At 61.4% G+C, this 115343-nt stretch carries 91 protein-coding genes and 2 tRNA genes; 50 read left to right on the top strand and 43 right to left on the bottom strand.

Annotated elements, in window-relative coordinates; translation table 11 throughout:
• Nucleotides 1-84: 84 nt before the first annotated feature.
• From FYK55_RS20925 to FYK55_RS20890, 8 genes are all read right to left on the bottom strand, one after another.
• On the bottom strand, nt 85-4005 hold the full coding sequence (locus FYK55_RS20925; protein WP_150078465.1) for a DUF6797 domain-containing protein: 3921 nt from the start codon (nt 4003-4005) through the stop codon (nt 85-87).
• 298 nt (nt 4006-4303) lie between these two features.
• Nucleotides 4304-7414 carry a c-type cytochrome gene (locus FYK55_RS20920; RefSeq protein ID WP_235908860.1) on the bottom strand — a complete coding sequence of 1037 codons (3111 nt, stop codon included), beginning with the start codon at nt 7412-7414 and terminating at the stop codon, nt 4304-4306.
• A 208-nt stretch (nt 7415-7622) separates the two neighbouring features.
• A complete protein-coding gene (locus FYK55_RS20915; protein ID WP_150078461.1) occupies nt 7623-8282 on the bottom strand; it encodes a PIN domain-containing protein in 660 nt (219 codons plus the stop codon).
• A 140-nt stretch (nt 8283-8422) separates the two neighbouring features.
• Nucleotides 8423-9295, bottom strand: coding sequence for a hypothetical protein (locus FYK55_RS20910; protein WP_150078459.1), 873 nt, complete (start codon nt 9293-9295; stop codon nt 8423-8425).
• Nucleotides 9296-9569: 274 nt separating this feature from the next.
• The gene (locus tag FYK55_RS20905; RefSeq protein ID WP_161604658.1) at nt 9570-10487 is read right to left on the bottom strand and encodes an alpha/beta fold hydrolase; all 918 of its coding nucleotides are present in this window, start codon (nt 10485-10487) and stop codon (nt 9570-9572) included.
• A 390-nt stretch (nt 10488-10877) separates the two neighbouring features.
• Nucleotides 10878-10961: transfer RNA gene (locus FYK55_RS20900), tRNA-Leu, on the bottom strand.
• A 164-nt stretch (nt 10962-11125) separates the two neighbouring features.
• Entirely contained in the window at nt 11126-11857 is a 732-nt protein-coding gene (locus FYK55_RS20895; protein WP_150078455.1) for an SDR family NAD(P)-dependent oxidoreductase, read from the bottom strand.
• 259 nt (nt 11858-12116) lie between these two features.
• Entirely contained in the window at nt 12117-13280 is a 1164-nt protein-coding gene (locus tag FYK55_RS20890) for a site-2 protease family protein (protein WP_150078453.1), read from the bottom strand.
• A 948-nt stretch (nt 13281-14228) separates the two neighbouring features.
• Between FYK55_RS20890 and FYK55_RS20885 the strand changes: the two genes are divergently transcribed.
• Nucleotides 14229-15539 (top strand): PQQ-binding-like beta-propeller repeat protein, encoded by a 1311-nt coding sequence (locus FYK55_RS20885; RefSeq protein WP_150078451.1) that lies wholly within the window; start codon nt 14229-14231, stop codon nt 15537-15539.
• Nucleotides 15540-15582: 43 nt separating this feature from the next.
• On the opposite strand, the gene FYK55_RS20880 is transcribed toward FYK55_RS20885, so the two are convergent.
• The gene (locus FYK55_RS20880) at nt 15583-15927 is read right to left on the bottom strand and encodes an STAS domain-containing protein (protein WP_150078449.1); all 345 of its coding nucleotides are present in this window, start codon (nt 15925-15927) and stop codon (nt 15583-15585) included.
• 498 nt (nt 15928-16425) lie between these two features.
• Here FYK55_RS20880 and FYK55_RS20875 point away from each other — a divergent pair, with 498 nt between their 5' ends.
• The 4 genes from FYK55_RS20875 (at nt 16426) to FYK55_RS20860 (ending at nt 22371) form a co-directional block, all read left to right on the top strand.
• Nucleotides 16426-17340 (top strand): SHOCT domain-containing protein, encoded by a 915-nt coding sequence (locus tag FYK55_RS20875; RefSeq protein ID WP_150078447.1) that lies wholly within the window; start codon nt 16426-16428, stop codon nt 17338-17340.
• 269 nt (nt 17341-17609) lie between these two features.
• Nucleotides 17610-20495 carry a dockerin type I domain-containing protein gene (locus FYK55_RS20870; RefSeq protein ID WP_150078445.1) on the top strand — a complete coding sequence of 962 codons (2886 nt, stop codon included), beginning with the start codon at nt 17610-17612 and terminating at the stop codon, nt 20493-20495.
• Nucleotides 20496-20643: 148 nt separating this feature from the next.
• Nucleotides 20644-21195, top strand: a complete 552-nt coding sequence (locus FYK55_RS20865) for a PEP-CTERM sorting domain-containing protein (RefSeq protein WP_150078443.1) — start codon at nt 20644-20646, stop codon at nt 21193-21195.
• A 111-nt stretch (nt 21196-21306) separates the two neighbouring features.
• A complete protein-coding gene (locus FYK55_RS20860; protein ID WP_150078614.1) occupies nt 21307-22371 on the top strand; it encodes a CNNM domain-containing protein in 1065 nt (354 codons plus the stop codon).
• 115 nt (nt 22372-22486) lie between these two features.
• On the opposite strand, the gene FYK55_RS20855 is transcribed toward FYK55_RS20860, so the two are convergent.
• Nucleotides 22487-23284 carry an SDR family NAD(P)-dependent oxidoreductase gene (locus FYK55_RS20855; protein WP_150078441.1) on the bottom strand — a complete coding sequence of 266 codons (798 nt, stop codon included), beginning with the start codon at nt 23282-23284 and terminating at the stop codon, nt 22487-22489.
• Nucleotides 23285-23761: 477 nt separating this feature from the next.
• Here FYK55_RS20855 and FYK55_RS20850 point away from each other — a divergent pair, with 477 nt between their 5' ends.
• The 13 genes from FYK55_RS20850 (at nt 23762) to FYK55_RS20790 (ending at nt 34147) form a co-directional block, all read left to right on the top strand.
• Nucleotides 23762-24571, top strand: a complete 810-nt coding sequence (locus FYK55_RS20850) for a DeoR/GlpR family DNA-binding transcription regulator (RefSeq protein ID WP_150078439.1) — start codon at nt 23762-23764, stop codon at nt 24569-24571.
• Between the two features lie 146 nt (nt 24572-24717).
• A complete protein-coding gene (locus FYK55_RS20845) occupies nt 24718-25443 on the top strand; it encodes a phosphate propanoyltransferase (RefSeq protein WP_150078437.1) in 726 nt (241 codons plus the stop codon).
• 183 nt (nt 25444-25626) lie between these two features.
• Nucleotides 25627-25926, top strand: coding sequence for a BMC domain-containing protein (locus FYK55_RS20840; protein WP_150078435.1), 300 nt, complete (start codon nt 25627-25629; stop codon nt 25924-25926).
• 60 nt (nt 25927-25986) lie between these two features.
• Nucleotides 25987-26256, top strand: coding sequence for a BMC domain-containing protein (locus tag FYK55_RS20835; protein ID WP_150078434.1), 270 nt, complete (start codon nt 25987-25989; stop codon nt 26254-26256).
• A 142-nt stretch (nt 26257-26398) separates the two neighbouring features.
• Nucleotides 26399-27634, top strand: coding sequence for an acetate/propionate family kinase (locus tag FYK55_RS20830; protein WP_150078432.1), 1236 nt, complete (start codon nt 26399-26401; stop codon nt 27632-27634).
• A 40-nt stretch (nt 27635-27674) separates the two neighbouring features.
• On the top strand, nt 27675-27983 hold the full coding sequence (locus tag FYK55_RS20825) for a EutN/CcmL family microcompartment protein (RefSeq protein ID WP_150078430.1): 309 nt from the start codon (nt 27675-27677) through the stop codon (nt 27981-27983).
• A gap of 144 nt (nt 27984-28127) precedes the next feature.
• Nucleotides 28128-29555 carry an aldehyde dehydrogenase family protein gene (locus FYK55_RS20820; protein WP_150078428.1) on the top strand — a complete coding sequence of 476 codons (1428 nt, stop codon included), beginning with the start codon at nt 28128-28130 and terminating at the stop codon, nt 29553-29555.
• Nucleotides 29556-29647: 92 nt separating this feature from the next.
• Nucleotides 29648-29908, top strand: coding sequence for a EutN/CcmL family microcompartment protein (locus FYK55_RS20815; RefSeq protein ID WP_150078426.1), 261 nt, complete (start codon nt 29648-29650; stop codon nt 29906-29908).
• A 10-nt stretch (nt 29909-29918) separates the two neighbouring features.
• Nucleotides 29919-30569 (top strand): hypothetical protein, encoded by a 651-nt coding sequence (locus FYK55_RS20810; RefSeq protein WP_150078424.1) that lies wholly within the window; start codon nt 29919-29921, stop codon nt 30567-30569.
• Nucleotides 30566-30847, top strand: coding sequence for a EutN/CcmL family microcompartment protein (locus FYK55_RS20805; protein ID WP_150078422.1), 282 nt, complete (start codon nt 30566-30568; stop codon nt 30845-30847). Before FYK55_RS20810 ends, FYK55_RS20805 begins: the two co-directional genes overlap by 4 nt.
• Nucleotides 30848-30907: 60 nt before the next feature.
• Nucleotides 30908-31786, top strand: coding sequence for a class II aldolase/adducin family protein (locus FYK55_RS20800; protein WP_150078420.1), 879 nt, complete (start codon nt 30908-30910; stop codon nt 31784-31786).
• A gap of 104 nt (nt 31787-31890) precedes the next feature.
• Nucleotides 31891-32826, top strand: a complete 936-nt coding sequence (locus tag FYK55_RS20795) for a lactate/malate dehydrogenase family protein (protein ID WP_150078418.1) — start codon at nt 31891-31893, stop codon at nt 32824-32826.
• A 328-nt stretch (nt 32827-33154) separates the two neighbouring features.
• Nucleotides 33155-34147, top strand: a complete 993-nt coding sequence (locus FYK55_RS20790; protein WP_150078416.1) for an adenosine kinase — start codon at nt 33155-33157, stop codon at nt 34145-34147.
• Between the two features lie 116 nt (nt 34148-34263).
• Here FYK55_RS20790 and FYK55_RS20785 read toward each other — a convergent pair whose 3' ends face one another.
• Nucleotides 34264-35343 carry an extracellular solute-binding protein gene (locus FYK55_RS20785; protein ID WP_150078414.1) on the bottom strand — a complete coding sequence of 360 codons (1080 nt, stop codon included), beginning with the start codon at nt 35341-35343 and terminating at the stop codon, nt 34264-34266.
• On the opposite strand from FYK55_RS20785, the gene FYK55_RS20780 reads away from it, so the two are divergent.
• Nucleotides 35331-36833, top strand: a complete 1503-nt coding sequence (locus tag FYK55_RS20780) for a hypothetical protein (protein WP_150078412.1) — start codon at nt 35331-35333, stop codon at nt 36831-36833. The genes FYK55_RS20785 and FYK55_RS20780 overlap by 13 nt on opposite strands.
• A 65-nt stretch (nt 36834-36898) precedes the next feature.
• Entirely contained in the window at nt 36899-37816 is a 918-nt protein-coding gene (locus tag FYK55_RS20775; RefSeq protein ID WP_150078410.1) for a hypothetical protein, read from the top strand.
• 124 nt (nt 37817-37940) lie between these two features.
• Here FYK55_RS20775 and FYK55_RS20770 read toward each other — a convergent pair whose 3' ends face one another.
• Nucleotides 37941-39032, bottom strand: a complete 1092-nt coding sequence (locus tag FYK55_RS20770) for a M42 family metallopeptidase (RefSeq protein ID WP_150078408.1) — start codon at nt 39030-39032, stop codon at nt 37941-37943.
• 918 nt (nt 39033-39950) lie between these two features.
• Here FYK55_RS20770 and FYK55_RS20765 point away from each other — a divergent pair.
• The 3 genes from FYK55_RS20765 to FYK55_RS20755 all read left to right on the top strand — a co-directional run bounded on the left by FYK55_RS20765 (nt 39951) and on the right by FYK55_RS20755 (nt 42910).
• Complete coding sequence (locus FYK55_RS20765) at nt 39951-40523, top strand: response regulator (protein WP_150078406.1); 573 nt, start codon at nt 39951-39953, stop codon at nt 40521-40523.
• Nucleotides 40524-41008: 485 nt separating this feature from the next.
• Nucleotides 41009-41527: a cyclic pyranopterin monophosphate synthase MoaC gene (gene moaC / locus FYK55_RS20760; RefSeq protein ID WP_150078404.1), complete on the top strand. Its 519-nt coding sequence runs from the start codon at nt 41009-41011 to the stop codon at nt 41525-41527.
• Nucleotides 41528-41944: 417 nt separating this feature from the next.
• Nucleotides 41945-42910, top strand: a complete 966-nt coding sequence (locus FYK55_RS20755) for a polyprenyl synthetase family protein (RefSeq protein ID WP_235908859.1) — start codon at nt 41945-41947, stop codon at nt 42908-42910.
• Between the two features lie 134 nt (nt 42911-43044).
• Here the strand turns inward: FYK55_RS20755 and FYK55_RS20750 are convergent, their stop codons facing one another.
• A complete protein-coding gene (locus FYK55_RS20750) occupies nt 43045-43635 on the bottom strand; it encodes a glycosyltransferase family 2 protein (protein WP_161604657.1) in 591 nt (196 codons plus the stop codon).
• 269 nt (nt 43636-43904) lie between these two features.
• Here FYK55_RS20750 and hisI point away from each other — a divergent pair, with 269 nt between their 5' ends.
• Together hisI and FYK55_RS20740 are read left to right on the top strand one after the other, a co-directional pair.
• Nucleotides 43905-44342, top strand: coding sequence for a phosphoribosyl-AMP cyclohydrolase (hisI, locus tag FYK55_RS20745; protein ID WP_150078399.1), 438 nt, complete (start codon nt 43905-43907; stop codon nt 44340-44342).
• 68 nt (nt 44343-44410) lie between these two features.
• Nucleotides 44411-44875, top strand: a complete 465-nt coding sequence (locus tag FYK55_RS20740) for a RidA family protein (protein WP_150078398.1) — start codon at nt 44411-44413, stop codon at nt 44873-44875.
• Nucleotides 44876-45003: 128 nt separating this feature from the next.
• Here FYK55_RS20740 and FYK55_RS20735 read toward each other — a convergent pair whose 3' ends face one another.
• On the bottom strand, nt 45004-46182 hold the full coding sequence (locus tag FYK55_RS20735) for an outer membrane protein assembly factor BamB family protein (RefSeq protein WP_150078395.1): 1179 nt from the start codon (nt 46180-46182) through the stop codon (nt 45004-45006).
• A 418-nt stretch (nt 46183-46600) separates the two neighbouring features.
• On the opposite strand from FYK55_RS20735, the gene aroE reads away from it, so the two are divergent.
• Complete coding sequence (aroE, locus tag FYK55_RS20730; RefSeq protein ID WP_150078393.1) at nt 46601-48094, top strand: shikimate dehydrogenase; 1494 nt, start codon at nt 46601-46603, stop codon at nt 48092-48094.
• Between the two features lie 14 nt (nt 48095-48108).
• Complete coding sequence (locus FYK55_RS20725) at nt 48109-48588, top strand: GNAT family N-acetyltransferase (protein ID WP_150078392.1); 480 nt, start codon at nt 48109-48111, stop codon at nt 48586-48588.
• A gap of 118 nt (nt 48589-48706) precedes the next feature.
• Here FYK55_RS20725 and FYK55_RS20720 read toward each other — a convergent pair whose 3' ends face one another.
• Together FYK55_RS20720 and proB are read right to left on the bottom strand one after the other, a co-directional pair.
• A complete protein-coding gene (locus tag FYK55_RS20720) occupies nt 48707-49657 on the bottom strand; it encodes a DUF1559 family PulG-like putative transporter (protein ID WP_161604656.1) in 951 nt (316 codons plus the stop codon).
• Between the two features lie 42 nt (nt 49658-49699).
• On the bottom strand, nt 49700-50863 hold the full coding sequence (gene proB, locus FYK55_RS20715) for a glutamate 5-kinase (RefSeq protein ID WP_150078388.1): 1164 nt from the start codon (nt 50861-50863) through the stop codon (nt 49700-49702).
• Between the two features lie 536 nt (nt 50864-51399).
• Between proB and FYK55_RS20710 the strand changes: the two genes are divergently transcribed.
• Complete coding sequence (locus FYK55_RS20710; RefSeq protein WP_150078386.1) at nt 51400-53022, top strand: amidophosphoribosyltransferase; 1623 nt, start codon at nt 51400-51402, stop codon at nt 53020-53022.
• A 323-nt stretch (nt 53023-53345) separates the two neighbouring features.
• On the opposite strand, the gene FYK55_RS20705 is transcribed toward FYK55_RS20710, so the two are convergent.
• Nucleotides 53346-54296, bottom strand: a complete 951-nt coding sequence (locus FYK55_RS20705) for a ribose-phosphate diphosphokinase (protein WP_150078384.1) — start codon at nt 54294-54296, stop codon at nt 53346-53348.
• A complete protein-coding gene (locus FYK55_RS20700) occupies nt 54289-55101 on the bottom strand; it encodes a sugar phosphate nucleotidyltransferase (protein WP_150078382.1) in 813 nt (270 codons plus the stop codon). Before FYK55_RS20700 ends, FYK55_RS20705 begins: the two co-directional genes overlap by 8 nt.
• A 493-nt stretch (nt 55102-55594) precedes the next feature.
• Between FYK55_RS20700 and FYK55_RS20695 the strand changes: the two genes are divergently transcribed.
• A complete protein-coding gene (locus FYK55_RS20695) occupies nt 55595-56596 on the top strand; it encodes a lysophospholipid acyltransferase family protein (RefSeq protein WP_235908858.1) in 1002 nt (333 codons plus the stop codon).
• A gap of 249 nt (nt 56597-56845) precedes the next feature.
• Nucleotides 56846-59332, top strand: coding sequence for an excinuclease ABC subunit UvrA (gene uvrA / locus FYK55_RS20690; RefSeq protein ID WP_235908857.1), 2487 nt, complete (start codon nt 56846-56848; stop codon nt 59330-59332).
• Between the two features lie 185 nt (nt 59333-59517).
• Here the strand turns inward: uvrA and FYK55_RS20685 are convergent, their stop codons facing one another.
• Nucleotides 59518-59961: an acyl-CoA thioesterase gene (locus tag FYK55_RS20685; protein WP_150078608.1), complete on the bottom strand. Its 444-nt coding sequence runs from the start codon at nt 59959-59961 to the stop codon at nt 59518-59520.
• A gap of 357 nt (nt 59962-60318) precedes the next feature.
• Between FYK55_RS20685 and msrA the strand changes: the two genes are divergently transcribed.
• The 5 genes from msrA to FYK55_RS20660 all read left to right on the top strand — a co-directional run bounded on the left by msrA (nt 60319) and on the right by FYK55_RS20660 (nt 65306).
• Nucleotides 60319-61062, top strand: coding sequence for a peptide-methionine (S)-S-oxide reductase MsrA (gene msrA / locus FYK55_RS20680; RefSeq protein ID WP_235908856.1), 744 nt, complete (start codon nt 60319-60321; stop codon nt 61060-61062).
• Nucleotides 61063-61097: 35 nt separating this feature from the next.
• Nucleotides 61098-61682 carry a hypothetical protein gene (locus FYK55_RS20675; protein WP_150078378.1) on the top strand — a complete coding sequence of 195 codons (585 nt, stop codon included), beginning with the start codon at nt 61098-61100 and terminating at the stop codon, nt 61680-61682.
• A 310-nt stretch (nt 61683-61992) separates the two neighbouring features.
• Entirely contained in the window at nt 61993-62823 is an 831-nt protein-coding gene (locus FYK55_RS20670) for a sugar phosphate isomerase/epimerase family protein (protein ID WP_150078376.1), read from the top strand.
• A 32-nt stretch (nt 62824-62855) separates the two neighbouring features.
• Entirely contained in the window at nt 62856-63689 is an 834-nt protein-coding gene (locus FYK55_RS20665; protein WP_235908855.1) for a hypothetical protein, read from the top strand.
• A 183-nt stretch (nt 63690-63872) separates the two neighbouring features.
• On the top strand, nt 63873-65306 hold the full coding sequence (locus FYK55_RS20660) for a phytoene desaturase family protein (protein ID WP_150078374.1): 1434 nt from the start codon (nt 63873-63875) through the stop codon (nt 65304-65306).
• Nucleotides 65307-65507: 201 nt separating this feature from the next.
• Here the strand turns inward: FYK55_RS20660 and FYK55_RS29800 are convergent, their stop codons facing one another.
• Complete coding sequence (locus tag FYK55_RS29800; RefSeq protein WP_150078373.1) at nt 65508-67205, bottom strand: DUF1559 domain-containing protein; 1698 nt, start codon at nt 67203-67205, stop codon at nt 65508-65510.
• Nucleotides 67206-67462: 257 nt separating this feature from the next.
• Between FYK55_RS29800 and FYK55_RS20650 the strand changes: the two genes are divergently transcribed.
• From FYK55_RS20650 to FYK55_RS20610, 9 genes are read left to right on the top strand one after another with little or no spacing between them, the layout of a single operon-like run.
• Nucleotides 67463-68491: an AAA family ATPase gene (locus tag FYK55_RS20650; RefSeq protein ID WP_150078371.1), complete on the top strand. Its 1029-nt coding sequence runs from the start codon at nt 67463-67465 to the stop codon at nt 68489-68491.
• 13 nt (nt 68492-68504) lie between these two features.
• The gene (locus FYK55_RS20645) at nt 68505-69449 is read left to right on the top strand and encodes a DUF58 domain-containing protein (protein ID WP_150078369.1); all 945 of its coding nucleotides are present in this window, start codon (nt 68505-68507) and stop codon (nt 69447-69449) included.
• Nucleotides 69446-71548, top strand: a complete 2103-nt coding sequence (locus FYK55_RS20640; protein ID WP_150078368.1) for a BatA domain-containing protein — start codon at nt 69446-69448, stop codon at nt 71546-71548. The genes FYK55_RS20645 and FYK55_RS20640 overlap by 4 nt, the downstream gene beginning before the upstream one ends.
• Complete coding sequence (locus tag FYK55_RS20635) at nt 71545-73866, top strand: hypothetical protein (RefSeq protein ID WP_150078366.1); 2322 nt, start codon at nt 71545-71547, stop codon at nt 73864-73866. The genes FYK55_RS20640 and FYK55_RS20635 overlap by 4 nt, the downstream gene beginning before the upstream one ends.
• Entirely contained in the window at nt 73863-77168 is a 3306-nt protein-coding gene (locus tag FYK55_RS20630) for a hypothetical protein (RefSeq protein WP_150078364.1), read from the top strand. Before FYK55_RS20635 ends, FYK55_RS20630 begins: the two co-directional genes overlap by 4 nt.
• Entirely contained in the window at nt 77168-77938 is a 771-nt protein-coding gene (locus tag FYK55_RS20625; RefSeq protein ID WP_150078363.1) for a hypothetical protein, read from the top strand. Before FYK55_RS20630 ends, FYK55_RS20625 begins: the two co-directional genes overlap by 1 nt.
• Nucleotides 77935-78705 (top strand): hypothetical protein, encoded by a 771-nt coding sequence (locus FYK55_RS20620; RefSeq protein ID WP_150078361.1) that lies wholly within the window; start codon nt 77935-77937, stop codon nt 78703-78705. Before FYK55_RS20625 ends, FYK55_RS20620 begins: the two co-directional genes overlap by 4 nt.
• A gap of 28 nt (nt 78706-78733) precedes the next feature.
• Nucleotides 78734-79783, top strand: coding sequence for a squalene--hopene cyclase (locus tag FYK55_RS20615; RefSeq protein ID WP_150078359.1), 1050 nt, complete (start codon nt 78734-78736; stop codon nt 79781-79783).
• Between the two features lie 11 nt (nt 79784-79794).
• Nucleotides 79795-82764: a TlpA family protein disulfide reductase gene (locus tag FYK55_RS20610; RefSeq protein ID WP_161604655.1), complete on the top strand. Its 2970-nt coding sequence runs from the start codon at nt 79795-79797 to the stop codon at nt 82762-82764.
• A 146-nt stretch (nt 82765-82910) separates the two neighbouring features.
• Here the strand turns inward: FYK55_RS20610 and FYK55_RS20605 are convergent, their stop codons facing one another.
• The 4 genes from FYK55_RS20605 to FYK55_RS20590 all read right to left on the bottom strand — a co-directional run bounded on the left by FYK55_RS20605 (nt 82911) and on the right by FYK55_RS20590 (nt 88467).
• Nucleotides 82911-84374 (bottom strand): TonB-dependent receptor, encoded by a 1464-nt coding sequence (locus FYK55_RS20605; RefSeq protein WP_390621752.1) that lies wholly within the window; start codon nt 84372-84374, stop codon nt 82911-82913.
• Nucleotides 84375-84659: 285 nt separating this feature from the next.
• Nucleotides 84660-86027, bottom strand: a complete 1368-nt coding sequence (locus FYK55_RS20600) for a DUF11 domain-containing protein (protein WP_150078357.1) — start codon at nt 86025-86027, stop codon at nt 84660-84662.
• Between the two features lie 97 nt (nt 86028-86124).
• Entirely contained in the window at nt 86125-86907 is a 783-nt protein-coding gene (locus FYK55_RS20595) for a hypothetical protein (RefSeq protein ID WP_235908854.1), read from the bottom strand.
• A 159-nt stretch (nt 86908-87066) separates the two neighbouring features.
• Nucleotides 87067-88467, bottom strand: coding sequence for a hypothetical protein (locus FYK55_RS20590; protein WP_150078355.1), 1401 nt, complete (start codon nt 88465-88467; stop codon nt 87067-87069).
• Nucleotides 88468-88689: 222 nt separating this feature from the next.
• Between FYK55_RS20590 and FYK55_RS20585 the strand changes: the two genes are divergently transcribed.
• From FYK55_RS20585 to FYK55_RS20575, 3 genes are all read left to right on the top strand, one after another.
• Nucleotides 88690-89775, top strand: a complete 1086-nt coding sequence (locus FYK55_RS20585; RefSeq protein ID WP_150078353.1) for a hypothetical protein — start codon at nt 88690-88692, stop codon at nt 89773-89775.
• A 191-nt stretch (nt 89776-89966) separates the two neighbouring features.
• Nucleotides 89967-91316 (top strand): dihydroorotase, encoded by a 1350-nt coding sequence (locus FYK55_RS20580; RefSeq protein ID WP_150078351.1) that lies wholly within the window; start codon nt 89967-89969, stop codon nt 91314-91316.
• An 80-nt stretch (nt 91317-91396) separates the two neighbouring features.
• Complete coding sequence (locus FYK55_RS20575) at nt 91397-92062, top strand: YceH family protein (protein ID WP_150078349.1); 666 nt, start codon at nt 91397-91399, stop codon at nt 92060-92062.
• A 218-nt stretch (nt 92063-92280) separates the two neighbouring features.
• Here FYK55_RS20575 and cbiE read toward each other — a convergent pair whose 3' ends face one another.
• The 16 genes from cbiE to FYK55_RS20495 all read right to left on the bottom strand — a co-directional run bounded on the left by cbiE (nt 92281) and on the right by FYK55_RS20495 (nt 110048).
• Complete coding sequence (gene cbiE / locus FYK55_RS20570) at nt 92281-93516, bottom strand: precorrin-6y C5,15-methyltransferase (decarboxylating) subunit CbiE (protein ID WP_150078347.1); 1236 nt, start codon at nt 93514-93516, stop codon at nt 92281-92283.
• Between the two features lie 128 nt (nt 93517-93644).
• Nucleotides 93645-94301: a redoxin domain-containing protein gene (locus FYK55_RS20565; protein ID WP_150078345.1), complete on the bottom strand. Its 657-nt coding sequence runs from the start codon at nt 94299-94301 to the stop codon at nt 93645-93647.
• A 116-nt stretch (nt 94302-94417) separates the two neighbouring features.
• Nucleotides 94418-95341 (bottom strand): rhomboid family intramembrane serine protease, encoded by a 924-nt coding sequence (locus FYK55_RS20560; RefSeq protein WP_150078344.1) that lies wholly within the window; start codon nt 95339-95341, stop codon nt 94418-94420.
• Between the two features lie 624 nt (nt 95342-95965).
• Entirely contained in the window at nt 95966-97183 is a 1218-nt protein-coding gene (locus tag FYK55_RS20555; RefSeq protein ID WP_150078343.1) for a type III polyketide synthase, read from the bottom strand.
• Nucleotides 97184-97544: 361 nt separating this feature from the next.
• Nucleotides 97545-98318, bottom strand: coding sequence for a CPBP family glutamic-type intramembrane protease (locus tag FYK55_RS20550; protein WP_150078342.1), 774 nt, complete (start codon nt 98316-98318; stop codon nt 97545-97547).
• Nucleotides 98315-99829: a hypothetical protein gene (locus FYK55_RS20545; RefSeq protein ID WP_150078341.1), complete on the bottom strand. Its 1515-nt coding sequence runs from the start codon at nt 99827-99829 to the stop codon at nt 98315-98317. The genes FYK55_RS20550 and FYK55_RS20545 overlap by 4 nt, the downstream gene beginning before the upstream one ends.
• 150 nt (nt 99830-99979) lie before the next feature.
• Nucleotides 99980-100540, bottom strand: coding sequence for a hypothetical protein (locus FYK55_RS20540; RefSeq protein ID WP_150078340.1), 561 nt, complete (start codon nt 100538-100540; stop codon nt 99980-99982).
• A 111-nt stretch (nt 100541-100651) separates the two neighbouring features.
• A complete protein-coding gene (locus tag FYK55_RS29210) occupies nt 100652-101263 on the bottom strand; it encodes a GYF domain-containing protein (RefSeq protein WP_161604654.1) in 612 nt (203 codons plus the stop codon).
• 612 nt (nt 101264-101875) lie between these two features.
• Nucleotides 101876-102403 (bottom strand): TadE/TadG family type IV pilus assembly protein, encoded by a 528-nt coding sequence (locus FYK55_RS20530; protein WP_235908853.1) that lies wholly within the window; start codon nt 102401-102403, stop codon nt 101876-101878.
• Nucleotides 102404-102408: 5 nt separating this feature from the next.
• Complete coding sequence (locus tag FYK55_RS20525; RefSeq protein ID WP_235908852.1) at nt 102409-103470, bottom strand: VWA domain-containing protein; 1062 nt, start codon at nt 103468-103470, stop codon at nt 102409-102411.
• 3 nt (nt 103471-103473) lie between these two features.
• The gene (locus FYK55_RS20520) at nt 103474-103920 is read right to left on the bottom strand and encodes a TadE/TadG family type IV pilus assembly protein (RefSeq protein ID WP_150078338.1); all 447 of its coding nucleotides are present in this window, start codon (nt 103918-103920) and stop codon (nt 103474-103476) included.
• On the bottom strand, nt 103907-104374 hold the full coding sequence (locus FYK55_RS20515; RefSeq protein WP_201743765.1) for a hypothetical protein: 468 nt from the start codon (nt 104372-104374) through the stop codon (nt 103907-103909). The genes FYK55_RS20520 and FYK55_RS20515 overlap by 14 nt, the downstream gene beginning before the upstream one ends.
• A 345-nt stretch (nt 104375-104719) precedes the next feature.
• A complete protein-coding gene (locus FYK55_RS20510) occupies nt 104720-106138 on the bottom strand; it encodes a metal ABC transporter permease (protein ID WP_235908851.1) in 1419 nt (472 codons plus the stop codon).
• Nucleotides 106138-107709 carry a metal ABC transporter permease gene (locus tag FYK55_RS20505; RefSeq protein WP_235908850.1) on the bottom strand — a complete coding sequence of 524 codons (1572 nt, stop codon included), beginning with the start codon at nt 107707-107709 and terminating at the stop codon, nt 106138-106140. The genes FYK55_RS20510 and FYK55_RS20505 overlap by 1 nt, the downstream gene beginning before the upstream one ends.
• Nucleotides 107710-108077: 368 nt before the next feature.
• A complete protein-coding gene (locus tag FYK55_RS20500; protein ID WP_150078337.1) occupies nt 108078-108953 on the bottom strand; it encodes a metal ABC transporter ATP-binding protein in 876 nt (291 codons plus the stop codon).
• A gap of 24 nt (nt 108954-108977) precedes the next feature.
• On the bottom strand, nt 108978-110048 hold the full coding sequence (locus FYK55_RS20495) for a metal ABC transporter solute-binding protein, Zn/Mn family (protein ID WP_150078336.1): 1071 nt from the start codon (nt 110046-110048) through the stop codon (nt 108978-108980).
• A gap of 704 nt (nt 110049-110752) precedes the next feature.
• Between FYK55_RS20495 and FYK55_RS20490 the strand changes: the two genes are divergently transcribed.
• A complete protein-coding gene (locus FYK55_RS20490; RefSeq protein WP_150078334.1) occupies nt 110753-111103 on the top strand; it encodes an RNA recognition motif domain-containing protein in 351 nt (116 codons plus the stop codon).
• Nucleotides 111104-111612: 509 nt separating this feature from the next.
• A tRNA-Pro gene (locus tag FYK55_RS20485) sits at nt 111613-111686 on the top strand.
• Here FYK55_RS20485 and FYK55_RS20480 read toward each other — a convergent pair.
• The 3 genes from FYK55_RS20480 to FYK55_RS20470 all read right to left on the bottom strand — a co-directional run bounded on the left by FYK55_RS20480 (nt 111674) and on the right by FYK55_RS20470 (nt 114903).
• Nucleotides 111674-113167, bottom strand: a complete 1494-nt coding sequence (locus tag FYK55_RS20480; protein ID WP_235908849.1) for a recombinase family protein — start codon at nt 113165-113167, stop codon at nt 111674-111676. The genes FYK55_RS20485 and FYK55_RS20480 overlap by 13 nt on opposite strands.
• Nucleotides 113168-113255: 88 nt before the next feature.
• Nucleotides 113256-114713 carry a recombinase family protein gene (locus tag FYK55_RS20475; protein WP_161604653.1) on the bottom strand — a complete coding sequence of 486 codons (1458 nt, stop codon included), beginning with the start codon at nt 114711-114713 and terminating at the stop codon, nt 113256-113258.
• Nucleotides 114673-114903: a hypothetical protein gene (locus FYK55_RS20470; protein WP_150078331.1), complete on the bottom strand. Its 231-nt coding sequence runs from the start codon at nt 114901-114903 to the stop codon at nt 114673-114675. The genes FYK55_RS20475 and FYK55_RS20470 overlap by 41 nt, the downstream gene beginning before the upstream one ends.
• 153 nt (nt 114904-115056) lie before the next feature.
• On the opposite strand from FYK55_RS20470, the gene FYK55_RS20465 reads away from it, so the two are divergent.
• On the top strand, nt 115057-115343 hold a 287-nt coding region (locus tag FYK55_RS20465; RefSeq protein ID WP_150078330.1), incomplete at its 3' end, for a hypothetical protein.

Raw genomic sequence — 115343 nt, 5'->3', positions numbered from 1 at the left:
GACAATCCACCGCACCCAAACATAAACTTCATCGTTGCGGCCCCTCAAAGTCCCCGCGATCCTGCCGGGCGGTCCGCCTCCGCTTCATTCTGGTTGCCGCAGTTCGTGCACCGTGTTGTGGATCACCCGTTGATGCACTCGACCATCGCGGCCCTTCACGTTCGCGACGATCTCCATGCACCACGTCGGCTCAAGGTCGGGGATTTTTAGAATCAACGCGCGCCCCTGCGGATCGACTTTGACGTGTCGGACCGCCAACTCATGCTCGTTGTAATGCTCAGACCCGTAATTCGCGGTTCGTTTCAACGACCAAACTTTCACCCGGTAGTGTTCCGGATCGGTCGCAAACTCCCGATCGATCGGGTCGCTCCAATCGATCTGGATTTCGCCCGGACGTGCGTTCAAACCGATCGGCAACAACGCCTCGTCCCCGGTGTAGCGAACTCGGTACAGCCCGCCTTCCTGCATCTGCTGGTTGCTACCCCAGGCGAACATGCCACACAGGTACAACTGGCCGTCATGGGGCGAAAACCGCCCCCGCATCACGCCGGTTGGAAACGAATCGATCGGCAATTGGCACATTCCACCCTGCGGTTGCCCGTCAACAAACTCATGCGGAACGACGAACACCTTGCCGTAGCCGTACGACAGGTTCAAAAGTTTTCCGTTCAATGCCCCCCAACGATCGCTGTCCACCCACAACAACTCTGCCGGTGAACGATCAAACGCATTGGTGATCCAGCACAACGGCTGCTGCATCGCCGAATCGCTTTCGTCGGTCACATCGTGGTAGCCGTACATGTTGCCGTAGAACCCACCCTCGGTCACCCAGTTGATGCGGTTCTTCGGATTCCAGTGCCCCTCCTGGTCGGTCACGATGAAGGACCCGTCCGGATTCAGACAGACCCCGTTTGCCGCTCGAAATCCCACGGCCAGAATGTCGGTTTTGCTCCCATCGGGCGAAACCCGCAACAGGGTGCCGTGGTGAGGCACCAATGCCGTTTTGGCGTGCCGCGCACTTTTGGCGTAGTAGAAATTGCCTTCCGCGTCGCGTTGCAGGCCCATCGCAAATTCGTGGAAGTGCTCGGTCACCTGATGGTCGTCATTGAAGCATTCGTAGTCATCCGTTTCCCCGTCGCCGTTTCGGTCGTTCAAGATCACGATCTGGTCGCGGCAGCCGACGAACACGCGGCCGTCGACGATCTTCAATCCCAGCGGCTGAAACAAACCGGAAGCGATCCGCCGCCATTGCAATTCCGCCTCGCCGGAGGCGTCCAGTTGCCGGAGACCCGATACTCGCCAAACGTCGCCATCCCACGAACACACGGCCAACGAATCTCCGTCGGCAAAGAAGTCCAAACCGGTCAGTCGCGTCCGGGCCAGCCAAGGGTTCTTGGTCGGCGCTGTCAAGGTATCCACTTCGAACGCGTTGCCGGACCGGCCACGTTGCACGCGGGTCACCACCGGCTGCTTCCACAATCGAGAATCACCGGGCGGGCGTTCGAAAAGATCGACATCGGTCGGAAGCTGCGATTGCAGCGACGCAACGTCCAGGGACGCCCGTTCCTCCGCGTTCGATGTTCCACACCACAACACAAACTTCAACGGTTGTTCCCCGGCGGGCAGGCGAAGACACAGCCGGCCTTGATCCTGGTACCACTGGGATCCGGCGATCGGTGTCGACAGGCCGGCAACCACCGTGCCGACAACGTCGCTCCGCCCCGAATCGTGGATCCTCAAGTCGTGCCCGTTGCCGGACGTGTCCTCCAAGAGCGGCTCGCCACCATCCGGCTTCCGCAACGCATCACCGGACCAGTGTGCCTTCAACGCTTTCGGATCGGATTGCTCCAACCGCTTCAACTCTTTCGGATCGAGTGCGCGCTGGTAGAAACGAACGTCACTCAGTTGGCCTTCGAACGCGTTGTCGGCGGAGGGAAAATTGGGCGCGGTGTAGCCAAGCTGAATCTCAGCACCGCCGGGCGGCTGTTTTCCGGCCAGCCGTTTGGTGCCGGACGCTTTGCCGCCGATGTACAGCGTCGCGGTTTGCTGGGCCGCATTCCAAACCACAGCCACCTGCCACGGCTTCCCATTGGCGACGACGCGATTGGATTCAACGTATCCGACCCAACCGATGTCGAAACACAGCCGGCCGTCACGCAGGAACAAGGTTCTGCCGCCCGGTGCCCAATCTTTGCCGGGAACGGTGTAGCTGAAAATCGACCCATCGGATTGCGTGTTGATCTTGGCGACCACCGTGTAATCCTGATCCGACAGATTGAAACTCTCGCTGTTGTCCAAACGCCCGTAAGTGTTCCTGTCCCACGACACGCGATTCCTTTCCCGCGATCGTTCGCCGGGCGTCCCGAGCGAGACGAATTGGGGCTGCGTCGTCAGTTCCGCTTGCGAATCCGGATGCGTCGCAACGACTAGCGACAGGTCCGTCGTTCGCGGCCCCAGATTGATCGTGCGGGTGATCCATGGCAGCGAATCGGAATCGCTCTGCTGCGGGCTGATCATGCCGAAACGCTCTCGCACCTTCGTTGCCCCCACGCGATAACGCACCACGGTTTGCCCACCGGACCGCTCGAGCCCCTCATACTGGGCCCAAGTGTCGGGCAACGGGCCAAAGCGTCGACCGTCGCGACCGATGACCCGCTGATCGTCGTCCAACGAATCCGTCTGCGGATCGGCCCATCCAGGACCGTCCGGGTTGCTCAGGATTTTGGTCCCGACAATGTGCGGGTGGACTCCGTGATTGCCGTTGAAATGAATCCCGCGCCAATCGATGAACCCCTGCCCGGTCCAAGCACCGGCCAGCCGCATGGTGTCGTGGTCGAACACGGCCCAGACTCTGCCGCGAGCGATTCCGCCAAGACCTTCGTCAAGCCGCACCGCAATCCCTTTCTGGGCGATATTCTCCATGCCCGTTCCGATCTCGTAGGTATTGATCAGGAAGGGGCCGTAGTCCATCGTCGCCCAGGGTTCCACTTTGCGCGGCGCGGGACCTCGCGTGTCGCCCTTGGGCAAGTCCGCCAGATACGCGTCGGTGACGCGCACATAGTCTTCTCCACCGGCGGGTTTCAGAAAGGTTTCCCGGATGTAGTGAATCACGTCATATTTTTGCGTGGGCACCATCCAGGGTTGTGGCAACATCAGCCCAAACCCGTGCGTCAGCGTGTTGTACATCGCCAGCGGATCACTGCCGTGTTTGAACTTCCCCTCCCCGAACCGCAGCGCGGTCGGCAGTGAACCGGGCTGCTGTCGCGTCCCGTGACAATTGACGCACAACCCCTCGTAAACGGCTTTGCCGCGGGCAAACGCTTTGCGGTCCCAGGCGGAAATGATTCCGGCATGATCCACCCGAGACTCGTATTCAGGAAGCTTCAGTGCCAACTGAGCCGCGTCGGGCTGAAGCTGTTCGGCACGCTGCGTCCCGCCGTCGCGAATCTCGATCAGGTAACGCAGCAGGTGCAGAAACTCGTCGCGATCTCGCAGCTGGCCGACCTGTCCCTCCGGCATGAGCGACACGTCCGCGGAGATCAGTTCTTCGATCTGATCACCTTCAATGCGGATTTCCGAGGCGTCGGCATCGACCGAGCGCAACACGACTTCCTGATCGGTGCGACGGACGACAATCCCGGTGTGGGTACGACCGGATGCCGTCAACAGGATGACGGCTTCGTAGCCTTTCCGGATGGTCTTTGACGGCGACAAAACCGACTCAATCAGGTCCGCATCGGAAACCGGTGAATCGTAAGCGGCGAGATTGGGTCCCAGAGACGTCGCAGGCCCCTGGCCGGTCGCGTGACACTTGCCGCACCCAAGCCGGGCACCGTGAAACAGAATGGCTCCCTGAACGGGATCGCCTTGAAGCCGCGCGTCCTCCGCCAGCCTGGTCGGCGACTCGGAGAGCAGGCGACGTTCCAATTCGGAGCGTTCCGCCGCGATCGTCGCCGCGACGGACCCGATCACCACCAGCAGCAAAACCAAGCAACGCGTCAGCATTCCGATGACCTTTCACAGATTAAGCATTCTCGAATTCAATCGTCCGGCGGTGCGGCCTCCCGGGCGCCAGGCAGGAGCCTGGCCGACATCCGGTTCCCAGGCGGGAGCCTGGGAACCAGGAAGGTCACGCCCACTCGTCTCACTCGTTCCCAGGCTCCCGCCTGGGAACGCACTGCGCCCCGAGGCTCCCGCCTCGCCACCGGACAACACCTCACTCGTTCGCAGGCTCCCGCCTGGGAACGCACTGCCTCGCGAGGCTCCCGCCTCGCTCTTCCTACAGCAGCCCAACCCACACGCCTCACCGCTTCCCATACACCCGCTCGTTATCCGCCTCACCGCCGCTCATCAGGTAGGCCAGCAGATCGCGAAGCTCCGACGCGTTGAGCCGATCGATCAACCCCTTGGGCATCTGGGAAACATCCGACGGCTTGATCTCCAACACCTCCTCCGCATCGATCTCAATCGGATCGGGCTTGGCGTCGGCGGGAAAGACGATCACTTTGCCATCGGCTTGCGAGACCAACCCCGTCAACACGCGCCCATCTTCGGTCAGAACCACGGACGACTGGTACTGGTCTGAGATCACCTTGCTGGGATCGATGATGTGTTCGACCACATAGTTCACATCGAACTTCCGTGGGATCGTTGTCAGATCGGGACCGATGTTCCCACCCAGGCCGGCAAAGCGATGGCATTTGCCGCAATCGGCCGCAAAGTACAGGCTGCGGCCCCGCTGGAAATCAGCGGCCGCCGAACGCGTCACGCCTTCCGCTCGGGCATCGGCCAGAGTCCAGGTGCGTCCCGGACCTTCGATGGGCTGAATTTCAAAGTCAGGAACCGGATCGTATTGCTCACCGGTAATGTCTTGCAGGGCAAGCCGTTCGGCGTCGCTGCAATTGCCCAAAGCTTCGTCGCGGATGTTCCGCATGAATCCCGGAAAGCTGGCTCCTCCGGATCCCTTCGCCGCCTCGTTCAGGAACTCAAAGTATTCCCGACGCTGCTCGATCGTCCAGCCGTCACGAAGATTCCGCAGCATCAAGGCGTACATGATTTCACGGCTGGGAGGATGATTCTCCAGCACACGGTTGACGGTGCCGCCGTAACGCGCGTTGCGGGTGGCCAGTTCGGACCAATCGGGAATCTCGGGCGGCTTCCGATTTCGGATCAACCGCATGGTCTTGGCGATGACGGTCGGCGCATCGAGGTAAGTCAACACGCGCACCAGTTCCGTGTTGACGTCGTCGTTGTCGTGGGGCAACAGGGGATCTAGCTGAGCGATCATCGCCTGCCGCTGCTCAGCATCGGGACGTCCCAACCGGATACAAGTCAGTGCCTCGGCGCGCAACAGCCCCAACAGTTGACCGGGCGACAATCCGGCCGGGTCCATCGACACCAACCGATCGGTCAACGCCGAACGGTAAGATGCGTCACCGGCGCGGGCCAACGCCACCGCAGCGGTGATCGCCGCCTGTGGATTCGACTCGCTCAGTGCTCGATCTGCCCACAATTCCACCGGCACTGACTCGATGGCGACGCGGGCGGCCGCGCGCAAGAATCGATCGTTGCTGGACAGGAACGGCCACGCGGTATCGACTGCGTGTTCGGCGGCTTTGCCGGTCAACTTCGCACCGTGGAACGATTCCAACCGCTTTCGTTGCTCGCGGGCACGAGCCGCTTCGGCCGGCAGCGAGGCATCCGGTGCGGCGGTGCTTTCATCTCCGGTGTACCGAACACGGTACAGCGCCGATTGGGCGCCCCGACCGCCCACGGCAAAGTACAACGCCCCATCGTCACCCACGACCGCGTCGGTCACCGGCAACGGCGATCCGGTCACAAATGGTTCGCTGCTTCCGGTGTATCCGGCGCCCTGGGGCTGCAGGTGAATCGCGTAGATCGTCCCGAAGGTCCAGTCCAGCGCGAACAGCGCATCCTGATACTTCGTCGGAAACTTCGCCCCGATACCGGCGACGACGCCGGTGGGAGAGCCCGGCCCGATTTCGACGACGGGCGGCAAACTGTCTTCGTAATACGTCGGCCATTTCCCGGTCCCACTCCGCCACCCATAGTCCGCCCCGCTGGCGACAAAGCAGATCCGCGTCGGACGATACCACGGCGCCCCTAAATCCCATTCCATGTCCGCGTCGTACGTGAACATGTCGCCAAAGCGGTTCAGCGCAATGTCGTACTCATTTCGAAAGCCGATGCAAATCAGTTCCTGCTGCAGCGTCTCGGGATTCAATCGCGTCACCCAGCCGCCTGGTGCCATCTTTCCGCGGGCGTGTCCGTTGGCGTCCCACATTCGTGGCAACAACAAGTCTTCATCCCACGATTGAACCCGTGATCCCGACAAATCACCCAGCGGAGCGTGGTTGCCGCCGGCCATGTAAATTCCTTCGCCGTCTTCGGTCTTGATCAGCGCGTGGTTGCCGTGCTCTCCGCCCCCGGTCGCGCTGGGAATTTCTTCCGCTGCGTCCAGACTGCCATCGCCGTCGGTGTCCTTGATGCGATACAGGTGGCCTCCGTTCTTGTGAAACCACAAGGAGTCGAACGCCCACAGCAAACCCTGGGCGCCGCTCAGTCGCCGCGAACGTCCCGGTTCGTCAACCGCGATCGGTTCCACGTCCACCGTGGGCCCATCGGACGACTCTCGAACGCGGACCAGAAACGCGCCCTTGTCACCCTGATCACATGCCACCAGCCGACCATCGGGCAACGTCGTCAAAGCGACCCACGATCCCTCTTGATCCCGCGGAACTTGATAGACCTGTTCCACGACGAACCCTGCCGGCGCCGAAATGTCCTCAGCCGCGATGACGTTCGCTGGCTCCTGACGTGTGGCGCCGTCCGGGATGCCCCACGGCTGCGCCCCAAGTTTTTTCAATGCAGCCAGCTTGCCCGACCAGCCCGACGCGTCAAACCCCTTCGCGTTCCAACCCTTGGGCGGACTCCCGCTGGTCATCTGCCAACTCGGGTCGGACACAATCACGGTCGCCGGACCCTCGGCAGGTTCGATCACCAGTTTGAACACCAGCGCCGCGACACCGCCCTGGTTCTTCGCTTGCACCGCGACGGAATTGCTGCCGGTCGACAGTTGCTTGACAATGTCCTGCGTGATGGGGTACGGCCAATCCCGACTCTTGCCGATCTCCTTGCCGTTGACCCACAACGTCATGCTGTTGTCGCAGGTGGTGTACAGTCGAGCCGACTTCGGATTCGACGGAAGATCAAACGTCTTCCGAAGAAAGATCTGCTGGTTGTCGCGGGCACCTTCGGCATCCCAGATCCAGTCAGGGACCGGCTCGTCACGGACCCATTTCAAGCCCTTCGGCTGAGCCTTCACGGTGGAACCGAGGGCGGCAACGAGCAGCCAGGTAAAAACGCAGCAGCGGGTGGGGAAACCAGGACGCATCACGGGGGGCTCCGTCAGGTCAGGCGGGAGAGGGAGGTGGGAATCGGAACGGAGTTTCTCCAACCGTTCCGTCTTGCCCATGGTACTCGATCGACGCCGGAGTCGCGCGGCCTGACTCAGGCGATCGGCGAGGAGCAAATGAACAGCCCTCCGCCACCCCAGCCAAGGGATGTGTGGCGTCACTCCGCACGTCAATCCAGGCCTTGAACTACGCGATGGGAGACGCGTTCTGCGGTAACGCCTTTGAGAGTTGGCCGACGCCGCTGCATGCATTCGCCGTCAAATGATAACTCGCTAATTCTCCCGCAAAGGAAACCAGGCATCGTCGCTCTAAGTCTTGCACGACCTCGTCAACTTCGTCGTCCGTAAGAGTCTTTCGGAAAAGGTGTGCAATCGAGTTTGCGAGTGTCGTCCGATTCCTCGGTAGCCCACTTGAGCGTCCCCGGAGCGACTCCGCAACAAAGTCGGAACGTTCCTTTGTCGTTCGATAGCATGCCCGACGCAACAGCGGAATCTCATTCAGCCCCTCGACTCGATTGATTGAAACTCCTCTCAGACGCATGTTTTTAACAAGCGATTCAAACGCTTTGTCGCTCGACAAGATGTAATAATTTTGCCCGGAATCCGTCGCATTCAATCGACCCAGCTCGTAGACCAAGCAGAAGTCCAAAGCATTCTTGCCACCGAAAGAAACTTCGATGAATTCGGCGCGGGCACCGAGCGGTTGCAAAGACAAAATCAGCGAAACCGGAATCTTCTTCTGAGTTTTCCCCAGGAAAACGATCACCTTGACCGGCAAGGACGGGTCCACGGGCACGTCTTCGACAGGAAGATTCTCGTAGTCGATCAGGATGTAATTGGTTTTCACTGGCTAACCCCTGGTTGCATCATTTTCAACCGAAAAGGCTAGCTCACGAATTTCAACCACGCAAAACACATGTTGAGTCGTGAATTGCGATGGCCAGGAGATGAGTGCAGCCGCATTCTTAATTGGTGACCAGTCCCCGATCATTCGACGCCGTCGGGCGTCCGTGTGTTCTTTTCGATCGCCAGAAGAACCCAGAACAGATCGACGAAGGCCATGCTGACGATGTACTGCACCGCCGCCACCAGCAGGAAAAAGGACACCAGGAACACCGCCACGACCACGGCAATGACCATGCTGTCTGATGCCGTCGCCGCGGTCTGCATCGACGAATACACGACCGGCAGCGAAAACAAAAACTGAATCACCACGAACACGATCACCAACACCTTCGCGACCTCCAACAAGGTGATCAGGTGTGGGAAATCGGAATCCGCTTTGATTTGGTCCAGCCGGGTACTGTTCCGTTTCCCTCGACGCCCGAAGCGTTTCATCCGTTTGGAGCGGGAGGGAGACGGGGCGCCGACAACCGGCGCATTGGAACCGCTGGCGACCGGTGAGGCCGACTGAGATTCTTCGGCCCACTGATTGACCAACAGCTCGGGATCGAATTCCTTCGTGGACTTGGACACCGGCGCCGGTTGTCCGGCGGGCGCCGTCGTGTCCACCTTCGGTACGGCCTGCGGTGTCTGCGGCTGTGGCGTCGGTGGAGTCACCGGTTGCGGTTCCGAGTGCTCCGCCTGTGGGGGTTCGGCCTTGGACGGTTCCGCCTTGGACTCCGGGCGTGATTGCGGTGGGGTCGGCTGGACGGACTTGACCGGTGCGGAGGACTCTGCCGCGGCGGTGGTGTCACGCTCGGCCGGTCCCGCTGGCTGAGCCTCAGCCTGCGCCGCGGATTCCGGCAGTGTAGGAATGGTCAGCGGGGTTTTGCACTTCGGACAGGCGACCCGCTTGCCGGCCAATTCCGCCGGTGCTTTCAAGGTGGTGGAGCAACCGCTGCAATACACATCAATCATGGCGCTGAATTCCCTGCGAGTTCGCGAGATCGCGTTTCCGCTCAGAACGTTCTTCCCTTTGTGCCGTTCCTCCGTGACTCCATTCGGCTGATCGCATTTAAATCCGGGACGTGATGCCAGGCGTTGATTCCGGATGCACCCGCGGAACGTACCTTCCGACTTTTTGCACCACGAGCAATCATCAACCGCTCCGTGCCTTTCAGTGTACTCCGATGCGACAAAGCCTGCGCATCGACCGGTTCCGAACCCTCGTTGATCGTGACCGCCGACTGAATCAGGTCATCGAATCCCCGAGAATGCTTGGCTCGGCGCCCGCACCGTGCGGATCAAAAAAACCGGTCAGTCGTTGGCCCAACCAACGTCGGAATTCTGGCGTGGTCGGTGGGCAGTGTTTGCAGTTGGTCAGAATCTGGACGTCCAAATCAGAAACGAATGGCTTCAAACGCTTCGCCACTCGGTCACCCGGGAAAGACAGATCCTGATCGGCCGCCAACACGAGCGTCGGCATCGACAACCGCTTGAGTTGCTCATCGGAGGCAAGCGGCGGGATTCGCGGGTCCATTCGCATGTCGTCCATCGCACACGCGATGAATCCGCACCAGTCTTCATCCCAGGTCGTCACGATGGGCTCCAACAACCGACGCAGTCCACTTTCGGTCGGCCACAATCGGTAGCGAATCATCGGCAACAACATCGTTGACAGATTTTTCAGGTGGTCGCCGTTGGCGATTCCCGCCGGCACGAGCAGCCCCAACCGCTGGACACGCTGCGGCTGACTGGAAGCCGCCAACAGAGCGACAAAACCGCCCCAACTGACGCCGAACAAGCTGACCGTTGACAATTGCAATGCGTCCAACACTTCATACAACCAATCGGAATAGGAGAGGTCATCAACCGGCAGACGGAGATCAAGACCTTGGACAGACTGGCCGGGTAGATCCGGCGCGTACACACGAAACCGGGTCAGCAGCGGTTGAAGTTCCGACAACAGGAAGGACGCACCCGTTCGCATGGCGTGCAAGCAAACTAATGGTGTTCCATCATCCGGCCCTGAAACCAACACATGACTGGGGCCCCAGCTTGTTGGCAGCGTCACACGTTCCACCGGTGATTCGATCTTCGCCTGGAAACGCTCGTACCACCCGACCAACCGCTCACGTCCCTGTTCACTTCTCCAGATAACAGACTTCATCGATTCCTCTTTGTTGCAGGCTCGAGGTGCCTGCAAGAACCTAGGTCCACGAGATTTCCAACACATTTGCCCGGGAACAACCTACCGCCGGGCCAGCCCGCTGGCATCGGGATCGTCGTCCCTTCAGAAGCAGGTGAAGATCATTGATTAGCGGGACTGCGCCACTTTGGGTGAGCCGCGTGGCGCTTGCCGCGGGTTTTCTCACCGGCGGCGAGCGTCTTGCCGCTCATTGCACGGCTGACCTGACGAGATGAGAACCGGTCGGCTAAAGCCTCCACACCAGCGGCGCGAGCGCGAGGCACCGCAGTGTGCTCCGAGGTTGGCCGACCGTTGCCCTGTAAAAGATGCCGATCGAATGGCGGCTGGGGCGTCGTCTTTGAAGCGTTCAAGTACCGAAGGAGGGACTCGAACCCTCACTCCCTTGCGGGAACTGGATTTTGAATCCAGCGCGTCTGCCAATTCCGCCACTTCGGCTTGAATGGACGCGTCAAGCTTTCACAGCGGCGTCCAGCAGGCGGAGATTATTCAGCAGATTCCGGAATCGTGCAAGCCGCGTCCGGCTGGGAAAATCTCCCCGGATCGGACGCTGCCGCATCACGGCAAGGTGTGACGCTTTTCAACGTGTGCCCCCCAGTTGACTACAACGCCACGATCGAAGACATCCCGCCGTCGACGCCGATCACCTGGCCGGTGATCCAACTGTTCTGCGGTGACAGCAGGAAGGCGGCCGCCGAGGCCATGTCCACCGGACTGCCGAGCCGCCCCAGCGGGTATTTTTTGGCCAACGTCTTGCGGCTGCCTTCATCGCTCAACAGGCCCGACGCCAACGGCGTATCGGTCAAGGCCGGTGCGACGCAGTTCACTCGAACACGCGGCGCCAACTCGGCTGCCCAAGTCTTCGCCATCGCCTGCAACGCCCCTTTCGCGGCCGCGACGTAGCTGTGCATCGCGATCCCATGGTCCACCGCGACCGTGGAGAAGAACACAGCGCTTCCCGCGCCCGACGCTTTCAACGGGCGCAACACCGCTTGAAAAGTCTGCAAGGCTCCCACGGCATTGAGTTCCAAATCCGCCCGCAATGCATCGGCCTTGACGCTGCGGACCGCTCCCAGATTGATCGTCCCTGGGCAATAAACAAATCCTGTCAAAGAATCAGGAATCTGATCGGCCGGCCATTCGTCCTGCAAGACGTCATAACGCAGATGCTGCAACGACTCGTCTCCCAACAGCCCTTCCTCGCTCAACTGCCCCTCGGTGCGGCTCAGCGCCGTGACACGGCCGCCTGCCGCGAGCAACGCTTTGACAAGTTCAAAACTGATGCCGTGGCTGCCGCCGACAATCAGCGTGTGCGGAGTGATGGATTGATTCATCGATAACCAGCGAAATGAGACAAAGAAATCGGCCGTCCTCCACCAATGACGTCGCGGCGAAACAATTGCCGACGCGGAACCTTCTGGCTAAGCACATCGAACAAACCGATGTCTCGCGAAGGACCGGCAAGTCATGGGGGCGCCCGTTCACGTCACAGTCGCTTACACGGGCGACTTGCTGAGCTTCAACGGGCAACACGCGGCAACGACGAGACGGATGCAAAGCGATTCGCCACGTCGGCCAGGGTATGCTACCCAGCTAGACAACCGTGTTCGTTGAAGAAGCATCACGGACGGGTGTGGAGTTCGGCTGTCCCGCCGATTGGCGATCCCGAACCTGGTCTCGGTGATTTGCCGCAGCCGATCGAATCATCACGAGTTCGTTGATGTTCTCCTGCGACACCAATCCGACGACCCGATCCCCCTGAAGGACCGGAACCGATCCGACACCAGTGCTTTGCATTTTGCTGACAAGATGCTCCAAGGATCCGTCGGGCGTGGCCGTCAAGCAGTCTCGGTCGATCAGGTTGGCGATCGTGGATTCATGCCCGTGCGTCTCAATCGCACCGGGCAAATCGGACCGACGAAACATCCCGACGAAATGGCCCTCCTGGCAAACCGGAAAATCCACTTGGGATCCCGAAATCAATTCGTCAACCACCGAAGCCAACGGTTCGTCCGGTGAGAACGTGCGAAACTGCGTCATCATCGCTTTGTCGACGGTCAGATTGCCGATCCACTCGCCCATCTTCGCCATCCGAACTTCGCCGCTGGCACCTAGAAACACGAACAAGGCGATGAACAGCAGCAACGGATTGGCATAGATTCCGATCACGGCAAACAGCACGGCCATCAACTTGCCCACCAACGCCGCCGTTTCGGTGGCACTGACGTAGTTCATCTTCATGGCCAGCAGCGCCCGCAGGACGCGCCCGCCGTCCATCGGAAACGCCGGCAACATGTTGAAGATCACCAGGACCAGATTGATCGTGAACAGGTTGGCCAAAATCGAGTTCCCTGTCAGAGCGTCCGCACTGGCGAAATTCGACCGCCCCAGCAGCACCATCACCACCAACAGCACCGCGGCGATGGCGACATTGACCGCGGGCCCCGCGATCGCGACCCAGAATTCCTGCACCGGATTCTTCGGCATCCGCTCCAAACGTGCGACGCCACCGATCGGAAGGAGCGTGATGTCCGTGGTGCCGATGCCGAAACGTCGCGCCGTCAAGGCGTGTCCGAGTTCATGCAACACCACGCAGCCAAACAGAGCCAGCACGGTCGCCAGCCCCACCAGAACTTGCGCCGCGTCCCCGCCGCTGCGTGACGTGCTCCAGCCGATCCACAGCAATAGCAGAAAGAACGACCAGTGAACGAAGACGTCGATGCCGAAAAGCTTCGCGATTTTGAAAGAGCCGGACATGGTTTGCTCAGTTTTTCGATGACGGAATCTGGCCCACAAAGCTTCGCGGACCAGGTTTTGCGGACCAACTTTGCACTGGCCCCTTCCCCCACCCGCACCTGTCCTGCCGCGCGATGATTGTAACGCCGTCAGCCGACACGTCCGGGTTGGCAGGGGAATCCTGTTTGTTGGCGGTGCTGCAAATACCGTACGCATCGGGTCAACGATGGTTTCGAGCGATGGCCACGCAGCCTCCATTTGACCACCAAATTCGCTTGATTCCACGCGAGATTGGCTCAAAACCCCATCAGCGACGCAAGGAAAACTGTTTTGCCCCCCAGACTTTCGCCTCGCGAAACCGCTTGCCGTGAGCTCTTCGGTGAGCCTACCACCGCTGTCGGCGCAAAGATTTCGTGAATCCGACGATTTCGGGGCCACACCCCGATTCCCGCCAGCCAAGCGATCGCTACAACTCGCCTTACATCAAGTTAACCACTCGCGTTGCCGGGAAAGGCCGCCGAGAAAGGCCATCGACCCGATTCACGAATTCGGTCGGAGGCACGTCGATGTCCGCCGAACAATGATCGGTCGGCATGACGCGAGGACTCATCAACCTGGACGGATCATCTGTGTGAAGCGCGGGCCCGCGTTCCGGTCGGGGCCCGCGTTTTTTCTTTTCGCGGCTTTCCGATTCCACGGACCTCCAGAGAATTCGCCCGTGGCCACGGTCCGTCAGCGGGTCCCGCCAGTCAGTAGGCCCCGTCCGTCAGCGGCCCCGCCAGTCAGTGGGCCCCATTCGATTCGACGCCTCCCAGAAATCAAAAGCTTCTGGCCTTGCTCGCCGACCGCTGGGCGGATGTTCCGCGCGCCTACGGCTTGATTCGCTAGGATGAGACGCCACCGGCGGCCGATCCTCGCGGCTGCCCATTGCCCAAACTTCGCCGGCCTGCACCCTTACCGAAGGCAACCATGAATCACTTTCACCGCCGAATCTTCTGCACGCTGGGTCTGCTGACACTCGCTTCCGCGTCGGCGGTCGCCGAGGACTGGCCGCAATGGCGGGGCGTCGGTCGCGATGCAACCATTCAGGATGACGATCTGCCCCGATCGCTTCCCGAAGGCCCCTTGCCGCGAAAGTGGTCCACTCCGGTCGGTCCCGGATACAGCGGCCCCACGATCGCCAACGGTCGGGTTTATTTGACCGATCGCAGCGGCCAGGGTTCGGAGGTGCAAGAACGCGTCTTGTGTTTTTCCGCCGACACCGGCGAATTGCTTTGGCAACATGCCTACCCGGTGGAGTATTCGATTGGCTACCAGGCGTCCGGTCCCCGCGCGGCGGTCACGGTCGATCGCGGTCAAGCCATCGCCGTCGGCGGCATGGGCATGATGTGCTGCTTGGACGCCGAAACCGGTGAACTGAAGTGGAGCCGCGATCTGCAGCAGGATTACGATGCGCGGATGCCAATCTGGGGAATCACCGCGGCTCCCCTGGTCTATCAAGACCTGGTGATTCAAGTCGCAGCCGGGGAGGGCGAGGCGTGCCTGGTCGCGTTGGACCGGGAGACCGGAAAGCAGCGTTGGCAAGCGCTCGACGAGCCAGCCGGTTACAGCGCACCGATCTTGATCCGCCAGGGGCAACAAGACGTGGTGGTGTGCTGGACCGGCGCCAGCGTCAGCGGGCTGGACCCCGCAACCGGCAAAGTGTTCTGGTCGATCGAAATGAAACCCCGCAATATGCCGATCGGCGTGCCGACACCAGCGGTCCGCGGTGACAAGCTTTTTGTGTCCTCGTTTTACGACGGTTCCCTGTTGATCGAATTGGACCAGACGCGGCCGGCGGCAAAGCAACTGTGGCGGCGAATCGGCATCGACGAACGCAACACGGATGCGCTGCACGCGATGATCTCCGGACCGATCATCAAAGGCGACTACATCTACGGGGCCGACAGCTACGGAGAATTTCGATGCTTGGACCTGAAAACGGGTGATCGCATCTGGGAAGATCTCTCCGTCGTTCCCAAAGCGCGTTGGGCGACCGTGCACATCATCCGAAACGGCAACGACGAGATCATGCTGAACGACCGCGGCGAACTGTTGATGACCACGTTGTCACCGGAAGGAATCGAAATTCGCTCGAGGTCACAGCTGATTCAACCGACGACGCAACAACTGAAACGGCGCGACGGGGTCGTCTGGGCTCATCCGGCCATCGCGGACGGCAAGGTTTTTGCCCGCAACGACGAAGAATTGGTGTGCGCGGAACTGACCTCGGGCGAGTGAATCGCCTGCGAGTCGGCGCTCGTCAGACGGAGATGATGGCCGACTACAGAGAAGCCGCCGCCTGATCGACATCGGGAAACAGGTGGAACAGTTTGTCGAAGTGAACGATCTTCAACACTTCGGCCACGATGCCGGTGGCACCGGCGACCGCCAGCGCGCCGCCCTTCTTTTTCAGGCGGCTGTTCGCACGCACCATGACTCCCAGGCCCACACTGGTGATCGACTCCAGATCACTGCAGTCGAGTACGATCTTGTGTTCGCCGCGGGCGATCATGCCGTGCATGCAATCGAGCAGAAAATCGGCGGTCGTCAGGTCCAGCTTTCCCAACGCCTCGATCACCAGGACGTCGGGATAGGTTTCGTGGTGGTAAGTGTGGTAGTCGATCATGGTCACACGCCGGCGGAAGCTTGCCCCTGAAATCGCTCGCTCGTCTCAGAATCACGGTGCGGGCCGCCAACCGACAGCCAGGCAGCCTGCCACAAATGCTTCCAACCCGGCGCAGCCCCGTGGCGACCGCAACAACAGACCGGGAGCCAAACCGCGAGCCAGGCCGGGAACCCATCGGAAAGCACGGTGAAGACAAAATGGAGTGTAATCCGACCGGGAGCAGAATGCTCAAAAAACGTCCTTGATCGTTTGCCGGTTCAGGGCGATAACTTGACTGGATCGAGCCCCCCACGATTCCCGCCCACTGCGGTAGGAAGCGATTCTCCGGTGGCAGACCGAACCCGACGCGACGGACGTCGGACGGCACGACCAATTCGATCCTTGCGTTGTGGCGAAGATGCCCGAGTGCGGAAGCGCAAGCCCCTTTGTTTTCCCGAACGGCCAACGGCCTCCCCTTCGGGCATTTTCCCTGGCCCACTCGACCAATCACGTTGCAACATGCCTCAACTTTCAGAATCCGGCCAACAACTGGTTCAATCACTATCCAACCGCTACGGACTGTCCACCGATGCGGTCACCCATATGTTGATTGCCGTCTACAACGGCAACGGCTCCATGGCCCAATTCAATCACCCCGAATTCATGGGTTCCGGCCAATGGATGCGCGGCGGGATGACGATGGTCAGCGACCTGTTCAACAATCATTTGAAGAACTTGGTCAACAAGCTCTGTAGTGACTTGGCCAACGAACTGGCCAACCACCAACAGACTCCGTTCTCCGGCAGCTTCCAGTCTCAAAGCCAAAGCGGTTCTGGATCTCAGTCGCAGGCAGCAGGCAATCCGGGATCCGCCAATGACCTGTTTGTCCCCGATCCGAGTACGAATTGGTGGCCGCAGGAATTGGGCGTGCCCAGCGCGACGGGCGCGCAGAACAACACGCGGTACGCTTACTTCGCCAATTCACATCGTCTGGCGGTGAACACCGGCGGCCGGCCCTGGGTGTACGACACGCTGGACCACCAGATCGGCGGTTTCGGACAGCAGCAAGGCGGTAGCCCGTCGATCACTTTCACCAGCCAGTACGGCACCGTCGATTTGTCGACCTTGCCGGTGGTAATGCGCGACGGAGTGCCGCAGTCAGCGCCCCAAGCGTCGACATCAAGCCCCACGCCGGCCGACCCGCCCAACGCAGCGGACACCGCCAACGCAACTGAAGCATCGCCGGTGTCTTCTCAGGGACCCGCCGGGGAAGCGAACCGTTCGTCGGCAGTCGCGTCACCGCCTGAAACGGCAGCCGGCAACGGCGAGGACGTGATTGCCACGCTGGAACGCCTGGGCGGACTGCGTGACAAGGGATACATCAGCGAAGAAGAATTCGCGGCCAAGAAGAGCGAATTGCTCAGCCGACTCTGACCGGCGAACCGAACCCGCAAGCGGGTTGGTGAAGAGGGTGCTCAGGGTCCAGACCCGCCGTCGGCCCGTCCGATGCCGGCTGGACCGGCACGACGGCTAAAGGACGATTCGCCTCCGCTGCAGGCCGGTTTGTCCCGGGATGCGCGCAATTTGACACCGTGGCGCGCTCCGGTTACCGTCAGGCCGCCAGCGTGCCGCAGATTCAGCGTCCCACCGGCGTATTCGGTTCATCTGCCACGGCTCTTCTTCTTCTCCCGAGACCCACTCTGATGTCGCTGCGCCGTTCGTCCTCCATTGGTCGCCTCCGTCAGCGGCGGCGTCGCGGTCCACGCTGTCGACGGATCGGATTGGAGGCCTTGGAAACCAGGCGGTTGTTGGCCGGCGATGTTTTGACGTCGTCGTCCGATGATACGGCCGACCCGCCGGGCATCGTCGTGCTGACCAGCGAAGGACGCCAAGCCTGCCCCGCCTTGCGCGCCAGCTCCGGCGGCGAAGGTGAATCGGGTTCCCTGCTCGATAGCCCCGCTGCGCTCGATGGCCCCGCTGCGGCCGCGGGAATTGATTTGTCCGCATCCATCGTCCAACCGGCCGGTCCGCTGTCCCCCGGCGCATCCTTTTCGTCCACGATTCAGTTTGCCAACCAGGGCACCGACACGGGTCCGGACAGTGAGTTGTCAGTCGATTTTGACAGCGGACTGGCAAACGTGACTTGGCAGCGCAGCTACATCCCATCGCAGCCCGCCACGGTGACAGCGGCGGAACTGGACGGCGGAAACGGATTCGTCGTCACGGGAACTCAGGTTCAAGGCTTTTCCGGCATCAGCGTCAGCGGGATCGGAGATGTCAATTCCGACGGCCTGTCTGACTTCGCGGTGGGAATGTTAGATCCCGACCTTGCTGGCGGCGGCGCCATGCCGACCGGAGAAGTGTACGTGGTGTTCGGAACCGAATCGGGATTCAATGCCCAGTTGCCTTTGTCCAGCGTGGACGGCAGCAACGGCTTTGTCGTCACGGGGCTGGACGCGGCCGCCGGGTTCGGACTGACCGTCGACGCGGTCGGCGATGTCAACGACGACAACTTGCAAGACTTCATCATCGGCTCCCCCGGCTCCAGCCCCGGCGGCCGCGATTCGGCGGGATCGGCGGTCGTGATCTTCGGGTCCTCGACCGGCTTTGCCGCCCAACTGGACGCCACCTCACTGGACGGCAGTGACGGCTTTCGCATCGACGGCTTGGCCGCCGGCGACACGTTGGGTTTCAGTGTCAGCGGCGCCGGCGACCTGAACGACGACGGGATACAGGACGTGGTGGTCGGGGCAAAGAACGCCGACGCCACCGCTCCGGTGCGTCCCGGTGCGGGCCAAGCCTACGTGATCTTTGGAAAATCGATGCCGTTCGACGCGACCTTTGACCTGTCGACGCTGGACGGCAGCAACGGATTCGTGGTGCAACCGGCGTCGGAAGGCGACGAACTGGGTGCCGTGGTGGACAACGTCGGTGACGTCAACGGCGACGACATTGACGACGTGTTGGTCACCGCACCGCAAGGCAACAGCGGCGGCGGCGAACTGGGGGCGGCATACGTGATCTATGGTCGGGACACCGCGTTTTCCTCCGCGTTCGACGTGACCGGCATCGACGGGAACAACGGAATGGAAATCATCGGGATCCGAGCTGGGCAAAGACTCGGGTTCGAAGCCAGCGGACTGGGGGACATCAATGCAGACGGGATCGACGACATCATGGTCGCGGAGGGACCTGACGCCGACGGATCCCTCGGTGGCAGCCGCGGCTACATCGTGTTTGGGCAACAGGGAACGGCCGCCAGTGTCGACCTGGCGGCGCTTGACGGCGCCAACGGATTGGCGGTGACGACATCGGCCCAGGCCAACCCGAATCCGATGCGTGTCAGCGAAGCCGGAGATGTCAACGGAGACGGAATCGCGGATGCATTGATCTCCATGGCCGCGACGACGGTCGACAACGTCAGCATTCCCGGCGGCAGCTTCGTCCTGTTCGGCCGCGACACCGGCTTTCCCGCCGCGTTGGTCCTCGCCGATCTGGACGGCAGCGACGGTTTTGTGATCGAAGGCATGAACGACGCGGAACAGTCGGGCGAGGCGGTGGGCGCCGCGGGAGACATCAACGGCGATGGCTTTGCGGACGTGTTGGTCGGCGCCCCTTTCGCATCGCCGGGAGGCATCTTGCTGGCGGGCCAGACCTACGTGGTGTTCGGACGTGGAACGGTCATCACGCAGGGGTCCGGAGCGATCAACGAGACGCTGGACCTGTACCCTGGTGACCAAGTCGTTTACGACGTCGATGCCGAGATCGCCGCGGGAGCAAGCGGGTCGACGACCGTCAATGCGACCGCGACCGTTGGCGGCGGGATGATGGACAGCGACCCGGCCAACAACACCGATAGTGCGGTCACCCAAATCGCAACCCCGCCACAAGTCCTGGCCGTCATCGCCGGCTCCACCGCCTGGGACCCGGTCTTCATCGACGCGGTGGACGGAGGCGGGGTCGGTGCCGGAAACGGATTGGGGATCCAGCTCAGCGACCAACTGGCCGTGCCACATTCCCAGATGGATCGGTTGTACGTGCAGTTCGACCAGGACATGGCCCCCGTCACGGCGAATGACTTCGAAGTCCTGGGAACCGTCCAAGGCGGCATCCCCGTGGTCAATGTTCTCTACTCCGCAGCGACGCAGACCGCCGAATTGCAACTGGGAGCCGTGATCGGGTTCGACAAAATCCGGCTGGCGGTCAGCGATGCCCTGCAGAACCAGGCGGGTCAGTCGCTTGATGGCGACGGCAACGGCAGCCCGGGCGGCGTCTTGGATTTGCGATTCAATGTCTCCCCGGGCGACATCAACGGCGACGGCCAGGTCTTCACCACCGATCTGGCGATTTGGCAATCCGCCTTCAATGCGTTGCCGCAAGACGCCAACTATGACGCGGCGGCCGATATCAACGGAGACGGGCAAATCTTCACCACCGACTTGCCAATTTGGCAGTCGAATTTCAACGAAGACCTGGCCTTGATCGCGGAGCCGCCGCAATCCTCGTTCAGTTCCGCCGCCGCTGCGGGATCCTCGCTGTCGGAGTCGGGCGTCGATCAGGCGCTGAACGACTCGAATTTCATCGGATGACCGGAAATTCCCGCATCGGACCGCATCTGACTCCGGAGGCGGAGGAAAAATTGATTGCCTCATCGCCAGATCTGACGCATAGTTCCTAGCTTCTCCGTTAGATTATGCACCCACCGAACGACTTGCCTCTTCTCTGTAATCCGATCCGATGATGTCTTTTCGCATCTTGGCTGTTCTCCTCACCGGGCTGCTTTGCGGCCAAGCGGGTGCTGGATTTGTGATCTCCGTCGACCCCGCCGATTTGGTTTTTACCGGGCCGGGACTGCACGAGGTGGACCTGACGATGTCCTACGACGGCTCGGGTGAAGACACGTTCAACGGGATCCAGATCGACATCACCGATGCAGCCAACGCGCCCGTCGTGCAAGGTGATGTCCCCACCGGTTTCACGGGCGTCGTGGTGGCGTCCAACGTCAATTCCGGTGATCGTTTTGCCCTGGGAGACCTGTTGAACTTCACCGTCCCCACGGCACCGGGCGAATTGTTGACGACGTTGACCTTCGACGTGCAAGACAACCAGGCGTTCACGATCGGCTTGGAACTGCAATCGCTGACGCGTGATTCGGTGATGGTGGATGATCCCGTGACGTTGCCGTCGTCGTTCACCGTGTCTCCGGTGACCGCTGTCCCGGAACCGTCCTGCGCCTTCTTGCTGGCCGCCGCCGTGGGCATCGGAGCGCATCGTCGACGACGCTCCTAGGCGACGACCGTCCTGAGGTCATTCGCGCCCCCTTCTATTCCGGTATCCCCTCGCACAGAATGCTGGTGAGGGGATTCTTTTTTGTACCGCACGGCCGTCGCCGGGATGCCAATGACCCTGCTGATCATTTACCTGTGCGTCGCCATCGGATTCTCGTTCTATTGCAGCGTCGCCGAAGCGGTCCTGCTGTCGATCACGCCCTCATTCACGGCGACGCTGCAGAAAACCAAGCCCGCCGATGCCGTACGGTTGAAGGTGTTGAAGGAGAACATCGATCGCCCACTGGCCGCGATCTTGAGTCTGAACACGATCGCGCACACCATCGGTGCGGCCGGCGTGGGGGCTCAGGCCGCCGTGGTTTGGGGCAGCGGGTCGGTCGCCATCGCCAGCGCGGTGATGACGTTGCTGATCCTGATCTTCAGTGAAATCATCCCCAAGACGATCGGCGCCTTGTATTGGCGTTCGCTGGCTCCGCTAGTCGGCAAGAGCGTGATGCTGCTGATCTGGATGCTGTACCCGCTGGTCTGGATCAGTGAGAAGCTGACCAAATTGCTTTCCGGTGGCAAAGTCCATCATTCGGTCACGCGGGAAGAATTGCACGCGATGGCCGAGATCGGCGCCCAACAGGGGGTGCTGGCCGAAGACGAGTCGCGGATCTTTCGGGCGCTGATGCGTTTTCCCCAGATCACGGTGGCCGACATCATGACGCCTCGGGTGGTCGTGATCGCCTTTCCGCAATCGTCGACGGTCGGTCAGACACTGGACTCGACGCCCGAGCTGCGCGTCACGCGAATCCCGATCTACGATCAACGGCTGGACGACGCGACCAATTTTGTGCTCGCCAGTGACCTGCTGCTGGCACGCTCGCGAGGCGAAAACGATCGGCCGCTGTCAGAACTTGGCCGCGAACTGGCCACGATCGCCGACGATACCTCCGCCAAAGCCGCCCTGGACGCGTTGCTGAAGAACCGCCAGCACATCGCCCTGGTGCTGGACCAATTCGGCAGCGCCGTGGGAATCGTCACCCTCGAAGACGTGATCGAGACGCTGCTGGGACTGGAGATCGTCGACGAACAGGATACCGAAGTCGACATGCAGACGTTCGCCCGCGAAAGGTGGCGTGAACGCGCCAAGCGGCACGGCATCGAGTTGCCGGAACCACCGACCGAAGAGTGAATTTGGAGCGTGTCCGAGACTCTTCGGATCGCCCCGAACAAACTGCTCACACCAGCGGCACCGCCAACCGGTGTCTCCGGCGACCAGGTTCAACGTCTTTGTTCAGCGAACTTGTTCAGCCGAGTTCTTTCGTTTCTTCCACGCGGAACATGTCACGCCACGGCAATTGGATGCCGCCATCGATGGTCAGCGTGCTGCCGGTGATGTACTCGCTTTCTTCCCGGCACAGGAACACCACGCCGCGGCCGATTTCCTCGGGGCGGCCGAGACGTTTCCAGGGCAGCTTCGCCGACTCTCGCTGCAACGTTTCTTCGGCGAAAAACTTGCGTTCTCCCGGCGTGTCGATCCAGCCGGGGTGAATGATGTTGCAGCGGATGCGGTGTTGGGCCAGTTCGCACGCGGCCGTGCGAGCCATCTGGTCATTGGCCGCCTTGGCCATGTTGTAGGCCATCGCCCCGGGCATGGCCATGTGCGCGTGGGGGCTGCTGATAACCACGATGTTGCCGCCCTTGCCCGCGTCGACAAGCTTCTGCGCTCCGGCCCGGACCAGGTAAAACGCTCCCCACATGCTGACGTCGATCGTCCGTCGGAATTCGTCCAGATCCGATTCCAGCATCAAGTGTCGATCGCTGTAGGCGGCGTTGCTGACGATGATGTCCAACCCGCCCATCTGCTCGGCCGCCGCGTCGACCATCGCCTCGACGTCCTCGCGTGAGGCGATGTCGGCCTGATAGACGTGACCGTCACCGCCGACCGACTTGCACTCGGCGACGACTTCCTCCGCTTCGCCCGGATGCGACCGGTAATTGATTGCGACGGTGGCCCCGGCGCGGGCAAGTTCGACCGCAATGCCGCGTCCAATCCCACGTGATGCTCCACTGACGATCGCTCTTTTGCCACGTAGTTCTGTCATTTCAATGAAGCCGATTCTCGGGGGAGAGGAAGGTGAGCTGAAAATCGCATTGACCTCGGTTCGACGGACGGCACCGGTCGAATCGCGAAACGGCAAGCGTATCCGGTGAACACGGCCCGGAAAACCGCCGGTCGCGCGTCCCGCAAGCCGCCGGCGCAGCTGCCCACCAGCGGCATCTCGGGCTCGCGTTCGGCAATCCCCAGGGTTTTCGTTTCCGGCAATCGCCCGCGGTGCCGGGCAGCTGGCGAAACTTCTCATCACATTGACCGAAAATCGCAACGCGGGCCGGCGCCGCCGAGGTTCAGTCCACAGGAAAGCATCCCGGCTGACGGCCTGCCCGGGACGCCAACGATCTTTGGAAGAGACGGTAAGTTTTTTGCAAATCTGCGATGAAATCGCCAGAAGATGGTTGAAATCTTTCACCGGTGACAGAAAACTATCAAACCTCCCTTCAGCTGCGTAATCTAGGCAATTTCGGTGGCTCGTTCCGGCAACCTCCCATCCCACAACGGATCCGACGCCCGTCCCGGCACGGACGGTCGCCGCAACCATTTGCGCGCGTTGATCCGCGAGTCCGGCTTTGCCTCATTGGGCGAACTCGCCGCGACGCTTTCGGTCAGCGAGTCGACCGTGCGTCGGGACCTGGAGCAGTTGGAACACAGCGGCGACGTCCGGCGGACGCACGGCGGCGTGTTTTGGACCGGCGAGAGCGCCACGATCCGAGCCTTTGAGGACCGCCAGGGAACGACCTGGTCGGTGAAAGCGGCGATCGGGGCGGCAGCCGCGGCGCTGGTCAGCGACGGCGATACGGTTCTGCTGGACGGCGGCAGCACGACCTATGAATTGGCGCGTCGGCTGGTCGGCCGGCAGTTGCAAGTGGTCACGAACAGTCTGCCGGTGGCGCACCTGCTCTCCAGCGGTGACTCCATCGATCTGGTCACGATCGGCGGCTGCGTCCGTGGACGGACCGCCGTGGCGATCGGCCCGCTGGCCGAAGCGCAGCTGCGGCAGATCAACGTCTCAACGGCGTTCCTGTCGGTCGCAGGCATCAACGAACGCGGCTACTTCAACAACAACATGATGCTGGTCGAAAGCGAAAAGGCGATGTTGGCTGCCGCCGACCGGGCGTACGTGGTGGCCGATCACACCAAGTTCGGCAAAGTCAGCCTGTCCCATCTGTGCCGATTGCAGGACGTCCACGGCGTGGTGACCGATTCCGGGTTGGATCCACGCTGGAAAAAACAAATCGAGGACGCTGGCACGGAACTAGTGTTGGCGGAGGTTTGATTCCAAGTTCCAAGTTCCAAGTTCCAAGTTCCAAGTTCCAAGTTCCAAGTTCCAAGTTCCAAGTTCCAAGTTCCAAGTTCCAAGTTCCAAGTTCACCGGAACCTGCAACTTGACACTTGCAACCCTTCCCCACTCCCCCCACACGCATGAACGCGACGCAAATTGACCGGACTCAGATCGAGTCGCTGGTTCGCCAAGCGATCCAACAGTCGCTCGGCGGCGGACCTTCCGTGGCCGCCGACGGCTCCGCCAGCCCGCCCGGCTGGGTCAACGGCAAACCGAACTTGCGGGTCAGCATTTCTGCCCGACACGTCCATTTGACCGACGAGCACGTCGAAACCCTGTTCGGCCCCGGCGCGGTGCTGGAGCCGGAGAAGCCGCTGTACCAAGACGGGTTCTACGCGGCCAAGCAGACCGTGATGGTGGTCGGTCCCCGGCGACGGATGCTGCCCAGCGTGCGGGTGTTGGGTCCGACGCGATCGGCCAGCCAGGTCGAACTCGCTTTCACCGATTCCATCTCGTTGGGCATCGACGCGCCGGTCCGCCACAGCGGCAAGATCGACGACACGCCGGGTTGCGTGTTGGTCGGCCCCGCCGGCACGGTGCAACTGGACCGGGGCGTGATTCGCGCCGCCCGACACGTGCACATGAACTTCGCCGACGCCGATTTCTACGGCGTCGCGGACGGCGACATGATGCAGTTGAAGATCACCAGCAATGATTGCAGCACGGTGTTCGAGAACCTGCTGGTTCGCGCCGACAAGGCGGCGAAGCTGGAAGTGCACATCGATACCGACGAAGGCAATGCCTGTCATTTGGACCGCGCTTCGAAAGTGGAGCTGACCAAGAGCGGCTGCAGCTGCAAAGCCTAATTCACCTCGACGGCGAATCTCCCCGCCGCACCCACCGTCCCGTTCACGGACGTGGCACGTGCGGGCGGGCGGCCGGTATCTGAGGACCCACCAAACTGAGAACTAACCAAACCAAGGGTCGAAACGTCCCCACGTCCGATCCCCACCCCTTTCTTCCGTTTCTCCTTCAAAGGCAGATTTCCCATGGCAAAGATTAACGAAGCGCTCGGCATGATCGAGACCAAAGGGTTTGTATCCCTGGTCGAGGCAGCCGACGCAATGATGAAAGCGGCCAACGTCCAGTTCCTCGGCTGGGACAAGGTCGGCAGCGGACTGGTCAGCGCGTTCGTCAGCGGCGACGTGGCGGCGGTCAAAGCCGCAACCGACGCCGGTGCCGCAGCCGCGGGTCGTGTCGGCGAGGTCGTCAGCGTCCAAGTCATCCCGCGTCCGCACGACGACCTTGGCAAAGTGCTCAAGACGACCGCCCCGGCAAAGGCCAAGTGATCGCGTCCCCGGCACCCTCCCCCACTTTTTGAAACAACGTCAAGACGAAATAGAAACACCATGAACGATGCAATTGGTTTGATCGAAACGAAAGGCCTGTTGGCACTGGTCGAAGCCACCGATGCGATGGCCAAAGCGGCGAATGTCGAAATCGTGAAACGCGTCGACATCGGCGGCGGACTGGTCACGACCGTCGTCAGCGGCGACGTGGGCAGCGTCCGCGCCGCGGTCGAAGCCGGCGCCAATGCCGCTTCGCAAGTCGGCGAGCTGTTGTCCAGCCACATCATCCCGCGACCGGCCGAAGGCGTGGTCAAGGCCTTCCTGTCGTAGCACGGTCGGGCTTCATCACGACGGCACGGGAGTTCAGCGCCGCACGCGTTCGCGCGTCGACGGTGCGCCGGTTCTGTGTGCCGCCACCGATGACGCATCGGCTGGGCCGTCTCGAACGGAATTTCCACGGAGGATTTCGCACGTGCTTGTCTTAGTTGCCAACCTCGGATCGACCAGCTTCAAGTATCGGTTGTTTGAAATGACCGATGACGGAGCCATCGATGACATCCAGAACGTCCGCTGCCTCGCCCGAGGTGCGGTCGAACGGATCGGTGACGCGCAGAGCAAATGCACGGTCGCAATCGGCGACTGGTCCGACGAGAAGTCGCTTGCCGTTCCCGATCACGGCGTCGCCGTGCAGGCCTGCCTGGACCAGCTGACCGATCCGCAGCACGGGGTGATCCGTGAGGCGACCGAAGTGGCCGCGATCGGATTCAAAGCCGTCCACGGGGGTCGCCTCTCCGGTGTGTTCGTTGTCGACGACGCGTTGCTCGACGCGATGGCCGAAATGAACGCCGCCGCGCCGGCACACAACCCGCCCTACATCGCCGCGATGAACACCTTGCGGACTCGGTTCCCTGATCTGCCGCTGGTGGCCGCGTTGGAAACGGACTTTCACCGCACGATCCCCGCAGCCCGGCGAGAATACGCGATCCCCCGATCCTGGGCCGACCAGTTCCACGTTCGCAAGTGGGGCTTTCACGGCGCCAGTCATCGCTACATCGCCTACCGCAGTGCGGAGATCCTGGGCCGCCAGGATGCCCGCGTGATCTCCTGCCATTTGGGTGGCAGCAGTTCAATCACCGCGATCCGTTCACGCGAAAGCGTGTTGACGACGATGGGGATGACCCCGCAAACCGGATTGCCGCAGAACAACCGGGTCGGGGACTTCGATCCGTTCGCCCTGCCTTTGATCCTGCAGCGAACCGGACTGTCACTGGACCAGGCCCTGCAAACGCTGGCTTCCGAAGGCGGACTGCTGGGGCTGAGTGGCGGACACAGCGGTGACGTCCGCGACCTGGAAGAAGCGTCCGACAACGGCGACGCCCAAGCCCAACTCGCGTTGGACGTGTTCGTCGAAGAGATCCGCCGTCATCTGGGCGGCGCCCTGGTGGCCCTGGGTGGCGCCGATGCGATCGTTTTCACCGGCGGCATCGGAGAAAACGGCGTGCAGATTCGCGATCGCGTCTGCGCAGGACTGGCCGACCTGGGGATCGTCGCGGATTCGGCAAGCAACGCTTCGATCAAGCAACGTGTCAACGATCTGGGCGAGGCGTCCTTCCACGCCGGCAACTCCCGGACACAGTTGTGGGTGATCCCCACCAACGAAGAAGTGATCGTCGCCCGGCAGACCGCTGCGGCGCTGAAGCATTCGTGATTTCCCCGACCCTTTCCTCCTTCCACAAGACCTGACACGAATGTTTATCGCCCGCGTCACCGGATCGGTCGTCAGCACGCAGAAGGTTGCGTCGATGACCGGCCACAAGCTGTTGGTCGTCGAACCGTACCGGTTGGAGGAAAAGAAACGCAACAAGCTGGTCACCACCGGCCGCACGTTCATCGCCGTCGACACCTTGGGCGCCGGCGAGAACGATTTTGTGTTGATCACCCAGGGCAGCAGCGCCCGCCTGACACCCGAAACGAAATCGCTTCCGATCGATGCGGTCATCATTGGCATCGTTGACCGAGTCCACATCGATAAAGCCAGTGTCTACTCGAGAGACTGACCCGTCCCCCGTGAATGACGCCCTTCGGCCTGGCCGAAGAATCCCCCTTCGGCTTGGCCGAACAATCCCAACGAACCCTCCCCACCGAACAACCACAGTCACACATCGCAACGGCAGCCGGCGGCGGCCGCGAGGTAATTCACGATGCAATACGACGAAAACCTGATTCGAAACGTTGTCGCCCAGGTCCTGGCCGAAGTCGGTCCGATGCCGTCGGGCAACTCGGCTTCGGCGTCTCAGGCGGGCGGCAGCAACGGCGTGTTCTCCGACGCCGATTCCGCGGTGGTCGCCGCCCGCGCGGCGTTCGAGCAGTTGCGTCAGCGGACTCTGGCCGACCGCAAGCGGATCATCGACATCATTCGTCGCATCTCCATCGAGCAGTGCGAAGAACTGGGCACGATGGAGATGGAAGAAACGCAAATCGGGCGACTGGAACACAAGATCGAAAAGCTGAAAACGCTGGGTGAGCAAACGCCGGGCGTCGAATTCCTGGAGACCAAGGCCTACAGCGGCGACCACGGGCTGGCGGTGATTGAACGCGCCCCCTTTGGTGTCATCGGCGCCATCACACCGGTCACGCACAGCCTGCCGACCATCACCGGCAACGCCGTCAGCATGATCGCCGGTGGAAACACCGTGGTCGTCAATCCGCACCCGTCGGGCAAGCGGGTCGCAGCCGAAGGCGTTCGCCGCTTCAATCGCGCGATCGCCGCGGAGGTGGGAATCGACAACCTGATCTGCGTGATCGCCGAACCGACACTGGAAAGCGCCGACGCTCTGTTCAAGCACCGCAACGTCGCCCTGATCTGCGTGACCGGCGGCCCGGCCGTCGCCCGGGCAGCGCTCAATAGCGGCAAACGCGCGATCGTGGCCGGCCCCGGCAACCCGCCGGTCGTCGTCGACGAAACCGCCGATCTGGACTTGGCGGCACGATCGATCATCGCCGGTGCCGCTTATGACAACAACTTGTTGTGCATCGCGGAGAAGGAAGTGTTTGTCGTCGAATCGGTTTTCGACGCGATGCTCGACGCCATGCGCCGCGCCGGGGCGGCACAACTGAACCACGATCAAATCAACGCGTTGACCGCCAAAGCGATCGTCCAGGTCGGCGACGACCATCACGACGCGGCAGCCAAAGAGTACATCGGGAAAGACGCCGCCTTCCTGGCCGAAGCCGCCGGCGTTCGTGTTCCCGCGGGAACCGAATTGGTGTTTGGCGAAACCGACGAACACCATCCGTTCGTCAGCGTCGAACAGATGATGCCCTTCCTGCCGTTCGTGCGAGCCCGCGACGTCGACCACGCCATCGCGATGGCCAAGCACTACGAGCACGGGTTCCGCCACACGGCGATCATCCACTCGCGCAACGTCCGCAACATGACCAAGATGGGCCGCGAACTGGACACCACGTTGTACGTCAAGAACGGCCCCTGCATGGCCTCGCTGGGTCTGGGCGGCGAAGGCTACCTGTCGTTCTCGATCGCCGGACCGACCGGTGAAGGCGTGACCACCCCGACGACGTTCACCCGCGAGCGACGCTGCAGCATGATCGACGAACTGCGCGTCGTGTGACCCAGCTCCAGCTCACACGCCTCCGAACGCCGTGTCACGGCATTTGGTTCGAACACTTTCCCTTCATCCTCCACCCCGCTTCCCACGCCCACATGCAGCCCGCCGTTGTCCTCGGATCGACCCGCGCCACCGTCAAGCACGAAAGCTTTGTCGGCCGCCGGCTGGTCATCATTCAACCGTTGGCGTTGGATGATTCCGCCGACGGACCGCCGTTGGCGGCTTTGGATGCCGTCGGATCGCGGCGTGGGGACCGCGTGATGATCACCAGCGACGGCAGTTACGCGCGAGAAGTCAGCGGCCATGAAAACACACCGGCCCGCTGGACCGTGATCGGAATCATTGACGACAACTGAAGCCTTCCCCATGTCCACCGTTTCCCACCACCGCGAACCCGATCCTGCGATGATCGCTCGGATTGCGCGCGAAGTGATCCGGCGGCTACGGAACGATCCGAACGCCGCAGCGGATCTCGCCGCAGGTTCTTCCGCGGTGGCCCCGGAAAACAAGCCGGCCGCGACAACCATCGTGGGAAAACGTCTGATCACGGTCGAAACCCTGCGAGCACATGCCGACACGTCCGAATTGGTCGCGGCGCCGGGCGCCGTGATCACTCCGGCCGCCCGCGACGAAGCGAAACGCCGCGGCATTGCGATCGTTTCCGCGTCCACCTCCCGGCAGGCATCGCCCCACAATGCAACGGGCGATCGAGCCAACGGGCCGGTCGGCCAACACGACTGCGAACTGGCCGGGCAGCTGCAACGACGCGGCGTCCGTTTGCCCGGCGGCGTGAAGGTGATTTGGACCGATCGCCCGGCTGCGGAGGTCTGCCGCCGTTGTCAGTCCGGGGACCGGGCCACGATGGTCGGCACCTTCACAGACGTCGATCGCTTCGCCGCCGAACTGGCGCCAACCGTGTGGGTGCTGGATCGAACCAAACTGAACCTCACCGCTGCCGTCAACGCCGCGGTCCGGATCGCCCAAGTTGCATCCACTCGTCGGGAGACCACCGCATGAAACTGGCGCGAACCGTTGGCACCGTCACCCTCTCGAAGGCACATCCTTCCTTCGCAACGGCCAAGCTGCGTTGCGTTGAAGTCGTTGACTCGATCGACCAGATCGACAAACAGCCACTGGGCGGCGACACCATGGTCGCCTGGGACCTGTGCAGCACCGGTCTGGGCGATCTGGTGGCTTTGGCCGAAGGCCCGGAAGCCGCTCAGCCGTTCCGCCCGGACGTCAAATGCATTGACGCTTCGATCGTCGCTTTGCTGGACGAGATTGATCTGGAATAGGCATCCTCCGCTATCAACCATTCACCTCCAAACCATTTTTCTCTGGACCCCCACGGCAATATGCAAAACACGCATAAGATCAAGCAGGACATGTGCGACATCGGTCGCCGCATTTACAACCGGCAGTTCGCCGCGGCCAACGACGGGAACATCACCGTCCGCGTCAGCGAAAATGAAGTCCTGTGCACGCCGACGCTGCACTGCAAAGGCTTCCTGAAGCCCGAGGACATCGCCACCGTCGACATGACCGGCAAACAAATCGCCGGACGCAAGAAGCGTTCCAGCGAGGCGCTGTTGCACCTGGAGATCTACAAACAGCGGTCGGACATCCGCAGCGTGGTTCACTGCCACCCGCCGCACGCCACCGCTTTCGCGATCGCTCGCGAACCCATCCCGCAATGCATCCTGCCGGAAGTCGAAGTGTTTTTGGGGGACGTTCCGATCACCAAGTACGAGACGCCCGGCGGCCAGGCGTTTGCCGACACGATCATCCCGTTTGTCGACAAGACGAACGTCATGATTCTGGCCAACCACGGCACCGTCAGCTATGGCGAAACGGTCGAACAGGCCTACTGGTGGACGGAGATCCTGGATTCGTATTGCCGGATGCTGATGTTGGCCAAGCAACTGGGCAACGTCGCTTTCCTGGACCAGCAAAAATCGCAGGAGTTGCTGGATCTGAAAAGCCAATGGGGCTACAGCGATCCCCGTAACACCAAGGAATTCGAGAACTGCGACATTTGTGCCAACGACATCTTCCGTGACTCCTGGAAGTCTTCGGGCGTGCAGCGGCGTGCGTTCAACGCCCCCCCGGCGATGCCCGCAAAAACGACGCCGGCCGCAGCGGCTGCCCCCGCCGCCGGATTGCCGGCGGGCGTCGACCAGGACCAGCTGGTCAAGCTGATCACCGACGAAGTGATCCGGCAGATGCAGGCCTGAGCCCGATCGCGGCTCAGGGTTTGACTTCGGAACCCCAGATCCCACTCCCCATCGCTGGGCGCACCGAGCGCGTAGCTTTCTCCCGACAACGTTTGTAATTCATCATGAAAATCTCCATCATCGGCGGCGGCGGCCTGGTCGGATCGTGTGCGGCGTACGCCCTGCAGTGCGGCGGACTCGCACGCGAAATCGCGCTCCTGGATGTCAACCAAGAGCTGGCCGTCGGCCAGGCACTGGACCTCCAACACGGCGGCCCCAGCGTCGCCGATCAAAGCATCGTCGGGGGCGGCTACGAGCACATTCCCAGCAGCGACATCATTTGTATCACTGCCGGCCTACGGCGTAAGCCGGACGAATCACGGTTGGACCTGATCAACCGCAACACCGACCTGTTCGTGCAGATCCTGCGCGACGTCAAAGCGGCTGGTCCGAAACCGTCGGCGATCGTACTGGTGGTCAGCAACCCGGTCGATATTCTGACGTACGTCGCGGCGCGGATGTTGGACCTTCCCGTCGCACAGGTCATCGGCTTGGGCACCCAACTGGACACGATCCGCTTCTGTTCGCTGATCGCCGAACAAATGAACGCTCCGCCGACACAGACCAAGGCGTTGATCCTGGGCGAGCACGGAGAGTCGATGGTACCGATCTGGAGCAGCGCGACCATCGCCGGTCTGCCGCTGGACAAGTATCCGGGCTGGTCACCGAACCTGGTCTCGCAACTGTTCACCCGCACCCGTGGCAGTGGTGCCGAGGTGATCAAACGCAAAGGTGGTGCGGGCTTCGCTGTCGGCATCGCGATTCGCGACGTGATCGATTCGATCCTGTTGGATAGCCGACGCGTGTTGCCGGTCAGCAGCGTACAAGACGGTTGCTTCGGCGTGCGAGACGTCGCCTTGTCCGTGCCGACGGTGGTCGGCCGAACCGGTGTGGTCGACCGCATGGAAATCGACCTGTGGCCAAAAGAGGTGCAGGGCATGCGTGCCAGCGGTGCGGCACTCCGCAAGACGCTCGACGTGGTACTGCAACGGATCGGTTAGACCCTCCGGCCACGGCGGTCTCCCCTTGCTCTAAAGACCAGTCGCGAAGCGCCGACAACCCCCTGCCGTCGGCGTCAGCCGACGGACACCGCCTCCGAATCCTCCCATCCGCGAAGCGGCGACAGCAACACCGCCTCAGCGAAAAGAGCGGCAATCTTTCCTCCGTGTGCTCGCCCCCCAAAACGCACACCAGAGACGCCGCGGCGCTCCTACTGTCGCCCGTTGAAAAGGCGGAGCCGGACGCGCCGCAACCTTTCAGAAACAGCGGGCAGGCATTAGGCTACTCGGCTTTCTCGATTTTGAACAAGAATTCCGGAGAGCCTTTTTGATGGCTTCGTACGACGTTTTTGGGGTAGGCAACGCATTGGTGGACATCCAGACCCAAGTGGAAGATCGGGTGCTGGAGCAGTTGGCGGTCGAAAAGGGAATCATGACCCTGGTCGACATCGAACAACAATCCCAGGTGCTGAGCCACCTGGACGGCCGGCCCGTGAATCGTTGCGCGGGTGGATCGGCCGCCAACACCATCGTCGCCCTCGCGGACTTCGGCGGAACCGCCGGATTCATCGGCAAAGTCGGTGACGACCCGATTGGCAACTTCTTTCTGAAAGACATGCGTGAATTGGGGGTGGCAATCCAAGTCAATCCGGCCACCCTCCCCACCGGGACCTGTGCCGTCCTGATCACCGAAGACGCCCAGCGGACCATGCTGACCACCCTGGCCGCGTCCACGACATTGGGACCGGACGACATCGAAGAATCGATGATTGCCGATTCGAAGTATGTGTACATCGAAGGCTACCTGTTGACCGGCGACACCTCCAAAGCAGCGGCCTACAAAGCGATGGACCTGGCCAAGAAGCATGGCGTGAAAATCGCCTTCTCGGCGTCGGACCCGTTCCTGGTCAACATGATCCGCGACGAGATCTGGGACCTGATCACCGGGCCGGTCGATTTGTTTTTCTGCAACGAAGAAGAAGCGAAGTCGTTGACCGAGGAATCGGATCCGTTGCGGTGCGCCGTCAAGATCCACGATCACTGCGAGAACGTGGCGCTGACGCTGGGCGGCAAAGGATCGATCGTGATGCACGGCGGCGAAGAATTCCCGATCGAGGGTGTGCAGGTGAAGGCGATCGACACCACCGGTGCCGGGGACATGTACGCCGGGGCACTCCTTTACGGCGTCACCAACGGAATGGATTGGCGCACCGCCGGACACTTGGCGTCGCACGCGGCCGCCCGCATCGTTTCTCAACTGGGCGCTCGGCTGGAACGCAAGTTCACCGTCGATGAAATCGCCGAGTTCAGCAAGATGAGTTGAGTCCCACGGTCCCCCACCGCCTGGCCTCCGGTCGTCGAGTGATGAAACCTCCCCGCCGCCGGCGCAAGCCGACGGGGAGGGCCGGCACACACGCTCTCCGGCCACTCGGTCGACGTTCAATCATTGAACAGTTGCATCAACTCCGCCGCCCAGTCTTCCCATCCTTCGGCGGCGGCTTCGAAGTCGACTTTCATCCATCGCACCGGCGAATCGGGTAGCACCCGGGGCTTGTACTCACTGTCCCGGCTGATCGGCAACTGGCTGCTGCTTCCCATCGCCAGACGGTCTTCGGTTTGCGCTGAAACCAGGTAGTCGGCAAGTTGTCCGGCGGCCGTTGGGTGCGGCGCGTTTTTCAACACCGCGATCGTGTTTGGGATTCGCAGCGTCCCGGGTTGGTCCGGTTCCTGATCCGGAAACACGATCGCAACCTTGCCGCCGCGATCCTTTTCGACGATCGCGTCATCGGTGTCGGTCAGCCCCCAAGCCAACTCGCCCGACGCGACCGCCAGGGCGACCTGCTTGTTGCCGGACAGGATCACCGCGTTGTCGTGAATCTGTTGCAGGAATTGCAGCGTTGATTCTCGCCCGTTGCGTGCGCGAAGCACGGCAAAATGCGTGGCCGTGGTGCCGAACAGCGGTCGTGCCATCGCACAGCGATCCTTCCACTTGGGATCCGCCAATTCCCGAACGCTGCGAGGATACTCCTCGGCCGGGACCAAGTCGGTATTGATCATCAACACCCGTGCCCGGGCGGCAAACCCGCACCACGACCCGTCGCTGGCGATCATGTCGCTGGGCCAGCCGGATTGGACCGCCCACTTCCGGGGCTGCAACAATCCCAATTTCTGCAACCGCACGGTGTGCATGATTTCGTTGTTCCAAAACACGTCGCAGACCGGCGCCGGCTGTTCGGCGATGATTTGGTTGACCAGCCCCACGGTCTTGGTCGATTCCACGTCGAATTTCGCCACCACCCCGGTTTCGTGATCGGTGCGGCGTTCGAAAGCATCCAGAATTGGCGTCGCGAACTCCTCGTCCAAGGCGGAATAGACCACGACGTCGCTTTCGGCACGTGGCACGCAACCGGCAAAGCTGGTCAGGAACAGCAGACCCGACACGGCAGACAGCAATCGCGTTGCGAACCTCTGTCGTCGTCGAATGGGGCGCCGGTTAAACTTGGCGTATGAATGGAGCATCGACCTTCCAAGATTCGTATCGCTTGATGGACCGACGCCGGCGGATGATTCCGGCCGGGTCGGATGAATCGGCGGCGCAGGTGCCGGCCGGTCAGCCCACAGCGGTTCAAACGCCTGCCGGTCAACCCTCGCCACCCTTGCGGTCCGCAAACGACCAATCCTACCGGAGAACGGTGACGTGGTCATTGCGACACCCCCAACGGGCCGGGCGGCGGGTCCTGGGCGCCGGTCTCCGGGCGGTGAGCGCCTGGGGAATTCTGGCAGTGGTGATGTTCGTTGTCCCCGCGACGGCAGAGACACCGTTTCAAACCATTCGCGGCAAACACATCACCCTAAAAGCGGATGAGGGCTCCGAAGCGTCCTTGCAAGAGTTGGTGGAAACGTTCGATGCGGCCGTGCCGCAGTGGGAGCGATTCTTTGAATTGCCCGCCGGAACGCTGGATTCCTGGTCGGTCGACGCGTTCGTGATCCGCGAGAGCGAATTGTTTCGACAATCGGGCGACCTGCCCGCGGAACTCAATTTCCCCTTCGGTTTTGCCAGCGCCGGGAACCTGTGGGTCAACCGCCAACCGAGCGACTACTACACACGCCACCTGCTGCTGCACGAAGGCGTCCACGCGTTGGCGATTGATCAGTTCGGCGGGGCAGGCCCGTCCTGGTTCGCCGAAGGCATGGCCGAAATGCTTTCGGTGCATCGCGGCGTCGGCCGGGACGTTCAGATCGGAATCGTCCCCCAGTCGCGCGACGCCGTTCCTTACTGGGGACGCTTCAAACGGATGTCGCAGCGACGCGAGGAAAACCGAGTCCCGACGCTGGAATCAGTTTTGGCGTACCCGCGAGAATTGAACAGCGACGTGGAAGCGTACGGTTGGAGCTGGGCGGCGGTGATGTTGCTGGCGGAGTATCCCGAGTATCGTCCGACACTGCTGCGGGCGGCGCGACGGGGTGACGATCCCAGCGAGGCGTTCTCAGCGATTCTGCGACGCCAGATCGGTTCGGCATGGCCGATCGTCCAGGCCCGCTGGCGATTGCTGACCGCGACACTCGACTACGGATTTGATTGGCAGGAAGAACGGGTGCCGCTGTCGATCAAGGACGGCGTCTGGAACGGGTCGCCGATCCACAAAACGATCCAAGCCGACACCGGATGGCAATCGCTGGGCGGCCGGTTCGCCCCCGGGACGCGTCTTTCGATCACTCCCGAAGGACGCTGCACCCTGGCGGAAGAGCCTCGGCCCTGGGTCAGCGAGCCGCCGGGGGTGACCATCCACTACGCGATGGATCGCCCGCTGGGCCAATTGCTGCTTTGCGTCCTGCCCAATGCGACCGAAGAGAGCGACTTTCTGGAACCACTGCGGGTCCAGCCGGTCACGTCGCGTTTGGATTTGGTGATCGATTGCCACTGTTGGCTGCTGTTTCGGATCAACGACCACTTGGGAGACCGCGGGAACAACCGGGGGGGCTACCAGGTCACCGTCACGGCCGAGTGATTGCCCACGTCGTGATCCCGTCGATCGGCTAGAATCCTCGCATTCATGTCTCGGTGAGAATCAGGATGTCGAAACCCAAGCACACGAAAGCTCAGCACACGAAAGCCAAGCACACCGTGCCCCGCCGGACGCTGCCTGCGACTTCGGTCGCGGCCCGTCGCGGGCACGACTCCGCCGGTACCACTGCCGCAGCGATTCGGCCCCGAGATCCGCAGCGGCTAAGCCAGCTGGCCGGTGAAGTCGCTCTGCGAGAATTCTCGGCACACCAGCGGGAGCAATGGCGGCGCGAAATACACGAACAGATGCTGATGACCAGCCGCTCGATTGACGGGCCGAATTTTCGCAAGATCGGCCGCGACGACGTCGCGCGGATGATCCGGATGTACGACGATCGTTACTTCGGCGGCAAGATTCTGCCGACCGCGACCGCCGAAGGTGTTTCCTTTGGCATTTCCTCCCGCATGACCAGCGTTGCGGGCAAACTGGTGACGCAGTACCCCGAAGGCAAGTACGACGGAATCCGCAGTTTCGAATTGGTGCTCTCCAGCACGCTGCTGTTTCAAACCTTTGAAGATGTCTCTCGTCCGGTGGAAGTCGCTGGCTGTTTGTGCCGGGATCGGTTGGAAGCGATGCAGCGGATCGCCGAGCACGAATTGGTGCACCTGGTCGAAATGCTGATCTGGAACGACGGCAATTGCAGCGAGGCGAGATTCCAGTCGATTGCCAAGCGTTATTTCGGGCACACCGACTACCAACACAACCTGATCACGCAGCGTGAGCGGGCGGCGGTGCGGTTCAACATTCGCGTCGGAGACCACGTCGCCTTTCACCACGACGGGCACCGGCTGCAGGGGCGGGTCAATCGGATCACCCGACGGGCCACCGTCTTGGTACCCAATTCCGCCGGCGAACGGTTCAGCGATGGCCACCGGTATGTCCGGTTCTACGTCCCGCTGGACCGATTGCAGCGAGTCGTTCCGTAGCGCGGACGCACGGCGTCGTCCCCGCCAGCAGTACTCGCCAGCAGTACTCGCCAGCACCGGCCTGCGCCGCCCACCGCCCGGCGGCGTGTCGTCTGAGCCCCCGCGCCGATTCAGCTGTGCCGATTCAGGGAGCCGAGGGGATGAAATCGTCGTCCCCGCGAAGGGCCAACGCGAATTCGGCCAGCAGCTCGGCGACATGATCGATATCGTCCAGCGAGATCGCTTCGACGGCGGAATGCATGTAGCGGTTGGGGATGGCGATCAGCCCCGTGGCCACGCCACCGCCGTGCAGCTGCAGGACGTTGGCATCGTTGGGCGTCGCGCGCCCGATCGCGGCAAGCTGGTAGGGGATGCTGTTGGCTTCGGCCAGTTCGATCAGCCGCGCTGCGACCTTGGGGTTGATGTTGGGGCCGCGGAAAATCACCGGGCCGCCGCCCAACTTGATGTCACCTTGCCGGTTCTTATCGATCGTCGGGCAATCCGACGCGTGGGTCACGTCGACAGCGATGGCGACATCGGGGTTGATGCCCCCGGCGGCGGTCTTGGCGCCGCGAAGCCCGATTTCCTCCTGAACCGTCGAAACGCTGTGCAGGTGGCAATGCAGTCCGCCATCCCCCTCGCCACCAGACGACCTGTCCGTCGCACGTCGCAGGGCTTCGATCACGGTCCACATTCCGGATTTGTTGTCCATCCCGGGTCCGGAAACGATGTGGTTCATCAATGGGCGCAACCGCAGATCCAGGGTGACCGGGTCACCGATGCGGATGGCGGCCGCGGCCTGGTCGGCCGATGCCGCGCCGATATCCAACCACAGCTCTTCCAGTTGAACGACTTCGCCGCGTTCCTTCTGCGTCAACAGGTGGATCGGCTTGCGGCTGATCACGGCGGGCACTTCACCCCCGGCGGTCCAAATCGACATGGCCTGGCCGACCAGTTGTTGGGGGTCCCAGCCGCCGATGGTCTGCGCGTAGACATACCCCAGTTCGTCGATGTAAGAGACCAGCATGCCGATCTGATCGCAGTGCCCGGCGTACAGCAGTCTGGGGCCGTCCTGGGGACCGGATTCAGCGATCAGATTGCCGTGCACGTCGACGCGTACCACGTCGGCATGTCCGGTGATGTAATCGCGAACCAATCGCTGGATCGGCTCCTCGTAGCCGGAAGGACTCGGGGTGGCGATGGCTTGTTCAAAAAAGCGACGTGCGGAATCGTGCATGAGGCAGCTTTCTCTTGGAGTTTCCAGGGGCGGGTCGAGGCGTTTCAAGACGCGGCGGGACGTGTCTCGTCTGGGGGCAGCTGAAGGTGAAAACAGGTGGTTGTCCAGACCGCCGCAGCGGCCAGATCGACTTTATGAAAAGATTTTTTTTTGCGAAATTTCTTCCCGCGAGGGCAACGAAACCCCGGCTTTGTGCGTCTAAACATGATGAAACGCGGGGTTTTCACGTTGGCCCAGTCTTGCGTAACCGGGCGGTCGATGGGGTCGCGGAGTGTCGATCCGACAATGCCGCTTGTTCCCTTGTAAACGCCCTAAAGAATTAGGGCGGTTTTGCTCGACACTATCTCTCGGATCGAGGAATTTCGACTGAGTTCACTCGCCGCCGCGGTAACAACCGACCGGGGGCTGGTGAGCTGGTGGCAGCCGAATCGCGATTCACCCAGGGGGGATTCTGGGAAAGCATCCGTTGACGGTTTCGCTCAACTTGAGCGGTCCGCCGTGACGGAGGCCGACGGCGACTATAGCCGAACGTTCCTGTGATTGCAGGTCGAGCGACAACACCCATCGTTCGATCACTACCAATCACATCGGGAACGTTGGGCGTTGGTCGCCGGACGTCTCGGCATCTACCCCAGCAAGCGAGCAACCGCTTCGTTTGCGTCCGTTTGAAACCTAGCAAGTGATCCCGTTCGGCAAGCGTCACAGGATGTGAGCCGGGTGGCCTGACCCAGCGTTTGGTTTGCGGCACACTGAATCCACCGAAACGTCAGCCAATCCGGCCATCCGTTCAGGACCGGTTGGTTGGAGCCGGCGGTGCGGTGAGTGCGGCAAGTCGAATGACCAAGGCCATGAGAACATTGGGTACCGACGCACCATTGTTCGAGGGAATAATCAACGAGGCGTTATGGAGAGCCTGATATGAAGGTCTTTACGACTGGACAGGTCGCCAAGATTTGCAAAGTCGCACCGCGAACCGTTTCCAAGTGGTTCGATTCGGGACGACTGAAGGGCTACCGTATCCCGGGATCGCAAGATCGTCGTATTCCGCGTGAATACCTGATCAAGTTCCTGAAGGAGCACGGTATGCCGTTGGGTGACCTGGAAGACGAAGCGATGGCCAAGTGCCTGATCGTCGCCCAGGACCAAGTATTGATCGAAAACTTGAAGCGTGAATTGCCGCCGGAGAAATCGTTCAAAGTCGCAGTTGCGGCCAGCGGTTTTGAAGCCGGAATTCAAGCCGAGAGCTTCACACCCGATTGCATCATTGTCGACTTTTCGATCGGTAAGATCGAAGCAGTTCAGATTTGTCAGAACTTGCGTAAGAATGCCGACTTCACCGATGTGATTCTGATCGCGTTGCTGCCCGATGACGGCCAGCCGATGAGTTTCGATCGCAGCAGCATCAACGAAACGTTCAAAAAGCCGTTCGACGCCCACTTGTTGGCTGAACGACTTCGAACGCTCGTTGGGACGAAGAAGGAATTGGTGTGATTGATGTCTGCCCGGCTTCCGCCAGGCAGCAACTGATCGCCGCCAAGACCATTAAAAAGGCGCCACACATTTCCCGCAGATGTGTGGCGTTTTTTTATGCGCCGACGGTAACCCGCCAAACCGTCAGGCAGAGCCTGAAAGTCAGCGGGTTCCAAGGCGGGAGCCTTGGAACCAGGAGAACCACCGCTCCCTCGTTCCCGGACTCCCGCCCGGGAACGCACTGTACCGCTGGCTCCGCCAGCCCCTCAGCGCAATGCTCCTCGTTCCCGGGCTCCCGCCCGGGAACGCACTGTACCGCTGGCTCCGCCAGCCACTTAGCGCAATGCTCCCTCGTTCCCGGGCTCCCGCCCGGGAACGCACTGTACCGCCGGCTCCGCCAGCCGGGGATGAACTCGTGAGCGACGCGCATTCACCGTCGGTCACCGGCCGGCTAAACTGCCGAACGCCGTTATCCCACTCGACTTCCAGCCGCCTGCATCAGCCCGATGGCATCCAACCACTTCGATGACCAAGGGAACGTCCACATGGTGGATGTCTCCGGTAAACCCGACACCCACCGGGTGGCCACCGCGGCGTCGGAGATCGTGATGAACGCCGCCGCGGCTGCAACGGTTCGGCAAGGTTCCGGACGCAAAGGCGATGTCCTGGCGGTCGCCCGGATCGCGGCGATCGGCGCCACGAAATGGACCGCCCACCTGATCCCCCTGTGCCATGCGATCCCCATCGAGTCGGTCAAGGTGGACTTCCAATGGCTGCCTTCTGACCCGCAAACCGCGGACGGGCCGGAATCGGATCCCATCGAGCACCGGCTGCAATGCCGCGTCACCTGTCGCACGACCGGCAAGACCGGAATCGAAATGGAAGCCATGACCGGAGCCAGCCTCGGCACGCTGGCAATCTACGACATGCTCAAGTCGGTTGATCGCCAAATGCGAATCGGACCGACGCGGTTGCTGGAAAAACGCGGCGGCGCCTCGGGCGACTTCCTCGCCTCACCGTCGTGACCGTCTCGATTCGGCGGGCCGAGTGCCAACACCGGCGACGGCATTCGGCGGCGCTTCGACTGCGGGGAATCCGCGACGATCGACCGCGTTTTGCAAAATTGACCGGTTGCCGGGTTGCCCCCCTCGCTGACGTGCGGTTGATTTCGCATTAGAGTTTCGGCTTCCTTGCTATCCTTTGCCGCCACGCAGCGCGATCCAATGGACTCATCCGCCACGTTTCACAATCAGTCTGTCACTCAGCCGGATGGTTCGGCTGAACGGCGTGCAAGCTCAGGCACGGAAACAGGAGCTCGGTCGTCCGAACCGACCCTGCCGCGTCGAGATGCCGCGGGGGCGACAGGCCATCAACAAGCTGCGGGCGAGTCCGGTGAGGGTCGTCGTCAGCGCGGCGGTTCCGTCTCGGTGGAAAGCAGTGCGTTGTTGACGTCGCTTTATCGCCCCATCCTGCGACCGTTGGCCGACGTCGAAACAACCCTCCGCAACGAATTGCAAAGCGGCTACGAAGCGGTGGCGTCCTTACTGCGTCACGGTGTGCAACTCGGAGGTAAACGACTGCGTCCGGCGATGCATTTGCTGATCGCGCGCGCATTCGGCCCGATCACCCCGGCCAACGTCGTGATCGCCACCGTGTTGGAGATGGTGCATACGGCAACGCTAGTGCACGATGACGTTTTGGACGACGCTTGCGAGCGGCGGCATCTGCCGACCATCAATTCGCTGTGGAACAATCACACCAGCATTTTGTTGGGTGATTATTTGTTCGCACAAAGTTTTCGGCTGGCTGCGACGTTGGACAACACCCGCACCTGCCTGTGGGTGGGCGAGGCCGCGCGACGCGTCTGCGAGGGCGAATTGCGACAAGTGCTCGGCCGCGACGATCTGGAATTGGACCAGGCGACGTACTTTGAGATGATCAACGGGAAGACCGCGGAACTTTGCCGCGTCGCCTGCTCATTGGCGGCCGCCGAAGCCGGTTGCGACGACGCAACGGTGTCGCGGTTGGCCGGCTTTGGATCGAATTTGGGGATCGCATTTCAAATCGCCGACGACTATTTGGATCTGTGGGGAGACGACTCCACCGTCGGAAAGACGCTGGGGACCGATTTGGAGCAGGGGAAACTGACGCTACCCGTGATCCGGGTACTGGAAACATCGTCGCCTGAGGACCGCCAGCGGATCGGTCAGATCCTGCAGGGCCCCGCGGATCAGCGATTCAGTCGCCTTCGGCCGTGGCTGGAACGGAGTGATGCTCGAACCTACACGGCGGAGACCGCCGAACGTTTCCGGCGGGACGCATTGGCATCGTTGGACGTGCTGCCGGATGGTGAATCGAAAACGTCGCTGGAACGGATCGCGGAATTCTCGATCAAACGCTCATTCTGAGCGACGCTTCGGTGCAATTGAGTCGACGGGGCGTCGGTCGCGCACGCGACGTGAATGACTGTCCGTCGCACGAAGGTAGGCGGCTGCACCGGCATCGATCCGCTTGAGCAAGCGTTCCCACCGTCGGGACCAGCTCAACGGACGTTCTGAACCGTCACGGTGCGTTTGGTTTCGCCTTCCAACCGCAATCGATTGCCTTTCGGCCCGGCCAAACGCTGCAGATGCGGTCGCCGAATCATCTGCAGCGAACGGTTTTGGGTGTCGTCGCTGCGCAGCCGCACCTGTTGATCGGCATTGGTACCGAACGCGCGCAAGCGTCGCAACAACGACGGAGCCAGCGGCTCCGACCGACTTTCCGCTCGCGCGGCAACGATCGAAGGGTCGTCGCTCATCCGCAACAGCCGCTGCAGATCGTCCAAGCGGACTTCGGCGTCGGACTCTTGGATGAAGATCAGGTCGCCGGTGCTGCGTTCCAGACCGGTTTGCCCGGCGGCTTCGATCCCGCGTGGGCGTGAATGCCGAACGACGCGGACCTGCGGGTAAATTGCCCGCAATTCATCCAGAACTTCAGGTGTGGCGTCGCGGCTTCCGTCGTCGACAACGACCACTTCGGCGGCTTCGCGCGTCAGTCCGGTCAGGGCTTCCAGGACACGTTCGACGCGGCCAGTGATTTCGCGTTCGCGATCGCGCACTGGCAGGATCACGGAGAGTTTCGTGGAGCTCATGGTCGCTTGGAGATTCGCGTGGGAGGGCCGGGGACATGCCGGGACGCAGCCCCGACGCCCGGAAACAGTCAACCCGCGGGAGATGGTGGGTCGGCGTGATCGTTTCATCGACGCGAGCCGACATCGGACTTCAACTCCAGCGGACGAACGGACTTTGTGCCGGTCGTTCCGTTTAACCGAAATCTGCCTATAATCTCGTCCCGCCTTCCTGCGGTGGCTGAAAACCTGCCCGCGGGAGCCCGCCGTCGCTTCCCCTGCTGTGCCACGCCGTGACCGAACCCGAACCGACCGATGATCCTTGTGATGTCGCGGATTTTTCCCGCGGGGTCGATGGTCTGTTGCCCGTGATCGCCCAGGATGCGACGTCCCAACGCGTGTTGATGATGGCTTGGATGAACCGTGAAGCGCTCCGCGAAACGCTCGAGAGCGGGCAGGCGGTGTACTACAGCCGCAGCCGCCAAGCCCTGTGGCGCAAAGGGGAAACCAGCGGTCACCGCCAGCGTGTGCGGGAGGTGCGTCTGGATTGTGATCGCGACACGATCCTGCTGTTGGTCGACCAGGTCGGGGCCGCTTGCCACGAAGGCTACCAAAGTTGCTTCTTTCGTCGCGTCGACGAGGGTCGGCTTCAAATCGTCGAGGAGCGTCTGGTGGATCCCGCCGCGGTGTACGCCCGGGCGACGCCGGAGCCACATCGCTCAAAGTCCTGACGCCAAAACGTCCGCCGGCGGCTGGCGCGACGAGTTTCCGATTCCCCTTTCCCGATGGCAGTCCCACAATGTCGAATACATCCCGTTTAAAAGAGCTCGGTCTTGAACTCCCCCCGGCGCCCGCTCCCGCAGGTGTTTACAAACCAGTCGTCGTCGTTGGCGACATGGCCTACGTCTCTGGCCATGGCCCGTTGGGCTACGACAAGAAATTGACGACCGGTCGGCTGGGAGCCGACATGGATGTCGAGGCCGGTTACGCGGCGGCCCGATTGACCGGGCTGGGCATCCTGGCGACGCTCGAGAAACAACTCGGATCGTTGGACCGAATTGAGCGAGTCGTGAAGCTGCTGGGGCTGGTCCGCTGCACCGACGACTTCGAAGCTCCTCCGGCCGTGATCAACGGTTGCAGCGAACTGTTCCGAGAGGTGTTTGGAGAAGAAAAAGGCGTCGGAGCCCGCAGCGCGCTGGGCACCAACGCCCTGCCCGGCGGAATCGCCGTGGAAATCGAAGCCATCTTCCAGCTGAACGCCTGATCCCACCGGGACCAGGCCCGCTCACCCGCCCAACCCTCGGGCCGGGAATCTGCCCAGTCCCCACACGGTGCTCTGTCCCCGATCTTGCGGCGGTGCTCTGTCCCCGATCTTGAACGGGTCCGCGGTGGTCAGGGGCCGCGAAAGCAGCGGACCACGCCGTTGTCATCGGCAACGAATAGCTCATCGTCGGTCACGGCCACGCCGGCGATGAACCCGCCGCGGATTTCGTACACCCATTTCTCCGTGCCGTCTTTCAATGACAGCCGAACCAGCCGGCCATCGGTCGCCGGGACCCACACGTCGTCGCCCGCAATCACCGGCGATGCGTCGGCGCGGCGGCGGAGCGTGTGACGCCAAATCCGCTTGCCGGTCTTCAAATCGATCGCATCGATCTGCTTGCGTTGGCTGCTGACCACCGCCAGATCGCCACGGATCGCCGCACTGCTGCGGTACTCCTGGGCTCGCTCCAAATCCTCATACCGCCAAACCTGCTGTTTGTTCTTCCAATTGAACGCAAACACGGAACCGTCCATCACGGGAACGACCGCCACGTCGCCCTGGATTGCGGGGGTGCTGCCGGTCGGTCCGGCCAGCGGCAACGTGTCCCCAACGGCTTTCCCGGTGTTCAGATCGATCACGTGCAGTTTCGCATCGCAGCCTCCCAAAAACGTCCGATCGCCCGCGACCGTCGGAGCGCAGCGGATCTGGTCGTCGGCCTGATATGTCCAGACCGGCTCTCCCGAGTCCGCCCGAAAGCAATACAGTTTGCCGTCCTGGCTGGCCACCAGCACATTCTCACCATAGATGGCTGCCGCACCGCTGATTTCGCCCTCGGTGGCCTGCTTCCAACGCTCGCTGCCATCCTCGGCGGCCAGGGCGTACACGTTGCCATCGATATCGCCGATGACCAGTTGATCGTTGGCCACGACCGGTGCCGCCAGAAAACCGGTGTCGTAGGACTTGCGCCACAGCTCTTTGCCGTCCTGCCGGGCAAGTGCGTAAACCGTTCCCATCACATCGGCCACGAACACACGTTGGCCGCTGACCACCGGCGTCGTCTCGATCGCTTCATCGGCTTCGAATTCCCAGGCGACGGCCAGGTTTTCCGGCAAGCTTGTCTCCGTGGCTCCCGACGCCGCGGCATCGCCGCGGGGAAAGTTCCAATCTTTGGCCCGGACCGGTGCGAACCCCAGAACGACCAGGGCCATCCCCAATCCCAGCCGACACCGTGTCGACCGAGCCATCGACCGGAGGTGGATCGACGGACCGTGATGGCGGGAGCGCAAAAGTGTTTTCAGAAGCAACATGATGAAGTTCATTTGAATGGAAATTCGATCGAAAGATTCCCGGGTCGGCCGCGATGCGGCGTCACGTCCGCAACGGGCGCAGCCAGCTGGGTCGACTGCATCTCGGAAGAACTGCACCTCGGAAGAAACAATTGTCCGAGCAAGGTCTGACCGGTCGATGGTCGGACCATTCATCGAAGTTTTCAGCGGGAGGGAGGGATCAGGCGGGCGGAACGGACGGCGTGGCGGGAAAGCGTGACGGATTCGTAAAAACTCTGCTCGCGGAGCCTCCAGATTCCGAAAAGACCCCCGCTCGATCAATGGGACCCGTCTATTATACGCTGTTCGCAAAGGCGGCAACCAATGCCGGCCGCCGGCGGGGTCGGAACCGACTCCGTGCCGACTTCCGACATTTCATCATATCCGACCCTCATAAAACATGATTTGTGTCAGCCTCGGTCGCAGCCGCCACACGCGGATGATTGCCGAACACAAGCACCTCGTCGAACAAGGAGCCGAACTCGTCGAGTTGCGGCTGGACTACATCGGCCGCGCGGTCAACCTGGGCCGATTGCTGAACGATCGCCCCGGCCCGGTCGTGCTGACCGTCCGCCGCCGCGAAGACGGTGGCCGCTGGACCAAGAGCGAACAGGACCGCTTGATGCTGCTGCGTTCAGCGATCGTTGCCGGTGCCGAGTACGTCGACATCGAAGCCGACGTTGCGTCCCAAATCCCCCGCTACGGCAACACCAAACGGATCATCAGCTACCACGATTTCTCCGGGACCCCGGACAACCTGGAGGAATTGCACGCGGCAATGGCCGAGGAGGACGCCGACATCGTCAAGATCGCGACGATGGCGAATTCGTTCGCCGACAACGTCCGCATGTTCGAACTGATCCGCAACGCCAAGCTGCCCACCATCGGGATTTGCATGGGGGAGATCGGCACGCTGACCAGAATCCTGGCCAACCGATTCGGAGCCCCCTTCACTTACGCCACGTTCAGCGCCGACAAGAAGATGGCCCCCGGCCAGCTGAACTGGAAAGAAATGCAAACCCTGTACGATGTCAAAAACATCAACGACCAAACGGAATTGTTTGGAGTGATCGCAGACCCGGTCGCCCACAGCTACAGCCCGTTGATCCACAACACGGCGTTCAAAGCTGAAGAGTTGAACGCCCGCTACCTGCCACTGCGCGTCCCCTACGACGATCTGCACAATTTCATGGAAGCGGCGGAAGTCATCGGGCTGCAGGGGATCAGCATCACCATCCCGCACAAGGAGCGCGCCCTGGATTACTGCTCCCAAGCCGAATCCAGCGCGACCGGCATCGGTGCGATCAATACCATGGTGTTTCACGACGGAAACCGACTGGGATACAACACCGATTATCGCGCGGCGATGGACTGCATCACCGAGGTCTTGCAGCGTCAGGACGCCGACAAGGAAACGGCCATGCAGGGCGTGACCGCGTTGATCCTGGGCGCCGGCGGCGTCTCACGTGCCATCGCTTGGGGATTGAAACAACGGCACGCCGATGTCGTCATCGCGTCGCGGACGGAGGCCCGCGCCAACCAGTTGGCGTCGGAGATCGGTTGCCGCGTGGTGCCCTGGGAAGAGCGCCACAACCAAAAGGTCCAATTGCTAATCAACGGAACGCCCGTTGGCATGCACCCCAACGTCGACGTCTCTCCCTACAACGCGTCGGCGCTCAACCAGTTCATGGTCGTGTTTGATACCGTGTACAACCCTGAAAACACGATGTTGATCAAGTACGCCAAGCAGGCCCAGTGCCGAATCATCACCGGGATCGATATGTTCGTCCGCCAGGCCGCATACCAGTTCAAACTGTTCACCGGCAAGGAGGCGCCGGTGATGCTGTTGCGAAAAACGATCAAACAAGCGACCAACCCCGTTCAGCTTCACTGATGGATCGACCGCTGATGAGTGAAGGAAACATTCCGCCTGCCGACGCATTTCCGGAAGGATTGAAACTCCGCCAGGCCTTGCCCTCCGACGCTGCGGCCATCCACGCTTTGATGCGTCCCTTCGTTGCTCAGCGAAAACTGCTCTCCCGCACCGAGGCGGAGATCATCGAATTGTCACGGCACGGATTCGTGGCAGTCGTCGGGGAACAAGAATCGGCGATGCGTTGCGTGGGTTTCTCGGCGGTGGAGGTCTACAGCACCAAGCTGGCCGAACTGATGTGCCTGGCCGTTCATCCGGATTATCAACGCTTCGGCGTGGGACGAAGACTGGTCAAGCTGTGTACCGACCGGGCCCGTGACCTGGGCGTCATGGAAGTGATGGCGATCAGTGCCTCGGAAACTTTCCTGCAAAGTTGCGGATTCGATTTTTCGCTGCCGGATCAGAAAAAGGCGCTCTTCATGCAACTGCGGCCCCGCCCCTACGAGCAGTGGTGAACCGCCAGCAAGAAGCGGCATCCGGCGATCACCCCGCGGTGAAGTGACGGGCGTCGATGCCCATGGCGTGTGGGAGGGTGAAGCAACCAGGCCACCAGGTCGGACGCTGGACCCACCGCTACCGCGCGGGCGAATCCTGCCCGTTGCCGTCGTCTGACGTTTCCGTCCCAGAAGAATCCGGTTCGACGTCCGGCGGTTCGGCCGACACGCCTTCGCTCCGCCCCGCCAGTTGCCGCAACAACTCCAAATCCGTCTGGGCGGAAAAGAAGTTGAACTCGCCCGCCGCCGTCATCAGGTAGGCGCCGCCGGCGTGATTGCTGGAGAAACCGCCGACGAACAGTGGGTCAATCTCGGCATCCGGCGGAGGCGCATTGATCCGATGCCCCGCGGTACGCAGCGAGGCCCGCGTCCCGCTGTTCCACGACAGCGCCCCAGGCGTCACCGCGGCGGCCGCCCGACTTGGCAATGACGCACGTCCGCCAAAATCTTGAGCCTTTTCGGCAACGATCAACACGTACGACAAACCGTCCGCAGCGTCGCGAGGTCCCAGGGGACGATTCAAGATCATCATCCCGTTGCCGTCCACGTCGATCGGTCGCTCCGTCGATGAACTCACACCGGCATACGTCGAGGCGTTGGCGGCCAAGGTGGTGATCGATGCCGGGCATTGGAACCCAGGCACGCCGGTCATCGTGACCGCGCGATTCTCGGGCGCGTACACGCCGTAGTCGAAATCGATCTGCTCATAGAGCGCCTGCTGCTCCAACCCGGGCAGAATCGCCGAAGCCCAGTTCTGGTGGTAACCCTGCGGCTCGCTGCGGATCGGCCCGGTGGCATTGATCGTTCCCGCGGGAAAATGCCCGTATCGCAACGAGTAACTTTCCAACGCGACAAACAGGGCTCTCAAGTTGCTTTCACAATCGATCCGACGAGACGCTTCGCGGCTGGTACCGACGCGCATCATGACCAAGGCCAGAACCACGACCAGGATCAGCAGCAGAACAATCAGTTCGATGAATGAGAAACCAGCCCGCGCGACGATGCAGGGTCTGGCCGGCTTTTGAGTCATGTCGATCCCCAGCGCACGCGCGTCCGGCAACAGCAGCGTTTGTTATGTCACAACGGTCATGTTATCGCGATGCACCACCGATTCGTATGGCCGATGCCCCAGAATCTCGGCGATCGCGTCGCTGGCGTGTCCCCGGATCTGACGCACCTCGTCGGCCGGATAGTTGCACAGCCCGCGTCCCACTTCGCGGCCGTCGGCATCCACCAGCAACACCACGTCGCCGGCATCGAAGTCCCCCTTCACGTCGATGATTCCGATGGCCAGCAGGCTTCGCCCGTCGTGCCGCAGGGCGCGGGCGGCACCGGCGTCCAGCACCAGCTTGCCGGCAATCTCCGCGGATCCACTGATCCAACGTCGACGGCCGCGGAGCCCGCGATGCGGCGGCAAAAACAACGTCCCGATGTTTTCTCCGCGGAGCACCTTGCCCAGCACCTGATCGTCGCGGCCGGGGCCGATGATCACCGGGTGCCCATAGGAATTGGCAAGTTGGGCCGCGGCCAGCTTGCTGGCCATGCCACCTTTGCTGAGCGGGTTGCGATGGTCCTGTGCCAAGGAGAACACCGAATCATCCAGCGATTCGACCAATTCGATGCGTTTGCTCGAATCCAATTCCGGCGGTCCGTCATACAGGCCGTCGATGTCCGACAGAATCACCAACAGCGCGTCGCCCAGCAGTCCCGCGACCTGGGCCGCCAGACGGTCGTTGTCGCCGAAGGTCGTCATCAATTCCGAAACCGCAACCGAATCGTTCTCGTTGACGATCGCCACGGCGCCGAACTGGTGGATCTGGCCGAGCGCGTTGCGGACGTGCAAGTAAGCATCGCGCCGTTTCAAGTCCGATCGCGTCAACAACACCTGTGCCGCGTGACGCCCACGCTTGGCCAATGCCCGTTCGTAGGCCTGTATCAAGTCCGCCTGACCAACCGCCGCGATCGCCTGCAACTGGCTCAACCCGGTCGGGCGTTCCTCCAACCCCAGCTTTCCCATACCGGCACCGACGGCGCCGCTGCTGACCATGATCGTTTGGCGACCGCTTTCGGCGATTTCACACAAACCTGCCGACAGCGTTTCGATCCGCTGACGGTCCAACTTGCCGTTGGAGTCGGTCAACACGCGCGTCCCGACTTTGACGACCACGCTCTGTGCGCCTTCGATCGCTTCGCTGCGAAAGTCGGACGGTTGTGCGGAAGAGGAAGATTCGGACACGGAGGCAATTCGGTCGCGGAATGACAATCAGGACAAAAGAAATTCAACCGACCGCGGCGGCATCACGGCGCATTGGAACCCGGCGAATTGGAACCCGTCGAATTGGAACCCGGCGTTTGAATCCAGCGTATTGAAACGCGTGGTCCTTGCCGGGAACGTCCTCGCCGGGAAATCGACGAAGCCCGACACGCTGGCACCCAGCCGCCAGAGTCAACTGACGAGCTTTCCGCTTGCCAAGTGCCGCGGTCCGGCAAAAGGCCCGGCGGCCCGAACGTGTCCAATGCCACGTAATTAAACTGGTGGGGTCGGCTAACCGAGCGGCAAAATACCGCCATTCGGCATTCGAAGCCATCGGGCTGGGCCGCCTGCGACATCGGCGTGGGGACAATTTCAGGAATTCGGGAGTCTCCCACGATCGAGCGGTTCGACAAATCTGGCTGCATTTGGACAATAGCGACAGTCGCATCACCGATCGCAGCGACGGCGGTCGGCCCCCGTTGTGTCATCCCCCAAACGATTGACGAGCAAAATTCGGTATGAGCGAGTTGCATCACGAGTGTGGCGTCGCGGCCATCTACCACTTGTCCGGCCGCGGACGCAGCCCGGTGTGCACCGATGAGGGGCCGCGGCAAATCTCACGCCTGTTGCCCCGAATGTTGCTGGACATCCAGAACCGCGGCCAACTGGCGGCCGGGATGACCACTTACAACCCGGATCGACCGCAGCTGTTGCACACGCTCAAGGATGTCGGCACGGTCACCGAGGTTTTCCGTCTGAACCATCGTGCCAAGTGCGAATCGCTGATGAAGCACCTGGCGGGCCGGGCCGCCATCGGGCACGTCCGCTACGCCACCTGCGGACAGGACGACCGCAGCTACGCGCAACCGTTTGAACGCGCGCACATCCACAAACGCAAGTGGTTCAGCTTCTGTTTCAACGGCCAGCTAGCCAACTACGGGGTGCTGAAGGAACGGCTGCTGGCCGACGGGGACCATCACCTGGCGTTGGACACCGACACCGAGATCATCCTGCATGAGATGGGGCGCGTGCTCAGCCATTCGACCGAACGAATCGAATGGATCGATGTGCTGCGACAAGTCGCGGCAAATTTTGACGGCGCCTACTCCATCGCCTTGCTGACCGCCGAAGGCGAAATGATCGTTGCCCGCGACCCGCTGGGCATCAAGCCGATGTGCTACGTGCACGAAGGTCCCCTGTTCGCCGCCGCCAGCGAAAGCGTGGCGCTGCTGAACCTCGGATTTGACAACGACCAGATCAAATCGCTGCCGCCCGGTCACGCGATCGTGATCAACCCGGAAGACGGACTGCGGATCGAGCAGTTTGCCGAAACCGCCAAACCCAAACACTGCTTCTTCGAATGGATTTACTTTGCCAACGTCGCCAGCACGCTGGATGACCGCGGCGTGTACCTGAGCCGGACGCGGCTGGGGGAAGAGCTGGCCGAGGTCGAACGCCGGCTGGGACGCGTTCCGTTGGACGACCCGGACACCATCATCGTCCCCGTCCCGGACACCAGCAAAGCCGCCGCAGACGCCATGGCCTACGAGTTGTCGATCCCTTGTCGTGAGGGCCTGATCCGGAACCGCTACGCGGGACGCACCTTCATCGAAGGCGGACGGGCACGCAAAGCCAAGGCGGCCACCAAGTACACTCCGCTGCGCGAGGTGATGAAAGACAAACGCGTGATCCTGGTCGAAGACTCGATCGTTCGCAGCACCACCATGAACGTGTTGCTCGACCGCATCCGCCAGGTCGGCGGTGCGCGCGAAATCCACGTTCGAGTGGCTTGTCCCCCGATCGTCGCTCCCTGCTTCTACGGGATCGACATGAGCACCATCGATCAGTTGATCGGTCCGAAGTACTTCGGTGTCGAAGGCGAATTGAGCGACGACGCCCAGCAACGGCTCGCGGACGATCTGGGAGCCGACTCGCTACGCTACCTTCCCGTCGAAGCGATCGCGCGGGCGATCGATTTGCCCGCGGAAAGTCTGTGCCAGGCCTGCGTGACGGGTAAGTACCCGACCAGCTGCGGCCAGCATCTGTACCAGATCGCCTTGGACAACCGCGGACGGGATACCGATTCCAGCCGCACCTACGAGCAACTGGCGGCATCTCTGGGACCGCAAAGCGTTTCCTGACGCCCATGTGCTCGGCCGACTTTTCGGACAGAGCCTCGCTGGATCATCCAGCCAGAATTTGTGACCAGCGACGACGTGTTCCACCACTTCACCCTCCCGCTTGCGGGAGGGTCGGAGGCGAGGCACGAGACTCCGGGGAGGGCAGAACCGGAAGCAAATGGCAACGACGCATGGCCCCTGCAATCACCCTCACCGCGTCGTCGCGGGGCTCCTCCGCGACCCTCCCGCAAGCGGGAGGGTGATGCACAGCTGCGCGACCTCCTTGCGGCAGGGGAAAGCGAAGAACGCAGGACATCGATCGATGGATCGATTGACCAACGTCCCTATCGCTCGCGAAACAGTTCGCTGATCGACTGATCGTGGTGGATCCGTTTGATCGCTTCGGCCAACAACGGTGCGACGGACAACTGGACCATCTTGGGCAACATCTTGTCGCCGGGCACGGGGATCGTGTCGGTGACCACGATGCTGTCGACCGGAGCGTCACGCAAGCGATCGATCGCCGGGCCGCACAGCACGCCGTGGGTGCATGCGATGTGAATTTCCGCCGCACCGGCCTCGTGAACCAATTTGGCGGCTCCGCAAATGGATCCGGCTGTGCTGATCATGTCGTCGAACATCAATGCAACCTTGCCCTCGACTGGCCCGCCGATGATCGTGCTCTGCCGGACTTCGGTGGCGCTGGTGCGACGCTTGTCGACGATCGCCAAACGACCGCCCAACCGCTTGCCGTGTCCCAGGGCCCGTTTGATGCTGCCTTCGTCGGGGCTCACGACCACGATCTTGTCATCGATCAGTCCGCGGTTGCTGAAGTACTCGTTCAGCACCGGCGCGGCATACAGGTGATCGACCGGGACGTCGAAGAACCCCTGGATCTGGGCAGCGTGCAAATCCATCGTCAACACGCGATCGGCTCCCGCACGCACAATCAGGTTGGAAACCATCTTGGCGGTGATCGGAACGCGACCCTCGTCCTTGCGATCCTGACGGGCATACCCGTAGTAGGGAATCACCGCGGTGACCCGTTCGGCGCTGGCTCGTTTGCAACAATCGATCATCACCAACAACTCGAACAAGTTGTCGTTGACCGGTGGGCAGGTCGGCTGCACCAGGAAGACGTCGCGTCCTCGGACGTCTTCGTCCAGCTTGCAGTAGTTTTCACCGTCGGGGAACTTGCCCAGCGAAATCGCGGCGGGCTCCAGGTGCAAATGGCGGCAAATCTTGGTCGCCAATTCCGGGTTTGCTCGGCCGCTAAAGATCTTCAGTTCACGCATAACCCATCGCCCGCATCTTTTGGTCGACCAGTTCCAACTCTTGCGGATTGTTGATCGACAAGGCTTCACACGCTTGCAGCGCCGGCACCGCTTCGACGGGACGACCACTTTCACGTAACAAACGGGCACAGTCGGTCAGGTAGTATTCCGACTGGGCGTTGTCGTTGTTCAACATGGCGAGCGCATTCAACAGGTCCCGGGTGCGGAACAGGTAGGTGCTCATATTGACCTCCTTGATCTGCAATTGTTCGGGCGTGGCGTCCTTTTGTTCCACGATCCCCATGAACGCGCCCTCGGAGTCTCGCACGACCCGCCCCAAGCCGGACGGATCGTCTTTCTTCAGTGTTCCCAGCAACAAGGACGGCTGGTGGCTGGCAAAATGCTCCAACAATGTCGTCAGGCTGGACGGCTGGATCAGCGGCGAATCACCGGCGACGACCACCGTCGGACCGGTCTGCGTCGCAAGCTGATCGCGACAGCACTGCACGGCGTGCCCGGTCCCAAGCTGTTCGTGCTGCACCACAAATTCGATCCCATGATTCGGCCGGGTCTCCAATTCCGCCCGCACGTCGTCGGCCCGGTAGCCCACCACGACAATCTGCCGCTTGATCCCAGCCTTTTCCAAAGCGTCGATCACAAAGTGGATCATCGGTCTGTCGACCACCGGGCACAGTACTTTGGGCAGGTCGCTTTTCATCCGGGTGCCTTTGCCGGCGGCCAACACCACCGCGCAGGGCCCCGCCTGGGAGGGAGCGGTGCCATGGGGATCCGCGTCGGCCGGTCCCGTTTGGGAAGAGGAGCTCATGGGCGATCTAAAAACAGCGTCAAAAGGTCCGAAATAACGGAAAACGGCCAGCCGACGAGCTGGACCGGACGAGGCTCGGGGAGGTTTCTCGTGTGGATCCGGGTCGAGTCGCGGCGTCGGAATCAGGCTCGTTTCAAAACGCGAGGGCGGCATGTTCGCAATCGCCCGACGATCCAACAACCGCCGGTGCGCAGATTCCAGCCGGCGTTTGCCAAAAAACCGCCCATCGGATCCCCAAATTGTGATTGCCAGGGTCCTGCCCTGAAACCCGCAGCAACGCAGCCCGCTTCCCACGTCGCCCCTCCGCACGTCGTCCCTGCCCAAGTCGCCCTTCCCCAGGCCGCCTGATCCCTCTCATCCCACTGACGCGAAACGGAACCGGGCGGTCGGACGACCGGAAAATCTCCCTGGAACCGGACCCGCCCCTTCTGAAATACTCCGCGCTCCGATTCCAACCGTGCCCCGCCGATTCTCGTCCCGACGATCTCCGACCGTGTCCACGCCCCGGATTCAAAGATTTCCCCGCCCAAGTTGGACCGCCCAGGCGTCCCAGCGAGTCGCATCGCTGCGCCGCACGGGATCCGATTTCGCCAGCTACCTGGTGGTCAGGATGGGCGTGGCCGTGATTCAAACGATGCCCCTGGACATGGGTGACACGCTGTGCCGCATGCTGGCCAACCTGGTGGTCGGGCGTTTGAAGATTCGGCAACAGACGACCGAGCAGAACCTGAAGCTGGTTTTTCCGCTGGCGACGGACCGGGACCGGCGGCGGATTGAATTGGCCATGTGGCACCACCTGATGCTGATGGTTTGCGAGATTGCCTGGGCACAACGCCGGCTGCACCTGACGAACTGGAGCCAGTACCTTCGATTCAAGAACAATCGTGAGATCTTGCGGCGGTGTTTGGACGACCGACCCGCCGTGCTGGTCACCGGACACTTCGGCAATTTCGAAATCAGCAACTACGCTTTCGGACTGATGGGTTGTGAAACGACCACCATCGCTCGGCGATTGGACAACCCGTTCTTGAATGACTGGGTCCAGCGGTTCCGAGGGGCCAAGGGGCAGCGGATGCTTGACAAAGAGGGCTGCGCGATGGAGGTCGATCGGCACCTTGCGAGCGGCGGTTCGCTGGCGATCCTCGCGGACCAACACGCCGGACCGAAAGGATGCTGGACCCATTTTCTGGGCGCTCCGGCCTCCTGCCACAAGGCGTTGGCATTGTTTTCCCTGAGCAGCAACGCCCCCATGATCGTTGGATGCAATCGGCGGATCGACGGTCAACCGATGCGATTCCAGGCGGAATGCGTGGCCGTGGCCGACCCGCTGGACGATCCGGCCGGGGATTGCGATTCGGTCACCAGCCTGACGCAGTGGTACAACCGAAACCTGGCGGTCGCCGTGGGACGATCGGTCGAGCAGTACTGGTGGCTGCACCGCCGCTGGCGCGAACCTCCCGCCCGAGTCGCGAAGCGATTGGCCAAAGCAGCCTGAATTCTGGAAAAACCTTCGGCAGCCGTGCGATGGTTTGGCACCGCTGGGAGCGAGTGCGGTGTGAGATGCCAACGGCGTCTGGCGTCCCCGCTTCGCAAATCCGGGATAGCCAGGTTTGCCGCCCTGGATAAGATTGAATGACCTCCGACCGCATTCTCTCCAGGTGACCACGCACCGGTGCCCCGTTCCCGCCCAGGCAATGTTATCCGCATCCGCGGCTCGCGGGTCCACAATCTGAAATCGGTCGACGTGGACATTCCGCGCGATGCGTTGACGGTGATCACGGGGGTTTCCGGCAGCGGCAAAAGCTCGCTGGCCTTCGACACGTTGTTTGCCGAAGGCCAACGGCAATACATCGACAGCCTGTCAGCCTACGCGCGTCAATTTCTGGATTCGTTGCCGCGTCCCGATGTGGATCTGATCGACGGCCTGGCGCCGACCATGGCCATCGACCAAAAGCCAGGCTCGGCCAGCGCACGAAGCACCGTCGCGACGGTGACCGAGATTTACGATTACTTGCGGCTGCTGTACGCCCGTGTCGGAACGCCGCACTGCGGCGAATGCGGGGCGGCGATTTCGCGCCAATCGGTGGACGCCATTCGCGACTCGCTGTGTCGACTGGATGAAGGCGCCAAACTGATCCTGATGGCTCCGATGGTTCGTGGGCGCAAGGGCGCCCACCGGGAAGTATTCCAGACGATCCGACAGGCGGGATTGGTACGGGTCCGCGTCGACGGACAACTGCACCTGCTGGATGAAGTTCCCGAGTTGGCCGTGCGCAAGAACCACACCATCGAAGCGGTCGTTGACCGGCTGGTGGTTCGCGAGGGCTTTGAAAGTCGACTGTCCGACTCGTTGACGCTGGCGCTTCGGCTGGGCGACGGTTTGGTCAGCGCGTCCATTCAATCGGACGACGACCAGTGGCGGGACACGATCTACAGCACCGCGATGGCGTGCATCGAGTGCGGCGCCAGCATCGAAGAAATCGAACCGAGAACGTTCTCTTTCAACAGCCCCTACGGTGCCTGCCCGGAATGTGACGGCCTGGGCGTCATCGACGCCGGGGAAACAACGCGGGTCTGTCCCACGTGCGAGGGCGGGCGACTGCGACGGCAGGCGATGAGCGTCACCATCGACGGCCGATCGATTGTTGACCTGGTCGCGATGCCTTTGAACGACGTGGATCGCTGGATCGGCAGCCTGCCTCCCAAACTTTCGACCCTGCATCGCCGCGTTGCCGAACCAATTTCCGCGGAGGTTTCCAAGCGATTGCAGTTTCTCGATCGCGTCGGCGTCTCCTACCTGACCCTGGATCGGGGCGCGCAGTCGCTGTCCGGCGGAGAGTTGCAACGCGTGCGGTTGGCCACCAGCATCGGCAGCGGGCTGGTCGGCGTTTGCTATGTACTGGATGAACCGTCGATCGGGTTGCACCCGGCCGACCACGATCGTTTGATCCAGTGTCTGCGAACGCTTCAACGTCAAGGCAATACCGTGGTGGTCGTGGAACACGACGAAGCGACGATGCGCGCCGCCGACCGCGTGATCGACGTCGGCCCGGGCGCCGGCAACCAGGGCGGCCAGATCATTGCCAGCGGCACGCCCAAACAAATCCAATCCAACGCGCGCAGTCTGACCGGCAGGTACCTGGCCGGCAAAGACGAAGTCCCGGTCCCCGATCAACGCCGACCGACCGAGGGCCCGGCATTGACCCTGCACGGTGTCGCGACACACAACCTGAAAACGATCACCGTCCAATTCCCGCTCGGGTGTTTCATCGGAATCAGCGGCGTCTCTGGCAGCGGGAAGAGTTCACTGGCGGTCGACACGCTGCTGCCCGCCCTGGCCCACTACCTGGAACACGGGCGGAAACTGCCAACCGGGGTGACCACCGAAGCCCAGTTTGAAAAACTGACCGGCGCTGATTCGATCGACAAACTGATCCCGATCGACCAGACCCCGATCGGCCGCAGCCCACGGTCTTGCCCGGCAACCTACAGCGGCGTTCTGGACGAAATCCGCAAGGTCTTTGCGTCGACACGAGAATCCAAGACACGCGGATTCTCTGCCAGCCGATTCAGCTTCAACTCTCCCGCGGGACGCTGTGAACTTTGCAAGGGGCACGGAGTCGAACGAATTCCGATGAACTTTTTGAGCGACCTGTTCGTCACCTGTTCGCGTTGCGGTGGCAAACGTTTCAACCGCCAAACGCTGCAGGTCCGGTTCAAGGGCGCCAACGTTGCCGACGTGTTGGCGATGACGGTGGATGAAGCCGCGGAGTTCTTTCAGAACGTCCCCTCGGCACTTCGCCAATTGGAATCCCTGCAAGCCGTCGGCCTCGGTTATCTGCATCTGGGACAAAGCAGCACCACCCTCAGCGGCGGGGAAGCCCAACGAATCAAGTTGGGAACCGAACTGGCCCGCAAGTCCACCGGAAACACGCTGTACTTGTTGGACGAACCGACCACCGGACTGCACTTCAGTGACGTCAAACGGTTGGTGGGTGTGCTGCAGCAGTTGACCGAACTGGGCAACACCGTGGTCGTGATCGAGCACGATTTTGATCTGCTGGCGGCCTGTGACTGGATCATCGACTTGGGACCGACCGGTGGCGCCGAAGGCGGATACCTGCTGGGACAGGGACCTCCCGAAGCGATCGCGGCCTTGGACGACAACGCCACGGCGCGCTACCTGGCCGACAAACTGAAAGCAGCGAGGATGGTAAAAGGCGGCGTCTAATTCAAACCGTCATGCGCAAGATGTATCGGCACGCACAGCGTGTCCTGCCTGCCAGGCCCTGTCGGAAAACTCGAGAAACCCCTTCGATGCCGTCGCGCTCGCGGCGGAAAGCCACGCTCTGGCGAGCGTAGCTACTTGTTTCGTTCGAATCCGATTCGGAGAAAGGCGACAGAAGATGGGCGCTCTCATTCGGATTCGTCCCAGGGCAGCGGCGGCGTCGCGCAAACCACCAACTCACGCTTGGCCTCCGGCGGGATCTCCAGGGCACGGTGGTCGTTCAAGTCGACGAACACCCAACGCGTTTCCACCCGCGCCAAGACGGTGCGGTCCGACGGCCGGCACACCAGGTACTTTCTCCGCGACGCGAATCGTTGCAAATCGTGCACCCAAGTCCGAACGATCACTTCGTCTCCGGCAACGGCGGCCGCCCGGTATTGAATGCGATGCTCGCGAACCACCCAGCCAACCCCACGTTGCAAGCCGGCCTTGGCATCCCACCCCAGGGCTTCCGTGTGGCGGGCCGCGGCCCAAAGTGACCATTGCAGATAGCGGAGGTTGTGGACGTGTTGCTGTGCGTCGATCTCGTCTTGGGAAACCGTGTGATTCAGATCAAAGTAGCCGGCAGTCATCAACGTCATCCGTCAAACAGTCCTTACGGTCGGGGGTCATCGCATCGTGGCCACTCCGGTTACAGAGCCTCGCCGTTTGCAGATCGTGCAGCGAGTCACCACGCTGCGTCGAAACAACGCCTCGGTGATCCGGAGAGGAAAACCGCCCCGCCGTTCGCTGTCACCGGACGGCATCCGTGGAACAGCGAGGTCATTGGCGTGTTTTCTGCATTCGGAAATGCACGGCCACAAGGGGGGGCATTGCCCGCAAGTCTCGCTGCCGCGAGTTCCGTTGCCCGGCGGGTCGGCTGTGCGGTAGGGTATAATTGAGTCCACGGTAGTGAAACAGATCTTCGACTTTCGCCTGGTTTCTTTCCGATGATTGCAAATAAATCGCTTTCCCGCGGCCTGGCCCCGATGACCCGGCTGTCTGCACTCGCCGCAGCCGTTTGTTGTCTGGCGGTGCTGTTCGGCTGCGACGTCAACGCCCAGACCCAAGCTTCAGGAGACTCCACCGTGGCTGCATCCGAACCGGAATCGTCCACCAGCAGTGATTCCGCAGACAGTGAATCCGCGAACAAGGAACAGGTGGCCACGCTGGCCGGCGGGTGCTTTTGGTGCACCGAAGCCGTGTTCGAACGGATGGAAGGTGTCAACGATGTCGTCAGCGGGTACATCGGCGGAACCGTCCCCAATCCGACCTACGAACAGGTTTGCAGCAAGCAGACCGGCCACGCCGAGGCGGTCGAGATCTACTACGACCCCGCCAAAGTCAAATACGAGGAGCTTCTCGAGGTCTTTTTCAAGACCCACGACCCGACCACGTTGAATAAGCAAGGTGCGGACGAAGGACCGCAGTATCGCAGCAGCATCTTTGTTCATGATGACAAGCAACGTGAAATCGCCGAGCAGTACATCAAGCAACTGGATGCGTCGGACGCATTCAACCGAAAGATCGTGACGAAGATCGAAAAGGCGACGACCTTCTATCCGGCCGAGGAATACCATCAGGATTTCTACCGGCGGAATCCGAATTACGGATACTGTCAGGCCGTCGTGGCCAGCAAGGTTCGTAAGTTCAATCGTAATTTCGGCGACAAGATCAAGCAGGACGCGAAGTAACAGGACCCAAGTTGGTTCGGCCTCGGGACGGTGGGATGCGGCAAGTAATCGCTCGGCTGCTATTGACGACGTTGTTCTTGGCGGTGCTCGCCCCGGCGACACCGGCCCAGGTAGTGCAGCTGCCGTCCTTTTCTCGATTCAGTTACTCAGGCAGCGTCCTGGTCCCCGATCGCGGCTCGGCCTCGCTCGGAAGCGTTTCGCGATCATCTTCTTTTCGCAGTCGGCGCGGACTGGGTCGTGCCGCGGGATCGTCGCTCGGCGTCGCGGGAGCCTCCGTCCACGCAACCATCATCGACCACGACGCGATCGATCGGCAGCTTCGTGGGCTGCCACCCGCCGGCGCAGCACCACCCTCTCAAGCTGGCCATCGGCGTGCCGCTCCGGTTGCTGGACCCGGTGGTGTCGATCGCGGGGATCGGACTGCCACCGATGCGGATCCGGACGCCGAAGGCAAGGCGTTGGTACGATACGCCCGCAGGCAGTATCGCGCCGGCCGTCAGGCCTCGGCCTACCAGGCGTACCAAATGGCGATCGAAAACCTTTCTCCACCGCTGGCTGAATTGGCTCTTCAAGAGCGGCAGCGGGTTTTTGGGTCTCGTGTTCCGATCCGCGATTTCTGACGACCGATGGGTGTCCCGGCTCCGTCTTCTTGCTCGTCCGACCGGCCCCCGCGTCAAAAATTCATGCGTTTGGGTGCCTGACCGCGGCGATTCTGGGCTACGATCTGCACCAAGGTCCGGCGACAGCCGCGACGACGTTGCTCCTTCGTCCCCCACCGATTTTCGCCCCGTTTCCAGCATGACGACCCGACGCGATTTCTTGACCACAGCGGCCGCCGCTTCTGCAATGACGACTTTCTCGGCAACCCGACCCTGCGCGGCGGAAGACGCATCGGTTGAATCCGATTCTGGCACTTCGATTCGATATTCCTTGAACACGAGCACGATCCGCGGCCAAAAGCTTTCGATCGATCAACAGGTCGACGTCGCCGCGGCGGCCGGCTACGACGGGATCGAGCCTTGGATTCGCGACATCCAGCAGTACGTCCAGGAGGGAGGTCAGCTTTCGGACCTGCGATCGAAAATCGAAGACGCCGGATTGTTCGTTGCCAGCGCGATCGGATTCGCCAATTGGATCTCCGATGATCAAGCGACCCGCCAGGAAGGACTGAAGCAGGCTCGGGCGGACATGCAACTCGTTTTCGACCTGGGCGGTCAGTTGATTGCGGCGCCGCCAATTGGTGCCCACCGCGGCGAAGATCGCTCTCCACCGTTGGAGCAGGTGGCCCAGCGGTACCGCGCGCTCTGCGACGTGGGGCAGCAAGTGGGTGTCAAACCGCAACTGGAACTGTGGGGGTTTTCGCCCACGCTGAGCCGCTTGGGCGAATTGGCCTACGTCGCCACCGAAGCCGCGCACCCGTTCGCCTGTGTCTTGCCGGACTTTTACCACATCTACAAGGGCGGCAGTGACTTTGCCGGGTTGGGGATGATCGAAGCATCCAAGATGCACTGCTTCCACATCAACGACTATCCCGATTCGCCTCCCCGCGATCAGATCGGAGACAAGGACCGGGTGTTTCCCGGTGACGGGGTCTGCCCGCTGCCACAAGTGATTCGACAGTTGATGGACAACGGTTTTTGCGGCACGTTCTCGCTGGAACTGTTCAACCCGGAATACTGGAATCGTGATGCGACCGAAGTCGCAAAAGAAGGCTTGCAAAAGTCCAAAGCGGTGGTCGACGCGGCGCGGCGGTTGGGATGAACACGGAGGGTCCCCCCGGCGACCGCCCGATCATGCCCGGCGAAGACCGCCTGACGCCCGGCGAAGGCCTGATGATGCCCGGCGCAGGCCCGATGATGCCCGGCGAAGCCCGGCGTGCCGAAGTCGACACGGACACGCATCCGGAAGACGATGCCGGACGAATCGCGGATGCCGCGCTGAAACCCGCGACGGCGAATCGCGGTTCGCATCCTGCCAAGCGTCCTCCTTACCGATTCTCGCTGGCCGGGCTGTTGATGCTGTTGTCTCTGATTGCACTGGGATCCGGCTACATCGTAACCCTGGTGCGACTCCGCAACGTGCAAGCGGAACTGGCCGTGCTGCGGCAGGAGACCGGCTACCTGGAACCGACTCCGGACGGCACGATCGCGGCGGTCCGACTGACCAGCGACCAGCCGATGACCTACCGGCTTCGAGTTCGCGTGCCCCAATCGCCTCCTTACCGAATCGCGTACAGTTCGGTCTGGCCGACCGATGCATCGGCCCCCCGGTGGTTCGCAGCGGTTCCGGTCCCCCCCGGCGAATCGGTGGTCGTGGTCCGCGTGCTGAATGATCCACGAGACGGCCGTTGGAAAATCACCACCCTGCGTCGCGCCCCTTCCGGGACCCGTCGCGTCGCAACGGTACTGCCAGCGGAGCACATCGCAAAGTTTCGCGGATCCCACGATTGGCTCAGCACGGGGGTGACTCGATCCACGGCGTCCTTCCCAGGCGGCGAATCATTGCGGATATTGGATGAACGCATCCTGGCCGGCGAAGGCGCCACCATGCTCTATGGCGACAAACCCCCAGATCAGGACATGGTGGGTGTTTACGCCGAACTGCAACCGGATGTGGGACCGCTGTGACCAACGCGACGGACGCCTCCGATGGTCTGCGACGCCGGGGATGATCCAGATCGGCGCCGCCGGCCGGTCCGCGGGGCGAATGGACCGAGCCAGGTTGCTATCCCGGCTGCTTGAACCGATCGGTGCCGAGCCAACATCGCACCAACCGGAATTCCTAATTTTTCTTCGAACCGACTGATTCCCATGCCGCGTGATTTTCTGAAAGGTGCCAAAAGCGAGTACGACGTCGTGGTGATCGGCAGCGGGCTTGCCGGAATGACCAGCGCCAACATTCTGGGCCGCGCCGGCCACCGAGTGTTGTTGTTGGAGCAGCATTACAAACTGGGCGGTCTGGCCACCTGGTTCCTGCGGCCCGGCAGTCACACCTTCGATATTTCACTGCACGGGTTTCCGCACGGCATGATCAAGTCCTGCCGACGGTATTGGAACCGCGACATCGCCGACCGGATCGTGCAGCTGAAGAACATTCGCTTTGACAATCCACAGTTCTCGCTCACGACCACCTTTGACCGTCAGGACTTTTCCCGTTTGTTGGTGGAACGGTTCGGACAAGATCCGGCCACGGTGACATCGTTCTTCGACACCGCCCGCGGAATGAACTTTTACGATGACCAAAGCACGACCACCGGCGAACTGTTCCAGCGTTTCTTCCCCGGTCGCAACGACATCGTGCGTCTGCTGATGGAGCCGATCACCTACGCCAACGGGTCCACGCTGGAAGATCCGGCGATCACCTATGGCATCGTGTTCAGCAACTTCATGAGCAAAGGCGTGTTCATTTACGAGGGTGGAACGGATGACCTGGTCAAGCGAATGCGGCGGGAATTGGAATCCAACGGGGTCGACATCCGCATCAACTGCCCGGTCGACCAGATCGAACTTTCCGGCGGCCGGGTCAGCGCCGTGCGCGTCGACGGACGCAAGATTCGTTGCCGGGCGGTGGTCAGCAACGCCAATCTTCGCACCACGATTTTGAAGATGATCGGCAAGGAAAAGTTGGACGCCGATTACGTCCGCCAAACCAACGCCGTGCGGTTGAACAACAGCAGCACGCAGGTCTACATGGCCCTGAAGGAAGGCGAACAGATTGATGAAAGCAGCGGCGACCTGTTTTTCACCAGCACGGCCGAAGAGTTCAACACCCAGTCGTTGCTCAGCCGCGACATCACCAGTCGAACGTTCAGCTTTTACTACCCGCGCACCCGGCCTTGGAAAAAGAAAGAACGCTACGCGATCGTCAGCAGCACCAATGCGAACTGGAGCGATTGGGCCGACCTGAACGAACAGGATTACGAAGCCAGCAAGGCAGATCTGGTGGAAACCACCATCGACGCTTTGGAACGCTACATCCCCGGGATCCGCGATAAGATCGACCACGCCGAAGCCGCCACGCCGCGGACCTTTCAGCACTACACCCGCCACGAGCGCGGAGCCAGTTTTGGAACCAAATTCGAAGGCCTGGCGGTCAGCCGTGAACTGCCCCACCAGGTCGGCGGCATGTACCACGCCGGCAGCGTGGGCATCATCATGAGCGGCTGGCTGGGGGCGATCAATTACGGTGTGATCGTCAGCAACGAAGTCGACCAGATGCTGACCAGCGAAGCCGCGCCCGTTTGACTTTGGCCACGCCAGGGTCCCAGGCCCGGAGGGCCGACAGCTCCCTGCCGGCGGCCTTGGCCGCCGGTACACGAACACCTTCTTCACCAGCCCCGAAGGGGCGACAGCAGTCGATCGGCTACGCCAGCAAACACGGCGTGCATCTCCAGGCCCGAAGGGCCGATAGCGCTCTGCCGGCCACCCTGCCGAACGCTCGGCCTGCTAAAACCGCTGGTCAATGGTTTCTCTTCCGGCCCGCGTCAGCAAGGCTTTGAACAATCCCGGGTCGATGGATTTGGTCAGAAAAATCACCGCCCCATCGCCCAGCCCGACGTGGAACCCGGGTTTACCTTCCTGGATAAAGTGCTCCAGCGGCTTCTCCAAATCGATCGCGACGTCGTCCGGCTTACTCCAGGGAACCGCCGAATCGGTGTTGGTCTGGACGATCAACAAGGAATTGCTGAGCCCGTCCAGGAAGTCTCGAAAAGCAGTTCTCTCCAGCGGCTTCATCCCCATTTCCTTACCGACCACGGCCTGAATGCAAGTGTGCCCCGGCGGCAGCCTGACCCCGCCGACACGATACACCGCGGGAAGTTTCTTGGAGAGCGGAAGATTGTGCTCGCTGTCCCAGGGTTCATCCAAATGGAACTGCTCGTACAGCGCCTGCTCTTCCACAAACGGCAGGATCGCCACTCGCCAGCTGAGCAGCGGCTTTCCTTCGTCATCGGTGATCGCTGAAGGCGGCAAGCGTTTGTAGGCGGAATGATAGTTGTGCATTCCCAACATCACCTGCTTCATATTGTTGGAGACGTTCATGCGTCCAACGGAAAAATCAAGCCCTCGCATCATCGGCAGCAGATCGATCGCGGCCAGTCCGCTGGCCAACGCGACCGCGGGCGATTCGACGCGCAGCGCGACCTGGTTTTGATCGCGGTCCGGCGAAAGCCGTTCGATGACTCGATCGGCGATTCGATTCGCATCTTGCTGCACCGCCTCGCGCATTGCCGGTGATTGGTTGGACGTTGCCATGCTGCGTTGCAGTTCCGCGACCAACAGGTCGCGGGCGGCGACCAACGTCTCGCCGAGGATCCTCTCGATCCGTTGGGCATCGCGTTCATTGCCGCCCACCAGCGTGAGTTCAAACTTGCCGCGGTCGCCTTCCCAATTGGCCCGCGCCAAAATCGTTTCGGTCAGTTCGGGCAACCGCGTGACCGGCTGCAACGGTGGTGCAAGTTCGGGAGACAGTTGCCCGGCCGCGGCCGTCAGCATCGGGCGGATCGGTTCCAACGTCAGGGCGGCGGTGACCCCTGGGCTTCGTTGCAATTGATTCACGAACGTGGGCAACGGCCCTGTGCCCTTCGGGCCGGCCTCAACGATCGCAGGCAGACAAGTCGACAGTCCGACAAACACGGTTTGATCATCGATCAAGGACAGAACCGTTTCCTCCGGGCCGTCGATCAAATGCGCCTCGTAGTCACCCACCTGAGTCGGTTCCTCATAGGCGTTCAGCGCGGACAACAGCTTCGGAAAATCCACGTCCGAGTCCGAACGAATGACGACGCCGACCTGGGGCGTTCCCATGACCGGATCCAGCAGGATCACGGCTCGGATCTCCCGGAGGGCCCACAGGTCAATTCCGAATTGTTCGATCATCTGCACGCGAAACGTCGCGGTGGGAAACAATTCAAGCAAAGGGCTCTCCAGCCACTGGCCAGGCGAGACGACAACAACCGCCAGGGCATCGTCAGGGATGTAATGCGCCTGCATCAGGCCGCGGTCAGGCTGAACGTCCTTCGCGCGCCCGGCATCTTCAGCCGAAGGATCTTGAGCTTGGGCGATTTGCGTCGGAGCGGGGAACACGCCGGCGGGAAACCCTGTGAGCAGGGCCATCAACAGCAAGAGGGTGCAGGAAGTTCGCATCAGGCAGATTCTTGTTGGCCGAGGAGGAAAAGGAAGCAGCAGGGTCTTTCAGCGGGGGAACAACCCTCAAAAGTGTCAAACCGACAGCGGTTGATTCTAAAGGGTTGAAAAACGCTCCGTGCGGGGCGAAAAAAGGCGGTTTGACTTTTTTTGCGCCCCGGTTTCTTCACAACGCCGCCCCGCATTCGGTTATTATCGACCCGTCCATTCATCAACGCTCGCGTCTATCGCCGGCGGCAAACAAGGGGAATCAACACATGTCGCAGACGGAGCTTCCGGACACGCAGGCACCGCCCGAAACTCGACTGACCGACGATGACGTGCAGGCGGTTGATCGCCTGGGTGACATCCATTTGAAGTTGCGCGAAGAACTTCGACGGGTCATTGTCGGACAGCGTGACACGATTGATCTGCTGCTGGTGTGCCTCTTTGCGCGTCGTCACGCGCTGCTGATGGGCGTTCCCGGATTGGCCAAGACGTTGCTGGTCAGCAAGCTGGCCGAGACCATGTCGTTGAAATTCAACCGGATCCAGTTCACCCCGGACTTGATGCCGATGGACATCACCGGAACCGACATCCTGCAGGATCGCGGTGATGGACGTCGAGAGTTCCAGTTCGCTCACGGCCCCGTGTTCGCGAATGTGATTTTGGCGGACGAAATCAACCGCGCTCCGCCAAAGACCCAAGCCGCAATGCTCGAAGCGATGCAGGAGCAGCGGATCACGGTGGTCGGAAAGGGATTCGACTTGCCGTCCCCCTTCATGGTCCTGGCCACGCAGAACCCGGTGGAGCAAGAGGGAACGTATCCGCTTCCCGAGGCTCAGTTGGATCGTTTCATGGCATTGATCGAACTGGATTATCCCTCCGAGGACGAAGAGATTTCGATCGCCCGAACCACGACCGGCGCGGCGCTTCCGGAATTGAATCACTTGATGACCGCCGAAGACATCCTGGCGCATCAGGATCTTGTCCGACGCATTCCGGTTCCGGATCACATCTACGTTGAAGCTGCCCGCCTGGTGCGACGGACGCGTCCCGGTGGCGGCACCGCGCCGGACTGGTTGCCGCCGCTGGTGTCTTGGGGCGCCGGTCCGCGGGCCGTCCAGGATTTGATCCTGGGTGCCAAATCACGTGCCGCATTGGAGGGGTCCTACATGGTTCGCAGCGAGGACGTGCGTTACGTCGCGGTGCCGGTGCTGACGCACCGTTTGATCACGACGTTCGCGGCCCAGGCCGAAGGGCTGTCCGCGCGTGACATCGTCAAACGGCTTTTGGACGAATCATGAAAGGGGTCGGGCGATGTGGAACCAACAGCAACCACGTGATTTTCTAGATCCCAAGGTCCTGGCGTCGCTGGGCGGTTTGCCTTTGATGTCGCGTCGGCCGATGCGGGGCAACGTGTCGGGAAAACACACCAGCCCCACGCGCGGCTCCAGCGTCGAATTCGCCCAGTACCGAAAGTACGTCCCGGGCGACGACCTGCGTCGGCTCGATTGGCGTGCCCACGGTCGCAGCGACCGTTATTACGTGAAGGAATTCGAAGCGGATACCAACCTCCGCTGCTGCCTGGTGCTGGACACCAGCGGTTCGATGGAGTTCGGGACGGTCCAGGAGAAGACCGGCGAATTGATCTCCAAGAAACCGCTCACGAAGATCCAATACGCGCGGCGAATCGCTGCCACGATCGCCTACCTGGCCGTTCAGCAAGGCGATGCGGTCGGATTGTCCTGCGTCGCCGAAGGGATCACCAAGCACTTGCCGGCGCGGCGCAATCCCTCTCACCTGCGGGCCATCTTTGACGCCCTGGAAGAGGTGCACGGCAAAGGGGAAACGCAATTGGTCGAGGTGCTTCACGAGCTGGCCGAAACGATCCCCCAAGCGGCGATGGTGATCGTGCTTTCGGACTGCTTTGTCGATCCGGAATTGCTGCGTGGGTGTTTCGAACACCTCCGATTTCGAAAACACGATCTGTCCCTGTTCCATCTGCTTGACCCGATGGAGTTGGATTTCACCTTCGGCCGCCCGACACGTTTTCTGGACATGGAAGGGGGCACCTCGATCTTCGCCGAGCCCAGTGAGATCGTTGACCGCTACCATCAAACGCTCCGCGAGTACCTCGATAACATGCAAGAAGTGGTGACACGCACCGGCGTGGACTACCACCGGGTCCGACTGGACGAACCCTATCGGGAGGTGTTGACCAACTTCCTGACGCGTCGAGCAACCGCGCGGGGCGTTCGATGAGCTTTCTACAGCCCTGGATGCTGGCCGCCCTGCCGCTGGCGTTGATCCCCGTCATCATCCACCTGATCAACCAGCGTCGTTATCAAACGACGCCCTGGGCGGCGATGATGTTCCTGCTGGCGGCCAACCGATTGAATCGCGGCTACGCGCGAATTCGGCAATGGGCGATCTTGGCCCTGCGGATGTTGGTGATCGCCGCCTTGGTGATCGCCATCGGCCGCCCCTTGGCCAGCGGGCTGCTGGGGAGCGGGTTGGCCGGATCGATCACCGGCCGCGGGTCCGGCGAGATCCTGGTGCTGTTGGATCGTTCGCCCTCGATGCAAGCCCGTGGTTCGGGAAGCTCCGCGTCCAAACTGGAAACGGCGGTCACCCAGATCGCTCAAACGTTGGACACCATGGGCGTGCAACGTCTGGTATTGATCGAGAGCAATTCGAACCAGCCGCGCGAACTGGAATCGCCTGCGGCGCTGCTGGATCTGCCGCAAACCGCTCCGTCGGACGCCTCGGCCGATCTGCCGGCCATGTTGCTGGCCGCCCAGGATTACATCACCACCAATCAGCTTGGCAAAACGGAGATCTGGATCGGATCGGACCTCCGCCGGCACGACTGGCGCAGCGAGGACGGTCGCTGGGCCACGCTCCGCGACGCGTTCGTGGACCTGGGACGGCGGGTGCGATTCCGCTTGCTGGCCTTTCCCGACCCCGCACCGGAAAACCTTTCGGTGCGCGTCGGCGAAGCCCGACTGGAATCCGACGACCAGGACGCCACCGTCGTCCTGTCGTTGACGGTCCGTTCGGCGGCGGACGCCTCGGAATCCGATGCTAGCGCCGATTCCAGCCGCTCCGTCCCCGTGACGATCGACCTGGCCGGCGCCCGCTCGACCGTCGATGTGGAACTGAATCAGGGCATCGGCGAATTGACCGGATACCGTGTCCCGGCTCCCGAAGGGCAATCGCGCGGCTACGGCAGCGTTTCGATTCCCGCCGACGTCGACCCGGCCGACAACACGTTTTTCTTTACCTTTGACGACGCCCCGCTGCGACGCTCGGTGATCGTCTCCGATGACGCCGAAGTCAGCAACGTGCTCAAGCTGGCCTCCGAGATCGTTCCACAAGAGAACGTGCAAAGCGAGGTCGAAGTGATTTCGCCCCGCGCGGTCGATGCGATCCCCTGGGACGATCTGGCCCTGGTGCTGTGGCACGCACCGCTGCCGGCCGAAGACGAATCGCCAACCAGCACCTACCGCTTGATGCAGTCCTTTGTGGACCGCGGCGGTCAAGTGATCTTCTTTCCGCCGCTGGACATGCCGGGCCCTTCCCAATCCACGTCGATGTTTTCCATGCGATGGGGATCTTGGCAAACGTTGCCCGAGGAAGACAACGCGGTCAACTCCTGGCGTGGCGATGCGGACCTGCTGGCCGCCACGCTCGCCGGCGCCGCCTTGCCGGTGGGGCAACTGCGGGTCAGCCGGTACGCCGCGCTGGAAGGTGATGCCACCGAATTGGCAAAATTGGGTAACGGCGCACCCTTGCTTGCTCGCGTGCCAACTCCGACCGGCGGAGCCTATTTCTGTTGCACGACTCCCCGCGCGGCGGATTCTTCGCTGGCCGCCGATGGCGTGGTTCTGTACGTCATGATCCAGCGGGCCTTGGCCGCCGGCGCCGCGTCGCTGCAGAACACGCGTCAACTGGACGCCGGTCAAGCCTCCGCGGATGCTGCGGCCCAGTGGAAGCGAATCCTTGGTGAATCGTCGGGCCTGTCGACCGAACAGGCATTCCTGGCTGGCGTCTACGAACAGCCGACCGAACGCCGCTGGGTTGCGGTCAATCGCAGCGATGAAGAAGACGACGGCGCCGTGCTTTCTGACGCCAACACGGAGGAACTGTTTCGCGGGCTGATCCTGGACCGGGTCGACCAGCAAGCCGGCGGCCTGCAATCACTGGTCGAGGAAATCTGGCGAGCGTTTTTGATCGTGATGCTGTTGGCAATGATCGGTGAAGCGTTGCTGTGCCTGCCGCGAGCCCGCACGGCTCAACCCGCCATGCCGTTCGGCAATACACTTCCGCGAGATTCCGTCGGTGGAGGAGCAGCCGCGTGATACGAACCTCCAGTTTGACGTTTTCCTGGACGCCCTGGACCATCGCGATCGCGGTGCTGGCCATCGCGGTCACCGCCGTGCTCGGCTGGATCGCGTGCCGACGAAGCGGATGGCGGACCGGCACGATGGTCCTGGAGTCAGTGCGACTGACGCTTGTCGTGATCGCCGCGCTGCTGTTGGGCGGCCCGGAATGGGTCGAACAGTATCGCCCTGAAGAAAAACCGGTCGTCGCGGTGCTGTGGGATGATTCCGGCAGCATGCAAACCCGTGACGTGCTGTCGCGGACGGCCGAGGCGTCAACGTCGACGGCCGAAGACGCCCCGCCGCCGGCGACGCCCGCCGCATCGGGGTCGGCGTCCTCGCGGCGTCAGGCGATCGAAGCGTTGACGCGCAACGACGCTTGGAAGTCACTGCAAGAGCGGGCCGACGTCGTGATCGAATCGTTCAGTGAAAGTGATCGATCGGCCGCCGGTTCATCGGAACGCGTCAACAACATCTCCAACCCCGCCGGATCGTCCGAGAACGCGGCACCGGAAAACGGCACCGATCTGGCCGGGCCGCTGCTGGACGCCGCACGGAAATATCCAAATTTATTGGGCGTGGTTCTGGCATCCGACGGCGACTGGAATCAAGGCACCACGCCGGTCCGCGCCGCCGGACGTTTGCGTTCCTTGGGCGTGCCGGTGTTCGCCTTCCCGGTCGGCAGTGACAGTCGGTTGCCGGACATCGAATTGGTCAGTTTTGACGTGCCCACCTTCGCGGTTGCCGACAAACGCGTCCGAATTCCGCTGACGCTGGAAAGTTCATTGCCGCGAGACCACGTGGCCACGGTGACCATGAAAACGTCTGGCGGCGAAGAAATCACCAAGCAAATTCGCGTGGCCGCGATGGGACGCACCAACGAGTCGATCGACTGGCAGCCCAATGATCTGGGCGACGTCACGCTGACGCTCAGTCTTCCGCCGCATCCCAGCGAGATTCGCAAGGACAACAACGAATTGGCCGCACCGATTTCCATTCGCGAAGAAAAGCTGCGGGTGCTGGTCATCGAATCGGTACCGCGTTGGGAATACCGTTATTTGCGGAACGCCCTGTCGCGAGACCCAGGTGTCGAGATCTCCTGCCTGCTGTTTCATCCCGGATTGGACAAGCGCGGAGGCGGTAACGCGGATTACATCAAAGAGTTCCCGCAAACCAAGGAAGAACTGGCGCGCTACGATGTGGTTTTCCTGGGGGACGTCGGGGTCGGTGAAGACCAATTGACCCTTGAGCAATGTGAATGGCTTAAAGGATTGGTCGGCCAGCAGGCCAGCGGCCTGGTGTTCCTGCCGGGATGGGAAGGGCGGCAATTCAGTCTGCTTGAGACGGACTTGGGTGACCTGATGCCGGTCAATTTGGACGACTCCCAACCGCAAGGCTGGGGGTCGCGAACACCGCAGCACTTCGAACTGACCGAATTGGGACGCCGCAGCCTGCTGACCAAACTGGCTGACACCGCTGACGAAAACTTGGAAGTGTGGAGCAACCTGCCCGGATTCCAGTGGCACGCCCCGGTCTTGTCGGCCAAACCGGGGACGGAAACTTTGTCCGTGCACCAGGAGGTCAGCAACCGATTCGGACGGCTGCCGCTGCTGGTCACACGGACGTTTGGTGCCGGAAAAGTGCTGTTCATGGGCACCGACGGAGCTTGGCGCTGGCGAAAAGGGGTCGAAGACCTTTATCATTATCGGTTCTGGGGCCAGGTCGTTCGGTGGATGGCGTACCGGCGGAACATGGCCCAAGGCGAGTCGATGCGATTGTATTACTCGCCCGAGCGCCCCCAAGTTCGCCAGACGATTACGGTCAACGCCAACGTCATGGAAGCCAGCGGCGAGCCGTTGAGTGACGGCAACGTCAACTTGCGAATCGTTTCTCCGTCGGGACGGGTGGAGACGATTCAGTTTGAATCCACCGGCCAGGCCTGGGGCGCGTTTTCCGGGCGGTTCACCCCGCAGGAACCGGGCGACCACCACCTGACCCTGTTTTGCAAAGAAACCGGCGACTCCCTGGAGACCGGGATCTACGTGCAGGGAGTCGCGCTGGAACAGATCGGCAAGCCGGCACGTCCGGACGTCATGGAGGAAATCGCGCGCGTCACGCGCGGCCAAGTGTTGTCACTGGACCGAGTCGACGATGTGATCGGCTGGCTCGCGGCGATGCCGGACCCACCTCCGGCAGTACGACGGATCTCTTTGTGGAGTCATCCGTTGATGGCAAGTTTGTTCATCGGGCTGCTCGCCCTGTTTTGGATCGGACGAAAAGGATCGGGATTGATATGAGCCAGACAATCGAGTCACGAACCAAAATCGACACACCCCACGAAGCGTTGCGAATCCCCGACTCGCTGGAGCAACAGCTGCTCGCGTATCGGCGGCGCGTGTGGACAATCAAATTGCTCGAACCGATCGCCATGGCTTTGGCCGGGGCGGCGGCCGCCTTCCTGATCGTTTACTTTTGGGATCGACTGGTCGGCACCCCGACGGCGATGCGGTGGGCGTTGCTGTTGGGCGCCGCGGGATTGATCGCCATGATTCCCTGGTTCGCCTACCGTTGGGTCTGGCGGCACCGGGCCCTGGAACCGTTGGCACGTTTGCTGAGCAAAGGCTTGCCCTCGGTCGGCGATCGTTTGCTGGGCGTCATCGAACTGACGCGAAGCGATTCGGAGCAGGCGCGTTCTCCGGCTCTCTGCCAGGCGGCGATGAAGCAAGTCGCCGAGGACTCCCGCCATGAAGATTTCACTCGCGCAGCACCGGCATCGGCCTACCGCGGGTGGTCGATCGCGGCGGCCATCCTGGTGCTGACCGCCCTCGCTCTAGCGGCGATGTACCCGGCCGCCTCGGCCAACGCCACGGCCCGCTTGCTGGCGCCCTGGCGAGACACACCGCGGTACACCTTCACCCGAATCGAAACGCTACCGCCGGAAGTAGTGGTTCCGCACGGCGAACCGGCGCAATTGGCGGTCAAGTTAAGCGATGCCTCACGCTGGCAGCCCGCCGACGCGAAATTGACGTTGGGTGGGGGCAAGGTGGTTTCCGCCAAGCTCCGTGACGGAGGCTACGTGTTCAACTTGCCTCCGCAATTGAATCAACAGCCGATCGAATTGCGGGTCGGCGATGTGATTCAAGCCGGACAACTCAATCCGACGCTGCGTCCGGAGTTGTCTTCGGTACTCGCGGACGTGCGGTTGCCGGAGTACCTCCAACATCCGGAAGCACAACAGTTGGATTCCCGCGGTGGAAGCATCACGGCGGTCAAGGGCAGCGAAGCCGTCTTCACGGCCATCGCCAATCGCGAGTTGGCTCGCGGTGAAATCAACACCGAAACACGCAAGCCGGATGGCGACCGATTCATCAGCCGACCGGTCAAAGTGGACCAGGTCGGCGCCTTACAATTCCAATGGCAGGATCGGTTCGGATTGACCGGCCAGAAACCATTCGACCTGACCGTTAATGCCGTCGACGATGAAGCGCCGACGTTGATTTGCGACGGACTGCCTCGCCAGGCGGTGGTCCTGGATTCGGAAACGCTGAAGTTCAATGTCCGCGCCAGCGACGATTTTGGTGTGCGACGCGTCGGATTGATGTGGCGCGGGCTCGATCGTCGGATGCAAAAAAACCGAGCCGAAGGGGAGCGTCCCCTGGCAGCCGGCGATCCCAAGGCCAGAGACCTGGAAGCGCTCGCCACTTTCTCCGCCAAATCGCTGGGCATCGAGCCGCAGCCGGTGGAGGTGTTCGTGTGGGCGGAGGACTACCTGCCAGATCGCGAACGCGTGTACTCCCCGCCGCACATCCTGTACGTCTTGAACCCCACCCAGCACGCCATCTGGATGACCGAAGAACTGAGCAAGTGGCACCGCCGGGCGCTCGACGTGCGGGATCGCGAACGACAACTGTACGAAAAGAACAAAGAGCTGCGTGATCTGCCACCGGAAGAGTTGAACCTGACCGACAATCGCCGGGCGATCGAACGCCAGGCGGCTGCGGAAAAATCCAACGGGCGCCGACTGGCACGGCTTGGTCAGCTCGGTGACGAACTGGTCGCCACGGCGTCCAAGAACCCGGAGATCGGTGTCGGACACCTGGAACGCTGGGCCGAAATGTTGCAGGTCCTGCAAGACCTGTCCGAGAACCGGATGCCCTCGGTCGCGGACTTGCTGGATCAGGCGGCCGACCAACCGGCCCAACTGGCCAGCAACGACGCCAAGCCGCAGAGTGTCAAATCGCCCGGAGGCCCGAAAGCGGGCAATGCCCGCGCCGGCGGTCCGGGAACACCCAATGAGCCCTTCGAGGGCGAAACCCCCAAGCTCCGCTCGGCCCCCACGCTGGTCGACATGGAATCCTCGGCGAATTCGCCGGACGACGAACCGGGCACGCCCGGTCCGCCGAAAAAGCCCAGCAGCCCCTCCCTGCGGCTGCCGGTCACCACAGTCATGGGGAAAAACCAGCCCAAGCCGGACGCACCCCCGGAGACGCAACAGGAAAGCGTGCAAGAAGCCGTCGAAGAACAAGAGGGCTTGCTGGCCGAATTCGACAAACTGGCCGACGAACTCAATGCCGTCCTGGCCAATCTGGAAGGCAGCACGCTGGTCAAACGGCTGAAAGCGGAATCGCGCCAGCAGAACAAGATCGCCGGGCAGCTGACCGATCAGTTGCAACCCGCCTTCGGCGTCCGGACCAACAGCGTTCCCATCAAGGTCCGAGAAGATTTGCGCGACCTGCAGGGGCAGGAACAGTCCAGTGTCCTGACGGTGTCGTACATCATGGACGACATGTCGGCTTACTTTGAGCGGCGGCGATTCATGCGGTTCAAGTCGACACTGGATGAAATGAAGGAAACCGATGTCGTGGGCAGCCTGCGGCAGTTGTCCGACGAAATCATGAAACAACAGGGGATGTCGGTCGCGCAGTGCGAGTTCTGGGCCGACACGCTGGACCGCTGGGCGGAAAACCTGGTTGATCCCGCGTGCAGCGGAAGTTGCCCCGGAGGCAAATCGCCCGAAAGCTTGCCTCCGTCCATCGTGCTCGAGGTGCTGCAGATTCTGGAAGCCGAAGTCAACCTTCGCGACGAAACCCGTGTCGCCGACCAGGCCAAAGAGGCGGTGGAGGAAACTGAGCACGCCGATCAGGCCACCAAATTGTCGCAAACCCAAGGCGAGATTCGGGACCGGGTGGCCAACGTGATTGACCGCATCGGCGAGCTTCCTGATGCCAACAAGCATTTCGCCAAAGAGCTGGCGATGCTGGCGGAGGTCAACGGCGTGATGAACGACGCGACGGATATTCTGAAACGTCCGGAGACCGGCAGTCCCGCCATCGCGGCGGAAACCGAAGCCATCGAACTGCTGCTGCGGTCCAAGCGGATCAACCCCAAGGGCGGCGGAGGAGGCGGGGCTTCGCCTGGCGGTGGCGGTGGCGGAAACACCGTCGATTCGGCCCTCGCGTTGATCGGCAAGGGACGCAATGAGAAGGAGGTTCGGGAGGACCGAGGTGTGACTCAGACGACCGGCGAGACCGGCGCCGTGTTGCCGGAGGAATTCCGCCGCGGACTCGATCAGTACTTCAGTCGCTTGGGAGGTTCGTGATGAACCCCGCCACATCGGCGCTTTCCCGGATTTCCTTCGTCGCAATCTTGCTGTTGCTTTGCGGGCCCGCGACCGCTCTGGCGCAGCAGGTCCAGGTGCAGGAAGTTGTCCAATTCCAGGCGCTCGTCGCCCCGCAAGCCGCTCAGAAAAAGGTCGTCCCGGAGTTCCTGAAGTCTTTCATCAACATCGAACTTTCCTTCATCCACCGTGTCTGTGACCCCACCGACAAGCAGATGGAGAAAATCATCGATGCCGCGGGGAAGGCGTTCGATCAAATGGGGGATCTGGTGCAAGATCCCAATCAGCAGTTCTTTGTCGCCGGACAGATCCATGTGTTCGGTCCCGGCAACGAGCGGCTGAGTCAAAACCCGATCTTGCGGGTCCGTCGCGACGCGGCGGAATACTTGAAGCCGGTCGTCAGCAAGGAACAGTACGAACGTTACCAGGCAGAGTATCAAGCACGCGAAGAGTTTGAACGCGGTGTCGCAATCCAGATCGTCATCGACCTGATCGACCGGCGCGTCATGCTGACCGAGAAACAGCGGACCGAGCTGTTCAAGCAACTGATGGATTCCTGGACCAACGTCGATCTGCTGTGGGTGCAGAACTACGCTCACAATCCGCAATACGCTCCCACGGTCCCCGGAGGTCCCATCGCCAAGGTTCTGACTCCCAAACAACAGAAGGTCTGGAAGTCTTTCAACCAGGTCCAAATGTCCGCCAGCGTCGGCACCAGCGAGCAACAACTGCAAGAGGAGTGGTTGAAATGAGTCGCCGCAGCCTGCTGACAATCGCCTGGTGCGTCGTCTGGATGGCGATTCCCGCGCAAGCCCAAAACCTGCAAATCGGGATGGACCAGTTCGACCGCTGGATCTTCCAGGGGCTCAACGGCAATCAGAAACCGGAAGACATGCTTGAATCTCGCATGTACATGGAGATCGAGCGGCTGGAACTCTCCACCTCGCTGACCGAACAGCAACGGGCAAAGATGCGGTTGGCGGGACAGGGCGACATCAAGCGGTTCATGGACGACGTCCAACAGGCCCGACGTGATTTTCTGGATCTGGCCGACAACTTGAACCAGAACAATTTGAACGAAGCGTACCAGTTAGCGCTGCCGCTGCAGAAACGATTGAATCAAGGACTCTTTAGCGACGAATCACTGTTGAAGAAGGTCGCTCGGGGCACGATCAACAAGGCTCAGGCAGACGAGCTTCGCAAACGCGAAGCCCAACTGAATGCCCGCCGGACCCAAATCGCAATCGCCAACTTTGTCGCCATGATGGGCAGACAACTGGCTTTGACCGCCGCGCAGCGTCAACAGTTGCAAGATCTGCTCGACGGGACCATCGAGTTGAAGGATCCCAGCAGCCCCTACGCCATGTACGCGGTCATGTATCGGTTGACCGAGATGCCAGCGGAACGTTACGAGAAGCTTCTTGATGCGCCGCAGCTAAAAGCGTTCGAAACAGTGCTGCAACAGGGCAAGAACATGCGAGCCACCCTGGTTCGACAGGGGGTGTTGGAAGATGAGTGACCAAAGTCGAAGCAGGACCCGGGCTTTCATGATCCAGCGTCTTTGCACACTGGGACTGCTGGCGTGTCTTCCGTTCTCTGCAGCTCAGGCACAATACCCGACCGCGCAGATGGGCGACGTGGTCCCCCGCGACGTTCGGGAACTGTATGAGAAAGGACTCAAGTATCTCGCCTCCTCCCAAACCGAAGGCGGCGACTGGTCAGGCGGAAGCTACGCCGGCCCCGGTGTCACGGGGATGGCGGTGATGGCATTTCTGGCATCCGGCGAAGACCCGAATTTTGGGATCTACAGCGGCAACGTGCGACGCGGATTGCGCAACATCGTTCAAAGCCAAGACCCCAACACCGGAATCCTGGGCGGACAGACCGGCCATACCAGCATGTACAACCACGGGTTCGCAATGCTCGCTTTGGCGGAAGCCTATGGATCCGTGCATGAAGCGTCACTGTGGACGTCGGCGGACGCCAACGCACAGCGTTCGCTGGGCAGGTCCTTGGAACTGGCCGTCCGCGGCGCGGTGACCTCCCAGAAAAAGAACCGCTTCGGCGGCTGGCGATACGGACCGGACGCCACCGACGCCGACACCTCCGTCAGCGGCGCCGTGATGGTGGGCTTGCTGGCCGCGCGGAACGCCGGCATCGAAGTCCCCGACGAAGCGATCGATCGTGGGGTCGCGTACTTCAAGTCGATGACTAGTCCCTCAGGCCAGGTGGCCTATTCGGGCGTGGGCGGATTCGATGATTCGGTCGCGCGGATTTCGATCGGCACGCTGGTCTACGCCGTGGCCCGGCGAAAGGACATGCCCGAGTTCAAAGCCACACTCAGTTCCCTGACCACGCGTTTGGAACAACCCGCCGGAGCCTATCAGCGCTACGCGCAGTACTACCAGGCGCAGGCATTGTTCCAGGGGGATGTCGAAGCGTGGGAAAAGTGGAACCGCCAGCTGATCACTGAATTGAAAGCGGACCAGCAAGATGATGGCAGCTTCTCGGGTCAGTTCGGCAAACCGGCCGACACGTCGCTGTCATTGCTGGCGATGGCCTTGAATTTTCGTTTTCTGCCGATTTACGAGCGGTGACCATGAGATTGATGCGTCGTCTCCAATCAATCGCAACCGCCGGACGACTCGGCTTCGCGTGCCTGGCGGTACTCTCGCTTGTCGCACCGGCGCCGGCCGATGATCGGTCGTCCGCCGACGCCCCGGTGGGCCTGTTGCGGACCGTCAACGGAGACCAGATTGCGGGAAAGCTTTCCGCGTCGGTCGACGAACCAGATTTGTCGGTTGCTTGGCAACACCCCCAATTCGCTGAACCCTTTCGGTTCGATCTGGCAAAGGTGTACGACTTTGCTTTTCCCACCGATGAATCTGACCCACCGGCTCGTGGAGCCTTTCTGGTCGAACTGGCACAGGGAGACCGACTCTTCGGGTCGATCGTGGATGTTGATTCCTCCACCGTGACGCTGGACACCCCGGCCTTTGGCAAACGGTCCATCGCCCGCAAGACGATTCGCCGGATCTCGAACTGGGACGACGGGAAAGCCGTTGTTTTTACCGGCCCAGGAGAAATCGGTGACTGGGGAGAGAACGATTCGGAGCAGGTTTGGCAACAACTTGAAGGACGCTGGCAAATGCGTGGCGGTCGGCTGACGACCGATCAAGAAGGTGCCGCATTGTTTCGGCAGATCGGATTGCCCGCGCACGCGCGAATCGAATTGGAACTCTCCTGGGCCGACGATCCCAACTTCGTGCTGGCGATTGGCGTTGATCGCGGCAATTCCAAGTCCTCTTACGAGAACGCGTTTCGCATCGAAGTTTGGCAGGACCAATTGGTGCTGGTGCGAGAGTGGGAAGACATGGCCGATGTCGCCTCGCTGGGGCCGACCTCCCATTGGAACGGTCAGGCGAAATTGACCATCGACCTGGACCAGAAATCCAGCCGAATGGTTGTCTCGTCGTTTCAGGGCGAGGAGCTCGGAGTGATCCAATTGCAAACAACCGCTCCCTGCCCCGTGCATCCATCGATTCGCCTGACCAACATCAAGGGGAATACCAGCCTGGACTTTCTCAGAGTCCTGGAGTTGGCCGCCCCAGCCGATGCAGAGCCATCGGCCGGAATCGACGTCTTTTATTTGACCGACGGCTCGACTCGACAAGGGACGTGGACCGGAATCGACGGTGATCAATGGACGCTGAAAGATTCCCAGCAGCAGGAATCGTCCATCGCCGCCGATCAATTGATTTCGGTCAACTTGTCATCAACGGAGACCGGTGAATCTTCCGACGCGGACGATACCGACCCGCCACAGGGATCTGCCGACGAAAAGCCCACCGACGAAAAGCCCTCCGACGAGAAGCCCACCGAAAAAGGACCCGAAGTTCAAATCGCGACGCACGGCGGCCACCGGTTGACGGGAGTGCTCATTCAGACCGGCAAGGATCAGGTCACCCTGGAACCGACTTCGCTGCAGAATCGCTTGTCGATCCCGGTGGCCGATCTCCGCAGCGTGTCGATCACGGGAGCGGCGCGTCAGAACGACTCCAAGCCAAGTTCGGGGCTACCACGCTTGGAAACCGACAACGGACAGTTCTACGGTCGGCTGATCGACACCGATCCGGCATCGGACAGCGGGCCGATTCGGTTCGAACCCCGTGACGCGACCGCCGCCGCCGCGTTCCTGCCGTCGTTCAGCGGTCGTCTGGTTTATCGCGACCCGCCGCCGCCGGAGACGCCGGCCATGCGACAGCAGCGTCTGCAACGTGAAGCCGCAGAGAAGCGTGCTCGCCAGGCCCGCCAGCGGCGTGGCGGACTGATGAACGTGATCGTCAACGCATTCAGCAACCAACCGGAGAACCGGGTCGCTGCTCCCACGCCCCGGTCGGTGCACCTACGGACCGGTGAGGTCATTCCGGCAAAAGTCCAATCCATCGATGAAAACGTGGTGACGTTTGAATCCGAATCAACGACTCAGACCACCTTGCCCACCGAGAAGGTTCGTGTCGTTCAATTGGCCGTCGGTTCCGATCCGCAAGTCGATCCCGTCGATCGGGAACGGCTATTGACGGTCCCGCGAATTCGCAAAAAGAACCCTCCCACCCACTTGATCGTTGCCACCAATGGCGACCTGCTTCGTTGCCGATTGATCCGACTGTCCGACGAAACCCTGGAAGTCCAGACACGATTGGAAACGATCGAGATTCCCCGTTCGGTGGTCTCCAAGATCATCTGGCTGTGGGAAAAGGCTCCGGAATCCGACGACGACGCGGAGGAAACGGATCCCAAGGAAACAGAGGTTGACGAAGCCCCGCAGAATCTTGCGGACGACGATGCTTCTAAAGAACCCGAAGCCGCCGGGGAGGGGCTGGAAGTCCGCGCGGTGTTACGAGGCGGGAATCGAATGTCCCTGGTCGCCGAAAAACTGTCTGACGGCGTGCTGATCGGGCACCATCCGCTGCTGGGCGAAGCCAAGATCACCTTGGCGGACGTTGACGAGTTGATGTTCGGCGACGCCCCCAGCAAGACCGCGGACCCGCCGGCCTACAGTGACTGGAAACTGCTCGATGCGCCCGAGCCGATGTTGGCGGAGGACGGCGAGGGCGGTGACAACGGAACCGGATCGGCCCTGGTCGGTACCCAGGCGGAAGACTTCACGCTGGATCTTCTTGACGGCGGACGGTTCCGCGTTTCCGAGCAGCAGGGCAAGGTTCTGGTGCTGGATTTCTGGGCCACCTGGTGCGGCCCCTGTTTGCAGGCAATGCCCGTCATCGAAGAAACGGTTGGTGAGTTCGATTCCGACGAAGTGCGTTTGGTCGCGGTCAACCTGCAAGAAACCGCGGAACCGATTCGCAAGACACTCGAGCGTCTGAACATTTCGCCCGACGTGGCGCTGGATATCGACGGAGTCGCCGCCGCCCGCTACCAGGCCAATGCGATCCCACAAACCGTCGTCATTGATCGCACCGGAAAGATCGTCCGCCTGTTTGTCGGAGGAGGGCCCAAATTGGGTGACAACCTCCGCCAGGCGATCGAAGAAACCTTGTCGGACAAGCCGCCAACATAGTGTTTCCCACGCTCTGGCGAACGTGGCTACCTCGACGTGGCGTTTTCCACGCTCTGGCGAGCGTGGCTACCTCACGGGGTAGCTACCGTCGCCAGACGGTGGCGGCGCTGCGTTTTCCACGCTCTGGCGAGCGTGGCTACCACACTTCACCCGGCCTGCGATGAAACGTCGGAGCGGTAGTCAAAGTAGTTCTTTCGTTTGATGACTTCGGCAACGGAATCGGGAACCATCGATTCCCAATGGGAATCTCCCGACTTGATCTTCGCCAACACCTCGCGAGAGAAAACCTTCAAACATTCCGGATCGAAATTATCCAGGTGATTGATGCCCCCGCGATCCTGCAGGTACCCGTACAGTTGCCGCAATTCCGGTTTGATTTCCAGGCTGTCGCTGGTCATCAGCTCGCCCGTCTCCTGGTTTTGCAACGGGTAGACGTAGATCTTCAGGTCGTTCTTAAACAGCCTGCCGAACGATTCCAGGATCCCGCCTTCCAGCGTCGTGTAGTACTTCTCGTCAAACAACTCCATCAAACTGCCCGCCCCCATCGTGATCGCGATGGTCTCCTTGGTGTACCGCGACAGGTAGGCGGCGAGACGAAAGTAGCGTGAGTAGTCAGAGATCAACACCGGCATCCCGCAGGTCGCCATCACATCGGCGCGAGCCAGAAAATCCAAGAGGTCGATCTGCCCTTCGGATTTCAGATTATTCATCGTGATCTCCATCACCTGAACAATCTCCTTCCCCGCAACCGACGGAAGCTGTGAAAACTTTTCGTGAGCGCAGCGGAGCATGTCCAGATTGACGTTGCAAACCGGCCGAAAGCTTCCTCGTTCCACCAGAATCGCTTTGCGGTAAAAGATCTCCGATGGCTGCAGCACTTCGCCGTTGGACGCAAACATGGCGGCGCCGCTGAGCCCCAGTTCCACCAGTTTCAGGCTCATCAATCGGTTATCGACGTGGCGAAACGCGATGCCCGAGAACTCGATCATGTCGATCTCGATTCGCGATGTATTCAGCCCGTCCAAAAGCGAATCGACCAACAACTCCGGTTCGTGATGCAGCGCGAAGGCGCCGTGAATCAGATTCACGCCGACGATCCCGAGTGCCTCTTGTTGCAAGGCCGCTTCGCCATCAAGCATCCGGACGTGAATGATGATCTGGCTGTCGTCATCACGGGGGTGGGCCTGGAACTTGATCCCCATCCATCCGTGACATTCATTGGTGCCTTTGTAATTGCGGGCCGACACGGTGTCGGCAAACGTGAAGAAGGCCGTGGTGTCCCCGCGAACTTCGCGGAGTCGATCCAGATTCAGCGTGTGCTCGTAATCGAGCATGGCCTGCAGCCGTTCCCGACACACGTAGCGTGAAGCGCGCCCGTAGATGGCGTCGCTGACCTTCATGTCGTAGGCCGAGATACTCTTGGCGATCGTTCCCGCACCGCCTCCGACCCGAAAGAACCATCGAACGACCTCCTGCCCGGCACCGATTTCGGCGAAGGTGCCGTATCGGCGAGGATCCAAATTGACCCCCAATGCTTTCTGATGCGTGTCGATCGATTCGTTGGCTTGGTTTTTCAGGTGCGAGCGGAGCATCGGTGTGACGTTTCCCATCATTTGGATCCGGCGAAGTGGAGGCCAGCACCTTCCGCGTGCGGGCCGGCGGCATCGGGGTACGCCGCCGCCAAAAAACGCTGCACAAACTGTACCGCCACCACTGGACCGGAGCGCCGTCCCAGAAACAGCAAAAAACACGGCAAAAACATGCGGCAGCGAGGACTGGCTGGAGCCCCGCCTGGGTCGCTCATGCAACCGCCTCGGGCAGGCTGCCCAAGATAGTGGCACCGCTGCATGTCACTGATTCAGCTGCGGTAGGTCAGGCTGTGCCTGACGGCGGATCTAGCGAACCCGGCATTTGAACTCGATCAACGCGGTCTCACCCACCGGCAACGGCTCGGTCAGTTTCCAATTCAGCCACAGCGAACCGGCCTGATTGATCGTCGTCGAGAATTCTGCGTCACGATCGCAGGATTGCGATCCCTCGACGTACTCCAGCCTTGGGATCAGGCTGTCAGCCAATTCCACGGAGGTGACTTCCGAATCGCCGACGTTGCGGACGTGAATCGCGAAGGTGACTTCTTCGCCCAGTTGCGCGTGCGACTTGTCGGCGACCTTGATCACCTCCAATCGCCCGGCGTCCGGGAAATCGTATTTGACCAGTGCTTCGACCTTGGTGTCCCGAATCAGGACGGGCGGCTGCAAGCTTTCGATCATCACTTCCACGGCGTCGCGGATGGTCCAGACTTGGGCGGCGACGGCTCCCTGTTCCAGGATGGCGATCTGCGATTCGTCCAGTCGGTTCAGCGCGGTGAAATCCAAAGTGGCCAGAATCTGCAGCACGTCCTCGGCGACTTCCAGTTGCACGATACCGTCGACCGGAACACCGCGATTGCGGTCACGCATCGCATCGACTCGCATCGCGACGTCGGCACGACCAAGTTCGTCGATGTCGTTCACCGCCAAGCTCGGCAGATTCAGGTTGATTCCGGTGGGTCCAACAGGTTGCGAGGCGCCCGACAATCCGATCGCCTTTTCGCCGGCAACGGCCGAACTGACTTGCCGGACGGATCCGAAACGCGGCGAGTACAGACAGACTCGCGAGCTGGGTTGGACATGAATGTCACCGGCCTGGGTCGTGTACTGCACCACCGCGTCTTGCGGTTCCACGCCGGCCAGTTGATCGTCCCGGAGCACCCGGGCTTCCGGCGGCACGTCACCACCATTGCAAATGAACTCTTGAGGATCCAGCATCTGTCGTTCGGGCAACGGGACGGTTCCGACACTGGGCTGGCACGCATTCGCTCCGGATTGACAGGCGCGGCAACCGCCGCAGCCGGCGCCACAGGAAAGTAAACCACGGTCGGTGAAGCGAACCTGTTGGACGGTATCGGATGGCGGAGCGGAATTGGAATCGAACGCCGTGCGGACTGCCACGGAGGTCTGGCCCGAAGCGGTTGTGACCGAGGGCTGCGTCACCGGGACGTCGACGGTCATCGCTTGACGTTGTGTCGGTGCCGGATCGGTAATGCCAGCGTGCGTCCTTGTCGCGGCGTTTGGAGACGGCGAGGTGGACGCTGGTTGGGCTGCGGGCGACACGGCGGTCGGTCGGGCCCACGGTGTCGCCGATTGACAACCGGCAACGACCAAGACTCCCGAGGCGCCGATCGCGAGGGCAAAGCGTTTGAACATGAGCGATGACTTGTCCATGAGAGAATCTGACGGGCGTTCCGGTTGGCGGGCTCGGCTGCTCAGGCGTGGCTGCTCAGGCGTGGCGGCTCAGGCTTGGCGGCTCAGGCTTGGCGGCTCAGGGCGTTTCGGGCTGGAAAATGGGCGCCCAAGTCGGATGCCCAAAAAAGAACTGCGGAGCCAATTCCGGACTTCGCGGTGGCGACACCGAACCAATCCGCACGATGGCGATCGGCCGACCGTAGGAGTCGGCGGTCGCCAGGGCGTCCTGGTCTGCCGGGATGTCGATCGGTCGAGAATCGGTGACTTCTTGCGCCAGCGGCGTCGCGGTCTGAGGATCCTCCAGATAGATCACCCGAGTCACGAGGTTGCCGTCCAACGCTTCAGCCAAATCGGATGCGCTGAAATTGATCGGGATCGGATACAGCGTCTCCAACCCCGGCGGCGGGTACGTGCGTCCGATCAGTTCAACCGTGGGGAACAGTTCCGCTCCCGCCGCACCGGGAATGTTCGTGACCTGAAAGCGATACACCGCTCCGACCATCAAACCCGCCATCAAACGCGGTTCCGACTGACCGAAGACGCCGAACTCCGGCATCGCAAAGGTCGTCGACCCCGGTCCGGAAAAGGCCACCGGCTGAAACGTGCTTTGGGGCGCCGCGGCGGAGGCGTGGGGACTTTGCCAAATCGCCCCCGGGGGAAGCGATCGGTGATACAGCGGATGTCCGGAACGCTGCGGCAGCGGTCGCCCCGGTTCGACGGCGCCGGCCTGACTGGCGATCATGACGGTGACCAGGGCCAAGGAGCACCACCACCAGAGCATCAAACCGCCGCCGATGCGGACGGAATCACCGGCCAAGGCCAGTTCGGTGGCGTTCGAGTTCCCAATTCTGCTTCGCATGGTTGCGTTCATCCGGTCTGCGAATTCAAACATGACGTGTGTCAGGGACAACGTCTGGCAGGTGACGCAGCAGGCGTCGGACATCCGTGTTGACGGATGCCGACGCCGCTCGCTTTCCTCAACTTTCAACTCTTCAGCCCAAGAGTTGGTCCGCCGTTGCTACGGCTGACAGTTGGGATCAACCGACTGACTCTGGTGCTGGTAGAGTCCTCGTCCAAGCGGCACACCGGGATGGATGTTCTGCTCGGTGATGTGGACGCGGCTGACCGGATTCGGATAGCTGTATCCGGGCTGGTGTCGCACCGACATCTTGAGTTTCTCGACCGGCTGCGGGATGTGCATCGGCGTGTGATTCTTCATCACGTGCTTCTTCAAGCCCGCGGGAGTTCCCAACGGAATGTGCGGCGGTCCGGGCAATCCGATTGGCGTGCCGCTCATCGGCATGCCGTACTGCGGTGCCGTCACGCCGGCGACCATGCCGGGCAACTGGGGCGGAAGCGGTGAGCAGTTGCCACCGTAATTACCGGCTCCGGCCGGTCCGCAGCCTTCGGTCGAGGCCATGGCGAACGGAGTGGGCAAGCCGGCGATCGGCGGAGCGATCGCACCGACGCCATCGAATCCCGAACCGGGCATCTCGATGTCTTTGTCACCCAACCGAATGATCGCCAAGATCGATCCGCGACGGTCGGCTTCAACAATCGGGTCGATGCCCGGATCCAAACGGGTGCTGACCAGCGTGTCGATCCCGGCCAGGGCGGGCCCCTGAAAATCGGGATCGGGCAGGTACAAAACCTTGGTGACAAAGTTACCGGTGACCACCTGGTCAAAGTCTTCGTCGTCGAATTGAATCGGAATGGAATTGTGTGCCAGGTAGGCCCCGGTGCGCGGATTGGCAAACGCCAATTCGATCGTCGGGTACAGTTCCAATCCCTGGCGGTCGGGAATGTTCGTCAATTTGACACGATACAGCCCGCCTTGGGGAAAGTTCTGCCGCGCCGGCACGATCAGCGGGTCGCTATCAAAGTACCCGCCTCCGGCCTGGTCGTAACGAACCTGCATGCCTTCGGGACGCGCGAACGTCACCTGAACGGCTTGCGGGACGGGCGCCATCATGCCGCCTGCGCCACCGCCACCGGCCCCCAGGACTCCACCACCGGGCGGAATCGGGATTCCGGGACCGCCGCCGAAGCAACCCGCGGTGCGGCCACCGCTGGTGCTGCAGGAGCCGTCGTTGCAGCCGCTTCCACAACTGCACGCCGCGTCCCCGTCAAACCCTTCGACGTAGCCGACTTGTTTGATCTCGCTGCCGACCTCGGCAAGTTCCGACGGCACGTCGGCCGGCGATTCCACCTTGGCCAGTCCACCGACCGGTCCGCCAGCGGTGCCAGTTGCGCCGTAATACGGTTGAGGCCCCAGTACGCCGGGGCCAGGACCGCCCACGCCGGGACCGGGTTCCATTAGGTGCTGTTCCGGCGGCAGATTGTGGCGAGTCGGTACGCATCCGGTCGCGACCATCGCACCAGCCGCAAGCAGCGACAAGTGAGTGACGAATCGTTTCATCTTTTCCCCCATTCCTTGGGTAGTACCGCGCTCGAATGCGGTTCGCGGGGCAATCCCGCCTGGGCTGAAGTTTCAAAGCTGTCTTTCGTGTCAGCGATCTGGCTGGACGTGCGGAGGGAATCGCAACTACGATCCGCTCCGCAACACCGATAGACCGGCCACGTGGAATCAGCATCGGCACTTCGCGTCCCGATTCTTTGGAAAAATCGCCATAACCCGACCATGAAGATCGTTCGGCACAACCCCAACGTCCTGCACGACGGTGTGAAACATTGTTTCACGCGATCATTGTCGCGGCCCTGGCTGGCCGTCGGGTTGCTGATCGTCTGTGGGTCGTCGGCGGTGGCCCAGTCCGACCTGCCGATCCCGCCCCGGACTGACCTGGCCACTGAATTGGCGACGGATCTCACCTCCCCAGCCGCCTTTCAGCAGCCGTCCGATCCTGCCAACGAACTCCCGGCATTGTCTCTGATCGAACAGGTGATCGACCGGTTGGCGAACGGACCGGCTTTCGACGGAAAAGTCCGGCAACGCGTCCGCGCGGCAGGACGTGAAATCGTGGGCGTGGGAACGTACACCCAGGTCGGCGGCGGCACCGGTCGGTTCGCGATGCAAATGACAATGATGGACGGTGAAGGCAAACACACGTTGCACCAGGTCAGTGACGGACGGCTGGCTTGGACGCGGACCGAAATCGGTGACGAAGTTTCGTTGACGCGCGTGGATGTCGGCTGGCTGGACGAAGGCGCGCGAACCCTCCGCCGCCAAGACCGCATCAAGCCCAGCATGAAGGTCGGGGGGCTGACCGAAATGCTGGATACGATCCGCCGCGACTACGACCTCCACCTCGGACTCAGCCAACTTGATGGACGTCGCTTGTACGTGATCGTCGGAAACCTCAAATCCTCACGACGCGAAACCATTGAACAGGACCTTCGCGGTGACAAGTGGCCCGCCCTGTATCCGACCCGCGTGCACGTTGCCGTCACCGCGGACAATGAACCGGATTCCGACTTTGGAAAAGGACTTCCCGTGCGGATCGAACACTGGGGAGATCCAAGCGAGGAATCGGAAATCGACGATCCCAGGACCATTGCGGAGCGTCAGCGAGCTCCCGAGGCGAAGCCCACTCGGCAACTGATTTCGTTGTTCGAGTTCTACTCGATCCAGCCGATCACTCCGCCGCCGATCGACAAGTTCCAGTTGGAAAACCAGGACGCTTCGATCACGTTCGTCAACGAGACCAGCCGTTACGAAGATCGATTCGATATTCGCGTGAGCGCCAAAGAACGCGCCAAGTATCGCTAGCGTCTCGTTCCTGGGCTCCCGCCCGGGAACGCACTGCACGCTGGCTCCGCCAGCACGTCTCCGCGGCTCACGGACATCGGGAGCGATCGGGCAGTTCTCCCCGCCCCCGGGGACCCTGGCCCCATCACGACATCGGCGTTAACTTGTCGGCACCGGTCATTCCCCCACGCTACCGTGTGACACACTACGCCATGGCACGCACGCTCTTCCGAAACGCCTCGGTCGTCTTTCCGGACCAGATCCGCATCGCATCGGTGCTTGTCGAAGACGGTCGCATCCTGGATCCGGATGCCGGACACGTCAACGCGGACGAAACCGTTGCCTGCGACGGGTTGCACCTGATGCCCGGCGTGATCGACGACCAAGTCCATTTCCGCGAACCCGGCCTGGAACATAAAGAAGATTTGGCCGCGGCCAGTCGGGCTTGCGCCGCCGGCGGCGTCACCTCATTCTTGGAGATGCCCAACACCAAACCGCCCGCGGTGACTTTGGAGGGTGTTCGAGCCAAAGAAAGTCTGGCCGCGCAAAAGTCGCTGGTGAACTACGGCTTTTATATCGGTGCGACACCCGACAACGCCGCCGAATTGGCCGCCGCAACCGACGTCCCCGGGATCAAGATCTTTATTGGCAGCAGCACGGGGAACCTGTTGGTGGACGTCCAGGCGGCGCTCGAGCGCATCTTCGCCGAAACGACGCTGCCGATCTGTGCCCACTGCGAAGACGAAACGACCGTGCGTGCCAATGCGGAACGACTCCAGGGAACCACCGACATCGCGGACCATTCGCGGATTCGCGATCGACAGGCAGCCGTGATCTCCACACGGCGGGCCATCGACCTGGCAACGCGGCATCAACATCGGTTCCACGTCCTGCACGTTTCCACGGCCGATGAACTTCCGCTGATCCGCGACGCCCGTCCTTGGGTGACCGCGGAAGTCTGCCCCCATCACTTGTTCTTCAATGTCGACGATTATCCGCGGCTGGGTTCTCGGGTCCAAATGAATCCGTCGATCAAAACGGCGGAGGACAACGCGGCACTGTTTGACGCGTTACTCGATGGAACGGTCCAGGTGATTGCGACCGACCACGCCCCGCACACGCTGGAAGAGAAATCGCAGCCGTATCCGGCCAGCCCGTCCGGTTTGCCTGCCGTCGAGAACAGCCTGGCTTTGATGCTGGATCAGGTGACCCAAGACCGCTGCACGCTGCAACAAGTCGCATCCTGGATGTGTGACGCGCCCGCTCGGGTGTGGGGAATCGTCGGCAAAGGTCGGATCCAGACCGGATACGATGCCGACCTGGTCCTGGTCGATTTGCAGCGTGAGAAAACGATTCATGACGCCGAGCAGTGGACCAAATCGAAATGGAGTCCGTGGGACGGCGTCACGCTTCGTGGATGGCCCGTCGCGACCTACCTCGCCGGACGCAAAGTCTTTGATGCGGACCAGGGCATGGATGAATCGGTCCGCGGTGGCAAATTGAAGTTCGACCATTCGCGGGGCGGCTTCTGGAACACGCCCGACGGAATCGGGGTGGGCTGAACACCGATCGCAAGCTCGCTAGAATGAGAGCCCGACGCCGAGACGGCTTTCGGCTTCCCTTCCTCACAGCGAATTCGTTCATGTCAGATCCCAGCGGCGAAGACAAGCAACAGCCCCAACCCATTTCGGCTAACGCCCGACGCGTTCTGGGCGTGCTGGTCGAAAAGGCCAAGACGACCCCGGACAACTACCCGATGACCGCGTCGGCATTGATTAGCGGTTGCAACCAAAAGTCGAACCGCGCGCCGCAAATGAAACTGGATGAAACGGACGTCCTGAATGCCCTGGACGAACTGCGGGGCGTGGGAGCCGCCCGAGAAATCCAGGGCAACGGACGGGTGACCAAGTTCCGTCATGCCGCTTACGACTGGCTGGAACTGGACAACCCGCAGGCGGCGATCATCACGGAACTGCTGCTTCGAGGACCCCAAACCCTGGGCGAATTGCGGACGCGGGCATCGCGCATGCACAGCATCGATGACCTGGACGCGACCAAGCAAGTCATCGACTCATTGATCGCCAAAGGCCTGGTTGAAGCACTGTCTCCTCCCGGCCGGGGACAAACCTTCGCCCACACGCTGTACCCGCCTGAAGAACGACAACACCTGCAGGCGCGCGTCGAAAAGCAGGCCGCTCAGGCACCCCAGGAAAACCGCAATGCCGTCGACGCCTTGATCGCTCGACTGGACGCGGTCACCGATCGGATCGATGATCTGGAAGCCCGGCTGAAACGGTTGGAGTCCTGACGCCGTCCGTCGAGTCGTGCAGTTCTGCGAGCGCTCGAGCCGCGAAGCGGCGAAAGCCCCCTGCCGTCGGCGTCAGCCGACGGAAACGGCTGCCCAAAACACCAGCCGCGAAGCGGCGACAGCAACACCGCTTCAGCGAGTAGACGGGCCATCCTTGCGCCCGAGCCTCATTGAAAAGGAGGGTGAAGGTTACCGACGAGTCGGTCGCACCGTCCGATTCAGCGGCCGCCGACAATCAAGAACGTCGGGTTCATGGCTTCGAATCGCACCCGGTCCATCTGGTGCTGGCCGCGCGCGATGTTGATCATTCGCACCTCCACCTGAAACCCTGCCTGGTCCAAGGTCGCCTGCACGGCAACCAGGTTGTCGGGGCTGGACACGTTGATCACGATCCGACCGGACGCCATCCGCTCGGCGGCCGCCGCGACCAGGGCGGGGACGATCCGTCCCGTCCCGCCAACAAATACCGCCGACGGACTGGGCAAGTCCTTCCACGCCTCCGGTGCCCGACCATGGACGGGCACCAGCGACGGCACCTCGAATCGGCTGGCATTCTCCAGCATCAAACTGTAGTCCTCGGCATCCATCTCAATGGCGTATACCTTTCCGGCGTGGGCGATGCCCGCCGCCTCGATCGCCAGAGCTCCGCTTCCCGCCCCCACATCCCACATCACCGTTTCCGGTTGCAACTCCAATTCGGCCAGCGCGATGCACCGCACTTCCGACGGCGTCATCAGCCCACGTTTGGGCCGAGATTGAAGGAACACCTCGTCGGGGTTGCCAAACAAACGGCGACGCCACTGCCCCTTGGGCAAATCGGCGGCACCGGTCCGGCGGATCAGCACCATCACGTTCAACGGAGAAAACGTTTGGCCGCGGATCGACTGCAGGTCGCCCTGCGTGACGGTCTCGTTGGGGGTGCCCAGATTCTCGCAGACGTAGGCGTGAAAGTAATCGATGCGACGGTCCAACAGGGCTTCGGCAACGGCCGCCGGCGGAATCGCTTCGGTGGTGAACAACCCGACGCGTTCGGCGGAACGGATCTGTTCCACCACGCGGTCCAGCGGCTGAACGGCCAGATTGGTCAGGTAGGCATCATCCCAACTTTCTTTGACCCGGGCGAACGCCAACTGCATGCTGCTGACGTGGGGAACAATCTCGACATGTTCCTTGCCGATGACTTCGGTCAAGAACCTTGCGATGCCATAGAACAGTGGATCACCGTCGGCCAAGATCACCGTCGGCCGATCGGGAAGGTCGCGCAAACAGTCCTGGATCTCCTGCAGCCCGCCGTCACAGGCCAACTTTTGCGCCGGATGATCTTCCGGAATTCGCTGCAGCAGCGTCGCCGCTCCGACCAGAACCTCCGCCGACGCGATCAACGACTTGGCATGTCCGGTCAATCCTTCCAGTCCGTCATCTCCGATGCCGACAATATGAATCCGTGCTGTCACGCTACCAAGACTCCGCAAATTTCCTGAGGAATGCAAAACTTCATTCGGTGATTCGCCGGCGGCCGAAGTCGCAAGCTTTTCGCTTCGGGGAACAACGTCGACGCGGGCGGTGGTGATGCGACGCTGGCTTACCGACGTCGAATCGCCTGCAGCACCTCTTCGACAGTCGACCGCCCGGCATGCGACTCGCTCACTTTCGCCCACTGGACGCGGCGTCCCGGCCCGATCACGTAAGTTGCCGGATAGGCGGTTTCTCGCGGCTCGTCCCATCGCAAACCCCATTCGGTCACCGTCTGCAACCCCGGATCGCGGACCATCACCAGTGGTTCCGGCAACCGCCGCGAACCGAGGAACTGGTCGGCGTGACGTTCCAGACGATCTTCCTCGCCCGGATAGATCAGCACGACGCGGCGTGGTTGATTCCCCGTTGCCTTGCCCAACGCTGCGGCCCGATTGATCAGCGACCCCACCTGACGGTTGCAGATGCCGCACTGATACCCGGGGTACCCCCGCAAAAAGATCACCACCACAGGGCCATCGGCCAACATGTCGGACAGACGCAGGTAGGTCTCCTCACCCTGAACGGGCAATTCGAAATCGGGCGCCTTGGCACCGACTTCCAGCGGCTGTTCCGGTCCGGCCGCCCGCACCGATCCCATCCCCGCCAGCAGCAACAGCACGGCCACAGACAGCGTCCCTGTTGAGACCCGTTGGCGACCTTGGAATATCCGTTGGCGGCGTTGAAAACGGACGGTAAGACGTTGGGGGTCCGCGAGTGGGCTCATCGGTCATCCTCCTGAATCAAGGCGATTGTTGGGATGGGACGGATCGCTTGGACCATGCGTCCCGGGCACGGATTGTAGCGCAATGCCGGCGTCACGTTCAGCCGTCGTTCCCGCGGTCAGGGACGATTTCCGCGATTGCGGTTCTCTCGCTGGCGGCGACTGTGTCGCTCCAAGGTCTTCCGTTCGGAACGAGTCAGACTCCCCTCACCGGATTCGTGGATCTTGGCCAAAATCCGATCCACATCGTCTTCCTCACGACGCAACTTGGCGTCCGGATCGTGAATCTTCAATTTGGTCCGCCGCATCGACCGCTTCAGTTCATCCCCTCGACCGCTGAAGTCCAACCACTTCAAGTTCCAGCCCTGGAAAAAGTACAGCAAGGCGAACGCCGCACCGGCTACGTGCACGGTGAACGCGGTCCCGCCCCCCGCCGCGTTTCCGCTCAACATGGTCAGCGATCCCAACAGGTTGCTGACCACGAAGATGACCGCCACGATCCAGGCTTTGACGGGAAAGACCATCATCAGCAGGATGTTCACATGCGGATAAAAGCAAGCAAACAAGATCGTCACCGCGATCACGGACCCGCTGGCACCAATCACCACCCCGTTGGGAACGCCCATCACCCAGTAGGTCAGACAGCCCACGATCCCACCGGCCAACATGGAAACCAGATAAAACCGCAGAAACTCCCACCGCCCCAGCCGATCTTCCACCGGTCGGCCGAACACGAACAGGCCGAACATGTTGAACGCGATGTGAAAAATGTTGTTCTGGTCGTGCAAAAACCCGTAGCTGATGAACTGGTACCACTTCCACGGGCTGATCAAAGTGTCTTTCCAGCACCCGAACCACTCGACGAATCGACTGGCCCGAACACCGGGGGCGACCTGCTGCATCGACAGCATATCGGCGAAAAAAATCACCACCGTCACGACGACCAGAATGATCGTCATGCTCTTGGGCACCTGAGTCCGCCGCTGCTGGTCCCAGGGGGTTGTTTCATCGTCCCGGCCGTAGTCGCGGTCGTACAGGCCCATGTGAGTTTTGCTTTAACCGAATGAACGTTTTCGAATCGACGACGATTGCCTTGGGGGAAGCCGACGCATTCTAGGGACACGGTCCAGTCGCGGGAATGAACCCATCGACCCAATAAAAAAACGACCGCAGTTGGGCCCGCGGCCGTTTTCGTACCTGTGTGATCGACGCCAAGGGCGACGCTGGGCCCCCGCAGTAACCAACCAGCGGGAATTCGCGAACCGCCGATTCGTAGACGACCATTGTCGCCAGTCGGTGGTGCCCAGCTCCCAGACTTTGGCGGGACCTGGCTCCGGCGGGACCTGGCTTCCGCGGAGCGCCCAATTCTGGTCGCTTCCACGGCGCCGCCGCCGCGTCGATCACTTCTTGCGGTGGCGGATCTTGCTGCGCATGCGTCGTTTTTTACGGCCTACCTTTCTTCGTCCTTTCCCAGTCTTCTTGGTACCCACCTAGTTCATTCTCCACAGGTTTTTGCCGATCGTTCGGCCTCGGATAAAAATTGTATTTTCGCTCTTTGGCGATGCGGCGCGGAACCCGCGCGGACCCAAAAGCCTAGCAAAATCGGCGGCGGGAACAAGCCGAAATGCGAGTTCCCCGTTCGACCCGCAGTTCGCCCCGCAGTTCACTCAGCCCAGCAGCGTCGCTTCGGCGACCAGGCCCGGTCCGAATGCCAAGACCACTCGGGGCCCGCTACGCCCCGCTTTTAGTGAACGCTGCAGAACGAACAGGACGGTGGGCGACGACATGTTGCCCAATTCCGACAACACGTCCCGACTCCGCTGCAAATCACAAGGCTTCAATCCCAATGCCGCCTCGGTGGCGTCCAGAATCCGCGGACCGCCCGGGTGAACGATCCAATCGCCAATGTCCGACGGCGACAATCCGTGCGGTCGCAACCAGTCGCTCAACCAGGCCTGCAAATGCCCTTCGATGCTGACGGGAACCTGTCCCGTCAAGGTCATGTCAAAACCGTGATCACCGATCCGCCACGACATTTGATCGTCGCTGTCCGGGATACGAATCGACGCGCTGTCGATGATCGGGATCGCTTCCGGGAAATCGGCCACCCGATTAGCGCCGACCACCACCGCGGCCGCCGAACCGTCGGCGAACAGGGCGTTGCCGACCATCGCCTCGTTCTCCCAGCTCATCCGATAGTGCAAACTGCACAACTCCACCGCGCACAGCAGCACCACGGCGTCGGGGTCCGCCGCCGCCAGACCGCGGGCGGTACGCATCCCGTTGATCGCCCCATGACACCCCATGAATCCGACCTGCACCCGCTGGACGGAAGGGGACAACCCCAACGCGTCGAACAGATGCCAATCCAGACCAGGCGCCGCAAATCCGGTGCACGAAACCGTGACCAGATGGGTAACACTGCTGGGATCGACCGGCACCGGTTGGGATAGCGGTCCGAATCCGTCAGATTCGACGTCGTTGTCGGAGCCCAGCGGATCGTACTGCTCCAAACGTTCCTTCATCACCGTGTGCCTGACCGCGCTGGGATCCATCGCCATCGCCTGGCGGCAAGCCTCGGTCGCCAGCTGCGGTGCATAACGTTCGTACAGGGACATCCGATCCCCGGTGCCCGGTCCGCGCCCCTGGGGAGAACGCTGGCGGTTCCAGAAATAGGCGGTCTTCCAGGGAATCACTGTCCGCCGACTGGAGACACCGGATTTGCGGAACAGCATCCGCATCAAACGTCTCTGACGTTCGTCTTCGCAGATGATGTCGCTGGACATGGCTAACGCATCGTCCTGGTCAACCGATTGACCTGGCACCGAAGTTCCCAGACCGATGATCGATCCGAGCGAACGATTGCTCCCTATGGATTGGTTCAACAGCAAGTCCGCCCAGTACGGTGAATCAAAAAGGAAATTCGGAAGAGTCGGGCGATGCTCACGGCCAAATCGACCGCTGGCGATCCCGCCGCGGAAACCCGGTTCGCCCCCACAAACCTCATCCCAACCGGTCTCCGGATCACGAATTCTCGCCCTCGCGACCAGGAACTCAATGGCAAATGGGCCCCCACGACGCCGGCAACGAACCAGCTAACGTAAACGTCCCATGCAATGCCGAACAGACCACAGGACGCCGCCCCCCAATCGGCGAGCGGTTTTCGCGGGATTCACGGCACCAATCCCTTCCATCCGACACCCGAGTTTCCCGCCAATCAGACCCCCGACGCGCACATCCGCCGACTCACCACAACCACCATCGCTCGAAGAGGCAGACGTAGACCCCCAGCAGCAGATTCGTGATTGCGTGGGCGAGGACACAATTCCAAAAGCGGCCGGTCCGCAGCATCAGCCAGCTGACCAGCGAAAACCAAAGCGTCGCCGCAATCGCCTCTCCCGGATGCGACGCGATCGCGTACACCGTTCCGACCACCAGGCCGGTCCTGCCGATCTGCGACAACGGCAACCGCGTCCAGTCTTCGACCTCCACGGCGCGCATCAAAAAACCTCGCATGAACAACTCTTCCGCGATCGGCACGCAGATCACCAACAAGACAAAACGAAGGATCAAAAAAACGCCCCGCTCGCCTGCGCCCGGAAAAGCCATCCAGGGATTGACGCCTTCGCGCTCCGGCAACCAGTCCGGGGACAACCCCAGCCAGGCGATTCCGCCGCGCTCGATCTGCATTTCGCAGATGCCGATCCACAACAGCGCGCCGACGATGCCCACGATCACGCCCAGGCGATCGACCGACCATTGAAACTGCGTCGCGATCTGACGCGTGAAGAAAATCAGCGAGCCCGTCATCAACAACACGCGAGCCGCGACCAAGGTCAAATAAGCTGACGCGTCGATCACGTCGCCGTCGACTTTGGGACTCGTATCAATGACCGCGCCCAAGGCAAAGAAGATCGCCAGCGGGACAATCATCGCAGCCTTGGATCGCCATGACGATTGGTCGCCGGAATCGACGCTGGCCCCAGCCGCAGCCGGGTCGTCCTTCTGCGGATCGCTCACAGCCCGTTCGAATCGATTTCGCGGCTGTAGACGGCCAAGACAGTTTCAAACGTCTCCGCCTTGATCTTGAACTCCGGGTTGGCATCGGTGTAGCGATTGCAATGATCGACCAACACCCGATACAGAAACCGAAATAAGTGACGCGGCACTCGCAGCGACTGGAAAGCGGAAATCATTCGCTGGTACTCCAGGTCCGCAAACAGGTCCTTGGGTTCCGGCGATGCGCCCTCGGTGGCGCATGCCATCATCCGCGCCCGCGCCAAGTCGTACAGCGATTCCCCGCTCCACTGAAACGAAGGAATCACATTCTGTTTGTCCAGCCGGGCCCGTTCGTGAAAGTCACGCGACTCCCGTTCCATGTCGCGATACAGCTCCTGCGGCAACATCATCTTGAAGCCGATCCCGGGATGCTTCAGCAACTTGTTGTCCAGCAACGGCCAGACGAACAACCGCATCAATTCCAGCTTGCCACCGGTCATGTGCGGTTCGTCCACTCGATCCATCAGCACGATCGTTCCGCTGTATCCCAACCGGTCGATGACGGATTGGAACTTGTTCAGCGACTCGTATCGGTCGTCCGTCCGGTCATACCGCGGCAATGGCTGGCTGGACAACTCTTTGGCCGGAATCGAATGCAACACCTTTCGGATTGATCCCAGCTCCCGCTTGCCGACGCGCATGTGGCGCCGGATCTGAAACGCGGCCCACCAGGTTTTGCCCAGTCGAACCAGGTAGGGCAGCGCGCCGATCAGCATCAGCACCGGGGCCAACCACAGGTAGTCCCAAACCGATTTGGTCACGGCTCCCTCGCCGTCGACGTTTCCACCGCCGGGCGATTGGAACATCCAGTACAGAAATGCCGCGGCGACCAGCACGCACCACACAATGGCAAACCAACAACTGATCTTGGAGCGAAAATTGTGGTACCCCAGATGGTGCCGCAAGTCGTTCCAGCGGGAAACGAAGTCGCCATCGCTTGACTGGTCATAACAACTCGCCAGCAACAACAAATCTCGCGACGCGGTGCGATCCAACTTGCTCAGGGATTCGCGGGCGACGCCGTCTTCTACCAAATCCGGCTTCAAGATCTGGTCGACCAGCTTCGTGACCGCCAGACACAGGATCGCGTCCATGTGGTCCCAAAGCTTCCATTCCTTCAACACGCGTTCCGGCTTGCGGGTCGCGCGGCGACTCATCCGTTCGCTGAAATGGTCCAGGAACGGATTGAAGTCGTCGTAGGCGACCGTGAAGATCCGCTCGGTCGGATTCTCGCGGTTGAACTTCTTCAGGTGACGAAGGATCTGCAACCGCATCGCGGTCTTGCCGGATCCCTTGGGTCCAAACACGATTGCGGTGGCGGGTTCCGTCGGATCGCCGTAGACCTTGTCCCAGACCGGGTGGTAGGCATTGGCGATGCAATGTTCCTTGAACACCGGATCGGTCTGGGCATCTTCCTCGGCGAACGGATTGCGGATGATTCCGTGGTGCTCAAGCAAACTCTGAATGTTCATCTTCGAATCCGTTGCTTCATGCGGAAATGCGGCGGCCGAAGCCTGGCGCCGTCGGATCACGCCGTCGATGTAGCTACCGTCGCCAGACGGTGGCGCTACCTCTCCCACGCTCTGGCGAGCGTGGCGACGTCAAAGAGGCAGCCTTAACGGCTACTCGGCGATTGATTTCACCATCTTGACGAAGGCGTCGCGGTTCTTCTTCACCACGTCGGCCGGGCCGATCATTTTGGCGAAGTATAGCCGGCCCTCGGGTTCGGCCAGAATGGCACCGGCCATCGCGTAGTCTTCGCGTTGCACGGTCTTGCCCCCGAAGAAAGGTCCGCCGCCCATGCGTTCGGCGTAGGAGCCCGAGGCATCGACCAGGTGAATCGTCCACTTGCCGGCTTCAATCTTCTCTGTCTTTTGGTCTGCGGCATCCCCGCCGGAAAACTGTCCCTGCCAACGCTTGATATTCGCTTCGACGCCACCGCCAGCTCCCATCATCGTCAACCGAGCGGTCGAATCGCCTTCGCCAACCTTGAACTCGTGCTCAATGATTCGAGACTGCGGCTCGGTCCGTTCAAACGACTCCGGCACCGTCATTTGGCCCTTGTCAAACACGTTGACCTTTTCCGCCTTGGTTTCGGTATCGGCGGCCGAGACGGACGGGACGAAACAAGTCGACAGCGCCGCCAGGACGGCTGTCGCGAGAACGCGATGGTGTCGAGACATCAGGAAAACTCCGTGGGAGATTGGACGAATTTCAATGGACGCTTCACGACGCATTACTGTACCGCATCGGTCGTGGATTCCGAATCGGGCAACCACCCATGGCGGAAAAACTCACCCGCCCAGGTTGGCCACCAGAATCAGCGTCACCATCAACAGCAAAGCGAGTGCCGCCAGGACCGCCATTGTCGCGATCCGTTTGCTCGTGCGGCCGCGCCGGACCGTCCCCACGCCCGCGTCGCCGCTGAAGCCGCCCTGGGAGCCGATTCCGCCCGCGGAGTTTGGCCCGCCCGCAGAAACGTCGATGCCCCCTGACGGTTCGGCGGTTGCCGATGCGTTTGGACGCGATGGCGACTCGGGGCGTTGGGCGAACACATCGCCACCGGCGGGACTGGACGCGTCCGGCAACGAATCGGCAATCTCCGGTAAAGCATCGCAGGCCTCGCGCCACTGCGGCCATCCGTCTCGCCACAGCAGCGCCGTGCGGGCCACGCGGCCTTCGGCGATCCAGGTCTTCAACACCGACCCGGTCGCGGGACCGTATTGGCCACCGCTGGGTGGACGCACGTACCAAGTCGCACCGTCGGCCGCCGACAACACGTCTAGCTCGGCCGCCGTCACGCGCCCCGACTCGGCCGTCTGATTTCCCGCGGTATCTTGCCAAGGCTGCTCGCCGGAGCGCTGCACCTCCGCGGCGGCGTTCGGCCTCCGACGGTCGCTGGTCACGCGTTGAGCCCGCGGCGCTTCCTGCCGTGCCTGACCGCCGTTGGTGGTTGCACCATTCGCGGCCAGTCCGTTCGCTGTGGAGCCATTCCCTGAAGAACCGTTTGGTGCGGCCCCGCTTGCCGTGGCTTCGCGGGCCGCGCCATGGTTCGCAGCCGCGCCATGGTGTGCAGACGCGCCACTGGCGGTTGCGACGCCCGTCTGTTCTCGACTTCCCGACGCTCGGGATGCCCGTCCGGGAACGGTCCGCTCACCAGGGTTCGCGTCCTCGCCGCGGCGCGTTTGACCCTCCAGGGGAATCGAATGAGCCGTGTCGTGCTTGGGGATCCGGAACCGGGTCCGACATTCCGGACAGATTCCCCGCCGACCGGCCAATTCGTTTTTGATGTTCAGCGGCTTTCCGCAACCGTGACACGAAAAGCGAATGCCCATGAATACAATCTGTAACGACTAGATAAGTTTTGCCCCGCGGCGCCTCCGACGGCGGAGTTCAGAGACGGCCCTGGCATGCGTGCCGGCCACGGCAACAGTGTACAGGATCGCTGCCCACGTGCAGCACGAAAGCGACGCGATTGCCAACGGTTTCGATTCCCTCCGGAGGGACGCCCCTGGGGCTCACACTCCGGAAACTTCGCGGCGCATCGTCAACGACCGTTGGATCACGCGGCCACCGGTGAACTGTGGCGGGACGACAAAGGCGTTGGGATCCAGCAAGACATCGATCGAAACGGTCACCTCGGGCGTCTGTGTCTCGATCGTCGACGGAGTCACCGTGATGTTGGTTCCGTTCAATCCCAATGTTCCCAACACTTCTTCGGCACGTCGTCTGGCATTAACTTCGCTGGAGCCCGGCACGACGGCCTCGCGACAAGCTTCGTAAACGGCATTGTCGACGGTGTGCCGGATCATGGCGACGCGGCAGAATTCGAACGCGGTGAAAAAGAAGAAAAACGCCAGCGGAACGACCAGCGCGAATTCGACCATCGTCGCTCCACGCCGTCGGCGTGCCGATCGCGCTGCAATCCGGATTGCCTGGACTCTCCCGCGCTCGGGTCGGGTCACCATCGCAGCGACGCTGACCGTCCCGTCGGCCCGGTCAGCCAACCGTTTGCAAGACGAGTCTGATTGGACATCCCTTTTCATCTGAATCATTCCGTCAAAATGGTGCCGAGGGACAAGGCGATTTCCCGATACGCGTTTCGCAACTCGGTTGCCGTCAAAGCGTGATAATGTCTCCCGCGTCCGATGCGTGCGATCTCTCGCATCCGCTCCTGATCCGCTCCGGATCCAAAAGTGATCGTGTGCAACTGGACTCCTCCAGCGGCCAACGTGGTGGCCACGGTGCTCGGTTCGGGGCCTTCGTTGTGCAGACCGTCCGTCATCACGATCATCGTCCGCTCCACGAAACTCGCATCGCGACCGTTCTCCATCAGCGAGGCTCCGGCCGACATGCCGCGGCTGATGCTGGTCCGCCCACCGACGCGCAGCGCCGCCAGGCCGTCAACGATTTCGTTCAAATCCAGTGTCAGCGGAACATCCTCCGAGGCGGTGTCGTTGTAAGAAGCCAGCCCAACGGCCTCCTCCACCGGTGTGTCTCCCAGCGTGTTGACGAAGACGCTGATTGCCGATTGCAAATCGGCGAATTTGTCGCCCTCCATCGAGCCGCTGCGATCGACCACCAACACCACGTCCCGTTCGACGTAGGTCGCGGAGCTACGCAATACCGGTTCGAAGATCTCGACCCCCAGCACGTTGCCGAACATCAACCGAATCGGTCCGGACGCGGATCCCACCGTCCGGCGGCCGGTCACGCGCACACTGTTCATCGGCAATCCGTCGGGGGTGAACACGTAGCGACCGGAGAGGTCGATTTCGCTGCGACCGAATTCGAAATCGGTGTCACTCAGAATCAATGGGTCGCCGTGGACCGTGTTGGCCAAGGCGACCTCTTGTCCCTTTTCCGTTGCCGCGGTGGTGCTCAGTGAACGCGAAAGCTCCAGGGACGCGGCCTTGGAAGCGGCGTCGGTGGCGGTCCGCAGCTCCGCACGGCCCAGATGCATCAGTGCGATGTCCACGGAGAACGCGGCGGTCGCGATCAAACCGACCAGCATGATCACGATCAGAACCATCATCGCACCGCGGCGCGAACGTCGACGTGAGCGCGAGGCGGTCCGAACGATTGCCGCTCGGCCATTCAAGAGTGATTTCATCGCTTATTCCTTCAACATGACGACGCGCGCCGTCAGCGTTCGATTCTTGACGAATTGGCCGGCCAACGGGCTGTTGCTCTGGGTCGGTGCGGACACTTCGCAGACGACCGGTTCGCCGCGGGGAATCATGGTGATGTCGCCTGCCGGAAACCGAACGTCATAGTCGGCAACTCGCCGGGACCCCAGGATGGCTTCGGCACGGGCCATGGCCTCGGTGCTCGTGCCTCCGCTCTTGCAGGCCTCGCGGACCGCTTCGTAACCGGCGACGTTCAAGGTCTGCTTCAAAAAGATAAAGGCGGATGCTTCGATCGATCCAAAGATCAGCAACACGATCACGGGCAGACAGACCGCGAACTCGACGGCCGCGCTGCCACGCCGCGATTGCGATCGCCGCGCGGACGGCACGCCCCGCCGTGATGACACTTCGGCGCCGGGTTCAAACGCTCGCATGGCTTTCCGCTTCTTCGCTTCTGGAGGTCGCTTCGGCAATCTCCGCATCTTTCAAACGCATCACGTCGTTGAAATCCGATGCCAATTCCTGCCAGAAGTCACTGTCACGAAATTTCAACGGCGGAACCGACCGGCCCGACTTCAGATCCTTCAGCGTGCGACGCAGGCGGAGGATCGGCCCCACAAAGCGATGGCTCAGCTTCAAGGTGTCCCAGGCGAATGCCGGGATCAGCGACGCGGTGACCACAAAGAACGGCAGAAACTCACGGAATGTCGTCACCAACGTTTCGCCCCAACTGGCGCTCGGATCGGTGAACAGTCGCGTCCAAGCGGTCAGGGCGATGGTGTTGCACAAAAAGAAAACGACCCAGTGCGCCGCGACCTTGCGCAGCAGATTTCCCTGAACTTCGGTATCGATCAGCGTCTTGCTGCGTTTCGTCGGAATTGTCGCCATGTCAGTTTGTGTGGGAGAGAGATGATCACGCGCGGCGGCCGGATCGGTTTCGCAATTCCGGATCGGACAAACGGCTGCCGGAGGCGCACAGCGGACGCCGGGCGCCCATCACACAGAAACCTAGGACACAATCCGCTCAGCCACGCAATTTTTGTCGCCCTTTGCCCCCCAGAATCGACACAACCCCCACCAGGGTCCTCGATCGCAGCGACCCGCGGCTCGCCCGAGTCGGACCGCGATGCACAACGGCCCTAAAGACGCACCGCCGCAACGGCGGAATCGGCATCGCCAAACATGCCCCAGGGGGCGACCATTCCGCGTCCAGCCATCGGCCGCTTCACCCGATCAACCTTCCTCGGGGATCGGACTGCCGTGGGGATCCAACTCGGGCCGGTCGGTCTGCGTGGCAAGTTTTTCTCGCAATTCACGATCGGTGAAGTGTTCGAACCGTTCGGCCTGCTGGTGGATTTCCTCCATCCCGCGACCTGCCTGGTCCACCAGGTATTGCTCCCACAACCGGTGCGATCGCACCAACCGTTGACCGCGTTCTATTCCGGCTTCCGTCAGCACCAACCCGCCGTCCGCCAATCGAATTTCCCCCCGGCGTCGCAACAGCCAGGTCGCCAGCCGCAGGGAAACCCCCGAAGCGAACAGAGCATCGGTCAACTGCGCCGCCGTAACGCCCCGGAGCTGCTCTGACCCGGCTCTCGTTTCCTGGGCGCGAAACAGGAAGGCGACGATGTCATCGCACAAAATCCGCAGCGACAACACGATTCGTCGCACCCGTTTGACGACCACGCCGTGTCGAGGCCCAAAGGCAGCCGCAACCAAAAAGAAGATCCCCGCGGCAACCGCAATCATGCCCGCCGTCGTCGTGCTGCGGTAACCGAACCAGCTGGGAACTTGCAACGCCATCAGATGCCCCACGGCGGAGGACAGCGCCGCCAGCACGACACTGATCAAAATCATCACGCCCAATCGATCGGTCAGCATGTAAGCGCTAGCCGCCGGGACGACGAACATTGCGACCACCAGAATGCTACCGACGCTTTCGAAACAGGCCACCGCGGTCACGGACACCAGAACCATCAATCCATAGTGCACCCACTTCGCGGAAAACCCCATCGTCGTCGCCAGCGCGGGATCGAACGACGTCAGTTTCAATTCTTTGAAAAACAATCCGACGAACGCCGCATTAATCAGCGTCACCGCCCCCAGGATGGCCGCCGCCCGCGGCACCTCCCAGCCGAACAGGGATACCATCTCCAAAGGAGTCAATTCGATCGCGCCGTAAAGCACGCAATCGGGATCCAGATCCACGGCGTCCGCTCCGCGCACCAGGATCACCAATCCCAGTGCAAACAACGACGTGAAGACCACGCCCATCGACGCCCCCTCATCCACACCGCCCACACCCCGAATCCATTCCGTGAACACTGCGGTCAACACGCCGACAATGACCGCCCCCAAGAACATCGCGACACTGCTGCGGCTTTCGCTGACCAGAAACGCCACCGCGATTCCGGGCAACACGGCGTGCGTGATCGCATCGCCCAACATGCTCATCTTGCGCAGCACCAGAAAATTGCCCAGCAAGGTTGCCGAAACGGCTGCCAGGGCCCCGACGACCACAATCCAACCGTCCAGCATCCAACTCCACCCGATCTGCGCGGTGAACATGCCCGGCGAATCGCACCGGGCAAGCCAGTCGCCCGCATCGGGGATCACCACGGACAAGTCGGCCAACCACTGGTTTCCTCCCATCACGCGCCTCCCTGGGCTGGCGGAGACTGGACTGGTGGCGGCTGGACAGGCGGGACGTCGGCGATCACCCCGTGAGGATCATCGGGCACGGGGATCGTCATCCCCTGCTCGTCCAACAAATCTTCCAGCTGGTCGATGATCTCCGGTGCCAACACGTGCTCGATGCGGTCGGCATCCCGGTCCACGTTTGCGGTGGCGACTTCTGCGTAGGTGATCAGGTAGATCTCCCACATCCGATGCTGGCGGGTCAATCGAGCCGCCTCGGCAAAGCCCGCCTGAGTCAGCGTGCAGGCACCGTCGCGGCACCGCAACAATTCGTTTTCTTCGCCGCGCACGATCGCCGCCATCAATCGCCGGCGTGACCAGCTGCGCATGGCCAGCAAGTCGCCGACGGCCACCGGATTCTTGCGACCAGCTTCGGGCATGGCGGCCGACTCAGCCGCGTCGTTGTCTGTCCGCTCATCACGAAACTGGGATTCAATCTGCTCGTACATCGCACGCAATAAGTGTTGGCGATCGATCCGACGGTTGAACCGGATCCGCCGCAAATGGCGGATCAACAATCCCCGTCGCCGGCCCAGAATCATGCTGATGAAAAAGAACAGCGAACAGACCAGCACGATCATGGCGCCCGATGGCAATCCGGGGAACATCGCGCTGGCCATCCCGCCGGCGATGCTGCCCAGCATTCCCAGCAACGCGGCCCACAACATCATTCGCGACATCGTTTCGGTCCAAAAACGTGCCGACGCCGCTGGAATCACCATCAAGGCGATCATCAAAACCAGTCCGACGGCTTGCAACCCGACGATCGTGACCAGCACCACCATCGCCATCAACACGATGTCCAAGACCACCACAGGAAATCCGCGTGCCCCGGCAAAGCCTTCGTCGAAACACAGCAGCTTCAACTCCTTGAACAACGCCAGACACACAACGATTGCGATCGACGAAGCCGCCGCGATCAATCCCGCATCGGCCGCGCGCATCGAAGCCGTCTTGCCGTAAATGAAACTTTCCAGCCCGGCCGCATGCCCGGTCTCCATCTGTTGAATCACGCCCAACAATGCCACGCCGGCTCCAAAGAAGACGCTCAACACAATTCCCAGCGCGGCGTCTTCTTTCAGCCGCGTCTGGTTTCGGATCACCAGGATGGCCGCGACGCCGATCAACCCGCTCAGCGTTGCCCCCAGCAACAGCCACGGCAACGACTTTCCGCTGGCGCCAAATAGTCCCGCCGTGATGAACGCGAGCGCAATCCCCGGCAGACTGGCATGGCTGAGCGCGTCGCCCATCAGGGCACGTTTGCGCAGCAAGGTAAAGCTTCCCACCAGACCCGACGCGCCGCCCAGAATCGCCACGCCGAAAATCACCACCCGCGTGTTGTAATCTTCCAACAACACCACACGTCGCCACGACGCGGACCGGATCGGACCGGGGCCCTGCGCGGCGACCATTGCCACGTCGCTTCCCGCCCACAGCAGGACGGTCCACAGCAGCATCCATCCAGCGCCCGCGAAGCGTCGCGCCGGCATCTTGCGAAATCGCTGCGGTGGTTCAACGTGCATCATCAACAATCGAAACTACGTGCAATAAATAACAACTTGATCGTCTTCCGTACTCCGTCATGGTCTATCTAGCAATCAAGGTCATGCGTTCTCTGTTTCACCCTCCCTCCGGGAGGGTCGTGGAGGAGCTTGCGACGACGCGGGGAGGGCTGTCCGGCGCCATTGATTTCAGCTGGTTCTTAAGACACCCTCCCCGGAGCCTCGTTCCTCGTCTCCGACCCTCCCGCCAAGCGGGAGGGTGAAGGTTCACCAGTCTGTCATCCTGCGCATGACACGTGCCCTTCCACAAACGATCCTCGCACGATCAACCACCACCACCGCGCTTCGCGTTACCAACCCAACCATCTATCCGACGACGGAAACGTTTATCCCTAAATCCCGCCCTCTCGGCGTCGCATCGCCTCGGTCACTTCATCCAACAGCGTCAATCGTCCACCATACGTCTTTTGCAGATTCTCGGTCGTGAACGTGGTTTGCACCGGACCATGAGCGACAACGCGCATATTCAACAACACCACGTAGTCAAAGTATTCGGGCACCGTCTGCAAATCGTGATGAATGACTGCCGCCGTCTTGCCGCGCGATTTCAACTCGCGCAGGATGTCCACGATCGCCCGCTCGGTCGACGCATCCACCGCCGCGAAGGGCTCATCCATCAGGTACAAGTCCGCGTCTTGGACCAGCGCCCGAGACAGGAAGGTGCGTTGCTGCTGGCCGCCCGATAACTGGCTGATCTGACGGTCCGCCAGATCACCGATGCCGACGCGGTGAAGCGCCTCTCGGGCGCGCTCACGATGCTGCTTCCGCACCGGCCGGCACCAGCCGATTTCGTCGTACAAGCCCATCGTGACGACGTCCAAAGCACTCACCGGAAATTGCCAGTCGACCGATTCGCGCTGCGGAACATATCCGACGCGATGCCGATTCTTGCGATACGGTTGGCCGAACACCTGGACGCGCCCGGAAGCTCGCGGGATCAAGTCCATCGCGGCCTTCAACAGCGTGCTCTTGCCCGCCCCGTTGGGTCCGACCACGCCAATCAATTGCCCCGGTGGCAAATCAAAACTGACGTCCCAGATCACCGGCTTGCGGTGGTACGCCACCGTCAGGTCATACACCGACAACGGAATCGCTGCGGCGTCGGCGCCGCGCGCGTCGACCGGGACGCCACCGGCAGGCGGCGAGGGTGCCGCGGAAGGAGTTCCGGAACCGGGCGGGTCGTCGGATGTCGATTGCGGGTGGGACATGGGCAGACCTCCGTTGAGCGGACCTTAGTGGGGAGCGTCAGCCGACCGGGATCGCAGCTTGCCCTGAAAGCCACCGGCAGGCACGTCTCCGCCCAAAGCGCGCGCTGCCGTCGTCAGATTGTGGTCCAGCATGCCGATGTACGTTCCCTCGTAGCTGCCCGCTTCCCCCATTGCGTCACTGTACAGTTCGCCGCCGATCTCCACCGTGTGCCCCTTGCTCTGCGCCCCCTCGATCAACGCTTCGATGTTCTTCGCCGACACACTGCTTTCGATGAACACGGCGCTGACGTTGCGATCGATCAGCGTGTCGACCAGGGCGTTGATCCGCTGCAACCCGGCTTCGGACTCGGTCGAGATCCCCTGGACTCCCATCACCTCCAATCCGTAGGCGCGGCCGAAGTAGCTGAACGCGTCGTGCGAGGTGACCAGCAACCGGCTCTGCTCGGGAACGCGGCCCATCGACTCAACGCCCCAGCGGTGCAACTCCTCCAGCTGCCGGCGATAATCCTGGGCACGGCTTTGAAAATCTTCGGCGTGCTGCGGTGCGTACTCGGACAGAGACTCACAGATCACGTCAACACATTGGCTCCACAGCGCGACGTCGTTCCAAACGTGGGGATCGGGGTGCCGACTGCTGCCGGCCGCCGTCGGCTCGTCGCCGGTCGCACCGTCATCTTCCGGCGCGAGCAACTCCGCCGGCGGAATCGCCTCGGCCACCGCGATCACCGGCTTCCGCTCACCGACCCGGGCGAGCGTGTCGGTCATCTTTCCTTCCAGGAACAGTCCGCAATAGAAAACCACGTCGGCCTGCATGATCGATTGCACGTCGTCCCGGGTGGGTTTGTACAGGTGCGGATCGACACCGGGGCCGCAGATCTGGGTGACACGGACATGCGGACCTCCAACGTTGCGCACCAGATCGGCGACCATCCCCACGGTTGCCACCACGTGCACCGTCGAGGGTTCGCGGGCGTCTTGCGAGCCGCCGCGGCAACCCAGCGTTGCACCGCTGATCAACGCGGCCACCGCCAGGAAAGCGGTCGCTGTGATCCGGCGAGACGGCCGGTTGACCTGATGATTTGGCACCAATGCCATGGGAGGTTCCTGGTCGAGAGAAGGAAGCAGCGAGACGTGACCGAGACGGCTGAGAGGCGTCGCCGGGCGGCGGATCGCTGCTTGAAAGGCTGGAATTTACGCGTTTTCCTGCCCATCTCCCACCCGTCCCGGACAGCGGGGACGACGGTTCCGGGCAAATCCTCCCACGCAACCTGGCCCGAAATCGTGTCGCCACACTCTCCAGAGCGTGGATATCCGCCGCCTTGCAACAGCACCTTCGGAGTTTGGCGACTTTTCCGAAAGGCCCAGGACTACGGCGGCCCAGGGCTTCGGCGGAGCCCTTGCCGGCAGGTTTTGGCGCCGCTCGCCCCCGCGGCCGCCGTCCGTAGCCGCCGTCCGGAGCCGGCGAGCGACCGGTGGGCAGGAGCCAGTGGGCTGGAACCGGCGAGCTGGGAACCGGAGTCGTGGCGGCCGCGATGGCGGGCAGCTGTGTCGGGGCGTCACGTCGGGCCGACGGGGTGCCGCCGGAGGATGAAAATTTAACGAAAGGACGCCAAAACCGACGGAGAATTATTCGCAACCCACCAGGGAATAGTGTTAAACTGCCGCCCATTGGAGGTTGACGATTGTCGTCGACCGATTGGATTGAAGACCGAAAACTCTCAGATTGATATGGACGCTATGGGTGCGTCGTGGAAAGCTCCGAGTGATGAGGCCTTCTGGTATTTGGAGCTGTTTAAGCGATGAAGATGTATGTGGGAAATCTGGCTTGGGCCGTGACGACGGAGAAGCTGGAGGAATTGTTTGGCCAGTACGGACAGGTCGATGACGCCATCGTCCTGACCGACCGCGAAACGGGTCGAAGCCGCGGCTTTGGCTTTGTGACAATGGGCGACGATGCGGCCAAAGAGGCCATTGAGGCGCTCGATGGTCAAGACTTCGAAGGTCGTCCGTTGCGAGTCAACGAGGCCCAAGAGCGCGCCCCGCGTGGCGGCGGCGGTGGCGGCGGCGGATACCGTGGCGGTGGCGGTGGCAACCGCGGCGGTGGTGGTGGATACGGCGGCGGCGGAGGTGGAGGACGCGGCGGCTGGTAGTGATCCAAGCTTAGACACGAACGATGCCTGACAGGCGGCCGCGTGACGGGCACCAGGACGAATCGAAGTCCTGAAACGTCGAAACGCGGTGGCGCACCAAGCGAAAATCAACGCGAGGGACCTTCTCCACAGGAAAGTCCTTCGCGTTTTTTCATGCGCCGCCCTCACAACTCGTTCCCGGCCTCCCGCCCGGCAGCGCACTGCATGCTGGCCCTACCCTCAGACTCGTTCCCGGGCTCCCGCCCGGGAAACGCACTGCGGGCTGGCTCCGCCAGCCAGGATTCCCCCGCGACACCGCACCACCGAGCCTCGGCCCCACGATCAAAACCTTGGCCGTCCAGGTCAGGAAAGACGGCGAACCGGCGTCGCGATTCTCATGCGGGGCAAGTGGCCACAGGAACCGCCAGGAAGGGATTGACTTCCGGAGAAAAACCAACAAGGATACGCGAACCTCAGGGAGGACACTGGCAGCGAACCGGCAACGGGCGCGGGTGTCATTCCCCATCCTTCGGGGCGTGGCTCAGCCTGGTAGAGCGCTACGTTCGGGACGTAGAGGTCGCTAGTTCGAATCTAGTCGCCCCGACTATCTTTCTGAAGAAGCCCTTTGGCCAGCAGGTCGAAGGGCTTTCTCATTGATACGCAAAGGTTTACGTCAACGAGAGTGCAGTTCAAACAGAGGATTTCGAGGATTCGACGTTTGGCGGCGTAATCAGCCGTAACCCACTGCTGCCGCAGTGTTTGCGAAAGTTCAAACGCTTTCACTGCAATGTCGATGATTTCGTCCCGGCCACGGTCACAACGCTCCATTTCGAGCCTCAATGTGGCAGCCTCATCCCTCAACTCACGGGACTTGGCGGCGAAGGTGTCAGCGTCGATCTCTTCGAGCAGTCGAAGATTGAGCAATTGCTGTTGAAGTCGCCCGACTTCGGTGTGTCGTTTCTTTAAGTTCCCGTCTTCCTGATTCGCCTGAGCGAATTCCCAATTCGTCGCCTGACGCAACTGTTCACGGAAGAGATCTCGGAATTCGTCATCCTTGACTCGCAGCGAATCGAAGATCGAGAGCATCTGTTGGTCCAGTTCGTTCTCGGTCAACCGGATGCGGGGATGGTCGCCTTTGTGGTACTTCGTGCATCGATAGTAGACGTACTCCCGCACACCGCTCTTGGTCTGCTTGAACTTTCGCTCGCCGGTAATCGGAGAGCCACAATGGGCACACTCGATTAAGTCGCTGGCATAGGTCAACTGATGCGACTTGTAGACCTTCTGCCCGAGCAGCGACTGGACCCGATCCCAGAGCTTCCTTTCGATCAGCGGTTCATGCGTGCCGGGATACCATTGGTCCCGAAACTTGATTTCACCAATGTACGACCGGTCGGTCAGAATGGCGTACAGCTTGCTGCGTCCAACCTTTGGTGTTGAGGGCAGATAAACGAAGCCCTCCTCGGCCAAAGCGTTCGGGAGTGTGTCTAGTGTGTGGCTGTGATAGGCATACAAATCGAAGATGCGGCGAATGAGACGGGCATTCTCCGGGTGAACTTCGACGATGCTGCGACCATCGATGCGGACGTTCCGGTAGCCGTATGGAGGCTTGCTGGGGAAAAGGCCACTTTCCACTCGGCGTTCAATGCCCTCTTTAACGTCAATCGACTGCTGCTCCGTGTAGAAACTGGCCATGCTCGCCAACATTCGCCGCTGCATTCGACCAGCGGGCGTATTTTCCGTGGGTTGGGCCACCGAGATGAACTGAACCCCGAATTCGGATTCGAGGCGTTCCAGTTCGACGTAGTCGAACAGGTTTCTTGCGGCTCGGTCTACCTTGTAGAACAGGAGGCCGTCGAGCTTGTGAGCGTTCTTCTTGGCGAACGCCATCAGTTCCTTGAAGGCAGATCGCTCATCCTGTTTGGAGGCGGTTTCGGCAATTCGGAAGAGTCGAACGATTTCGCCGTTGTGACGTTCAGCATATTGGCGCAGAGCATCCACCTGAACGTCGAGGGAGAATCCCTCACGTTCCTGTTCTCTGCTGCTGACTCTAGCCAATGCGACGTATCGTCTTTCCGGTTTCACCAGGCTGCCATCCATGAAAGAAAACGGGCCTCACCTTTCGATGAAGCCCATTTTTCCTCTTGAATCTGTGGTTGGCAATGGAGAACGCTCAACTGGCTCGAAATAGTTCTAACCGTGCCCCGTTCTCTGGGATCAAGGTTCTACCTTCGAGACGAAACCCGCCAAAAAGTGACGAAAGGGCAAGCTGACGTGCTCGCCGCTCCATCTGAAGCCAGTCCGTTGAGATCATAGAAAGCACGTCCGAAGACTGCTCAACGAGCGTATCGATCATGGCTTGTGTCTTTTCGTAGCGGACAAGTGACTTCCGCAACTTCGACTCTTGATCTGCAAACTCAGTCATTTGCCGGTCGTACAATTCGTCGGGAATCGCATCGGCCAAGTTCTTCTTGAGCAATTTGGCCCGCTGACTATCAAGCAGGGACAGGAGCCGTCTGGATTCAGAAATCTGCAAATCGCCCTCGTTCAACGTCACGTTCAGAAAGGAACGGGAGAGTGCTTCGATAACTTCACGAGTCCCGCTGCAAACCTGCTCCAATGGCTTCAATGCCTCAACAATCTGTTGGTCAAGCTCCGCTTCCGTCATACGAATCCGAGGATGACCAGCAGAACCGTACTTCGAGCAACGGTAGTAGACGTAAGACTTCATCCCCGCTTTCGTTTGTTTGAACTTCTCCTCGCCCGTCACGACATGGCCACAGTGACCGCAACGGATCAAACGACTCGCATAAACTAAATCGTGAGATCGGTAATTCTGCTCATTGAAGGAAACTCGAATCTTGTCCCACGTCACCTGATCCAAGAGCACTTCGTGCCTACCCGGATGCCAAGCTCCACGAAACCAAATGAACCCGAGATACGACCTGTCGTGGAGGATATAGTTGATCTTGGACTCGGAAAACTTCGGTTTTGAGTCGGAGTAAAACAAACCCTCATCGAACATCTGGTTCATGATCTCAGTCACAGTGAGCCCGTGATTCACACGAAGGTCAGCGATTCGACGTACCTTGGCACTGTTCTGCGGATGCGTTTCGACGATGCTTCGCTTTTCGATCCGTCGAGTGCGGTAGCCGAACGGAGGACGTGACGGAAACCACCCTTCTGCAACTCGGCGACTGATGCCATCCAACACGTCCAACGCCTGCTGTTCCGTCGTGAAGGCAGCAATCGTAGCAAGCGTCCTCCTAACCATTCGCCCAGTTGGTGTATTCTGGACCGGTTGGGTAATGGAGATGAACGGCAGGTTGTATTTGGATTCCAACTCTTCCAAATCAACGAAGTCTCGCAAGTTTCTCGTCGCTCGGTCGATCTTGTAGAACAAAATCCCCGCATACTTTGCAGCGTTCTTCTTTGCGTACTTAATCATTGCCTTGAACTCACGTCTCGCTTCCGCCTTGGTGGCGGTTTCCGAAACCCTGAAGATCTTTGCCATGACGCCGCCTTCACGTTTCGCCCACTCGTGGAAAGCGTCAATCTGCACATCAAGCGAGAACCCCTCTTGCTCCTGCTCACGACTGCTGACCCTCGCCCAGCCGATGAAGAGCTTCATCCGCTTCATAATCATCCTCCAGCTTCAAAATCCCTGTAACTTCAAGAAGCTGGCTCAGCGAGACCAAAACATCGACGGCTTCGGGCTCGCCAAACGGTGCTGAACTTTTGGGCTGAAAGACTCGGATGGCGTGCTCAAGCAACTCATCCGTGAGCCATCGAGGCCGATCCGTTGTCTCCTGCTCGTCCATTCTCAATCGTCCAGCTAAAATACCGCTTGTGCCAGCGAGGACCACTTGCCCTCTACAAGCACTTGGGCGAATTGGGAATTCGCATGAAGAATCGGGAGTTCTTTTTTCAGAGAACTCCCAATTCGCTGGATCTTTGCAGGACTGAACTGAACGATGTTCTCACTTTCAGAAGCCGGAAAATACAACTTGGAGGCGATTGCCGAGGCATTTCACCGGGCATCGCTGTGGCATGGGCCTCTCTACCACGAAAGGCTCGTACCCTGGGGTGGAATTGGTCCTGCCACGGTCAGCGACGACGAGTGGGAACGATTCATCGAATTCGAATCTGACAAGCTGCCCGATGATGAATGGTGGGAATGGGAAGGTCCAGCATCGAGAAGTCCGGGTTGGGATGCATCGTTTCTTGGCCGCTGGTTCGGTGAGCCAGAGGGAAAGGAATT

The organism is Roseiconus nitratireducens (genome assembly GCF_008629675.1).
Lineage (GTDB): Bacteria > Planctomycetota > Planctomycetia > Pirellulales > Pirellulaceae > Stieleria > Stieleria nitratireducens.
Note: the sequence above shows the minus strand (reverse complement) of the source record. Positions and strands in the feature narration are given on the sequence as shown.

Coding starts and splice junctions, on each gene's coding strand:
- FYK55_RS20530 (WP_235908853.1), bottom strand. CDS start 102,403: ATGAAAAGGGATGTCCAATCAGACTCGTCTTGCAAACGGTTGGCTGAC.
- FYK55_RS20650 (WP_150078371.1), top strand. CDS start 67,463: ATGTCGCAGACGGAGCTTCCGGACACGCAGGCACCGCCCGAAACTCGA.
- FYK55_RS20905 (WP_161604658.1), bottom strand. CDS start 10,487: ATGAAGTCTGTTATCTGGAGAAGTGAACAGGGACGTGAGCGGTTGGTC.
- FYK55_RS20780 (WP_150078412.1), top strand. CDS start 35,331: ATGAATGGAGCATCGACCTTCCAAGATTCGTATCGCTTGATGGACCGA.
- FYK55_RS20560 (WP_150078344.1), bottom strand. CDS start 95,341: ATGGGCCTGTACGACCGCGACTACGGCCGGGACGATGAAACAACCCCC.
- FYK55_RS20470 (WP_150078331.1), bottom strand. CDS start 114,903: ATGGACGAGCAGGAGACAACGGATCGGCCTCGATGGCTCACGGATGAG.
- FYK55_RS20490 (WP_150078334.1), top strand. CDS start 110,753: ATGAAGATGTATGTGGGAAATCTGGCTTGGGCCGTGACGACGGAGAAG.
- FYK55_RS20685 (WP_150078608.1), bottom strand. CDS start 59,961: ATGACTGCCGGCTACTTTGATCTGAATCACACGGTTTCCCAAGACGAG.
- FYK55_RS20515 (WP_201743765.1), bottom strand. CDS start 104,374: ATGGCGACAATTCCGACGAAACGCAGCAAGACGCTGATCGATACCGAA.
- FYK55_RS20640 (WP_150078368.1), top strand. CDS start 69,446: ATGAGCTTTCTACAGCCCTGGATGCTGGCCGCCCTGCCGCTGGCGTTG.
- FYK55_RS20750 (WP_161604657.1), bottom strand. CDS start 43,635: ATGAGCTCCACGAAACTCTCCGTGATCCTGCCAGTGCGCGATCGCGAA.
- FYK55_RS20815 (WP_150078426.1), top strand. CDS start 29,648: ATGCAGCCCGCCGTTGTCCTCGGATCGACCCGCGCCACCGTCAAGCAC.
- FYK55_RS20700 (WP_150078382.1), bottom strand. CDS start 55,101: ATGAGCTCCTCTTCCCAAACGGGACCGGCCGACGCGGATCCCCATGGC.
- FYK55_RS20600 (WP_150078357.1), bottom strand. CDS start 86,027: ATGGACAAGTCATCGCTCATGTTCAAACGCTTTGCCCTCGCGATCGGC.
- FYK55_RS29800 (WP_150078373.1), bottom strand. CDS start 67,205: ATGCGAACTTCCTGCACCCTCTTGCTGTTGATGGCCCTGCTCACAGGG.
- FYK55_RS20735 (WP_150078395.1), bottom strand. CDS start 46,182: ATGTTGCTTCTGAAAACACTTTTGCGCTCCCGCCATCACGGTCCGTCG.
- FYK55_RS20630 (WP_150078364.1), top strand. CDS start 73,863: ATGAGCCAGACAATCGAGTCACGAACCAAAATCGACACACCCCACGAA.
- FYK55_RS20565 (WP_150078345.1), bottom strand. CDS start 94,301: ATGAGCCCACTCGCGGACCCCCAACGTCTTACCGTCCGTTTTCAACGC.
- moaC (WP_150078404.1), top strand. CDS start 41,009: ATGGCATCCAACCACTTCGATGACCAAGGGAACGTCCACATGGTGGAT.
- FYK55_RS20845 (WP_150078437.1), top strand. CDS start 24,718: ATGAACGCGACGCAAATTGACCGGACTCAGATCGAGTCGCTGGTTCGC.
- FYK55_RS20805 (WP_150078422.1), top strand. CDS start 30,566: ATGAAACTGGCGCGAACCGTTGGCACCGTCACCCTCTCGAAGGCACAT.
- FYK55_RS20540 (WP_150078340.1), bottom strand. CDS start 100,540: ATGTCTCGACACCATCGCGTTCTCGCGACAGCCGTCCTGGCGGCGCTG.
- FYK55_RS20835 (WP_150078434.1), top strand. CDS start 25,987: ATGAACGATGCAATTGGTTTGATCGAAACGAAAGGCCTGTTGGCACTG.
- FYK55_RS20590 (WP_150078355.1), bottom strand. CDS start 88,467: ATGAAACGATTCGTCACTCACTTGTCGCTGCTTGCGGCTGGTGCGATG.
- FYK55_RS20500 (WP_150078337.1), bottom strand. CDS start 108,953: ATGTCCCACCCGCAATCGACATCCGACGACCCGCCCGGTTCCGGAACT.
- FYK55_RS20740 (WP_150078398.1), top strand. CDS start 44,411: ATGTCGAATACATCCCGTTTAAAAGAGCTCGGTCTTGAACTCCCCCCG.
- FYK55_RS20825 (WP_150078430.1), top strand. CDS start 27,675: ATGTTTATCGCCCGCGTCACCGGATCGGTCGTCAGCACGCAGAAGGTT.
- FYK55_RS20615 (WP_150078359.1), top strand. CDS start 78,734: ATGATCCAGCGTCTTTGCACACTGGGACTGCTGGCGTGTCTTCCGTTC.
- FYK55_RS20875 (WP_150078447.1), top strand. CDS start 16,426: ATGCCTCAACTTTCAGAATCCGGCCAACAACTGGTTCAATCACTATCC.
- FYK55_RS20610 (WP_161604655.1), top strand. CDS start 79,795: ATGCGTCGTCTCCAATCAATCGCAACCGCCGGACGACTCGGCTTCGCG.
- FYK55_RS20525 (WP_235908852.1), bottom strand. CDS start 103,470: ATGAAATCACTCTTGAATGGCCGAGCGGCAATCGTTCGGACCGCCTCG.
- FYK55_RS20920 (WP_235908860.1), bottom strand. CDS start 7,414: ATGCGTCCTGGTTTCCCCACCCGCTGCTGCGTTTTTACCTGGCTGCTC.
- FYK55_RS20895 (WP_150078455.1), bottom strand. CDS start 11,857: ATGAATCAATCCATCACTCCGCACACGCTGATTGTCGGCGGCAGCCAC.
- FYK55_RS20595 (WP_235908854.1), bottom strand. CDS start 86,907: ATGCGAAGCAGAATTGGGAACTCGAACGCCACCGAACTGGCCTTGGCC.
- FYK55_RS20770 (WP_150078408.1), bottom strand. CDS start 39,032: ATGCACGATTCCGCACGTCGCTTTTTTGAACAAGCCATCGCCACCCCG.
- FYK55_RS20580 (WP_150078351.1), top strand. CDS start 89,967: ATGGCACGCACGCTCTTCCGAAACGCCTCGGTCGTCTTTCCGGACCAG.
- FYK55_RS20725 (WP_150078392.1), top strand. CDS start 48,109: ATGAGTGAAGGAAACATTCCGCCTGCCGACGCATTTCCGGAAGGATTG.
- FYK55_RS20675 (WP_150078378.1), top strand. CDS start 61,098: ATGCGGCAAGTAATCGCTCGGCTGCTATTGACGACGTTGTTCTTGGCG.
- FYK55_RS20520 (WP_150078338.1), bottom strand. CDS start 103,920: ATGCGAGCGTTTGAACCCGGCGCCGAAGTGTCATCACGGCGGGGCGTG.
- FYK55_RS20785 (WP_150078414.1), bottom strand. CDS start 35,343: ATGCTCCATTCATACGCCAAGTTTAACCGGCGCCCCATTCGACGACGA.
- FYK55_RS20495 (WP_150078336.1), bottom strand. CDS start 110,048: ATGGCATTGGTGCCAAATCATCAGGTCAACCGGCCGTCTCGCCGGATC.
- FYK55_RS20865 (WP_150078443.1), top strand. CDS start 20,644: ATGATGTCTTTTCGCATCTTGGCTGTTCTCCTCACCGGGCTGCTTTGC.
- FYK55_RS20795 (WP_150078418.1), top strand. CDS start 31,891: ATGAAAATCTCCATCATCGGCGGCGGCGGCCTGGTCGGATCGTGTGCG.
- FYK55_RS20800 (WP_150078420.1), top strand. CDS start 30,908: ATGCAAAACACGCATAAGATCAAGCAGGACATGTGCGACATCGGTCGC.
- FYK55_RS20855 (WP_150078441.1), bottom strand. CDS start 23,284: ATGACAGAACTACGTGGCAAAAGAGCGATCGTCAGTGGAGCATCACGT.
- FYK55_RS20605 (WP_390621752.1), bottom strand. CDS start 84,374: ATGGGAAACGTCACACCGATGCTCCGCTCGCACCTGAAAAACCAAGCC.
- FYK55_RS20505 (WP_235908850.1), bottom strand. CDS start 107,709: ATGATGCACGTTGAACCACCGCAGCGATTTCGCAAGATGCCGGCGCGA.
- FYK55_RS20645 (WP_150078369.1), top strand. CDS start 68,505: ATGTGGAACCAACAGCAACCACGTGATTTTCTAGATCCCAAGGTCCTG.
- FYK55_RS20840 (WP_150078435.1), top strand. CDS start 25,627: ATGGCAAAGATTAACGAAGCGCTCGGCATGATCGAGACCAAAGGGTTT.
- FYK55_RS20790 (WP_150078416.1), top strand. CDS start 33,155: ATGGCTTCGTACGACGTTTTTGGGGTAGGCAACGCATTGGTGGACATC.
- FYK55_RS20710 (WP_150078386.1), top strand. CDS start 51,400: ATGAGCGAGTTGCATCACGAGTGTGGCGTCGCGGCCATCTACCACTTG.
- FYK55_RS20765 (WP_150078406.1), top strand. CDS start 39,951: ATGAAGGTCTTTACGACTGGACAGGTCGCCAAGATTTGCAAAGTCGCA.
- FYK55_RS20545 (WP_150078341.1), bottom strand. CDS start 99,829: ATGAACATTCAGAGTTTGCTTGAGCACCACGGAATCATCCGCAATCCG.
- FYK55_RS20820 (WP_150078428.1), top strand. CDS start 28,128: ATGCAATACGACGAAAACCTGATTCGAAACGTTGTCGCCCAGGTCCTG.
- FYK55_RS20620 (WP_150078361.1), top strand. CDS start 77,935: ATGAGTCGCCGCAGCCTGCTGACAATCGCCTGGTGCGTCGTCTGGATG.
- FYK55_RS20585 (WP_150078353.1), top strand. CDS start 88,690: ATGAAGATCGTTCGGCACAACCCCAACGTCCTGCACGACGGTGTGAAA.
- FYK55_RS20475 (WP_161604653.1), bottom strand. CDS start 114,713: ATGAAGCTCTTCATCGGCTGGGCGAGGGTCAGCAGTCGTGAGCAGGAG.
- msrA (WP_235908856.1), top strand. CDS start 60,319: ATGATTGCAAATAAATCGCTTTCCCGCGGCCTGGCCCCGATGACCCGG.
- FYK55_RS20880 (WP_150078449.1), bottom strand. CDS start 15,927: ATGATCGACTACCACACTTACCACCACGAAACCTATCCCGACGTCCTG.
- FYK55_RS20705 (WP_150078384.1), bottom strand. CDS start 54,296: ATGCGTGAACTGAAGATCTTTAGCGGCCGAGCAAACCCGGAATTGGCG.
- FYK55_RS20720 (WP_161604656.1), bottom strand. CDS start 49,657: ATGACTCAAAAGCCGGCCAGACCCTGCATCGTCGCGCGGGCTGGTTTC.
- FYK55_RS20860 (WP_150078614.1), top strand. CDS start 21,307: ATGACCCTGCTGATCATTTACCTGTGCGTCGCCATCGGATTCTCGTTC.
- aroE (WP_150078393.1), top strand. CDS start 46,601: ATGATTTGTGTCAGCCTCGGTCGCAGCCGCCACACGCGGATGATTGCC.
- FYK55_RS20625 (WP_150078363.1), top strand. CDS start 77,168: ATGAACCCCGCCACATCGGCGCTTTCCCGGATTTCCTTCGTCGCAATC.
- FYK55_RS20885 (WP_150078451.1), top strand. CDS start 14,229: ATGAATCACTTTCACCGCCGAATCTTCTGCACGCTGGGTCTGCTGACA.
- FYK55_RS20890 (WP_150078453.1), bottom strand. CDS start 13,280: ATGTCCGGCTCTTTCAAAATCGCGAAGCTTTTCGGCATCGACGTCTTC.
- FYK55_RS20575 (WP_150078349.1), top strand. CDS start 91,397: ATGTCAGATCCCAGCGGCGAAGACAAGCAACAGCCCCAACCCATTTCG.
- FYK55_RS20660 (WP_150078374.1), top strand. CDS start 63,873: ATGCCGCGTGATTTTCTGAAAGGTGCCAAAAGCGAGTACGACGTCGTG.
- FYK55_RS20510 (WP_235908851.1), bottom strand. CDS start 106,138: ATGGGAGGAAACCAGTGGTTGGCCGACTTGTCCGTGGTGATCCCCGAT.
- FYK55_RS20925 (WP_150078465.1), bottom strand. CDS start 4,005: ATGCTGACGCGTTGCTTGGTTTTGCTGCTGGTGGTGATCGGGTCCGTC.
- FYK55_RS20665 (WP_235908855.1), top strand. CDS start 62,856: ATGCCCGGCGAAGACCGCCTGACGCCCGGCGAAGGCCTGATGATGCCC.
- FYK55_RS20870 (WP_150078445.1), top strand. CDS start 17,610: ATGTCGCTGCGCCGTTCGTCCTCCATTGGTCGCCTCCGTCAGCGGCGG.
- FYK55_RS20810 (WP_150078424.1), top strand. CDS start 29,919: ATGTCCACCGTTTCCCACCACCGCGAACCCGATCCTGCGATGATCGCT.
- FYK55_RS20910 (WP_150078459.1), bottom strand. CDS start 9,295: ATGATTGATGTGTATTGCAGCGGTTGCTCCACCACCTTGAAAGCACCG.
- FYK55_RS20775 (WP_150078410.1), top strand. CDS start 36,899: ATGTCGAAACCCAAGCACACGAAAGCTCAGCACACGAAAGCCAAGCAC.